The organism is Blautia sp. MSK18_10, assembly GCF_020553185.1.
GTDB lineage: Bacteria > Bacillota > Clostridia > Lachnospirales > Lachnospiraceae > Blautia_A > Blautia_A wexlerae.
The window spans coordinates 1-115343 of the sequence record NZ_JAJCGT010000001.1; the positions used below are offsets into that span (position 1 = coordinate 1).

The 115343-nt window shown below is 41.8% G+C and carries 100 protein-coding genes (1 of these 100 running past the window's edge); 16 read left to right on the top strand and 84 right to left on the bottom strand.

What is annotated here, in order from left to right:
• Positions 1 to 43: 43 nt before the first annotated feature.
• The 5 genes from LI074_RS00005 to LI074_RS00025 all read right to left on the bottom strand — a co-directional run bounded on the left by LI074_RS00005 (position 44) and on the right by LI074_RS00025 (position 4010).
• A complete protein-coding gene (locus tag LI074_RS00005; RefSeq protein WP_173697559.1) occupies positions 44 to 580 on the bottom strand; it encodes a hypothetical protein in 537 nt (178 codons plus the stop codon).
• A 63-nt stretch (positions 581 to 643) separates the two neighbouring features.
• Positions 644 to 1408, bottom strand: coding sequence for a hypothetical protein (locus tag LI074_RS17520; RefSeq protein ID WP_243868745.1), 765 nt, complete (start codon positions 1406 to 1408; stop codon positions 644 to 646).
• On the bottom strand, positions 1353 to 1943 hold the full coding sequence (locus LI074_RS17525; RefSeq protein ID WP_265107625.1) for a hypothetical protein: 591 nt from the start codon (positions 1941 to 1943) through the stop codon (positions 1353 to 1355). The genes LI074_RS17520 and LI074_RS17525 overlap by 56 nt, the downstream gene beginning before the upstream one ends.
• A 100-nt stretch (positions 1944 to 2043) precedes the next feature.
• Positions 2044 to 3720, bottom strand: coding sequence for a 23S rRNA (uracil(1939)-C(5))-methyltransferase RlmD (rlmD, locus tag LI074_RS00020; RefSeq protein WP_173697560.1), 1677 nt, complete (start codon positions 3718 to 3720; stop codon positions 2044 to 2046).
• Positions 3721 to 3788: 68 nt separating this feature from the next.
• The gene (locus LI074_RS00025) at positions 3789 to 4010 is read right to left on the bottom strand and encodes a hypothetical protein (protein WP_008706577.1); all 222 of its coding nucleotides are present in this window, start codon (positions 4008 to 4010) and stop codon (positions 3789 to 3791) included.
• A 288-nt stretch (positions 4011 to 4298) separates the two neighbouring features.
• Here LI074_RS00025 and LI074_RS00030 point away from each other — a divergent pair, with 288 nt between their 5' ends.
• The gene (locus tag LI074_RS00030; protein ID WP_055059366.1) at positions 4299 to 4982 is read left to right on the top strand and encodes a YjjG family noncanonical pyrimidine nucleotidase; all 684 of its coding nucleotides are present in this window, start codon (positions 4299 to 4301) and stop codon (positions 4980 to 4982) included.
• Between the two features lie 133 nt (positions 4983 to 5115).
• Here the strand turns inward: LI074_RS00030 and pcrA are convergent, their stop codons facing one another.
• Complete coding sequence (gene pcrA / locus LI074_RS00035; protein WP_055059365.1) at positions 5116 to 7350, bottom strand: DNA helicase PcrA; 2235 nt, start codon at positions 7348 to 7350, stop codon at positions 5116 to 5118.
• Positions 7351 to 7644: 294 nt separating this feature from the next.
• Here pcrA and LI074_RS00040 point away from each other — a divergent pair, with 294 nt between their 5' ends.
• Positions 7645 to 8262, top strand: a complete 618-nt coding sequence (locus LI074_RS00040) for a DUF1836 domain-containing protein (protein ID WP_025578120.1) — start codon at positions 7645 to 7647, stop codon at positions 8260 to 8262.
• 142 nt (positions 8263 to 8404) lie between these two features.
• Here the strand turns inward: LI074_RS00040 and LI074_RS00045 are convergent, their stop codons facing one another.
• A complete protein-coding gene (locus LI074_RS00045) occupies positions 8405 to 10606 on the bottom strand; it encodes an alpha-galactosidase (protein ID WP_055059364.1) in 2202 nt (733 codons plus the stop codon).
• 87 nt (positions 10607 to 10693) lie between these two features.
• Positions 10694 to 11359 carry a YesL family protein gene (locus LI074_RS00050; protein ID WP_118565985.1) on the bottom strand — a complete coding sequence of 222 codons (666 nt, stop codon included), beginning with the start codon at positions 11357 to 11359 and terminating at the stop codon, positions 10694 to 10696.
• On the opposite strand from LI074_RS00050, the gene LI074_RS18050 reads away from it, so the two are divergent.
• Positions 11302 to 11553: a DUF6783 domain-containing protein gene (locus tag LI074_RS18050; protein WP_368222179.1), complete on the top strand. Its 252-nt coding sequence runs from the start codon at positions 11302 to 11304 to the stop codon at positions 11551 to 11553. The two genes, LI074_RS00050 and LI074_RS18050, sit on opposite strands and share 58 nt — an antisense overlap.
• A 73-nt stretch (positions 11554 to 11626) precedes the next feature.
• Here LI074_RS18050 and LI074_RS00055 read toward each other — a convergent pair whose 3' ends face one another.
• The 3 genes from LI074_RS00055 to LI074_RS00065 all read right to left on the bottom strand — a co-directional run bounded on the left by LI074_RS00055 (position 11627) and on the right by LI074_RS00065 (position 14788).
• Entirely contained in the window at positions 11627 to 12451 is an 825-nt protein-coding gene (locus LI074_RS00055) for a carbohydrate ABC transporter permease (RefSeq protein ID WP_008706570.1), read from the bottom strand.
• 12 nt (positions 12452 to 12463) lie between these two features.
• A complete protein-coding gene (locus LI074_RS00060; protein ID WP_020993601.1) occupies positions 12464 to 13357 on the bottom strand; it encodes a carbohydrate ABC transporter permease in 894 nt (297 codons plus the stop codon).
• Between the two features lie 165 nt (positions 13358 to 13522).
• Entirely contained in the window at positions 13523 to 14788 is a 1266-nt protein-coding gene (locus LI074_RS00065) for an ABC transporter substrate-binding protein (RefSeq protein WP_055059362.1), read from the bottom strand.
• Between the two features lie 243 nt (positions 14789 to 15031).
• Between LI074_RS00065 and LI074_RS00070 the strand changes: the two genes are divergently transcribed.
• On the top strand, positions 15032 to 15937 hold the full coding sequence (locus LI074_RS00070) for an AraC family transcriptional regulator (RefSeq protein WP_055059361.1): 906 nt from the start codon (positions 15032 to 15034) through the stop codon (positions 15935 to 15937).
• An 83-nt stretch (positions 15938 to 16020) separates the two neighbouring features.
• On the opposite strand, the gene LI074_RS00075 is transcribed toward LI074_RS00070, so the two are convergent.
• The 12 genes from LI074_RS00075 to LI074_RS00130 form a co-directional block, all read right to left on the bottom strand.
• Positions 16021 to 18243 (bottom strand): alpha-galactosidase, encoded by a 2223-nt coding sequence (locus LI074_RS00075; protein WP_173697561.1) that lies wholly within the window; start codon positions 18241 to 18243, stop codon positions 16021 to 16023.
• A gap of 115 nt (positions 18244 to 18358) precedes the next feature.
• The gene (gene mgrA, locus LI074_RS00080) at positions 18359 to 19354 is read right to left on the bottom strand and encodes an L-glyceraldehyde 3-phosphate reductase (RefSeq protein WP_173697562.1); all 996 of its coding nucleotides are present in this window, start codon (positions 19352 to 19354) and stop codon (positions 18359 to 18361) included.
• Positions 19355 to 19585: 231 nt separating this feature from the next.
• Positions 19586 to 22768 (bottom strand): glycoside hydrolase family 2 TIM barrel-domain containing protein, encoded by a 3183-nt coding sequence (locus LI074_RS00085; RefSeq protein ID WP_173697563.1) that lies wholly within the window; start codon positions 22766 to 22768, stop codon positions 19586 to 19588.
• Positions 22769 to 23165: 397 nt separating this feature from the next.
• On the bottom strand, positions 23166 to 23471 hold the full coding sequence (locus LI074_RS00090) for a YerC/YecD family TrpR-related protein (protein ID WP_173697564.1): 306 nt from the start codon (positions 23469 to 23471) through the stop codon (positions 23166 to 23168).
• Positions 23472 to 23708: 237 nt separating this feature from the next.
• Positions 23709 to 24431 carry a phosphatase gene (locus LI074_RS00095; protein ID WP_173697565.1) on the bottom strand — a complete coding sequence of 241 codons (723 nt, stop codon included), beginning with the start codon at positions 24429 to 24431 and terminating at the stop codon, positions 23709 to 23711.
• 479 nt (positions 24432 to 24910) lie between these two features.
• Positions 24911 to 26083, bottom strand: a complete 1173-nt coding sequence (mmsB, locus tag LI074_RS00100; protein ID WP_025578094.1) for a multiple monosaccharide ABC transporter permease — start codon at positions 26081 to 26083, stop codon at positions 24911 to 24913.
• A gap of 5 nt (positions 26084 to 26088) precedes the next feature.
• Positions 26089 to 27627 carry a multiple monosaccharide ABC transporter ATP-binding protein gene (gene mmsA, locus LI074_RS00105; protein ID WP_025578092.1) on the bottom strand — a complete coding sequence of 513 codons (1539 nt, stop codon included), beginning with the start codon at positions 27625 to 27627 and terminating at the stop codon, positions 26089 to 26091.
• A gap of 143 nt (positions 27628 to 27770) precedes the next feature.
• The gene (gene chvE, locus LI074_RS00110; RefSeq protein ID WP_420314063.1) at positions 27771 to 28787 is read right to left on the bottom strand and encodes a multiple monosaccharide ABC transporter substrate-binding protein; all 1017 of its coding nucleotides are present in this window, start codon (positions 28785 to 28787) and stop codon (positions 27771 to 27773) included.
• Positions 28788 to 29055: 268 nt separating this feature from the next.
• On the bottom strand, positions 29056 to 30153 hold the full coding sequence (locus LI074_RS00115) for a sugar ABC transporter substrate-binding protein (RefSeq protein ID WP_020993603.1): 1098 nt from the start codon (positions 30151 to 30153) through the stop codon (positions 29056 to 29058).
• Positions 30153 to 31748, bottom strand: coding sequence for a helix-turn-helix domain-containing protein (locus LI074_RS00120; RefSeq protein ID WP_173697566.1), 1596 nt, complete (start codon positions 31746 to 31748; stop codon positions 30153 to 30155). The genes LI074_RS00115 and LI074_RS00120 overlap by 1 nt, the downstream gene beginning before the upstream one ends.
• Positions 31749 to 31774: 26 nt before the next feature.
• Entirely contained in the window at positions 31775 to 33256 is a 1482-nt protein-coding gene (locus LI074_RS00125) for a sensor histidine kinase (protein ID WP_173697567.1), read from the bottom strand.
• Entirely contained in the window at positions 33253 to 34272 is a 1020-nt protein-coding gene (locus LI074_RS00130) for a sugar ABC transporter substrate-binding protein (protein ID WP_173697568.1), read from the bottom strand. Before LI074_RS00130 ends, LI074_RS00125 begins: the two co-directional genes overlap by 4 nt.
• A gap of 191 nt (positions 34273 to 34463) precedes the next feature.
• Here LI074_RS00130 and LI074_RS00135 point away from each other — a divergent pair, with 191 nt between their 5' ends.
• The 5 genes from LI074_RS00135 (at position 34464) to LI074_RS00155 (ending at position 39041) form a co-directional block, all read left to right on the top strand.
• On the top strand, positions 34464 to 35216 hold the full coding sequence (locus LI074_RS00135; RefSeq protein ID WP_243868746.1) for a polysaccharide deacetylase family protein: 753 nt from the start codon (positions 34464 to 34466) through the stop codon (positions 35214 to 35216).
• A gap of 124 nt (positions 35217 to 35340) precedes the next feature.
• On the top strand, positions 35341 to 36048 hold the full coding sequence (locus LI074_RS00140) for a YesL family protein (RefSeq protein ID WP_020993606.1): 708 nt from the start codon (positions 35341 to 35343) through the stop codon (positions 36046 to 36048).
• Positions 36045 to 36971 (top strand): TIGR01212 family radical SAM protein, encoded by a 927-nt coding sequence (locus tag LI074_RS00145; protein WP_173697569.1) that lies wholly within the window; start codon positions 36045 to 36047, stop codon positions 36969 to 36971. Before LI074_RS00140 ends, LI074_RS00145 begins: the two co-directional genes overlap by 4 nt.
• 36 nt (positions 36972 to 37007) lie before the next feature.
• Positions 37008 to 37520, top strand: coding sequence for a DUF4364 family protein (locus LI074_RS00150; protein WP_008706534.1), 513 nt, complete (start codon positions 37008 to 37010; stop codon positions 37518 to 37520).
• A gap of 201 nt (positions 37521 to 37721) precedes the next feature.
• Positions 37722 to 39041, top strand: a complete 1320-nt coding sequence (locus LI074_RS00155) for a replication-associated recombination protein A (RefSeq protein ID WP_026648237.1) — start codon at positions 37722 to 37724, stop codon at positions 39039 to 39041.
• A 41-nt stretch (positions 39042 to 39082) separates the two neighbouring features.
• On the opposite strand, the gene LI074_RS00160 is transcribed toward LI074_RS00155, so the two are convergent.
• From LI074_RS00160 to infC, 9 genes are all read right to left on the bottom strand, one after another.
• Positions 39083 to 39706 carry a cytidylate kinase-like family protein gene (locus LI074_RS00160; protein WP_008706532.1) on the bottom strand — a complete coding sequence of 208 codons (624 nt, stop codon included), beginning with the start codon at positions 39704 to 39706 and terminating at the stop codon, positions 39083 to 39085.
• Between the two features lie 14 nt (positions 39707 to 39720).
• Complete coding sequence (locus tag LI074_RS00165) at positions 39721 to 40431, bottom strand: ABC transporter ATP-binding protein (RefSeq protein WP_020993607.1); 711 nt, start codon at positions 40429 to 40431, stop codon at positions 39721 to 39723.
• 12 nt (positions 40432 to 40443) lie between these two features.
• Positions 40444 to 41202, bottom strand: a complete 759-nt coding sequence (locus LI074_RS00170) for an ABC transporter ATP-binding protein (RefSeq protein ID WP_025578122.1) — start codon at positions 41200 to 41202, stop codon at positions 40444 to 40446.
• Positions 41203 to 41205: 3 nt separating this feature from the next.
• The gene (locus LI074_RS00175; protein ID WP_020993609.1) at positions 41206 to 42261 is read right to left on the bottom strand and encodes a branched-chain amino acid ABC transporter permease; all 1056 of its coding nucleotides are present in this window, start codon (positions 42259 to 42261) and stop codon (positions 41206 to 41208) included.
• Between the two features lie 10 nt (positions 42262 to 42271).
• The gene (locus LI074_RS00180) at positions 42272 to 43159 is read right to left on the bottom strand and encodes a branched-chain amino acid ABC transporter permease (protein WP_008706530.1); all 888 of its coding nucleotides are present in this window, start codon (positions 43157 to 43159) and stop codon (positions 42272 to 42274) included.
• A 248-nt stretch (positions 43160 to 43407) separates the two neighbouring features.
• Positions 43408 to 44562, bottom strand: a complete 1155-nt coding sequence (locus LI074_RS00185) for an ABC transporter substrate-binding protein (protein ID WP_025578071.1) — start codon at positions 44560 to 44562, stop codon at positions 43408 to 43410.
• A 435-nt stretch (positions 44563 to 44997) separates the two neighbouring features.
• Positions 44998 to 45354 (bottom strand): 50S ribosomal protein L20, encoded by a 357-nt coding sequence (rplT, locus tag LI074_RS00190; RefSeq protein WP_022380175.1) that lies wholly within the window; start codon positions 45352 to 45354, stop codon positions 44998 to 45000.
• Between the two features lie 47 nt (positions 45355 to 45401).
• Positions 45402 to 45599, bottom strand: coding sequence for a 50S ribosomal protein L35 (gene rpmI, locus LI074_RS00195; RefSeq protein ID WP_008706525.1), 198 nt, complete (start codon positions 45597 to 45599; stop codon positions 45402 to 45404).
• A 35-nt stretch (positions 45600 to 45634) separates the two neighbouring features.
• A complete protein-coding gene (gene infC / locus LI074_RS00200) occupies positions 45635 to 46129 on the bottom strand; it encodes a translation initiation factor IF-3 (RefSeq protein ID WP_008706524.1) in 495 nt (164 codons plus the stop codon).
• A 604-nt stretch (positions 46130 to 46733) separates the two neighbouring features.
• Here infC and LI074_RS00205 point away from each other — a divergent pair.
• Positions 46734 to 47063, top strand: coding sequence for a DUF1540 domain-containing protein (locus tag LI074_RS00205; protein ID WP_008706523.1), 330 nt, complete (start codon positions 46734 to 46736; stop codon positions 47061 to 47063).
• 146 nt (positions 47064 to 47209) lie between these two features.
• Here LI074_RS00205 and ftsZ read toward each other — a convergent pair whose 3' ends face one another.
• From ftsZ to LI074_RS00305, 20 genes are all read right to left on the bottom strand, one after another.
• Positions 47210 to 48388 carry a cell division protein FtsZ gene (ftsZ, locus tag LI074_RS00210; RefSeq protein ID WP_008706522.1) on the bottom strand — a complete coding sequence of 393 codons (1179 nt, stop codon included), beginning with the start codon at positions 48386 to 48388 and terminating at the stop codon, positions 47210 to 47212.
• A 217-nt stretch (positions 48389 to 48605) separates the two neighbouring features.
• Positions 48606 to 49745 carry a cell division protein FtsQ/DivIB gene (locus LI074_RS00215; protein ID WP_243280889.1) on the bottom strand — a complete coding sequence of 380 codons (1140 nt, stop codon included), beginning with the start codon at positions 49743 to 49745 and terminating at the stop codon, positions 48606 to 48608.
• 19 nt (positions 49746 to 49764) lie between these two features.
• Entirely contained in the window at positions 49765 to 51048 is a 1284-nt protein-coding gene (murA, locus tag LI074_RS00220; RefSeq protein WP_173697570.1) for a UDP-N-acetylglucosamine 1-carboxyvinyltransferase, read from the bottom strand.
• Between the two features lie 80 nt (positions 51049 to 51128).
• Positions 51129 to 52226: an FtsW/RodA/SpoVE family cell cycle protein gene (locus tag LI074_RS00225; protein ID WP_173697571.1), complete on the bottom strand. Its 1098-nt coding sequence runs from the start codon at positions 52224 to 52226 to the stop codon at positions 51129 to 51131.
• An 86-nt stretch (positions 52227 to 52312) separates the two neighbouring features.
• The gene (gene murD / locus LI074_RS00230; protein WP_118616765.1) at positions 52313 to 53668 is read right to left on the bottom strand and encodes a UDP-N-acetylmuramoyl-L-alanine--D-glutamate ligase; all 1356 of its coding nucleotides are present in this window, start codon (positions 53666 to 53668) and stop codon (positions 52313 to 52315) included.
• A 54-nt stretch (positions 53669 to 53722) separates the two neighbouring features.
• Positions 53723 to 54679 carry a phospho-N-acetylmuramoyl-pentapeptide-transferase gene (gene mraY / locus LI074_RS00235; RefSeq protein WP_025578129.1) on the bottom strand — a complete coding sequence of 319 codons (957 nt, stop codon included), beginning with the start codon at positions 54677 to 54679 and terminating at the stop codon, positions 53723 to 53725.
• A 108-nt stretch (positions 54680 to 54787) separates the two neighbouring features.
• Complete coding sequence (locus LI074_RS00240) at positions 54788 to 56623, bottom strand: peptidoglycan D,D-transpeptidase FtsI family protein (RefSeq protein WP_173697572.1); 1836 nt, start codon at positions 56621 to 56623, stop codon at positions 54788 to 54790.
• Positions 56624 to 56692: 69 nt separating this feature from the next.
• Positions 56693 to 58876 (bottom strand): peptidoglycan D,D-transpeptidase FtsI family protein, encoded by a 2184-nt coding sequence (locus tag LI074_RS00245; RefSeq protein WP_008706513.1) that lies wholly within the window; start codon positions 58874 to 58876, stop codon positions 56693 to 56695.
• A 65-nt stretch (positions 58877 to 58941) separates the two neighbouring features.
• Positions 58942 to 59520: a hypothetical protein gene (locus LI074_RS00250; protein WP_020993617.1), complete on the bottom strand. Its 579-nt coding sequence runs from the start codon at positions 59518 to 59520 to the stop codon at positions 58942 to 58944.
• Between the two features lie 15 nt (positions 59521 to 59535).
• Entirely contained in the window at positions 59536 to 60471 is a 936-nt protein-coding gene (gene rsmH, locus LI074_RS00255; RefSeq protein ID WP_055058148.1) for a 16S rRNA (cytosine(1402)-N(4))-methyltransferase RsmH, read from the bottom strand.
• A gap of 50 nt (positions 60472 to 60521) precedes the next feature.
• Positions 60522 to 60953: a division/cell wall cluster transcriptional repressor MraZ gene (mraZ, locus tag LI074_RS00260; protein WP_020993618.1), complete on the bottom strand. Its 432-nt coding sequence runs from the start codon at positions 60951 to 60953 to the stop codon at positions 60522 to 60524.
• Positions 60954 to 61246: 293 nt separating this feature from the next.
• Positions 61247 to 62269 carry a prolipoprotein diacylglyceryl transferase gene (lgt, locus tag LI074_RS00265; protein ID WP_243246119.1) on the bottom strand — a complete coding sequence of 341 codons (1023 nt, stop codon included), beginning with the start codon at positions 62267 to 62269 and terminating at the stop codon, positions 61247 to 61249.
• Positions 62270 to 62289: 20 nt separating this feature from the next.
• A complete protein-coding gene (gene ychF, locus LI074_RS00270; RefSeq protein ID WP_008706507.1) occupies positions 62290 to 63387 on the bottom strand; it encodes a redox-regulated ATPase YchF in 1098 nt (365 codons plus the stop codon).
• A 496-nt stretch (positions 63388 to 63883) separates the two neighbouring features.
• Complete coding sequence (locus LI074_RS00275) at positions 63884 to 64480, bottom strand: hypothetical protein (RefSeq protein ID WP_055059339.1); 597 nt, start codon at positions 64478 to 64480, stop codon at positions 63884 to 63886.
• Positions 64477 to 66915, bottom strand: coding sequence for a glycoside hydrolase family 3 C-terminal domain-containing protein (locus LI074_RS00280; RefSeq protein WP_173697574.1), 2439 nt, complete (start codon positions 66913 to 66915; stop codon positions 64477 to 64479). The genes LI074_RS00275 and LI074_RS00280 overlap by 4 nt, the downstream gene beginning before the upstream one ends.
• A 26-nt stretch (positions 66916 to 66941) precedes the next feature.
• Positions 66942 to 69803: a glycoside hydrolase family 3 C-terminal domain-containing protein gene (locus tag LI074_RS00285; RefSeq protein ID WP_025578139.1), complete on the bottom strand. Its 2862-nt coding sequence runs from the start codon at positions 69801 to 69803 to the stop codon at positions 66942 to 66944.
• Positions 69804 to 69982: 179 nt separating this feature from the next.
• Entirely contained in the window at positions 69983 to 71290 is a 1308-nt protein-coding gene (locus LI074_RS00290) for an ATP-binding protein (RefSeq protein WP_118616772.1), read from the bottom strand.
• Between the two features lie 23 nt (positions 71291 to 71313).
• The gene (locus LI074_RS00295; protein ID WP_019162588.1) at positions 71314 to 72018 is read right to left on the bottom strand and encodes a LytR/AlgR family response regulator transcription factor; all 705 of its coding nucleotides are present in this window, start codon (positions 72016 to 72018) and stop codon (positions 71314 to 71316) included.
• A 146-nt stretch (positions 72019 to 72164) separates the two neighbouring features.
• Entirely contained in the window at positions 72165 to 72341 is a 177-nt protein-coding gene (locus LI074_RS00300) for a hypothetical protein (RefSeq protein WP_155512369.1), read from the bottom strand.
• 113 nt (positions 72342 to 72454) lie between these two features.
• Positions 72455 to 73225 carry an ATP-binding protein gene (locus LI074_RS00305; RefSeq protein WP_173697575.1) on the bottom strand — a complete coding sequence of 257 codons (771 nt, stop codon included), beginning with the start codon at positions 73223 to 73225 and terminating at the stop codon, positions 72455 to 72457.
• Positions 73226 to 73393: 168 nt separating this feature from the next.
• On the opposite strand from LI074_RS00305, the gene LI074_RS00310 reads away from it, so the two are divergent.
• Positions 73394 to 74041: a TetR/AcrR family transcriptional regulator gene (locus LI074_RS00310; RefSeq protein ID WP_173697576.1), complete on the top strand. Its 648-nt coding sequence runs from the start codon at positions 73394 to 73396 to the stop codon at positions 74039 to 74041.
• On the opposite strand, the gene LI074_RS00315 is transcribed toward LI074_RS00310, so the two are convergent.
• A complete protein-coding gene (locus tag LI074_RS00315; protein ID WP_118610332.1) occupies positions 73963 to 74589 on the bottom strand; it encodes a DUF3786 domain-containing protein in 627 nt (208 codons plus the stop codon). The genes LI074_RS00310 and LI074_RS00315 overlap by 79 nt on opposite strands.
• Positions 74590 to 74911: 322 nt before the next feature.
• Between LI074_RS00315 and LI074_RS00320 the strand changes: the two genes are divergently transcribed.
• Positions 74912 to 75361: an Rrf2 family transcriptional regulator gene (locus LI074_RS00320; protein ID WP_055058138.1), complete on the top strand. Its 450-nt coding sequence runs from the start codon at positions 74912 to 74914 to the stop codon at positions 75359 to 75361.
• A 262-nt stretch (positions 75362 to 75623) separates the two neighbouring features.
• Here the strand turns inward: LI074_RS00320 and LI074_RS00325 are convergent, their stop codons facing one another.
• The 13 genes from LI074_RS00325 to LI074_RS00385 form a co-directional block, all read right to left on the bottom strand.
• Positions 75624 to 76355 carry a thiamine diphosphokinase gene (locus LI074_RS00325; protein WP_265107626.1) on the bottom strand — a complete coding sequence of 244 codons (732 nt, stop codon included), beginning with the start codon at positions 76353 to 76355 and terminating at the stop codon, positions 75624 to 75626.
• A gap of 8 nt (positions 76356 to 76363) precedes the next feature.
• Entirely contained in the window at positions 76364 to 77038 is a 675-nt protein-coding gene (gene rpe / locus LI074_RS00330) for a ribulose-phosphate 3-epimerase (protein ID WP_026648253.1), read from the bottom strand.
• The gene (gene rsgA / locus LI074_RS00335; RefSeq protein WP_055199782.1) at positions 77038 to 77916 is read right to left on the bottom strand and encodes a ribosome small subunit-dependent GTPase A; all 879 of its coding nucleotides are present in this window, start codon (positions 77914 to 77916) and stop codon (positions 77038 to 77040) included. The genes rpe and rsgA overlap by 1 nt, the downstream gene beginning before the upstream one ends.
• A 3-nt stretch (positions 77917 to 77919) precedes the next feature.
• On the bottom strand, positions 77920 to 80103 hold the full coding sequence (pknB, locus tag LI074_RS00340; protein ID WP_265107627.1) for a Stk1 family PASTA domain-containing Ser/Thr kinase: 2184 nt from the start codon (positions 80101 to 80103) through the stop codon (positions 77920 to 77922).
• Complete coding sequence (locus LI074_RS00345; RefSeq protein WP_022380479.1) at positions 80097 to 80843, bottom strand: Stp1/IreP family PP2C-type Ser/Thr phosphatase; 747 nt, start codon at positions 80841 to 80843, stop codon at positions 80097 to 80099. The genes pknB and LI074_RS00345 overlap by 7 nt, the downstream gene beginning before the upstream one ends.
• A 1-nt stretch (position 80844) precedes the next feature.
• On the bottom strand, positions 80845 to 81885 hold the full coding sequence (gene rlmN, locus LI074_RS00350) for a 23S rRNA (adenine(2503)-C(2))-methyltransferase RlmN (protein ID WP_022380480.1): 1041 nt from the start codon (positions 81883 to 81885) through the stop codon (positions 80845 to 80847).
• Positions 81886 to 81888: 3 nt separating this feature from the next.
• Positions 81889 to 83241 (bottom strand): 16S rRNA (cytosine(967)-C(5))-methyltransferase RsmB, encoded by a 1353-nt coding sequence (gene rsmB, locus LI074_RS00355; protein ID WP_022380481.1) that lies wholly within the window; start codon positions 83239 to 83241, stop codon positions 81889 to 81891.
• The gene (locus LI074_RS00360; protein WP_008706498.1) at positions 83234 to 83929 is read right to left on the bottom strand and encodes a zinc metallopeptidase; all 696 of its coding nucleotides are present in this window, start codon (positions 83927 to 83929) and stop codon (positions 83234 to 83236) included. Before LI074_RS00360 ends, rsmB begins: the two co-directional genes overlap by 8 nt.
• 4 nt (positions 83930 to 83933) lie before the next feature.
• Positions 83934 to 84881 (bottom strand): methionyl-tRNA formyltransferase, encoded by a 948-nt coding sequence (gene fmt / locus LI074_RS00365; protein ID WP_055052689.1) that lies wholly within the window; start codon positions 84879 to 84881, stop codon positions 83934 to 83936.
• 7 nt (positions 84882 to 84888) lie between these two features.
• A complete protein-coding gene (gene def / locus LI074_RS00370; RefSeq protein ID WP_008706495.1) occupies positions 84889 to 85365 on the bottom strand; it encodes a peptide deformylase in 477 nt (158 codons plus the stop codon).
• Positions 85366 to 85534: 169 nt separating this feature from the next.
• On the bottom strand, positions 85535 to 87754 hold the full coding sequence (priA, locus tag LI074_RS00375) for a replication restart helicase PriA (RefSeq protein ID WP_173697578.1): 2220 nt from the start codon (positions 87752 to 87754) through the stop codon (positions 85535 to 85537).
• A 26-nt stretch (positions 87755 to 87780) separates the two neighbouring features.
• A complete protein-coding gene (locus LI074_RS00380; RefSeq protein WP_025578170.1) occupies positions 87781 to 89238 on the bottom strand; it encodes a UDP-N-acetylmuramoyl-L-alanyl-D-glutamate--2,6-diaminopimelate ligase in 1458 nt (485 codons plus the stop codon).
• 296 nt (positions 89239 to 89534) lie between these two features.
• The gene (locus LI074_RS00385) at positions 89535 to 91346 is read right to left on the bottom strand and encodes a DUF7507 domain-containing protein (protein WP_025578171.1); all 1812 of its coding nucleotides are present in this window, start codon (positions 91344 to 91346) and stop codon (positions 89535 to 89537) included.
• Positions 91347 to 92037: 691 nt separating this feature from the next.
• On the opposite strand from LI074_RS00385, the gene arcC reads away from it, so the two are divergent.
• Positions 92038 to 92970 carry a carbamate kinase gene (gene arcC, locus LI074_RS00390; RefSeq protein WP_008706491.1) on the top strand — a complete coding sequence of 311 codons (933 nt, stop codon included), beginning with the start codon at positions 92038 to 92040 and terminating at the stop codon, positions 92968 to 92970.
• A gap of 163 nt (positions 92971 to 93133) precedes the next feature.
• On the opposite strand, the gene nrdD is transcribed toward arcC, so the two are convergent.
• Both nrdD and LI074_RS00400 read right to left on the bottom strand, forming a co-directional pair.
• Positions 93134 to 95269, bottom strand: a complete 2136-nt coding sequence (gene nrdD / locus LI074_RS00395) for an anaerobic ribonucleoside-triphosphate reductase (RefSeq protein ID WP_020993622.1) — start codon at positions 95267 to 95269, stop codon at positions 93134 to 93136.
• A gap of 121 nt (positions 95270 to 95390) precedes the next feature.
• Positions 95391 to 96380: a hypothetical protein gene (locus LI074_RS00400; protein ID WP_055059325.1), complete on the bottom strand. Its 990-nt coding sequence runs from the start codon at positions 96378 to 96380 to the stop codon at positions 95391 to 95393.
• 288 nt (positions 96381 to 96668) lie between these two features.
• Between LI074_RS00400 and asnA the strand changes: the two genes are divergently transcribed.
• The gene (gene asnA / locus LI074_RS00405; protein WP_055058132.1) at positions 96669 to 97676 is read left to right on the top strand and encodes an aspartate--ammonia ligase; all 1008 of its coding nucleotides are present in this window, start codon (positions 96669 to 96671) and stop codon (positions 97674 to 97676) included.
• A 108-nt stretch (positions 97677 to 97784) separates the two neighbouring features.
• Positions 97785 to 98210: a CBS domain-containing protein gene (locus LI074_RS00410; protein ID WP_022380489.1), complete on the top strand. Its 426-nt coding sequence runs from the start codon at positions 97785 to 97787 to the stop codon at positions 98208 to 98210.
• Between the two features lie 78 nt (positions 98211 to 98288).
• On the opposite strand, the gene LI074_RS00415 is transcribed toward LI074_RS00410, so the two are convergent.
• From LI074_RS00415 to LI074_RS00430, 4 genes are all read right to left on the bottom strand, one after another.
• On the bottom strand, positions 98289 to 99239 hold the full coding sequence (locus LI074_RS00415) for a bile acid:sodium symporter family protein (RefSeq protein WP_055052694.1): 951 nt from the start codon (positions 99237 to 99239) through the stop codon (positions 98289 to 98291).
• A gap of 1 nt (position 99240) precedes the next feature.
• The gene (locus tag LI074_RS00420) at positions 99241 to 99981 is read right to left on the bottom strand and encodes an amino acid ABC transporter ATP-binding protein (RefSeq protein ID WP_025578180.1); all 741 of its coding nucleotides are present in this window, start codon (positions 99979 to 99981) and stop codon (positions 99241 to 99243) included.
• Positions 99971 to 100678, bottom strand: a complete 708-nt coding sequence (locus LI074_RS00425) for an amino acid ABC transporter permease (RefSeq protein ID WP_022380491.1) — start codon at positions 100676 to 100678, stop codon at positions 99971 to 99973. Before LI074_RS00425 ends, LI074_RS00420 begins: the two co-directional genes overlap by 11 nt.
• A gap of 70 nt (positions 100679 to 100748) precedes the next feature.
• Positions 100749 to 101537, bottom strand: a complete 789-nt coding sequence (locus LI074_RS00430) for a transporter substrate-binding domain-containing protein (RefSeq protein WP_022380492.1) — start codon at positions 101535 to 101537, stop codon at positions 100749 to 100751.
• Between the two features lie 334 nt (positions 101538 to 101871).
• Here LI074_RS00430 and dapF point away from each other — a divergent pair, with 334 nt between their 5' ends.
• The gene (gene dapF / locus LI074_RS00435; RefSeq protein ID WP_022380493.1) at positions 101872 to 102723 is read left to right on the top strand and encodes a diaminopimelate epimerase; all 852 of its coding nucleotides are present in this window, start codon (positions 101872 to 101874) and stop codon (positions 102721 to 102723) included.
• Positions 102724 to 102850: 127 nt separating this feature from the next.
• Here the strand turns inward: dapF and LI074_RS00440 are convergent, their stop codons facing one another.
• From LI074_RS00440 to hflX, 12 genes are all read right to left on the bottom strand, one after another.
• Positions 102851 to 103168, bottom strand: coding sequence for an AzlD domain-containing protein (locus LI074_RS00440; protein ID WP_008706474.1), 318 nt, complete (start codon positions 103166 to 103168; stop codon positions 102851 to 102853).
• The gene (locus LI074_RS00445; protein WP_025578184.1) at positions 103158 to 103883 is read right to left on the bottom strand and encodes an AzlC family ABC transporter permease; all 726 of its coding nucleotides are present in this window, start codon (positions 103881 to 103883) and stop codon (positions 103158 to 103160) included. The genes LI074_RS00440 and LI074_RS00445 overlap by 11 nt, the downstream gene beginning before the upstream one ends.
• 132 nt (positions 103884 to 104015) lie before the next feature.
• Positions 104016 to 105020: an InlB B-repeat-containing protein gene (locus tag LI074_RS00450; RefSeq protein ID WP_173697579.1), complete on the bottom strand. Its 1005-nt coding sequence runs from the start codon at positions 105018 to 105020 to the stop codon at positions 104016 to 104018.
• Positions 105021 to 105167: 147 nt separating this feature from the next.
• Positions 105168 to 105590 (bottom strand): Fur family transcriptional regulator, encoded by a 423-nt coding sequence (locus LI074_RS00455; RefSeq protein ID WP_173697580.1) that lies wholly within the window; start codon positions 105588 to 105590, stop codon positions 105168 to 105170.
• 54 nt (positions 105591 to 105644) lie between these two features.
• Positions 105645 to 106499 (bottom strand): putative manganese transporter, encoded by an 855-nt coding sequence (locus LI074_RS00460; RefSeq protein ID WP_008706466.1) that lies wholly within the window; start codon positions 106497 to 106499, stop codon positions 105645 to 105647.
• Positions 106500 to 106726: 227 nt separating this feature from the next.
• Complete coding sequence (locus LI074_RS00465; RefSeq protein WP_173697581.1) at positions 106727 to 108040, bottom strand: O-acetylhomoserine aminocarboxypropyltransferase/cysteine synthase family protein; 1314 nt, start codon at positions 108038 to 108040, stop codon at positions 106727 to 106729.
• 269 nt (positions 108041 to 108309) lie between these two features.
• The gene (mnmA, locus tag LI074_RS00470) at positions 108310 to 109392 is read right to left on the bottom strand and encodes a tRNA 2-thiouridine(34) synthase MnmA (protein WP_022380498.1); all 1083 of its coding nucleotides are present in this window, start codon (positions 109390 to 109392) and stop codon (positions 108310 to 108312) included.
• Positions 109393 to 109574: 182 nt separating this feature from the next.
• Positions 109575 to 110504 carry a cysteine synthase A gene (gene cysK / locus LI074_RS00475; protein ID WP_026648272.1) on the bottom strand — a complete coding sequence of 310 codons (930 nt, stop codon included), beginning with the start codon at positions 110502 to 110504 and terminating at the stop codon, positions 109575 to 109577.
• Between the two features lie 91 nt (positions 110505 to 110595).
• A complete protein-coding gene (locus LI074_RS00480) occupies positions 110596 to 111030 on the bottom strand; it encodes an RrF2 family transcriptional regulator (protein ID WP_008706458.1) in 435 nt (144 codons plus the stop codon).
• 165 nt (positions 111031 to 111195) lie between these two features.
• Positions 111196 to 111624 carry an ACT domain-containing protein gene (locus tag LI074_RS00485; protein WP_055149592.1) on the bottom strand — a complete coding sequence of 143 codons (429 nt, stop codon included), beginning with the start codon at positions 111622 to 111624 and terminating at the stop codon, positions 111196 to 111198.
• A 34-nt stretch (positions 111625 to 111658) separates the two neighbouring features.
• Positions 111659 to 114037 (bottom strand): ribonucleoside triphosphate reductase, encoded by a 2379-nt coding sequence (locus LI074_RS00490; RefSeq protein WP_008706456.1) that lies wholly within the window; start codon positions 114035 to 114037, stop codon positions 111659 to 111661.
• A gap of 215 nt (positions 114038 to 114252) precedes the next feature.
• A protein-coding gene (gene hflX, locus LI074_RS00495) for a GTPase HflX (RefSeq protein ID WP_008706455.1) crosses the window boundary here: on the bottom strand, positions 114253 to 115343 show its 3' portion. The gene runs 145 nt beyond the window's last position; 1091 of the gene's 1236 nt are visible here — the last part of the coding sequence; its start codon lies off the right edge, out of view; the stop codon is at positions 114253 to 114255.

The window sequence follows — 115343 nt, forward strand, 5'->3', positions numbered from 1 at the left end:
AGATATCTAATCCTTTTAGGAATAAATATCTTCTGCTTTTAAGTTAATGACATTGTATATATTCAGGGTTTTTTGCAACTATTTTATATTTTACTGATGATATATTTTCTAAAACTGCTTCAGCAATATAATCATCTATAACAATACGAGGATGAATTGCTATTTCTGACTCCATCTTATACGCCTTATTCACCGCATCTCCAAAAAACATACTTTTCGAAGGGTCAACATAAGCATCACCATAAGATATTCCACCTCTAAAAAGAATTCTTTCTTTAATGAATCGTAAAAATATTGGCTCACAATTACACAATGCCACTTTAAATAGTTCGCCCTCATCTTTACGTTCATCAGATATTCCGTCTTTAAAGCCATAGAAAATATAAGCACAATCAGAAAATGTATATATTTTTCTAAAATACACCGTGTGCATCATATCATTTTGCTTGTTTCTTTCAAGCTCTTCATGAAAAATTTTGTTAATTTTATATGTCTCTTGAAAATCAACTCTATTTTGGCTTCCAAGAATATCTACAAATATGACTAAATATTTAGCGAAACCATTTGGCTCATTACTCATCAAAATCCACCTCTACTATTGTCCTTTTTCATTTAACTTCTTTATTACGCAAAGCTGTATCTGTTATAAACCTCGCCCATCCAAATACTGAATAGCTGTTGAAATCAAGGATAAGCATCGCTTATAAAAATACTCATAATGCCTTTTATCCTGAATATCCGTTTTTGTTGTTTCATGGTGTCGAATTCTAAAATTATTGCCAAGTATGGTAAGCTCATGAAATTCCTTTTCAAATAATTCTAAAAACGGCTGTTGATTATTACCCATATCCATTATAATCTTATTAACCGATTTCTTCTTATCTACAGTCGATGAGCAGTAATATGTCTTTAGTCTCTCAAATGCATCCCAAAGTTTCTCCACTGCAATTTGCAAATTGTTTTCATCATAATATTTTGAAGCCTCTTGTAATAACTCTTTCAGTCCTACTTCTTGAACAGACACTAATGAATTTTTATTTATCTGGGTATCAAATGTATTCATTAGCTTCCCCTTGGAAAGCTGAAACGGTATCTCATTCAGTTTTAATATAGCATTAATCTGTGGTTCAAAGTCATCTGAGATACTATGTTTCGCAAAAGACTCTATTGCGTCCAACACACAAAATGGAGAATTAGAAAGTATGAATGCTTGCAAATCAGCAGTTTCAACATATTCTTTTTTATCATTATAACACTTTGGCACATAAAATTGCCTTATTTCATTGAAAACATCCTCAGCTACTGTTGTATTATAATTCCATCCCGTTTCGTCAGTCGCTTGATATACGATATTATATCGCTCCAGAAACTGATAAATTTGATTTCTCGCTTTCCGCTTTATGGACAATACTATCCTTTTTTGCTTTTATGTCCTTTGCATTTCGTTGAGAATATGGAATAAACAACGTATTATCTTCTTGCTGATATATTCTCCATCCATAAACATCACGATTGGATATTTTCTCAGCAGGGTAAATCTCATAACCGTCATTTTGTAATAGCTTGTTAATTGCCACTAAAAATTCTTTCCAGTATCCCTTATCATATCGAACAGCAGGGTGAAATACTTCACAAAGAAATTTTAAATATACTTCATCGCTACCATCTTGTAAATTGAATCTTTTGTCTTCAAAAACCCAGCAGTATGGATAATCATCATTATTCACTGTATGTTGCCAAATATCCTGTTCTGCATTTACAAATCTTGAATCAAAACTTGGCATTCTCTCTAAATCATATAATCTTTTAAGAAAATCTATTTCTTCAAGGCGACCATAATAATTGTAAGTAACGGTTCGGGTTTGAAAAAATTCGTCTATCTCCAATCCATTCTGAAATAAATCTAAAATATCTCGCTTTGTTATTTCTGTAATACGGTTCACTCCATTTTCCTCCCTTCAAGCGTATTCAGCACTTATATATTACTTCACAAATATTTTAAAGAAAAGCGTACCACTATTTTTAATGATACGCTCATCATTATTAAATCACTTCAAAATGCTTCAATGCATCCTTTATCGCTTCCACTTTCTCCACCGTCGGATGCTTCCTCGGTTGCTTCAATTCCTCCACTGCATTAGGAGCATCATACATCGGCAAGCCTAAATCTCTCTTTACCTCTGCGATATATGCGGTATGTACTTTGAAACCGTATTTAGCTTCTATGTACTCCTTTATCATTTTGTAGGTCACTCGCTCCTTGGGCTTGTATGTTTCAGCTCTTTTAGCAATATTATCAAGTGGAACTTTTCCCTCGCCCTCGCCAAACTCAACTTTTACGTTGATATGTCCGTCTGGCTTTTTGTGGGAAAGCAGTACAACCGTCTCCACGTGAACAGTCTGACAAAATTGATCAACGCAGCAGGCTTTTTCCAGCTTATATCCTGCCGCCAGAAATGCCGGAAGATCTCTTGCCAGGCTGGTCGCTTTGCAGGAAATATATACAATATGGTCTACCCCATAAGAAAGAATCTTCGGCAATGCTTTGGGATGGATTCCATCCCTTGGCGGATCCAGAATGATCACATCCGGTTTCTCCGTCAGATCATCCAGGACTTTAAGGACATCTCCTGCAATAAATTTGCAATTACTCAGGTTATTCAGTGCTGCATTCTGCTTTGCAGCTTCTACTGCCTCTTCCACAATTTCCACACCTATCACTTCGTCCGCTACGGAGGCTGCAAGCTGGGCGATCGTTCCGGTTCCGCTGTAAAGGTCGAACACTACTTTATCCTTCGTATCTCCGATATACTCACGTACGATAGAATAAAGCACTTCCGCAGCCAGGGAATTAGGCTGGAAAAATGAAAATGTACTGATCTTAAATCGCAGTCCCAGAAGCGTTTCATAAAAGAAATCCTGACCGTAAAGGATACGTGTCTCATCACTCTGCACCACATCAGAAAGAGAATCATTGATAATATGCATGATTCCCACAATTTTACCCTCCAGCGGAAGTGCAAGAAGTTCTTCTTTCAGAGATTCCAGATCATGTTCTTCCTGACTGGTGGTAATCACATGGACCAGAATCTCTCCTGTAGTCACACCGCGGCGGAGAAGCAGATGGCGCAGATATCCTGTATGCTGCATCTTTTTATAATAGGAAACGTTTCGTTTCAGGAAGTATTCATGCACACAAGTCAGGATTTTCGTCATATCTTCATGAACCAGTTGACAGTCATCTGCTGTAAGAATATCATAGGTACTGCCTTTTTTGTGCAGACCCAGCGTCAACGGACCATCCTTATATGCATCACCAAAGGAGAATTCCATTTTATTTCGATATCTGAATTCAATGGGGCTTCCATGAATTCCCTCCCACTGGTAATCAGTGCCGTTCAATGCACCATCCAACAGTTCGCGAACCTGACATTCTTTCATTTTGAGCTGGTTTTCATAGGACATGGTCTGATACATGCATCCTCCACATTCCGGAAAAATGCTACAGACCGGTTCTCTTGTTTCAAGCGGAGACTTCTCCAACACTTCCAGAAGTCTTCCCTCTGCACGTCCGGAACGCTTCTTATTGATCATAAAACGGACTTTCTGTCCAGGCATTCCGTTCTTTACAGTAACTTTTTGTCCGTCTGTTATCACAATTCCCTTATTAGGAAAATCTACTTTCTCAATCACGCCTTCATAAATTTCGCCTTTTTTCATAAATAACCTCCATAAAAATAGCCCCGGTATAAGCCGGAGCTATTCTTTCATTTTCATATTACAGGTAATTATTCTTCTTCATCTTCGAAATAATCATCGAAGTCATCGTCAAAATCCTCTTCAAAATCTTCCAGATAATCCGGAGCAAAGAAATGATATACAGCAAATGCGATACCTGCTACTGCTGCAACTGCGCCAATGATTGCCAGTACCCAGAGGACTGTATTTTTTTCTTTCTCTTCTTCTTTTCTGTTTAATGCTGATAATAATTCTTCAATTTTGATATTCATAATCGCACCATCCTCTCAATAATTCATCAGCTGACACTTAACACTTCTGCCGTCTGCTGTTTAATGAAATTATTATAACACTTTTTCTGTAATTTTACCATAAGATATCTGCATTTATTCTATACTTTTGTTAGTTTCTTTATTATAATGATATCAGGGGGTTACTGTTCACACAATCCCGAGACATACAAGCCAAAATTCCATTGCCACAGGCAATCTGGAATGAATTTTGCCCCTGACTTAAAAATATGCCGACAGCAACGATCTGATAAGAGAGGATAAATACTTATGGTAGAAACACTTTTTTTTGATCTTGATAATACATTACTTGATTTTAACCGGGCAGAAAGAGCAGCTATCGCAAAAACTCTGAAAAGTTTTCACATTGCTCCCGAGCCTTCAGTTCTGAAGCGTTACAGTGAGCTCAACCTCGCCCAGTGGAAGCTTCTTGAACAGGGCAAGATCACCAGAGACCAGGTAAAGCTTCGGAGATTCCGGCTTCTTTTTGCAGAGCTGAATGTGGATGTACCTGCAAAAGAAGCTGCACATACCTATGAAACTCTTCTGGCCCAGGGACACTATTTCATAGATGGTGCAGAAGAATTGCTCGAAACTCTTTACGGTCAATACCGGATGTATCTGGTTACAAACGGTACCTTAAGTGTCCAGAAGGGACGGCTTAAAAGTTCCGGAATTTCCCGTTACTTTGAGGGTATTTTTATCTCCGAAGAACTGGGATACAATAAACCGGGCAGGGAATACTTTGACTGCTGTTTCTCCAGAATCCCTGATTTCCATAAGGAAACAGCAGTAATCATCGGGGACAGCCTGACCTCTGATATCCAGGGCGGCATCAATGCCGGAATCCGCACGATCTGGTTTAATCCCAGCCATGAGAAGACTTCAGAAATCATCCCTGATCATGAATTTGACAGTCTTATGAAACTTCCTGAACTCCTGTCTCATATATAAAGCGGATAAAATCGTTCGCCTTACTGCTTATTGCTTTTCGCAGCCTCCGCAGGTGACTTAAGTCACCTGCCCCAATCGCCCGGCTAACAGACGGCAGGCGTGACTTGCCTGCATCATCCTGATTCTGAAATTACTATATTTTTTTCAGCTTTGCAAATCCTGCGAACATTTTCTTTATTCCCACTTTGTCAAAATCAACAGTGACTTCATAATCTCTTCCGCCGTCTACAATATCTTTGACAATTCCTACACCAAATTTAATGTGGCGGACAGTGTCTCCCACTTCGTAATCCAGTGCAGCAGCCTTCGTCACTTTAAATTCTCTGGGCTTGAATGTTTTCGTCTCAAAAGCCATTTTCATTTTTGCAAGGTTTCTGTCTGCCTGAATCATCTCTTCAATCTTTTTCTTCTTTTCCTGAGCTTCCTGTCCCAGATCCACAAGCTCCCGCGGAATTTCACGTACAAATCTGGATACTTTATTATACTGTACTTCTCCCCGGAGCATCCGCTGTCTGGCACTTGTCAGCGTCAGATTCTCCATAGCTCTTGTGATACCCACATAACAGAGCCTTCTCTCTTCTTCCAGATCAGATCTGTCATCTGATATAATGGACATATAAGACGGAAACATCCCATCTTCCATTCCTGCGAGAAATACTCTCGGAAACTCCAGACCTTTGGCACTATGTAGTGTCATAAGAAGCACATAATCCTGATCCGGATCCACGCTGTCAATGTCTGCAATCAGTGCAATCTCCTCGAGAAAACCTGAAAGTGTGGCAGTCTGTCCCTGTTCTTCCATTGCTTCCTGATAGGATTCTGTCTTGGAAATAAGTTCATCAATATTCTCGATTCTTGCCTTCGATTCATCTGTATCTTCAGCCTGCAGCTCTGCCACATATCCGGTAAGTTCAATCACTTCTTCCAGAAGTTCACGTACTGTATAAGACTCTGCCTTACTCTTTAAACTCTGAATAAAGGTTACAAATCCATCAATCTTTGAAAGGCTTCTTCCAATAGACGGGACCTCCTCTGCCACACGCAAGGCATCATAGAAACTCACACTCATTTTATCCGCATAATCCTGTATTCTGCCAAGAGTTGTGGCTCCGATTCCACGCTTCGGTACATTGATGATACGGCGGACTGCCAGATCATCTCTGGAATTGTCAATTGTCTTCAGATAACATAACAGGTCTTTGATTTCTTTACGCGCATAGAAATTCACACCGCCTACAATCTTGTAAGGGATATTCGCAAGAAGACACTTCTCTTCAAAGAGTCGTGACTGTGCATTGGTCCTGTACAGAACTGCACAGTCTTTATACTTCGCACCATTCTCTCTGTGAGCTCTGGAAATCTCGCCTACCACATACTCTGCTTCCTCATATCCGTTCATGAACTGGCGGAAATGGATTCGTTCCCCTTCTGAATTCTCAGTCCAGAGTGTTTTTGATTTACGTGAGGTATTATTTGCGATCACCGCATTGGCTGCATTCAGAATATTTTTTGTGGAACGGTAATTCTGTTCCAGACGGATAACTTTTGCATCTGGAAAAACATGCTCAAATCCAAGAATATTTCCTATATTTGCACCGCGGAATTTATAGATAGACTGGTCATCATCACCGACTACACAGAGGTTTTCATATTTAGAGGCCAACAGGCTTATAAACTTAAACTGTGCAGTATTGGTATCCTGATACTCATCCACCATGATATATCTGAAACGTTCCTGATAGTTTTCCAGAACATCTCCGCAGTTCTGAAAAAGCTCTACGGTCTTTACGATCAGATCATCAAAATCCAGCGCATTATTTCTGCGCAAAGCAGCCTGATATTCCCGATATACCTCAGCAACCTTCTTTTTAACAAAGTCCCCACCTGCATTCAGTTCCATCTCATCCGGTGTGATCAGTTCATCTTTTGCATGGGAAATCTGTGCCAGAAGAGAACGTTCCTTTGTTTTCTTGGTGTCAATATTCAGTTTTCTGCACACTTCTTTCATCAGAGTTTTCTGATCTTCTGCGTCATAAATAGCAAATCTGGTATCATATCCAAGACGGTCAATATAACGACGCAGAATACGCACACAGGTAGAATGGAATGTGGAAACCCATACGCTCTCGGAACCAAATCCCACTATTTTATCTACACGTTCTCTCATCTCACTGGCTGCTTTATTTGTAAATGTGATAGCCAGAATGTTCCAGGGATTGATTCCCTTTTTATCTATCAGGTAAGCAATGCGGTGGGTAAGTACTCTTGTCTTTCCCGAACCCGCTCCCGCAAGGATCAGCAGTGGACCTTCTGTATGGTAAACCGCTTCCTGCTGCTGAGGATTTAATGTACTATAAATATCGCTCATATTTTCTCCTGTCTTCTTCCTGTACGGTACATTATTTTACAAACAACCATGCTGATCAACAAGTTGATTCCTGCAACAATCTTTCAGATTCAAAATATGTACCGGTTACCGTTTACATCTCTCGAAATATTTTTTGTGCCTGAACAGGCATATATCTTTATGATTATACACAAAAATCTGTTCGCCTACAACTGATTCCTGTAAATTCAAGCGGATATAAATTTTGTAATTAGTGAAAAAAACATTTACAAGTAGTATTTAAAACTATATAATAAGGAACAGAGGTGATGAAAGATGACAATCGATGATAAAGATATGATAAACAGCATTCTGGAAAGTGTATCCAGGATTGACTATATTAAACCGGAAGACATCCCAAATATTGATTTATATATGGACCAGGTGACAACCTTTATGGAAGAGCAGCTCGTTTCTTCCAAACGTTACGCAGATGATAAGATTCTCACCAAGACTATGATCAACAATTATGCAAAGAATAAACTTCTTCCCCCGCCTGAGAAGAAACGTTATTCCAAAGAACATGTGCTGATGCTGATTTTTATTTACTATTTCAAGAATATTCTTTCCATCAATGATATCCAGACTCTGCTCACACCGATCACGCAGAAATATTTTAAATCCATGACTGAGAAAGATATGACTTATATTTATAATGAAGTTTTCAGCATGGAAAAGGAACAGATTGAATCCCTGAAAAAAGACCTGCTGCGCAAATACAAAACAGCACAGGATACTTTCGGGGACGCAGATGAAGAAGATCAGGCAAATTTGAAGAGATTTTCATTTATCTGCCTGTTAAGCTTTGATGTCTATGTAAAGAAAATGATGATTGAGCATATAATCGACGGGATGAATCCGGAACCAGAGCATAATTCCAAAAAGAAAAAATAATATTTCAAAAAGCAGCAGATTTTTCCTGATTTGGGAAAATCTGCTGCTTTTTTATGTTATATAAAATAATGATTATGCTATTTTTTCCTCTGCTGTCAGAGCCGATTCCTTATCGACTGTGTTGACACCGATAATAGCTGTATTATTTTTCCACTGCCTTAAATGTAAATCTGATTGGCTGGTAGTCACCTGTTGTCAGTGGCAGAGGCAGACCTGCCTTCATAAGAGCTGCACCTGTATATACTTTTCCTGTTGCTGTGTCTTCGTATTTCATATCAGCATCCAATCCCTGTGGGTAGAAAAGATAAATATAAGGATTTGCTTCGCTGTGGAGTCTTACTCCGCACACAACTGTTTCTTTTTTGTCTTTGGATACAAACTGCCAAAGTACATGGTTGTTGTTTTCGAATGGGTTCACCAGACGATAGTAGTCTCCGGACTGTACCAGATGCTCCATTTCTTTATACTTCAGAATCTGCTCTCTGGCTGTCTTTTTCTCTTCTTCGGACATCTTCATCAGATCCAGCTCATAGCCAAAGGTACCTGCGGATGCAACAATTCCTCTTGTCTCAAAAGGAGTCGTTCTTCCGGACTGATGGTTCGGGCATACGCTGACATGTGCGCCCATTGCACTTATGGGATATCCGAAGGAGGTACCATACTGGATTTTCAGTCTGTCAATAGCATCTGTATTGTCACTGCACCAGATCTGCGGAGAATAGTAAAGCATTCCCGCCTCAAATCTTCCGCCTCCGCCTGAGCAGGACTCAAACAGAAGATCCGGATATCTCTGTACCAGGCTTTCCATCATTTCATAAACAGCCAGCACATATCTGTGGTAAACCTCTCCCTGACGTTCCTTTGGAAGAGCTGCTGAGAATACGTTATCTACGCTTCGGTTCATATCCCATTTTACATAATCAGCCTTGCATGCATCCAGAACCTTAAAGATCTGGTTCATAATGTGTTCGCGTACTTCTTTTCTGGTGATATCCAGATTTAACTGATGTCTGCTTCGGTTCATGGCACGTCCCGGGATCTTCAGTGCCCAGTCCGGATGCTCTCTGTAGAGATCACTGTCCTCAGAGATCATCTCCGGCTCTACCCACAGACCAAATTTCAGTCCAAGTCCATGGATCTTCTCTGCAAGTGCAGGAAGTCCGCCTTTAATCTTCTCTTCATTTACTTCCCAGTCGCCAAGTGCACACCAGTCATTGTCTCTCTTTCCAAACCATCCGTCATCCAGGACAAACATATCCAGTCCGATATTTTTTGCCTCTTCTGCAATGTGGTAAATCTTATCTGCGTCAAAATCAAAATAAGTTGCTTCCCAGTTATTTACCAGGATTGGTCTTGGATGCTCTGTATATTTGCTGCGGATCAGATTACTTCTGTATGCATCATGATAGATTCTGGAAAGTTTTCCAAAACCTTCTGCTGAGTATGCCATGATCACTTCCGGTGTCTCAAAGCTCTCTCCCTGTTCCAGTGTCCAAGAGAAATGATAGGGATGGATTCCCATTGCTACACGGGTATGTCCTACCTGGTCCACCTCTGTTTCAAATAAGAAGTTTCCACTGTATGCAAGTGCATATCCATAGCAGTTTCCATAAGTTTCCTCTGTATTTCTGTCACAGAGGATTACAAATGGATTGTGATGGTGGCTAGAGGTGCCACGGATACTTCCCACAGACCAGTTGCCATGACCAAGGTGAGTTCTCTCCATCTGGCGTTCCATATTGTGTCTGCCATAGAAGTGGACTGCATCCAATTCTCTATACTCATAGTCCATTTCCATAGACATTGCTTTTTTCACTGTAACCGGTGCTGTACCTGTATTTTCCAGGCGTACCGCTCTGGTGATCACATCAAGATGAGGAAATACACCATAGAGAAGATGTGCTTTCAGTCCGCTGACACGGTCTGTCAAAACAATTTCCAGTGTCTCTGCCTCATCTTCCTTTGCAAACATTGCAGGAAGCCCTTTCAGGCTGTACTTTCCTTTTGTGATCTCATAGGACTCAAATTTCAGATTTGCAGTATCACTGCCGTCTGCCTGCTCTGTCTCCAGGCCATTGATACGATAATCACCATTTCCATATGCAGTATATTCCTGTGGCAGGGTATCTAATGAAAATGTTTTGTCCTTTTCTGCCTCATAAGGATTTCCGGAAAATCCTCTGTCCACACATACGATCCTGTCTGTGATCAGTGCATCGCCTACCGGACTTCCATAATACAGATGAACCAGAGTATCATACTCTCTTACCTGCATCTGATAAGTGCTGTGCTCTGTTCTCAGGTCGAATACTTTCTCTGCCTCGTGATATTTGATCCATTCCATACTCTGTACCTCTCATTTCTTTGTTCTTTCTATTTTATAGATGTTCTATCTATTTTTTATGTAACCAGGTATCGCTGTTTGTTTCGGTTAAAACGCGTACTGATCAGGTTCTGTGTCCACGTAGTGATGTCCCTCTTCCTCCTCTTTGAAGTAGGGCTTGAACAGTTTCCACATAAACCAGGAATCTGCATAGGCAGTCAGGGAGAATCCAAACATCAGCCAGATCAGCAGATATACCGGGAAAAGTTTTGCATCTACAAGTGTCATTGTCATTGGCAGGATTGTAATCACTGCCACAGCTAAGGCATAACCTATATGTTTAACCGCAAAATAAAATGCGTTTGTGATCAAAGTCATTGTTTTATTTTCAAATGCTGCAACTGTTGGAAATACATACAGTGCAACTGCCACCAGAGGAATATATACCGCAAAGATCACATAATTAAAAATCTGTGACATGGATCCCGGCATTGTTGCCAGAGCTTCTTTTTCCATATAAATAAATATTCCTGCTGCAGCCATCAGAATCCAGATCAGTGTGGACTGCCTGAAATTCTGCTTAAAACTCTTAAAAAAATCATGAAGTACTCTGATATCTCCATCTTTATGGAGCTTCAATGTACAGTAAAATAATGCAGTGGTGGATGCCCCTGCTGTGATAATCGGAAGAGAGCACACGATCCACAGCAAATTTAATGCGATCAACTGACCTAAAAATCCAAATATTCTGTCAAAGAGACTTCCTGGTTTCATTTCTATCTACCTCTTCCTTTCATTTATCTTTTTTTATTTTATATTTCAGTTTTCTTTCTCTAGATCATGTTAAAAAAAACATTCCCGCAAATTGTGACGCGCATCTTGAGGAAAGCATTTTTCAAACACACTCTAAATATTATCAAATCCAGTTTCAGGCAAGCCCTGCTACAATCTCTGGTCTGATTTTATAACAAAGCCTGCCTGTGCTGCTCAGATCAAGAGAAAACTCTGTCTGAACACCTGAACTTTTACTTAATATTTATTTTACAGCTTACCACCGGATGTTGCAATACCTTCGATGAACTGCTTCTGGAAGATCAGATACAGTACGATCATCGGGATACATGCAAGCAGAGATGCTGCCATCAGCTGCGGATAATTGTTGGTGTACTGTCCCTGCATTTTTGCAAGTGCTGCTGACAGAGGCATTACATCCTTGTTACAGATCAAAGGCCACATCAGGTCTTTGTATGCAAATACTGCTGTGAAGATTCCCAGTGCCACCATGGAAGAACGTGTCAGAGGAGCCATGATGAACAGGAAGGTCTGACCGATGTTACATCCGTCAAGACGTGCAGCCTCTTCCAGATCTTTTGGAAGTCCCATATAAGCCTGTTTGAGGAGGAATGTACCAAATGCAGTAACAATACCGGGAAATACCAGGGCAAAAATGGTATTGAGCATTCCCATTTTGCTTACCATTAAGTACTGTGGGATAATGAAAATCTGTCCAGGCACCATCATCTGGAAAAGGACCAGAGAGAACATCAGGTTTTTCCCCCTGAAGTTCAGACGTCCAAATGCATAGCCTGCCAGTGTTGCTGTCAGAACCGCACATACAACACGGCCTAGGATCAGAAGTAAGGTATTGATATACAGATGTAAGAAATCCATATTTGCGCTTACTTCTCTAAAACTGTCCCATCTCCATGTAGACGGGAGGATTACGAACGGGTTGACAGAGGTTGCCTCTGTCATAGTTTTGAAAGCTGTCAGGATCATCCATAAGAAAGGAACCAGCATGGTAATAGATACCAGTATCAGGATAACATGGATCAGAACTCTGTTTGCTTTATCTCTTGCTGACATAATTATCCCTCCTTAGTTATAATGAACCCACTTCTTCTGCGCAATATTCTGGAATACTGTCATGATCATAATTACAACCAGAAGAAGTACGACGATTGTTGAACCATAACCTTTGTTATTCTGTACAAAGGAATTCTGGTAGAACAGGTAAACAAGTGACTGTGTTTTGTAAAGTGCAGGACTGTTTCTGTCCATAACCATGAAGATCAGGTCGAATACCTGCATGGCACCGATGACACGGGTAACCATTACAAAGAAGATGGTCGGTGAAAGCAGCGGGATTGTAATGTGGAAGAACTGTTTGATTCCGGTTGCTCCGTCAATGCTTGCTGCTTCATAATAATCTCTTGGGATTTCCTGCAGACCTGACAGGAAAAGTACCATATTGTAGCCAATGATGGACCATACACCGATCACTGCGATCGCATAGACTGCGATCTTCGGATCAGAGATCCAGTTGATCTTTGTATGGAAAATGTGATTAAGAAGACCAAACTCTGAGTTAAACAGCCATCTCCATACCATGGCGATCGCAGCCGGAGCAGCAACCATAGGCAGGAAGAAAATAGTTCTGTAAACAGCACGGCCTTTCATTTTACGGTTTAATAAAACTGCCAGTACAAGTGCGATAGCAATGGAAAACGGAACTTCCACAATGGCATATTTAAATGTATTTAATAATGCCTGCCATACTTCCGCATCGTGGAACAGCTTTACATAGTTGTCAAAACCAATGAAGATATTTCCCTTACCGAAATCTCCGGTCTTGAAAAAGCTCTCATAAATGGTCTTAAAAATCGGATAGATATTTAAGATGATCAGACCAAGCATTGTAGGAAGAATGAACGCCCATCCCCAGATGAATTCATTCCGCGCCTGACTGGTACCTTTTTTTGGATTTGCCACGGCTCTCACTCCTTCTTATCGTAAAATTTTGTTGCTGATTTGAACGGAAAACTGCCGCACATCTGCATACCTGTTGTGACTTCTGCGGTTATCACATGATCAGAATCTTTTCTGCGGCAGCTTTCCTGTTTCTTATTTTTTATGAATGGTTTTGCTGAATATTAATTAATAGGACTCTTCTGCGATGGCATCGTTCATAATAGTAACGATATTCTTGCATGCATCATCCATGCTTTCTTCATCATTCCATGGTTTCTTCAGTTCTTCGCACATTGGGTTCCACCATGCAAGTGTTGCATTTGTATGTGGCCTGAATACGATGTTATCCATTGCATCCATGTATGGCTGTAAGTTGAAGCAGTCAACACTGTTAACCCATCCATCGGATATTCCTTCGTAAGCTGCCATTGTTACACCAAGGTCAGCCTGTTTCTGCTGCATATCTTTGGAACCGAACCACTCAATAAGCTGGAAAGCTTCGTCCGGCATATCTGTGTTTGCAGATGCTGCCCATCCAAGACCATTGTAAAGAGATACGCTCTCTCCTGTTTCAGCATCTTTCGGAAGTCTTGCCACATCACAGTGTTCTTTGATATAATCGTTGTCTTTGAAAGCAGATACCATCCAGGATCCCTGAGAGATCATAGCTACTTTACCAGATCCGAAGAGTACGTCTGTACCTGTTTCGGACATTGTAGATGCAGGAGGCATTACATTTTTAACGCATTTGTCAACAAATTCCATTGCCTTGATGGTATTAGGATCATCAAAACCGGATTTGTTGTCATCTGTCAGTACACATCCGCCCATGGAGTAAACAATATTCATCCATGTATCCTGCTCGTTAGATGGGTTTGCTGCGAAACCATACTGGCTTCCGTCTTCTTTTGTAAGTTTCTCTGCAATATCATAGAATTCATCCCATGTCCAGCTTCCGTCCGGATAGTCGATTCCTGCTTCATCAAACATATCTTTGTTGTACCACATAGCAATTGTATCGATGTCCTTCGGTACTGCGTATGTTTTTCCGTCCCACTGATACATTTCTTTGATATCTTCCGGGAATTTGTCCATTTCCAGTTTGTCGCTGTCTGCAATCTTGTCTGTCAGATCAAGTAAGATATCATTGGACATATATCTTACAGCTTCATTGGAATGCATCCAGAATACGTCCGGCATGTCTCCGCCTGATGCACCTGCTTCAAGAAGTGTCCAGTAGCTGCTCCACTCTACTACCTGAAGTTCAGTTTTGATTCCGGTCTCTTTTGTAAACTCATCCATGATTTCCTGAAGTCCGGCTTTCTGTCCGTTATCCCAGATTGCAACTGTCAGAGTTTTGTCTTTCGCCTGTGCGCTTACTGGCGCAAGTGCAGTAACTGTCATAGCACCGATCACTGTTGCGACTGTGAGTTTTTTCATGTTTTTTCTCATATACATCCTCCTTTATTCGTCGTTTCGACGTGTTCCTTGTGATTCTTATTATACGTTTTTGTCTATTTTTTTAAATGGACTAATGAAATGAATTTATGTCATAATCGTTATGGAAAAAACGCTGAATTTATGGTAAAATGTCAACTAAGGCTTGAATTTATGCGTATTTGCATGATATCAGCCCTTATGTCTTTATATCAACAATATCTGCAGTCAAAGAAAATAGAAAAAGGAATTGCGCAAATGCCAAATGTAAAATATACGGACAGCGCTACTTTCCGCTGTCTTGAAAACCTGAAAGAAGGCTCCCTTGATATCAGTCTGATCCATACGGGCAAAGAACACTGCCCGCCCGGACATATCTGTTCCATGCCAAGAGATGAGTTCATCATCCATTTTGTGCTGGACGGTACTGGATTCTATTCTGCCGGAGGTCAGACCTGGAGCCTTACTCCCGGACAGATGTTTGTAATTTATCCAAATGAACCAGTCACATACGGTGCTGATGAAACCAATCCCTGGACTTATGCCTGGATTGGTTTTCGCGGAATCCGAGCTCACTCAATGGTAAAAGAATGTGGATTTTCCAAAAATCAATTAGTACTTCCTGCACCGGATCAGAAAATAATCCTGAAACACATCGATTATATGCTGAATCATAAGCAGCTTTCCAAAGCCAATGATCTAAGGCGCCAGGCTTATCTGATCCTGTTGTTAGCCGAGCTTGCCGGCTTTCATGAAAAGCAGTCTGCACAGAACAAAAAAAATGCCAAATATGCCTACAGCACCAGTGTCTACGTGGAGCTTGCCATTGAATATATTAAAGACATGTATCAAAAGGGAATCGGGATTTCTGATATTGCAGATAATATCGGAATCAGCCGTGCCTATCTGAACAGTTCCTTTCAGAAAGAGCTTGGAATGTCCGCACAGACCTTCCTCATTGATTATAAGATGCATAAAGCAGCCAGTCTTCTGGTCAGTACTAACCTGTCTGTTAAAGAGATTGCTAATAATGTGGGCTATGAAGACCAGCTTGTTTTTTCCAAGGCTTTTAAGAAGAAGTTTGGAATGAGTCCGAAGAATTATAAGACTCATAAAGAAATGATGGATAAATTTAACGAAAAGCAGGTAGACGATCCCGTGTGATCGTTCTGCCTGCTTTTTGTTGATTTTTTATTTCTGTCTATTGCTTTTCGCAACCTCCATAAGGAGCTTACCTGATTCGGTTATTATTTTGCAGTTAAAACATAAATTCTGGATTCATAGTCTGTGCATGGTTCGTCTTCACTTGTAGGTTCACCTGCTGTACAGTCTGTGGTGAGCAGTCCCAGATTCATCAGCTCATCCCCGTAGTTTTCTGTTTCATTATACTCATTTCTGTAGATAAGATCCGGATCCAGTCCCTGAAGCCGCACTCTGGTAAAATCTGCGTTTACTACATTTCTCTCCCTGTACCAGAATACCAGCGCTGTCTTTTTGTCCTCACTGACTGTCATCCACGCTGTTTCATTGCCCTCAAAAGGACTTTTCAGTCTGTAAAAAGTTCCAAACTGGATCAGTTCTCTGTATTCTTTCATAAAAGTGATCTGCTGTTTTACTTCACTGATTTCCTCATCAGACAGTTTATTCAGATCCAGCTCATATCCGAAAGTTCCAAAATAAGCTACATTTGCTCTTGTATGTAATGGAGTTTTGCGGTTTAACTGATGGTTTGGCACTACAGAAACATGACTTCCCATGGAACTTACGGGATAACACATACTTGTGCCGTACTGGATTTTCACACGCTCTGCCGCATCTGTATCATCACTGGTCCATCCCTGTGGCGCATAATAAAGGATTCCCGGATCAAAACGTCCGCCACCGCTTGCGCAGGACTCAAAGAGAATCTGCGGAAATGCAGTATTTAACCGCTCATACAGATCATAAACTCCGAGAATATATCTGTGAAACACTTCTCCCTGACGGTCTGCAGGAAGTGCAGCTGAATAACATTCCGTAATACTCCTGTTCATATCCCATTTGATGTAGGAAACCTTTGCTTCTGAGAGGATTTTGTACATCATCTCATAAATACAGTCCACCACTTCTTTTCTGGAGAAGTCCAGCACATACTGATTTCTGCCATGACAGGAATGCCTCTGGGGTGTCTGCAGGATCCAGTCCGGATGTGCACGGTAAAGGTCGGAATCCTTATTCACCATCTCCGGCTCAAACCACAGACCAAATTTCATACCCATCTCTTCGATCCTGTCTGCGATTCCCTTGATTCCCTGCGGAAGACGCTCTCTGTTTGCCACCCAGTCACCAAGTCCTGCATAATCGTTGCTTCGTGCACCGAACCATCCGTCATCCAGCACAAATAATTCAACACCGCATTCCTTTGCCTTTGCAGCAATTTCCACCAGACGGTCCTCTGTAAAATCAAAATAAGTAGCTTCCCAGTTATTGTTAAGGATTGGCCTGGGACGGTCTCTCCAGTAACCTCTTGCCAGTCTCTTCTGATATAATTTATGGAAAGTCTGGCTCATTCCATTCAGACCCTTATCAGAAAATACTACTACTGCTTCCGGAGTCTGAAAGCTCTCACCACAGTCCAGCTTCCAGTCAAAATTCTGGGGATTGATTCCCACAGTGATACGGGTTGTATCATGAGTATCCACCTCTGCCTGCATTCTGTGATTTCCGCTGTAGATCAGGCTGAATCCCATCACTTCTCCTGCATTTTCTGTTGCCGACGGACGTCGGAGCACAATAAAGGGATTATGTTCATGGGAAGAATTTCCTCTGATGCTTCCCACAGACTGGATTCCCTGCTCTAATCTGCGTTCTTTCACATGACGTTCTCTGGACCATGCACCTGAAAACTGCATCCACACATAATCCTTGTCCGGCAGATCAAGACTGAGGCTCATTGCATTTAACAGATGTACTGATGATGTACCCTCGTTTGTAAATCTGGCACTTCTGGTGATGATTCCCCTCTGTGTAAAAATAGTATAAAGCAATTCCAATACAATTCCTGTTACTTCATCTTTCAATTTTACACATAAGGTCTGGGCTTCTTCGTCTTTCTCAGTATATGTAGCCGGAAGTCCCTGAAGTTTTGGTTTTCCAACTGCAATTGTATAACTTACATAAGTAAAATCAGAAATCCTGCTGCCGTTTTCTTGAAGGATCTCCATTGCCGGATAACGGTAATCAGAACTGCCATACACCGGATATTCCAGTTTCAGATGCTCCAGCGAAAATTTGCGGTTTCCCTCATAAACACAGGCTGTCATTGGTCGCTGCTTCATCTCAAGAAGATATGAAAAATCTTCTCTGTCATGGATTCTTTTCCCAAAATAGAGATTTCCAAGATGTCCATTTGGAAGCACACACATAATATAACTGATGTCTTTGTTGTATAAATGGAATGTCTTTGAACTTTCATGAAAAATAATACTCATAACTCTTCCTTTCCGCATCTTTGATTATTCACTGATAATTCCAGAAAATAATGCAATTCAGATTATATTACTATTTCATATCATTTAAGTAAATACTCTGTCAAGCGGATATTTATTATAATGCCAGTGAACACTCATCAATCTTCTTTAATTCCTCTTCACTGAAGGATGCACTGTCCAGCACTTTCAGATTCTCAAGGATCTGCTGTGGACGGGATGCCCCGATAAGCACGCTGGTTACGATTCCGTCACGGAGAATCCATTTCAGTGCCATCTGAGCAAGACTTTCGCCTCTCTCTGCTGCAATTGCATTCAGACTGCGGATACTGTTAAGACGTTCCTCACTGAACTGGTCTGCATGGAGAAAACGTCCGTCTGTGTTGACACGGCTGTCTTTTGGGATTCCATTCAGGTATCGGTCTGTGAGCATTCCCTGCGCCAGAGGACTAAAAGAAATAATCCCCTTTCTCTTCTCTGTAGCAGCCTGCTTCAGACCATTTTTCTCAATCGTTCTGTTAAAAATATTATATGAATTCTGATTAATGATAAACGGACAGTGCAGTTCCTCCAGAATATCTGCGGCGCGTTTCATTGTCTCACCATCATAGTTGGAAATTCCAACATACAATGCCTTTCCGCTTCTGACAATCTGTGCCAGAGCCTCCATGGTCTCCTCAAGAGGAGTCTCCGGATCCATTCTGTGATGATAGAAAATATCTACATAATCCAGGCCAAGACGTTTCAGGCTCTGGTCAAGACTGGCGATCAGATACTTGCGGCTTCCCCAGTTTCCATAAGGTCCCGGCCACATATCATAGCCCGCCTTTGTGCTGACGATCAGCTCATCTCTGTATGCAGAAAATTCCTCTCTCAGGATTTTTCCAAAATTTTCCTCCGCACTTCCAGGCTGTGGGCCATAGTTGTTTGCAAGGTCAAAATGAGTGATTCCATTGTCAAATGCTGTGAAGCACATCTGCTTCATATTCTCATAAACACCGGTATCTCCGAAATTATGCCATAACCCCAGAGATAACTCCGGCAGCATCAGCCCACTGGCACCACAACGGTGGTATTTCATGGTTTCATAACGTTTTTCATCTGCCTGATACATAAAATAATTTCCCCTTCTCGTACAGTATGTCAAATCCGAATATTATTGTTACTATTCTCTATCTAAATAGCTCGTCTACGCAATTAACACAGTTATTTACGCAACAATGCATTTGATTTACTCTTTCTCTGTAATCATACATCCTGTTCCACTTATTTTCAACAAATATTATTAGCATTATTAAAAAGCCACTTTCTGACTGAAAATGGCTTTTTTAACAAATAAACTATATTAAATTCCTTTAAAGCTAAAGGAGAATTCCATCTTTCCATCTGTGTTTAACAGATATCCCTGATGGGTATATGCTCCCCAGCTGTCGTCACCGCCGATTCCCATCTGGCCTTTGGCTACGCGTACTACTGTGTAATGAATCTGTGGGAGTTCATATGGATGCATGGCATTTTCCATCTCATGTGGAGTGTATGGGAGTGCAGAGAACATCATTGATTCTCCATCCATTTCAAAGTACATTCCTCTGCCCTTGCGGTCTGTGACCTTCGCCCAACGTACTTCCTCTTTTGCTCCACATTCCTGCGGTACCATGTATCTTGCTATGTTGTCCACAACTTTATTCTGGTAAATGCCCAGTTTTGCACCTTTTTTGCGGTCTGCATAGGTTTCAGCTTCGCCCAGTCCATACCACTGAACATTGTCGTAATCTGCATTGAATTTGAAAATCACCCCAAATTCCGGCATATCACCAAGTTCTTTTACAGGATCATAAGTTAAAGTTGTCTTCACTTTTCCATCGCCGAATACTTCGTAGGTGAGCTGACACTCACTGGCTGGTGTGGTTGGCATCAGATAGGTAAATGTTACTTTTACAGAGTGGTCTGTTTCTTCTGCCTGTGGTAAATTGGATGGGCCATATGCACCTTTTCTGTATTCTTTGTGGCTTAAATACATGCTGGCAATTTTCCACTGTGCGTAGCGCATCTGCATAAGATTCCCACAGTCATTATCTGTTGGTGCACGCCAGAAGTTTGGTTTCGGGATTGCCTCGATCATCTCTTTGCCCGCATATTTGTAAGAAACCAGACCACCATTGAGGACGGAGAACATTACTTCAAAGTGCTCGCCGCGGACACCAATGTTGTGTGTGCTTCGGATGATCTGTGGCTTCTTTACAAACGCATCTGATACACATACATCTTTTTCCGCTGTAATCGCTGTTTCTGCTGAATCTGATTTTCCATCCGGAACATCCTCTTTCACCTGATATACATACTGTCCAAACGCGATCTCATGGCCTGCAGATGCCCACACTTTTTCCTCTTTCAGATGGAAGGAAACAGTGACTGTATATTCTCCGACTGCTTCAGCCTTTCCAAAAGGCAGTTTATATTCTTTCGTACTCAATGGCTCAACTGCTGTTTCCAGTGCTTCTGTACAAATCACTTTTCCATTCTTTGCAAGTGTTACCTTACAGTCAAAAGTATCTGTATTTACAAACAGATTCTTGTTAATCACTTTTACTGTATCTGCAGTTACTTCTGCAGTAATATTCTGGTAATTAAATTTCACTTCCTGCATCTTTGGAGATGGTTCTCTGTCACCGCCATATGCGATTCCGTTACCACTGAAATTATAGTCTGTAGGGCGTTCTCCGAAATCGCCGCCATATGCCTGGAACTCTTTGCCATAGCGGTCTTTCTTATAAATAGACTGGTCAATGTAATCCCAGATAAATCCACCCTGATATTTGGGCTCTGTATCTGTCAGATCAGTATATTTGTGCATGGCACCGCAGGAATTTCCCATGGCATGTGTATACTCACAGCAGATAAAAGGTTTGCTGTCATCCTTTGCCAGAAACTCTTTGATTGCTTCTACAGATGGATACATCTGGCTTTCCATATCACTGGTATCATTATAACTGCGATCATGGAAAAGTCCCTCATAATGTACCAGACGGGTAGAGTCATTCTTACGGAAAAGCTGAGACATTTCATAGATATCTTTTCCGCCAAAAGATTCATTTCCACAGGACCAGATCAGGATTGCCGGATGATTCTTGTCTCTCTGATACATGGAGTTGGCACGGTCAAGCATCATATCCAGCCATTCCGGTTTGTTGTGAGGAACAACATGAGTATAATCCTTTGTAAATTCCGCCACATCCCAGGAACCATGGGATTCCAGGTTTGTCTCATCGATCATATAAATACCATATTCATCACAAAGCTGATAGATCAGTGATGTATCCGGATAATGACAGGTACGGATGGCATTGATATTATTCTGCTTCATAATGCGAAGATCCTTGCGAAGTTCTTCCTCTGATACATGTCTGCCGCTGACAGAACTGAATTCATGACGATTTACGCCCTTAAACACGATACGCTTTCCGTTCAGAGTCATAATACCGTTCTTCATCTCAAAACGGCGGAATCCAACCTTCTGAGGAATTACTTCCTGAATATTTCCTGCTTCGTCATAAAGTTCAATTGTAAGATCATAAAGCTGCGGATCTTCTGCGCTCCATAATTTTGGATTATTGATTTTCCATGCAAAACTGTTCTGTACAGTCTTGCTGCTATTTGTTTTCTGAATATAAAATGGCTCTGCATTTGCTTCTTCATTTCCAGCTTCTGTAAGAGATTTTTTCTCTTCCAGCACACATTCTCCATCTTTCTCAAGTCTGAAAACAATGCTTCCCTTTCCCCATGTCTTTACCTTAATTTCAAGATCTGCTACATCCAGATTCTCTTCCGGGATTGCACGGATCTGGAGATCATATGCGTGGGTATCCGGAACTGTATAAAGATACACATCTCTGTAAATTCCGGAGAAACGGAAGAAGTCCTGATCTTCGCACCAACTGCTGGAGGTCCATTTGAATACCTGTGCTGCCAGCTTATTCTGTCCATCTTTAAGATAATCTGTCAGTTCAAATTCAGATGGGGTGAAAGAATCCTCACTGTAGCCAACAAAGGCTCCGTTCAGCCACAGTGCAAGTCCACTCTCTGCTCCCTGGAAAGAAATAAACAACCTCTTTCCCTTCATATGTTCCGGCACTGTAAAATATTTCACATAGCTTGCAACCGGATTAAATCTCTCAGGAATCTGACCCGGATAAATTTCCTCATGTCCTTCCCATGGATACTGGACATTGGCATACTGCGGTGCATCATACCCTTCCATCTGGATATGTGCAGGTACATGAATGTCATCCCAGTCATAACAGCAGTAGTCCTCTTTCTCAAATCCCTGAACTGTACTTTTGTAATTACGCGCATAATGAAACTTCCATAAACCGTTCAGACTGTAACGGAAAGAAGTTTCTGTCCCATCCTGCACAGCAGCCTGCATTTCATTCCCATCTCTATAATATACATGATCTGAATGAGCTTCCATTCGGTTATCGCAGAAATACTGTGGATCTTTTACCAGTGAATAATCAAATGCCTTCATACTCTTATGTTCTCCTCATGATTTGTTTTTTTATAACTTTTCTCTCTGCCTGCAATATTACATTTCGCCATGCATTTGTAAAATACTTCCAGCAAAATACTTTATATATGACTTTTTTCATAAAAATATCTTATACGATATTGCCAACAGCCAGTTATCTTTCATAAGCAAAATTATAACATTATACCAATCCGCATAGTTTGCATATTTGACTATATAATATTCATTTTCGACTTTTATAGATTGATCCTTCGCAGCATTTTCTCAGCCTGCACAACACTCTCCCAGAAGAGGAATAATCGGACTTCTCTTTTATCCGAAAACTCCCTATACAAAAAAGGCAGGTGATCTTCACCTGCCCCACAATAGCACTGCATTTATTCAGCCTTCCGCTATCTTATTCCCCTTTAGTTCCCTTCTCTGCCATTCTTGAAAAAACCATCTCATATCCGTCATTTCCATAATTCAATGAACGATTCACACGACTGATCGTTGCTGTGGAAGCTCCGGTTTTCTCCGAAATATCAAGATAGGTTCTCTTGTCCATCAGCATCTTGGCAACCTCAAAACGCTGTGATAAGGAAAGAAGTTCATTGATCGTGCATACATCCTCAAAAAACGTATAGCACTCTTCTTTATCCTTCAGGCATAAAATCGCTTCAAAAAGCTGATCTACAGCCTCTGTTCTGATTTTTTTACTCATTTTCATGCTCCTTTTAGAACTCTGTACTTCACTGGACGGACATTTGTCTTTAAAATGTCCGTGTTATATTTCTAACAGTGATATTTTACCACGTTAAATTATAGGAAGCAAGCCTTTAACCTAAAAGAAATTACAGATTTTTTTATTTTCTCACAAAAACATCTTTCGAAAAGTAAGGCAGATAAAATCATTCTCTTTGCGACACGGCTCTACACCAAATAACTGCTTCTCCGTTTATCAGAATTTACGATTCACATACTTCCTTATTGCATCCACAGACCGATTAAGAACCAGCTCTTCCGGAAAATCTAGTTTTTCCAGCAGATCTCTCGCCCGATCAAACTCCCCGATCAGAAGATCAAAATGAGCATCACTGTCCATCACCACCGGAACCTGATATTTCTTACACAGATTCAGCATCACAGTATCATTCTCCACAGCATTCTGCCGGTTACAGTCCGGATCCATAGAATGATTATTCAGTTCCAAAACCTTCCCATATTCCTTCGCACCCTGAACCAGTGCCTCATAATCGATTTCATATCTCCCATCATCCGGATGCCCGATAATATTTACATACGGATTCTTCATCACATTCAGATAGCTTTCTGTATTCTCCAGCTTAGATCCCGGCTTCATGCATGGCATATGCAGACTGGCGATCACCACATCCATCCTCTCCAACGTCCGCTGCACCAGATCCACAGTCCCCTGGGCATCCAGAATATTCACCTCAGACCCCAGAAGAAGCTGAATCCCATACATCTCCCTGGGCACAATTTTCAGATTCTCAAAATAATACTTATGACAGGTCCCCGGCATAGCAGGCGCATGCTCCGTAATCCCCAGAACCTCCAGTCCCTTATCTGCAGCCGCTTTCGCCATCTCCCTCAGAGAACAATATGCATGACCACTCACCAAAGTATGTGTATGCAGATCCAACACTGAATTATATCTCATAACAACCCACTCCTCACTTCGTACAATATTCCCCCTCATTATACGACCATCCTTCTACCTCCACAAGCAAATTTTCCGTCCACCCATTTTTATCGTCCATTTTTACTCAATCCAATACCCCAAAAATCGCCAGCAGCCAGCGCAGAAAAATAGTGTGTTTGATGTGCATTTGCAGGTATCTAAGATATTCTTAGGTCAAAAAAATCTGCGTTATGAGCCGGCTGCATCACTGTCTGAGCGGAGTCTGCGACGGAGCGAGTTTGAGAAGCCGGCTCATGCCTTTAGCAGATTTTCTTGGCCTTAGAATATCTTAGATGCCGAAACCGCACATCAAACACACTATTTTTCTGCGCGTCCCCTGTCAAGTCAAACAGATATTCGCAATTAAAGCAGGAGACTTACTTGATTCGGTAAAAAAACAGGGCCTGCACCCTGCAAGCCCTGCAAAAAATTTCCATTTAAGAATGAATATACAATTTTTATTTTACGATAAAAGATTTTCTCTTACTAACAACATCAAAGATAACCGCTGCCAGCAGAACCAGACCTTTAACAACCTTCTGCAGGTTCTGGTCAATACCCATGATACTCATACCTAAGTTCAGAACACCCATCAGCAATGCACCAATGATAACCCCCGGAACTGTACCGGTTCCGCCATAAGCAGAAGCACCACCAATAAAACAAGCACCGATAGCATCCATCTCAAAGTTTGTACCTGCCTGAGGATTGGCAGAATTCAGACGGGCCATAGTAACCATACCTGCAATAGCAGCCAGAAGACCCATATTCAGATAAGCAAGGAAATAAACCTTATTTGTATTAATACCGGAAAGCTTTGTAGCCTTCTCATTACCGCCAACTGCATAGAAATAACGTCCTGTAGTTGTCTTGGAAGCAATATATGTATAGATTGCAATAATCACAGCTACCCAGATCAAAGAATTCGGAATACCTTTATACTGAGCCAGACGGAACATAAAAGCAATAACAACTGCACAGATCAGAATCATCTTAACTGCAACGCCACCAAAAGCATCTACACTGTACCCTTTCTTCACACGATCTGCACGATTCTTCAGAACAAGCAACACATATACAATACAGACAATAATACCAACTACAAAACAGATAAGATTAAATCCCTCTTTCCCAAATGGATCCGGAATATAATTGTTAAACAGTGCCAGGTAAGAATCAGGCATTGGTGCCAGTGTCTGTCCCTGTAAAACTACGTTTGAAAGACCACGGAACGCAAGCATACCAGCCAGAGTTACAATAAACGGTGGGATTCTTACATATGCAATCCAGAATCCCTGCCATGCACCGATGGCAATACCTGTAAGCAACATAACCAGCATTGTAAGATATGGGTTCATACTGTTGAGAACCATCATCTTACCGCCAACTGCTGCTACAAAACATACAACAGAACCAACAGAAAGGTCAATATTACCACCAGTCAGAATACAGAACAACATACCTGTTGCAAGGATAAATACATACGCATTCTGGGCTACAAGGTTATTCACATTCTGAGGAAGAAGCATAACCCCCTTTGTATTTACAGCAAACATGATGACTACCAGAACAAGAACAAGCACCATGGTATATTTCTTTAATATCTCTGAAAAACTAATCTTTTTTTCCATCTTTTTTACGCTCCTTTTCCTGATTTTACGATCTTGGACATAATCAGTTCTGATGTGGCCTCTTCTTTGCCGACCTCACCTACGAACTTGCCCTCATTCATGATATAGATTCTGTCTGACATTCCAAGTACTTCCGGAAGTTCAGAAGAAATCATGATAACAGATTTTCCTGCTGCTACCAGATCGTTAATAATACAGTAAATTTCGTATTTCGCACCTACGTCAATACCACGGGTAGGCTCATCCAGGATCAGAATATCCGGTTCTGTAAACATCCATTTTGCAAGAAGGACTTTCTGCTGGTTACCACCACTTAAGTTGCCTACATTCTGCTCGACAGACGGACATTTTGTTTTCAACTTCTTTCTGTAATCCTCTGCCACCGCATATTCTTTATCTGCGTCAATAACCTTTCCATTACTGACTCCCTTCATATTTGCAAGAGAAGTATTCATCTTAATGGATTTGGAAAGTATCAGACCATTTCCTTTTCTGTCCTCTGTAACATAAGCAAGCTTGTTATCGATTGCTTCCTGTACAGTATTCAGCTTCACTTCTTTTCCGTTCATGAATACCTGACCGGAAATCTTAGTTCCATAACTTTTTCCAAAAATACTCATTGCAAGCTCTGTACGTCCTGCACCCATAAGTCCGGAGATACCTACTACTTCTCCCTTATGCACCTTAAATGATACATTATCTACTACTTTTCGCTCTGAGTACAGCGGATGATAGACATTCCAGTTCTTAACCTCCATGGAAACATCCCCGATCTTTACATCCGGACGTTTCGGGAATCGATCTGTCATCTCACGACCTACCATACCCTGAATAATACGCTGCTCGGAAAAGTCATCTTTCTTCTTATCCAAAGTCTCGATAGTAGATCCATCACGGATAACTGTAATCTTATCCGCAACATAGGAAATTTCATTTAGTTTATGGGAAATGATAATAGATGTCATTCCCTGTTTTTTGAACTTCAGAAGCAATTCCAGCAGAGCCTGAGAATCATCCTCATTTAAAGATGCTGTCGGCTCGTCCAGGATCAGAAGCTTGGCATTTTTTGCCAGTGCCTTGGCGATTTCTACCAGCTGCTGTTTACCTACACCAATATCCTTAATCAAAGTTCTGGAGGATTCTTCAAGTCCTACTATTTTCAGATATTTATCTGCTTCTCCGTAAGTTTCATTCCAGTTAATAGATAATGAACTTCCTCTTTCATTGCCCAGATACATATTTTCACCGATCGTCATATATGGGATCAGCGCCAGTTCCTGGTGAATGATTACAATTCCTTTTTCTTCACTGTCTTTAATTGTATTGAATTTACAGATTTCACCGTTATAAATAATATTACCATCGTATGTTCCATACGGATAAATACCACTTAATACATTCATCAGGGTAGATTTACCGGCTCCATTTTCACCGACCAGAGCGTGGATCTCGCCCTCTTCCACCTGAAGATTAACGTTATCCAGTGCTTTTACACCTGGGAAAGTTTTGGTAATATTTTTCATTTCCAGAAGTATCTTAGCCAATTTTGTTTCCCTCCCTTTTATAAATCATGCCTGCGACGGGCAGCCCTATAGCAATCCCAGGAAATACTGAATTACATTATTTTCTGGGATTGCTATAGATTAACACAGGCGGGTGGTATTCCCGCCTGTATGATCAATTTTTATTACTGAATCTGATCTTCTGTATAGTATCCGGAATCGATCAGCATTTCTTTGTAATTGTCAACAGTGACAACAACCGGATCGCAAAGGTATGTCGGGATAACACCTGTGCCGTTATCATAGGATTCTGTATCATTAACTTCCGGTTCTTCACCTTTCATGATGGAATCAACCATTCCAACAACTGCTGTTGCAAGAGCACGTGTATCCTTGAATACGGACATAGCCTGTTTTCCTGCTACAAGGTTCTTAACATTTGGTGTATCACAGTCCTGACCTGTGATGATCGGATATTCTCCTGTATAGGAAGCTGCAAGAGCATTTTCTACGCCAAGTGCTGTAGAGTCATTGGAGCAGAGAACTGCATCAAGATTTGAACCGTCTGAGTAGTTACCTGCGATAATTGTATCCATTCTGTCCTGAGCCTTTGCACTGTCCCAGTTAGCAGTTGCAACCTGCTCAAATTCTGTCTGTCCGGATTTAACTACCAGCTTACCTTCATCAATATATTTCTGAAGTACATCCATTGCTCCACCGAAGAAGAAGTTACAGTTATTGTCACCAGGATCACCTGTGAACAGCTCAATATTAAACGGTCCGTCCTGATTGTCGAGATCAAGTGCATCTACTAAATATTCGCCCTGTTTCTGACCTACCTTGTAATTATCAAATGTTGCATAATAAGTAACTGCATCTGAGTTCATAAGCAGACGGTCATAAGAAATAACCGGGATTCCTGCTTCTTTAGCCTGTTTCAGTGGCTCACCAAGACTGCTTCCGTCGATAGATGCCACAACCAGAAGATCACATCCGTTTGCAACCTGATTCTCAAGCTGTGAAACCTGTGTGCTTACATCGTTAGATGCATACTGAAGGTCTACTTCATAGCCGGCTGCTTCCAGCTCTTTCTTCATGTTCTCGCCATCCTGATTCCATCTCTGAAGATCTTTTGTAGGCATTGTAACACCGATCAGTTTCTTGTCATCCGCTTTAACAGCTACTCCCGGGATAACTACCATTCCAGCTACCATTGATGCACAAAGAATTGCAGATACGACTTTCTTTCTCATTGTAAAAATCCTCCATTTCTTTTTACGTTTCTCACGTTTTCTTGATAACGTTACTATAGCACAGGGCAATCTGGACATGGTTGGCAAGAAACAAGACATTTTAAGAAAAACAAAAAATGCCCTGCACAGGACAGGACATTTTTGTTGCAAGATAATGCTATATACTGATTTACTCTTACCTCTGTAAAAGCAGCCGGATAATCTCTGAATATTTTATTTAACTGTAATCCGCATTCAGATAAACTTCATCTCTGCGGTGGAAACCTCCTTCAATGATCACCTTATCTATATTCTCTTTTGTCACTGCAGTTGGTTCAAGGATGCAGGAAGGAATCTCATAAGTTCCGTCATTTACTGTTTCTGTCACATCTTCCAGTTCTGCAACTCCCTTTCCACTACCCATTTCCACTGCATATTTCGCTGCTTTTCTTGCCAGATCTTCAATTGGTTTAAAAGCAGTCATATACTGTGTTCCTTCTACTATTCTCTGACAGGCTGCAAGATCTCCATCCTGACCTACGACAACCACATTTCCGGCAAGCTGATTCTCTGCCAGTACCTGTACGACCTGACTGGCAATGTCATCATTTCCGCACATAATTCCCTTAACATGAGGATATTTTTCCAGGGCTTCCTCCACATATCCGGCAGCCAGTTCTGCTGTCCAGCCATCACAGTTAGCTTCATAAACCACATGCAGATCTGTGTCTGCAAGCATATCATCAAACCCCTGTTTCACCATCTGGACATTATTATCTGAAGAGGATCCCTGTATCATAAAGACATCTCCTCCCTGAGGAAGTGCATTGACAAGTGCCTGTGCCATGATCTCACCCACCTTACGGTTATCAAAGGAAATGTACAAATCTGTATTGGCATTATTGACCATTCTGTCATAGGAAATAACCGGAATTCCCGCACTCTGTGCCTTCTGTATGGCATCTGAAAGTGCTCCACAGTCTCTTGCGATCACAACGATCACATCCACCTGCTTATTTATAAAGTATTCAATCTGACTGATCTGCTCTTTGACATCTGCACCTGCATCCTGCACATTTACCTCTGCTCCCAGTTCTCTGGCAGTCGCCACAAATACATCTCTGTCGCGGATCCATCTTTCTATAACAAAAGAATCCACTGTAAGTCCGATCTGAACCTTATCCTCTTCCTTATTCTCTTCTGCTGTTTCTTCATTCTTATTCTGTTTTTGTTCTGAAGAGGAACCACATCCTGTCAGCAGTATCATCCCTGTACAAAATGCCAGTATTCCAAGCAGCAGCTTTCCGCAATTCTTTTTTGTCTTATATAATTTCATCAGCTTAACCTCTCTCTGAACTCACTAGGCGTAACTCCTTCATACTTCTTGAAAATCCTGCTGAAGTAATTGGGATCACTGTATCCTGACTGTGCACATATTTCCTTAATGGAAAGTCTGGAATCCTGCAGAAGTTCTCTGGCATTTTTCAGACGTATTTCTGTAAGATATTCAATAAAGTTCTTACCTGTTTCCTGTTTAAAAAGTTTACTGAAATAATACGGACTAATATCTACCTCTCTTGAAACATCATCCAGAGAAATATCCCTGCGGAAATTTTCATTGATATATTCCTTTGCTCTGTCAATAATACTGCCAGCTTCTTTTTCCTTGGAATTCTCCAGTTTCGTACAGATTTCTCTCGTCTTATCCAGAAACCACTTCTTCAGATTTTCTATATCCGTACAGGACTGAAGCTCCCGGATATAGCTTCTCCTGCTGTTAACATTATATTTCAAAGTTCCTGCAAAGAATGCCCTGCGTTCCGCATTCATCACCATCTCCAGGATTTTAATCTCAATGTCTTCTCTTGTGACGGCCTGCTGACTGTGCATCCATTCAAAAAATCCCTCTGCGCAGTTCATCGCTCCCGCAGCATCCTTCTCAAGGATCCTCTTCTGATATCTGATTTCCAAGTCTCTTGGATATTCCCCGTCATATTTCTGTGCCGCCGGTACATCCTCGATATGCACTACATGACTGATGCTCTCTCTCAGTGCGACCACCGCTTCCTTAAAAGATTCCTTCACGCTTCCAAGTTCTTTGACTCTTCCGATTCCACAGCGGAACATACTGTCGATCCGGTTTTCAAATTTATGTACCATATTTCTGGCTCTTGTGACAATTGCAACTCTGTCTTCGTAATCTTCTTTCGCATTTTCATAAGGAACAAGCAGTACGATCCTGTTTCCCATAATAGGACCTACAAGGCATTCAAAGAATCCCTGTGCGATTTCACGAAAAGTAGAATAAAATTTGTTTGCCTTTACACTTGCACCTACTGCATTACTGAGCACCCCATTTTCCATAGAATCTCCAAATTCTATGACCATCATATAACCGTATTTCTGACGGATATCAAGAAGCTGTGTATAATTATCCTGATAAGTAACAAAATCATCCTGCAGAAGAATATTATTGATATATCCACTCTCAATCATAGGTACCACTGTCTCCAGTTTCTCTCTGATCAGGAGATCATCGCTTCTCTTCTGCCGTATCTGATCTACCTTTGTCATCATCTTCGCGCAGGTTTCCAGAATTACTTTCTTATTTACAGGCTTTGTGAGAAACTCCTGAACTCCCAGGTTCACTGCTTCTTTTGCATAATTAAACTTATCATATGCAGTTATGATCACAAAAACTGCTGAGCTGTTAAATTTCTGAATTTCCCTGATTGCCTGGATTCCGCTTATTCCCGGCATCTGGATATCCATAAAACAGATATCCGGCGGATATGCCTGTGCCATCTCCACCACAACTCTGCCTGACTTTGCACAGTGGATTTCACATTCATTTCCATATTCAGTTTCAATAATTTTCTTTAATGATTCCAGCATGATACCTTCATCATCTGCCAACAAAATTCTATACATCTTCTCTCACTCCCATAACACTTCTCTTAGTTTTCCCGCACAGGTATATAGATCACCGTTTCCGTACCTTTTCCTTCACCTTCACTGTTAATTTCCATAAGCCCTGATTCCTCATAATAAAGTTCCAGACGACTGATCACATTATTCATACCGATTCCTGTAGAATCACCTTCTTCATTTCTGTGCTCTCTGTTTCCTGACAGAACACCCTCTATCTGTTCCTGCGTCATTCCCTTTCCATTATCTTTCACGCTGATACGTATATAATCTGCATCTCCTGTAACTGTGAGATGTATTTTTCCTTCCCATTCAATGTCACGTATTCCATGATTGACTGCATTTTCCACAACCGGCTGCAAAATCATACTTGGCATACGCACATTCTCCAGTGATTCATCCACCTCCTTGCTGAAATGGATATCTCCGGCGAACCGGACATTCAGAATATAAATATAGTTATCAACAGCCTCCAGTTCTTCTCCCAATGTGGCGTCTTCCTGTCCTTTTTTTACATTATAGCGAAAAAAATCCGCCATTTTCTCTACAAAAATCCCGGTCTGCTCTGCATCCTCCATCATTGCAAGCTGTGCTCCTGCATTCAGGGAATTAAACAGAAAGTGCGGATTGATCTGTGACTGAAGATATTTCAGCTGTGCTTCTTTCAGATGATTTTCCATAAGAAGCTCCCTCTCCATCATCTGCTGCTCTTTCTCCATACTTGCTTTTGTCCTTGCCATATACAGATCAAGATTCTCTACCATTGTATTAAACGCTCTGGTTACTGTTCCCAGTTCATCCTGTGCATCTGTATCGTGCATCTTTACATGGAAATTTCCCTGACCTACCAGTTGTGCTGTCTCTGCCATATTGGAAAGGGGAACAAACATATTTCTGGTGGCCTGGATGAGCAGAAGCATTCCACCGGCTACAATTATGATCATAATAACTGAATTGCTTATCTCCAGATATCTCATCACTGCACGAAGTACTGCATAAGTACTGGAGTTCTCCTGAAACATCAGGTTATTCAGTTCGTCAATAGATGACTGGATATATCTGTAAAGCTTTGTTGCATCATCATATTTACGCTTATACTGCTCAACGTTCCTTCCTCGTTTGGCAGCTACCGTTTCCGCAGTACAGTCCAGATATGTTTCCGACATTTTCCGGATATTCCGTTCCAGAATCTTTACGGGATCATTAATATTATCTTCATTAAGTTTCTCAAGTTCATTTCTGTATTTTGCCTCATTCTGATAATAATCAAGAAGTGTCTGAGAACTCTTAACCTTAAGATACTTATACATATTATCCTGTACTTTCTCAAATACCTGTGAAAGTTCGGTAAGCTCTGCATTACTGGCATAAACATTATCCATCTTTTGCATGGAATTATTGATCCGCACATAAAAAAGCATATTCATGGCAAAAAGAAGGACTGCGATCATACCCACCTCTATAACGATTTTACTGACCAGTGAAAAATCTTTCCAGCGCAGCTGCTTCATCCGGACACCCCCTTCCTTCTCATTTCCCGTACTGCATTTTTGTCCAGGAAATTAATATCTACATTATAATAGGAATTGGTCCTTCCATCCTTCTGATATGCTGTCAGAGCTTCTATACTGTATCTGCCAAGCTGCTCTGTATCCACATCACAGGTAACAGAGATTACTCCCTTTTCCACTGCTGTAAGAATATCTTCGGAACTGTAATATCCTATGATCGTAACCTTTCCTGCAAGATTAAAGTCCAGTACTGCCTGACGTGCGCATTCTGTAGTTTCCTCATCCATGCACACAAGAATATCCGGTACTTTATCTCTCTGCTGAAAAATATCTGTTACCGCTTCTTCTGTCTCAAAGGTCCCTGTTAAGCGAAGATTTTTTCCTGTTATCTGGATATTTTGCGAAGGACCCGCCTTTGCCTGGACTGCGTTGCTAATCTGTGTATATATCTGGCTCTGGTTCATATCATCAATATTTTTCTTCAACAGAATAAGAATACTTTCCGTATCCTCAGTCACATATTCCGCTACCTTTTCGCCATAGACACTTCCAAGCTGATAATCACTGACACCCACGAAACTCTGACGCTTGCTGTGAACTGCATCTCCCATTACAGTAACAACCGGAATTCCTTTCTGAACAGCCTCATTTATCTTCTCTTCCAGTCCCTGCTCCCCACTGTACTGCAGGATAATCCCATCTGAATTTGAAGCAATACTCATATTCATATAATCTAGCTTGCTGTAATCACTCTCTTTACCGCTACCTCTCAGTTCCAGGATTCCATCGCTCTTCTGTGCATATTCCTGCGCACAGTCATAAACAGCCTGCCAGAAAGAAGAATTCGGACTGTCTACGATCATATCGTATTTATATCTACACATAACTTCATTCTTCTCTTTCAGACTACTCCCCCCGGACAGTCCCTCACAATAAGACTCTCCTATCATATAAAAAAGCACTAAAATTCCTGCCAGTGCAAAGAAAACCAGCAGTTTTGTCCGTTTCTTTTTCATCTCAATCTCCGTAAATTCTTTCTTCTATATTTTGCAGAATCTATTATACAATAAATCGGTATGAATTGCTTTCTTTTTTTCATATACTGTAATGATTACATCTGCCACCTGCTGTCTCTTTCATTCTGACACAGATATTCACACCCTGTGTTCCGGAGTCAGAGGGATATTTTTATGAGGAGTATCTTTTCATGAAGCGGACTTTAATATTTTTTGAAATATTATGCATGATTTTTTTCCTGCTCTTTTCTTCTGCTGACAAACGCACACAGTTCCTTACTTCACTGGCAGGTCCCGGTATGCTTTCCCTTGTAAAACAGACATCTGCAAAAGCTACAGCTTCTGAGAATTTTTCAACTGACACCACCGCCGGGCTTCCCGTCGAAGAACCTCCCAGAATCGCACTGACCTTTGATGACGGTCCTAATGCCCGGTATACCCCCATACTTCTGGATGGATTAAAAAAAAGAAACATCCGGGCATCTTTCTTTCTGATAGGCGAGAACATTGAAGGAAACGAAGACATACTCCTGCAAATGCGAAAAGACGGACATCTTATCGGAAATCACACCTGGGATCATGTACAGCTTGACAAGATACCGGCGGAGAAAGCCAGACTGGAAATTGAAAAAACAAATAACAGAATCTATGAAGCTTCCGGAATTTACCCTTCTTATGTACGACCGCCTTTCGGCGCATGGATCAAGGATATGGAACTTTCTGTCACCATGCTTCCCGTATTCTGGGATGTAGATACCCTGGACTGGAAAAGCAAAAACATCGATTCTATCCTGTCTATCGCCCAGACACAGGTTCATGACGGTTCTATCATCCTAATGCATGACGGCTATCAGACATCTGTGGATGCAGCCCTGAAAATCGCTGATCTTTTTACTGAAAAAGGCTATGTTTTTGTCACTGCAGACCAGCTCCTGCTCACATAAAAGATTTGCTTTTTCCTGCCTGATTCGTTATACTGTTATACAAAGCTTGTACAGATTTCTCTGTAGCAGGATTATCCGCAGAGTATGCTGTACATCATTATATACAAAAGGAGTAATTAAACGAATGGACAGACTATTTAACATGGACAACAAATTCTTCACCGTCATGGGACGCGTGGCTGATCTTATTATGCTTAATGTGGTCTTTCTGATCTGTTGTCTGCCAATCGTGACTATTGGTGCGTCACTGACTGCACTCCACTATGTCACACTGAAAATGGCACGTAACGAAGAATCTTATATTATCAGAAGCTTCTTCAAATCCTTTAAGCAGAACTTCAAACAGGCAACTGTCATCAATCTTATCATGCTTGCAGTTGCAGCTATCCTTTACATGGATCTGCGTATTGTAGGCAATATCGACGGAACAATGTCTCAGGTACTGTATATCGTTTTCTTTGCATTTGGTATCCTTTATATGATGGTATTTCTGTATATTTATCCGGTGCTTGCCAAATTCTACAACTCCATCAAAAACACCTTCCGCAATGCATTCCTGATGGCTATCCGTCATCTTCCGTATACAGTCCTGATGGCAGTCATCACTCTGTTACCTGCAGGCGTGTTTTTTATCAAAAGTTTCCGCATACAGTCCATGGCCATCATGCTTCTGTGCATGTTTGGATTTGCACTGGAGGCATTTATCAACGGACATTTTCTGGTAAAGATTTTTGATAATTATATTCCGGCAGATGCAGATACCCAGGATACAGACCTTCAGAACGGAAACTCTGCTGAAACTTCATCAGCAGAAAATGATCACACAGTATGACCAAATGGGGAGAGAAACCATACCACTCTCTGGACTATATGCTGAGAGAGCGGTTTGGAGAAAAGGTTTATAAGGTCACGCTAAATGGCGGCATGTCCTGTCCCAACAGGGACGGTAAGATTGGAACCCGCGGCTGCATCTTCTGCAGCGCAGGAGGAAGCGGAGATTTCGCTGCAGATGCCGCACTTTCCATCACTGACCAGATAGAAAGCCAGATCAGTATCCTTTCACAGAAACGTCCGATTCATAAATATATTGCCTATTTCCAGGCGTACACAAATACCTACGCACCTGTGGAATATCTGGAGAAAATTTTTACAGAAGCAATCTCTCATCCAAAGATAGTTGCTCTTTCCATCGGCACCAGACCAGACTGCCTCAGTCCTGAAATCGTGACACTTTTGTCCCGGTTAAATAAACAGAAACCTGTCTGGATTGAACTTGGACTTCAGACGATCCATGAGTCCACTGCCAGGTATATCCGAAGGGGATATCCTCTCTGCGTTTTTGATGATGCCGTAAAACGCCTGCGAAAAGAAAATATCGAAGTAATCGTGCATACAATCCTCGGATTGCCCGGTGAAAACACAGCAGATATTCTGGAAACTATGAAATACCTCAACCATATGGATATTCAGGGAATCAAACTGCAGTTACTTCATGTGCTTCGCGGCACTGATCTGGCAGCAGATTACGAGAAAGGACTGTTTCAAACTTACGAACGGGATGAATACATCTCTCTCCTTATAAACTGTCTGGAACATCTCAGACCGGATATGGTTATACATCGCATCACAGGCGACGGCCCCAAAGATCTGCTGATCGCACCACTGTGGGCAAGCCGTAAACGTGAGGTATTAAATATGCTGCATCACAGGATGAAAGAAGAACAAAGCTACCAGGGAAGACTGTTTTCGCACTAAAAGATTCTCTGCTACTCTATGCAAAGGAGGGATAAAATGGCAACACCATTCACAGTTTACAAATTAATCGTATTATACATGCTTCAGAATACCGAAAATACCCTGACAAATTCGCAGATTTCGGAATTTATCCTGGACCGGGAATATACAAACTATTTCCATCTCCAGCAGGCAATCTCAGAACTGGTAGAAGCAGAACTGATCACCATGGACACCCGTTCCAATGTCTCCCATTACCGGATTACCGAAGATGGCATAAAGACTCTCTCCTTTTTCCAGAAAGATCTCTCTCCTGAGATCAAACAGGAAGTCAGGGAATACCTGAAATCCACCGGCTTCAAAGCCCAGGAGCGAATCGTCACTCCTGCCGATTATTACATCACCAAACAGGGAACCTATTCTGTAAGATGCCAGCTCATCGAAAAGGGCAACTCCCTCATCGACCTGAACATCGCAGCTCCTAACCTTGAGGCAGCACAGTCGATCTGCAAAAAATGGTCCACACATTACCAAGAAATATACGGAAAAATAATGGAAGAGCTCTTATAATGCTCTTCCTTTTTATTTCCTAATCTTTACAAAAAAACAGGGATACGTTATACTAAAACAAATATACGTTCTATAACACTCCTCGTAAATAATGTATATTGATTAAGAGACTTGCTATAATTTGTCAGAAATGCTTTATGTTACTATAAACACGAAATGAAATGTGACTGTTTTATCATCATATTCTATGGAGAAAAAACTATGGATTTATTTGAATACGCCAAATCAAAAACCCTGGACCAGGAATCCCCTCTGGCATCCAGACTACGCCCCACAACTCTGGATGAAGTTGTAGGGCAGCAACACATCATCGGAAAAAACACCTTATTATACAGGGCTATCAAAGCTGACAAACTGACCTCCGTCATCTTCTACGGCCCTCCCGGAACCGGCAAGACCACCCTGGCAAAAGTAATCGCCAACACTACCAGTGCAGAATTCACCCAGATCAACGCCACTGTAGCAGGCAAAAAAGATATGGAAGCAGTTGTAAAAGAAGCCCAGCAAAACCTGGGTATGTACGGCAAAAAAACAATCCTCTTCATAGACGAGATCCACCGCTTCAACAAAGGCCAGCAGGACTATCTCCTCCCATTCGTAGAAGACGGAACCATCATCCTCATCGGTGCCACAACAGAGAATCCATACTTCGAAGTCAACGCTGCTTTAATCTCCCGTTCCATCATCTTCGAACTGAAATCCCTGGAGATCTCCGAAGTCAAAGAACTCATCCTTCGCGCAGTCAACGACAAAACAAAAGGAATGGGAAACTATAAAGCCCGGATAGATGAAGACGCCCTCGACTTCCTTGCAGACATGGCAGGCGGCGACGCCAGAAATGCCCTCAATGCCATCGAACTGGGCATCCTCACTACCCCACGTAGCGAAGACGGTCTCATCCACATCACCCTGGATGTGGCATCTCAGTGCATCCAGAAACGCGTCGTCCGCTACGACAAAAACGGAGACAACCACTATGACATCATCTCCGCCTTCATCAAAAGCATGCGTGGCTCAGACCCTGACGCAGCAGTCTACTACCTTGCAAAAATGCTCTACGCCGGAGAAGACGTCAAATTCATAGCCCGAAGAATCATGATCCTCGCCTCCGAAGACATCGGAAACGCCGATCCACAGGCCCTCTGCGTAGCAGTCGCCGCAGCCCAGGCAGTAGAACGCGTAGGAATGCCCGAGTCCCAGATCATCCTCTCCCAGGCAGTCACCTACATGGCCTGCGCCCCCAAAAGCAACTCCGCAGTCAACGCCATCTTCGCTGCCATGGACTCCGTCAAACGCACAAAAACCACAGTCCCGCCCCATCTCCAGGACGCCCACTACGGCGGCCACGAAAAACTGGGCCACGGCATCGGCTACAAATACGCCCACGACTACCCAAACCACTACGTACACCAACAATACCTCCCCACCGAAATCCAGGGAGAACACTTCTACGAACTCTCAGAAATGGGCTACGAAAAAACCCTAAAAGAATACCAGAACAAAATCAAATCCCAGTCTTAATCCCAAAAAGGGCAGCCTCCAAAGAGAGACTGCCCTTTTCATCATTTAATTCCCATAACGTTCATCTGCGCCAAAATCGCATCCACACATTTCTCAAATCCAAGCTTTCCTGCATTCAGACACAGATCATAATTCGTCGCATCACTCCAGTCCCCACCGGCAAATTTACGATAATAATCCTGCTTTCTCTTATCATCCCTGCGAAGAAACTTCTCAATCTCCTCATCACTGCCGCTGATCTTCTCTCTGGACTTCTCCACACGAAACTCCCAGGGTGCATGAACAAACACTCTCAAAGTATTCGGTCTGTCCTTAAACACATAATTCACACAACGCCCAACAATCACACAGGATTCCTTCTCTGCCAGATCCGTTGCAATCTTCGCCTGATAATTAAAAATATTCTCATCAGAAACGAATCCCTTCTGATCCGGTGCGATCAGATCTCCTTTATATAACCCTGTCTTATTAAACAGAGATGCCTTCACACTGGAGCCTTCCTCCACCTGTCCAAAAAGCTTCACATCAATCCCGCTCTCATCAGAAGCCATCTGAATGATCTGCTTGTCATAGAAAGAAACTCCCAGTTTCTCTGCCAGCATCTTACCGACGGTACGTCCGCCGCTTCCATACTGTCTCGCAATGGTAATTACAAAATTCTCCATAAAATCCCTCCTGTTTACTCTCCAAGATAAGCTTTCTGAACAGATTCATCATGAAGAAGATCACTTGCCTTACCTTCCAGTGTAATCCTTCCGGTCTCAAGGACATAAGCTCTGTCAGCAATAGAAAGAGCCTTCTTCGCATTCTGCTCAACCAGAAGAACCGTTGTTCCACTCTCACTTACCTCTTTAATGATATCAAAGATCTCATTTACAAAGATCGGTGAAAGGCCCATGGACGGCTCGTCCATCAGAATAATCTTCGGCTGGCTCATCAGCGCACGTCCCATGGCGAGCATCTGCTGCTCACCACCACTTAAGGTACCTGCAGTCTGATTCTGACGTTCCTTCAGACGCGGAAAACGTTTATATACTTTCTCAATGGTCGCATCAATCTCATTTTTATCAGATCTTGTAAAAGCACCCATCTTCAGATTCTGAAGAACAGTCATATTTGCAAACACACGTCTTCCTTCCGGAACATGTGCCATACCCATTGTTACAATCTTGTGAGGCGGAACCTTTGTGATATCCTGTCCGTCATAAATAATATGTCCTGATTTTGCACGAAGAAGCCCTGTCACTGTATGCAGAGTAGTAGTCTTACCGGCACCATTGGCACCGATCAGAGCAATAACTTCACCTTCATTTACAGAGAAAGAAACACCCTTCAATGCCTGAATCATTCCATAATAAACCTGTATGTCCTGTACTTCCAGTAATGCCATCTGTCTCTCCTCCTATTCTCCAAGATATGCCTTGATAACTTCCGGATCATGGAGCACATCTGAAGTCTTGCCCTGTCTCAGAACATGACCGAAGTTCAGTACAGTCAGCTCCTCACAGATACCTGAAACCAGCTTCATATCATGCTCGATCAGAAGAATGGTCATATCAAAGTTATCACGAACAAAACGGATGGTATCCATCAGTTCCTCAGTTTCATTGGGGTTCATACCTGCAGCCGGCTCATCCAGAAGAAGAAGCTTCGGCTTTGTTGCCAGTGCTCTGGCAATCTCCAGCTTTCTCTGTTTACCATAAGGAAGGTTGGATGCAAGGATATCTGCCTCTTTGTCCAGATCAAACACTTTAAGAAGCTTCATTGCTTCCTCATTCATGGTTTTCTCAACCTTAAAGTATTTCGGAGTATGTACAATACTTGTAAAAAGGCTGTATTTATCATGATTGTGAAGTCCTGCCTTTACATTGTCCAGCACACTCATCTGATGGAACAGACGGATATTCTGGAATGTTCTGGCGATTCCCGCCTTGTTGATATCAATGGTACTCTTTCCGGTGATATCCTGTCCGTCCAGATTGATGATTCCCTCGTCCGGCTTATACACACCTGTAAGAAGGTTAAAGATTGTAGTCTTACCGGCACCATTCGGACCAATCAGACCATAAAGCTGTCCTTTCTCGATGGAGACATGGAAATCATCCACTGCATGAAGACCGCCGAATGAAATATTTAAATGATTTACTTCTAGCAATGCCATAGCTTATGCCTCCTTTTTCTTAAATTTACTGAAAAGACGCTCTCTCATCTCGATTGCCTTAGGTGCCCAGTTGATCAGCATCATTACGATCAGCACGATTGCATAGAACAGCATACGGTAATCACTGAGTCCACGCAGAAGCTCAGGAAGAAGGTTCAGAATCACTGCCGCAATAATAGAACCACGCATATTTCCAATTCCACCGAGAACTACGAATACCAGGAACATGATAGACATGTTATAACCAAAGTTCTTCGGAAGTGCTGTTAAAGTTGCAAGATTATGAGCATAAAGCACACCGCCGATACCGGCTAATGCTGCTGAGATTGCAAATGCTTTCAGTTTATACTTTGTGATATCAATACCAATTGATTCCGCTGCAATACGGTTATCACGGATTGCCATGATCGCACGTCCGTCTCTGGAATTGATCAGGTTCAGAACTACGAATAAAGTAACCAGGATCAGAATCACACCTATAGTAAAGGTTGACTGTCTCGGTGTACCTGTGATACCCATGGCACCACTGATGATCATTTTTCCACCAGGCTCCATTCCAAGAGACATCTGGTCTTTCATGGAAAAATGGATTCCGTTGCTGTCAATTCCTACATAAAGCACATTGATGATATTCTTAATGATCTCACCAAATGCCAGTGTTACGATAGCAAGGTAGTCACCTTTCAGACGAAGTACAGGAATACCGATCAGGAATCCAAAGATACCTGCACATACAGCTCCGATGATCAGAGCAACGAAGAAACGAAGTCCTGCATTTGTAAATGTATCCATAGTTGCCTTTGTAAATGCTGCACTGGTGAAAGCACCGATACACATAAATCCGGCATGTCCAAGACTTAACTCACCCAGAATACCAACCGTCAGGTTCAGGGAAAGAGCCAGGATAATATATACACAAAGAGGCACCAGAAGACCCTGCATCAGGTTGGAAAGCAGATTCCCTGCGATCATTCCCTGTACGATCAGATATGCTGCAAGAACCATTCCGTATGTAATGAGATTGCTTTTTGTTGTTTTGTTTAATTTCTTCTTTTCCATGTCTGCCACCTCACACTTTCTCCTGAATGTTCTTACCAAGAATACCGGTAGGTTTCACAACCAAAACTACGATCAGAACACCGAATACAATGGCATCAGCCATCTGTGAAGAGATATAAGCTTTACCAAAAATTTCCAGGATACCCAGAACAACACCTCCGATAAAGGCTCCCGGGATAGATCCGATACCGCCAAATACAGCTGCAACGAATGCTTTGATACCAGGCATAGCACCTGTATATGGTGTCAAAGACGGGTATGCAGAGCAGAGAAGCACACCTGCGATTGCTGCAAGTCCGGAACCGATTGCAAAAGTAATGGAGATTGTTTTGTTTACGTTAATACCCATTAACTGGGCAGCGCCTTTATCCTCAGATACGGCAAGCATTGCCTGTCCTGTTTTTGTCTTGCTGATAAAGAGCATCAGACCTGCCATGATTAGGATACCACCGATAATGGTTACGATGGTTACACCAGTGATCACGATAGAACCACCTGCAAGTTTCAGGGATGGAAGACTGATCACGTTACTGAATGATTTGGTATCTGCTCCCCAGATCAGAAGAGCCACGTTCTGAAGCAGGTAGCTGACACCAATTGCTGTAATCAGAACAGCCAGAGGTGAAGCTGCATTACGCAGTGGTCGATACGCAACGCCTTCGATTACAACGCCCATGAGTGTACAGATGATAATGGACAGCAGGATGGCTAAAATCGGATTTAATCCCATGCCGCTGACTGCGACATAAACTACATAAGAGCCGACCATGATAACATCTCCATGAGCGAAGTTCAGCATTTTAGCGATTCCGTATACCATGGTATAACCAAGGGCGATGATCGCATATACACTTCCGAGGCTGATACCACTGATAAGATATGATATAAAACTACTCATAGAAGTCTTTCCTTTCTTATATTTAAATAATTTTATTGTGTGTAAAACTGGCAGATTTGCCTTTAGCGAAATCTGTCTTGTTTATTTTGCCAAAAGTAAATCTGTCATTAACGCATTAATGTAATAACGTATTAGGCAACAGGGCTGTCTGCATAATTCAGACAGCCCCGTTGGCATGCAACCATTGTCCACTCCAGGAACAATCGCATTTTATTTCTTATGAAATCTTTTCAGTTATTTCAATTTCATTATTCCATTGCTGCGTAAGCACCATCTTTGATTTCTACAGCTTTCGGAGCTTTGTTCGGCTCACCGTCTTCTGTCCATGTGATCTCGTCACCTGTAACACCTTCAAGTGTGATCTCGGTCATGCCTTTTTCAAGTGCTGCACAGATATCTGCAACATCCATGTCTGCTTTTACATCTTCTTTTTCTGCTGCTGCTTTGACTGCGTATACTGCATCATAAGCATCTGCTGCGAACTGGTTTGGTGTGTCTTTGTAAGCATCTTTGTATGCTTTTACAAAGTTCTGGGTTTTCTCATCTGTAGAATCTGCTGCAAATGGTGTAAGAAGCATCAGCCCCTCTGCAAGAGATGTATCAAAGTTTTCTACACCAAGGATACCGTCCATACCGTCGCATCCGAAGAATTTAGTTTCAAATCCCATGCTGTCTGCCTGTGCAAGGATCAGGGAAGCTTCTGTATAATAAATCGGAAGGAATACTAATTCAGCACCACCGTCTTTTGCTTTCTGAAGCTGTACGGAGAAGTCTTTATTGTTATCAGCAGTAAATGCTTCGGAAGATACGATTTCAATACCCTGATTAGCTGCTTCTGCTGTGAAGTTCTGTGTGATACCTGATGAATATACATCAGAGCTATCGTAGATAATAGCTACTTTTGTAGCAAGTTTATGCTCTCCAATGTACTGAGCTGCTGCAGTACCCTGGTTCGGGTCAGAGAAGCATACACGGAATACGTTCGGATTAGCAACACACTCTGTTGCAGATCCGGATGGAGTAAGCTGGAACATATTGTCTGCTGCTGTTTCATTTGCTACAGCTACACAAGGTGTGGAAGTAACTGTACCAACCAGGACGTTCATTCCCCAGTCTTTTAATGCGTTGTAAGCGTTCAGGGTTTTCTCAGCATCGTTTTCATCATCTTCAAATTTGAACTCTACCTGATATCCGTTGATTCCGCCGTCTTCGTTTACTTCATTGATTGCAAGCTCTGTTGCGTTCTTTACAGCCTGTCCATAGATTGCTGCTGCTCCGGTTACAGGTCCGATTCCACCGATCTTAAATGTAGCATCGTCTGCAAATACAGATACAGGTGCAACTGTTGACATTACCATTGCTGCTGCCGCAGTAACACTGATGATTTTTTTCAGGTTTTTCATAATAAAATCCTCCTTATATTTTGTCAGTCCTTTCGTCCCTCTTACGGCTCATAAGATTAGCTTCCGTTACCATTCATTCCACCTGGTACATCATTTTTGATGTTATAAATTCCGCAAGTTCATTTATTATGTAGAGGAACTGAAAAGTAACAAAAAGCCAACTGGGTTCCCAGCCGGCTTTGGCTTCCACTGACACTTTAATATGTTGCTGTTTTGAATTATATCACCATATATTTGACCATGCAAGAAAAACTTTATGGAAATTTAAGATTTTTCCGTCTTTCATGGACACTTGACCGTACCGCGCACGCAATTTTATCCCATTCATCGAAAAATGCATTAAAAAAGGTACACACAGAAACCGTAACAATTTCTATGTGTACCTCAAAATTCTGATTTAATTTATCAAATCTTATGTCTCTCTAAAACCGACAATTATGCAATTGCTTTTTTAGCAATCTCAGCAAGTGCTGTAAATCCTTCTGCATCGTTTACTGCAAGTTCAGCAAGCATCTTTCTGTTGATGTCGATGTTTGCAACTTTCAGTCCGTGCATCAGTTTGCTGTAGGATAATCCGTTCATTCTTGCTGCTGCGTTGATACGAGCGATCCAGAGCTGTCTGAACTGACGTTTTTTCTGCTTTCTTCCTGCATAGGAGCTAGCAAGTGCTCTCATTACAGACTGTTTAGCAACTCTATACTGTTTGGAACGGGCTCCTCTGTAGCCTTTTGCCAGTTTTAATGTACGATTATGTTTTTTCTTTGCGTTTAATCCGCCTTTAATTCTTGCCATTTCTTAAATTTCCTCCTGTTTGTCTATCTTCAATGAATAAATGCTTCTTATAAATATGGTAATGCTTTCTTCATGCTCTTAACATTAGTAGCATCAACAACAGTAGATTTTCTCAGATTTCTTTTTCTTTTCTGAGATTTCTTTGTTAAGATATGGCTCTTATAAGCTTTATTTCTTACTAATTTTCCTGTACCTGTTTTTTTGAAACGCTTTGCTGCTGCTCTGCAAGTTTTAATTTTTGGCATTGTTAATTCCTCCTTAAACTGTATCTCTATTATATTTAACGTTTTTCCGTTAAAAACATGGTCATGCTTCTGCCTTCAACCTTCGGTGCCTTCTCCACTGTTGCCACATCTGCAAGCTGCTTTGCAAAATCATCAAGCACATGTCTGCTGCTTGCCATATGTGCCATTTCTCTTCCGCGGAAACGTAATGTTACCTTTACTCTGTCACCCTTGGAGAGGAACTTTCTGGCGGCGTTGACTTTCGTATTCAGGTCATTGGTATCAATGTTTGGAGAAAGTCGCACTTCTTTGACATCGATGGTCTTCTGCTTCTTCTTGGCTTCTTTTTCTTTTCTTGCAAGCTCATAACGGTATTTACCATAATCGATGATCTTACATACCGGCGGTTTCGCCTGCGGGGCAATTTTTACCAGGTCAAGCCCTGCCTCCTGAGCTTTGAACATTGCTTCTTTCGCGGACATGATTCCAAGCTGTTCTCCGTCCGAACCGATTAAGCGTACCTCTTTGTCTCTGATCTGTTCGTTAATCATTAAATTGCTAATTGTAGTGCACCTCCATACCTGTTAGATAGATTCTAATGACTTCTCGTCGCCCTCATTTACATAAAAAAAGCGTGGACAAAATCCACACTCCGCTATCACACTGCTGATATCTTTTCTTCTTAATCTGCGGAACAATCTCCTTATTCCTGCCAACCTTAAATATCAGCCTTCTCTGTGCAATATAAACCCAAGCCGCTAAACTAAATGCGCTGAGGTGAGAGTGGAACTCTGCTTTGTTTTCTTACGTACTTGTATAAGATACCATGTTCAGTCTGCTATGTCAAGTACTTTTTACATTTTCTTTATTTTTTTAGATCTCATGTTACTGTTCACACACCACTATTCCGCGAGGTGTTTTGGCATGAATATGCCAAAATCCCGAGACATACAGGCCAAAATTCCATTGCCGCAGGCAATCTGGAATGAATTTTGGCTACGTTACTGTGAACGGAGTGAACAGTAACAATCTCATGTATATTTTCTCTCAAACTGCACATCCTATCTCCGAAGCTTATTCAATGTAACTGTTCAGTACTCTTGCACTACAGCAGTATTGAATAGTTATCTCAGATTTTTTCAGGAGGGTAACTCTATGACAATTCTTAAATGTTCAGCAATGACCTGTGTTTACAACAAAGAACAGCTCTGTTCAAAGGGTGATATTGACGTGACAGGCGAAAATGCTACTTCTGCAAATGAGACAAGCTGCGGCAGTTTCCGAGAGAGAACCGGCAGTTCCATGAAAGACAGTTATACAGATGACTGTGGCTGCGACAAAATCCAGATCGACTGCAAAGCCCATAACTGTACCTATAATGATAACTGCAAATGTACAGCATCCTCCATTCAGGTAGACGGCTCTAATGCACATGCATCTTCCGATACAAGATGTGACACCTTCCAGTGCCATTGTGGCGCATAATATCAACATCATGGCAACAGGATTTTCACCCGTATATCAGGGATAATGAACTTCCCTGATCCGGTCAAAAAAAGAGACATGTCCATCTATATGGAATATGTCTCTTTTGTCTGTCTGTAAATTATTTCACTGCAAAACAGATAATCCTATCTGTTTCTTAAGAAATCCGGAATCTGGATATCCTTCTTCTGAACAGTGCTTGACGGAGTCTTAGATGCTCCAAATGGTGTGGCATTCATAGTTGGAAGGCTGAAGCTAGGCATGTTCATACCGCTTCCTGCTGCAGTTCCGGCTGTTGCTGTACCTGTCGTTGCTGTGGAAGAAGGTCTTCTTGCACCAAAGGAAGAAGCTGTGCTTCTTTTTCCGAAAGGGGTCTGCTGAAGGTTATCATCATTCAGACCTGTTGCAATCACTGTGATTCTGCAGTAGTCAGCAACTGTATCATCATACATGGCACCAAAGATGATGTTTGCTTCCTCACCTGTAAGCTCCTGTACATAGCTTGCAGCATCATTGGCATCCATAAGAGAAATATCTCCGGAAATATTAATGATAACATGTGTAGCACCTTTGATGGTTGTCTCAAGAAGTGGAGAAGATACGGCCTGCTGTACAGCTTCCATAGCTTTGTCGTCTCCTCTTGCTTCACCGATACCGATATGGGCAATTCCCTTGTCTGTCATTACAGTCTGAACGTCTGCAAAGTCAAGGTTAATCAGAGCCGGCAGATTGATCAGGTCTGTAATGCCCTGTACTGCCTGCTGCAGAACTTCATCAGCCTTCTTCAGAGCTTCCGGCATGGTTGTTCTGCGATCTACAACTTCCAGTAATTTATCATTCGGGATAACGATTAATGTATCCACTGCTTTCTTCAGATTCTCAATGCCTGCAAGTGCATTATTCATACGAGTTCTTGCTTCAAAACGGAAAGGTTTTGTAACAACGCCAACTGTAAGGATACCCATTTCTTTCGCTGCTGCTGCGATAACAGGTGCAGCTCCGGTTCCGGTTCCGCCTCCCATACCACAGGTAACGAATACCATATCCGCACCTTCCATTAACTGTTTTACTTCTTCAATGCTCTCCTCTGCTGCTTTCTGTCCAACCTCAGGCTGGGCTCCTGCACCAAGACCTTTGGTAATCTTCTCGCCAATCTGAAGTACAGTTGGAGCTTTGCACAGAGTTAAAGCCTGCTTATCAGTATTAACACCTACAAACTCTACTCCGCCGATGGCCTCTTCCACCATTCTGTTTACTGCATTATTTCCGGCTCCACCTACACCGATCACTATGATCTTGGCAGATGATTCAGCCTCGTTTGACATAATCTCTAACAACGTACTTCCTCCTTTATTTATACCTGATATCCTTTTCAGTGATTTATATCAAAGTTACATATAGATATATCATATATTTTTTTTGAGAATTAATCAACCATTAATTTTGTTTTTTTATACTTTTTTCACTCTTTTTCGGCAATTCCGGTAAATATGTTGTATCAGTGTACGGAGCCTTCTCTGATCTCAAAGTTTCCATATACTATCAATATCCCTCAGAATCATCCCCCTGATAATCACTGTTATCTTCTGTATAATCACCATATCCATCTGAATCATCTGAGTTTCCGTCGTCATATGATGAATCACTTTCTCCATCTTCTGAGATATCAGAACTCTGGTCATCTGCGGAACTTTCATCTCCTGAACCATCTCCCGACTCATCAGATGCCGCATCCAGAGATTCCTGTGTAGGCTTCGGTCCCACATAATTACCGGATTCGTCATACTCACCTGCTCCGGTATAATCCCCTTCCTCATCATAACCGCCATTCCAGTTCTCAATTGCTTCCTCAAGAGCAGTCTTCGGTTTTGCACCTACATAATTACCATCCTCGTCATACTCACCGTCTCCGGTATAATTGCCATCTTCATCATAACCGCCATTCCAGTTCTCAGCAGTAACTTCTTCCTGTTCCAGTTCTTCTTCAAAGGTATTGGACTCCGTAGCCACACTCTCCATATGAAGAATACCTTTTTTTCCCTGAATTTTGGGCAAAATCGCTATCACTCGGTTCATCTTCTCTTCCAGATCAGCATCTTTTCCAAGCTGAACAGTTATATCCCCATAGATGAGGCTGATAGAATAGCTGCTGTCAAACTGGATATGATCGGGGATCATATCATTTTTCTGAAAGATTGTAGACAATGCTACAGCTGTATTCAGTACAGTATCTCCTTTAATATCCAGTTTCTCATCCATCACGATGCTGTTCACCTGAATTCCGTCAAAATACGGAACCGTCTCATCTCTGTTCTGAGAACCCTCCACAAAAATGCCATTTCTGTCAAAATAAATGTAACTGTCAAGATATCGGATGCATCCGACTGTTTTTTTCTCTTTTACGCTGATACAAATGGTATTTCGGTTCAGCTGGGTAACTTTAAATGCATCTACATATGCAATGTCCTCTGTATTTGTAGTGCTGTAGAGCAGTGGTGCAAGGACCGAATTGGAAGCCATCGGTCCCCGAAGCACCATATTCTTTACTTCTTCGTCTGTATAATGGGAAGTTCCCCTCACCTCAACAGTATCTACTTTATAATAGGAAAAAAATACTATCACAGCGACCATAACTCCGGCGCCTATCATACCTGCCAGCATCTTCTTCGTCCTTTTACTCATAGGAGGTCTTTTCCCATAATTACTTTCTCTCATAAATCCTCAAATCCTCTGTCCCCGGCTGCCATATTCTGCAGCCCAAAGTCCGTAAATCTTCACAGATATGCTCATAGCCCCTGCTGATAAACCCGGCTCCTGTAACACAGGTTTCTCCCTCTGCCATAAGTGCGGCAATGAGCAGGGCTGCACCACCTCTGAGATCTCCTGCCTGTACCTGTGTTCCCTTAAGAGTTTTTCCCCCTCTTATGATTGCCTGGTTTCCGCTTACGGAAATATCTGCGCCCATTTTTTTCATCTGAAAAGCACTGCCAAATCTCCGGTCAAAAATATTTTCCCGTATGGTACTCTGTCCCTGCGCACCTGTCAGCACCGCCATCAACGGAGCCTGCAGATCTGTGGGAAAACCCGGATAAATTTCTGTTTCTACTAAAACAGCCGGTCTGACAGCATTCTTTCCATTGACCTCTAGTGTACCACCATTTACTTGATATTGTCCACCTATTTTCCGATATACTTCCATAAACGACTGCAGCTCCTCCACAGGTACATCATGAAGAATAATCTTACTTCTTGCTGCCGCAGCCGCACACAGATAGGTACCTGCAACAATACGATCCGGAGGAATACGGTAGTCTCCGCTTTTCAGTTCATCCACTCCTCTAATCGTAATTTCACCGGTTTCTTCTCCTTCTATCAGTGCTCCCATTGTTTTCAGATATCTGCAGAGCCAGAAAACCTCCGGTTCTTTCGCACAATTATAAAGATGTGTTACACCTTTTGCAAGAACTGCTGCCAGTATTGCCTGTTGAGCAGCTCCCACACTCGATTTCGGAAACACAATATCCTGCCCTTCAAATCTGACACATTCTCCATCCAGGCCTGATGCATTTTCCCGGACATCCGCGCCAAGTGCTCTCAGTGCCATAAGATGGAGATCTATTGGTCTTTTCCCGATCGTACATCCGCCCGGATACCCTATCCTGCATTTCCTGTTTCTTGCAAGCACCGCACCTGCCAGAATGATTGAAGAACGCATTCTGCCTGTATAGACTGCAGGAATTTCTGTTCCGTCTGCGCAGGAACAATCCAGATAAAGATCATGATCGTCCCACCAGATCACTGCACCAAGACTTTTCAAAATCTCTTCCATACAGAAAACATCTGAAATTCTGGGGCATCCCCTCAGAATGCTTAGTCCTCTGTGCATCAGAGATGCGGCTATCATTGGAAGTGCTGCATTTTTAGATCCCTGTATAAAAATCTCTCCGCTGAGAGAAGCTTTACCTGTCACATGGATTTCATCCAACCTTTTGCTCCCAAAGAGTCTCTTACTTTACAGTTTATGGCTTTTTCTATTATATGTTACGTCATTCTGAAACCTGTAATTCAATTTATCCTGTCACATTTCCCAACATTCATCGCAAGTCCCATTTCCCCAAGAAGAAACACTGCCGAAGTTCCTCCATAGCTGATAAAAGGCAGCGTAATGCCTGTATTGGGGATTGTATTGGTCACCACTGCAATATTCAAAATAACCTGAAGAGCCAGATGCCCCATAATCCCGCAACAGATAAGAGCTCCGGCCAGATCTTTTGCATGCATGGCAGCCACACCCAGCCGCCACAGAAGCATTGCAAACAGAAAAATCAGAAAGATAGCTCCGGCTGCTCCCATTTCCTCACATATAATCGAAAAAATCATATCATTCTGCGCTTCCGGAACAAATCCAAGTTTCTGCAGACTGTTTCCAAATCCTCTGCCGAATATTCCGCCGCTGCCGATGGCATACAGTCCCTGGATCGTCTGAAATCCTTTTTCATATTTCTCCGGATTTCTCCAGATTGCAAGACGTTCCAGACGATAGCTCTCTGCAGCAAGAAAAACAGCTATGAAACCTGCACCTGCGCTGCCAAGCCCGATAAATTCCAGATATCCCGGATTGGATACAAAAATCAGGATTCCACCGATACCCAGAATAATGATCGCTGTACTCAGATTATTTGAACCTACAAGACCAATGATCGGCAGCAGGGTCAATATTGTCCTGCACATAAATCCAAGGCCCATGGTTGCTTTTTTTGTACGCTCGATCTGCCATGCAAGAAAAAGGATTACAGCAACTTTCGCAAACTCTGAAGGCTGAAAAGATAAAGGTCCAAGATTCAGCCATCTTTTTGAGCCGTTGATCTCCTGACCTACAAAAAGTACTGCGCCGGACAAAAACATTGAAATCAGATATGCCACTGGTCCCAGCCTCAGAAAAAAATGATAATCAATGGAAGAAACCATATACATTACTCCCATACCCAATGCTGTGGCAAATAACTGTTTCTTAAAATAACAGGCAGAGTCGCCGAAACGTACTCTGCCATTATATTCACTGGAGCTGAATAATACTGCCAGGCCAAAAATCACAAGCAGTACTATCAGTACCAGCATCGTCATATCTGTTTTTGATAAATCTGTCGCTCTTTTTCGCGCCATCTGTTTCTCCGCAAAATTATCTATAGCCGGTCACTGCAGCTTCGTCTTTCTCTGCCGGACAGCTATAATTCTTACTTATAGATATTCTACAGATTTCTTACATATTCCTTGAACATATCTCCACGCTGTTCATAGTTATCAAACTGTCCCCAGCTTGCACATGCGGGAGAAAGCAAAACAGCATCTCCAGGCTGTGCTTTCTCCTCACATACCTTTACTGCCTCTTTCAGATCTTCGCAGAGGATGATGTCATGGAAACCATGTTTCTCAGCAGCTTCTTTGATTTTCTCCTTTGTCTGACCGATCAGCACCAGATAACGTACCTTTCCGTCAAATGCCTCAATCCATTCATCATAACCGGACTGTTTATCATAACCGCCGCCAATCAGAAGTGTCGGACGGTTCATTGCCTGGATTCCTTTAATTGCCGCATCCGGGTTAGTTCCTTTGGAATCATTATAATATACAACGCCTTTTTTCTCTGTCACATATTCGATTCTGTGTGCAACAGCTGTAAATTCACAGATGCTCTTACGGATGCTGTCCAAGGATACTCCATCGTAGTAAGCCATTGCAACTGCGGCCATAACATTCTCAAAATTGTGTTTTCCAAGAAGCTTCAGATCTTCTGTCTTAACTACTTCGATTTCTTTTTCTCCGTCCTTCAGGATGATTTTGTTTCCATCCAGATAAATTCCCTCATCCAGTTTACGTCCGCTGGAGAAATATACCACTCGTGGAGTCAGATGTTTTCCAAACTCACGCAGAACCTCATCTTCATAATTCAGCACGCATACATCTTCTGTGCCCTGATTCTCAGTGATCAGTTCTTTCACACGTATATACTCTTCCATTGTATGATGACGGTTCAGATGGTCCTCTGTAATATTCAGGATTGCAGATACCTTTGGTGCAAACTCATCAATCGTTTCCAGCTGAAAACTGCTGATTTCTGCAACAGTTACAGAGTTTTGCTTCATCTCCAGTGCTTTGGAAGTATATGGGGTTCCGATATTGCCGACTACAAAAACAGACTCACGTGCATCCTGCATAATTTTTCCAAGAAGTGCTGTTGTAGTAGTTTTTCCGTTTGTTCCTGTGATGGCAAGTACTTCGCCGTCACCTACTCTGTATGCCAGTTCTACCTCTCCCCATACCGGAAGCCCCTGCTCATAAAAACTCTTTACAAGTGGAAGATCTGTCGGCACTCCGGGGCTTAAAACTACCAGATCAAGACTGTCCTGTACTTCTTTCGGAAGTTCTCCTGCATATACAGTGACCGGATATGTCCCATCTGTTTTATGTACAACTGCGTCTTTATCTGTTTCGGCATTTCCGTCATAGATAACCGGAAATGCTCCTACCTTTGCCAGAAGGTCAGATGCTCCGATTCCGCTTTTTCCGGAACCGAATACAAGTACCTTTTTTCCCTGTAATTCCATAATAATTTTCCTCCCTTTTATCAGCATAACGCTGAAATCTGCTTAGACAAAATCTTACAGTGCCAGCAGTGCGACCATACACATAACCGCTGTAATAACTGAGAATACCGCAACTACACGTGTTTCAGACCATCCGCATAACTCAAAATGATGATGGATCGGTGCCATCTTAAAAATACGCTTTCCATGTGTTGCCTTGAAATAAGTTACCTGAATGATAACGGAAAGTACTTCGATCAGATAGATCAGACCCACGATCAGGATAAATAACGGCATCTGCATCACATAAGCCGTACCTGCAACAAAACCACCCAGTGCCAGAGAACCTGTGTCTCCCATAAACACTTTTGCCGGATATACATTAAACAACAGAAATCCCATCAGACCTCCCACAACTGCACCTGTGATCGGCTCGATCCCCGATTTCATTCCAATAGAAACTACTGTAAAAAATACTGCAACGATCAGAGTCACACTGGAAGCAAGACCATCCAGACCATCCGTAAAATTAACTCCATTCACAGTACCGATCACAGCAAAGAAAAGAACCGGAACTGCCAGCCATCCAAGATTCAGGAAATGTCCGCTCCAGAATGGGATTCTCATAGTCAGTGAGATATCTGTATACTTAACAATATAAAATACAAAAATCGCAGTCAGAACTACCTGAAGTAAAAATTTCTGCCATGGCAGCAGTCCGTCTGAGCGTTTCAGCACAACCTTCAGATAATCATCCAGAAATCCGATAATTCCAAATCCAAGAGTCAGGAACAGTACCGGAATGATCTTCGGATAATCCCCTACATAAAATAATGCAGTTATCGCTGTGGCGATCAGAAAGATCACTCCACCCATTGTAGGTGTTCCTGCTTTCTTTAAATGGGACTGTACGCCCTCTGTTCTTTCTGTCTGGCCCATCTTCAGTCTCCGGAGAAAAGGAATGATGACCGGTCCTAATACAACGCTGATTGCAAAAGAAATCAGCACAGGGATTACAACTTGAAATTCCATCTTACACCTCGTTCATTCTTTCGTTTTTTCCTGAAAGTTTTTTACTTTCAGATTTCTTTTAGTATAAGGCTTTTTTGCTTATTTATCAACCCTGCCTGCGGAATTTCCCTAATTGCCTTCTGTAGAAAAATCAGAAACATCACTTTTTTCAATTCCAAGATATGGCAGGATATTCTCAAAAATACCACGTATCACAGGTGCAGCTACTGTCCCTCCATAATAGATTCCTTTCGGATCATGAATAATACACAGTCCCAGTATCTTCGGATCTTCTGCAGGTGCAAATCCCAAAAAAGAGGAAATATAACGATTTGCACTTCTTGGCAGTGTCTGAGAAGTGGCAGTTTTCCCACCGATGGCATATCCTTCAATTTTTGCATTTTTTCCGGAGCCCTGAGATACTACTGTTTCCAGGATTTCTCTTATTTCCTTCGAAGTCTCTTCAGAGACAATTCCTTCCTTTACCGGAAAAATCAGTTTCTCACCCTCTGTTCTGTCAGGATTTAACACTGCGACTCCAAAATGCGGTGTCACCCGTCTGCCTCCGTTTATAAGTGAACTTACTGTTGCAGCCAGCTGAACAGGCGTAATCTGAAAAGACTGTCCAAAAGAAACCGTTGCCAGTTCCACTTCTCCCATATTTTTCTTCTGATGCATAATAGTTCCTGCCTCTCCCGGAAGATCTGTCCCGGTTTTATCCAGAAGTCCAAACTGTCTGAAATACTTATAATAACGTTCTACCCCAAGGCGAAGCCCCACCTCTATAAACACAGGGTTACAGGAATTCTGTGCACCTTCCACAAAATTCTGGGATCCATGTCCTGTTCTTTTTGCACAGTGGATTCTGCGATCCTCCACCACTTTATATCCGGGACAATAAAAACGGTCCCCCGGTGAAACAACACCAGCCTCCAGTCCGGCTGCCATGGTGATGATTTTAAATGTGGAGCCCGGTTCATAAGTATCATTCAGGCAGGGATTTCTCCACATCTGATTCAGTAATTCCTGCTTTCTTTCTGTATTTGTTTTTCCTGATGCAGTCTGCACTGCCAGTTCACTTTGTTCATTGTGATCTTCCGACGGTATTGTTATCCCGGATTCATTTAACTGCATATTCAGATCATCTGTCAGGGTAAAAGGATCATTCAGGTCAAATTCCGGCACATTGACACATGCATATATTTCGCCGTTCTGTGGATTCATCAGCAGGATAGATACACGTTCTGCCTGCTTTTCCTCCATTACTTTCAAAGCTGACTGCTGCGCAAATTCCTGAATATTTACATCAAGGCTGATTATCAGGCTTTTCCCCTCTATCGGTTTTTCCCTTGTCTCACCCAATTTATCAATTTCCACACCCCTGGCATCTGTTGTTGTCAGGATTTTACCCGGCTGTCCCCTCAGGATTTCTTCATATTTCACTTCCAGACCGATAATTCCCTGATTATCACCTCCCGTAAATCCAATGACTTTTGAAGCCAGACTTCCACATGGATAGTAACGCTTATAATCCTCATCAACTTTCACCCCTGCCAGACTGCACTCTCTTATCTCATCACCTGTACTTTTTTCCACATTTGTCTTTACTATTTCTATGGAAGAGATTTTCTCCACTCTTTTTCTCACTTCTGCCTCATCTATTTTCAGTTTTTCAGACAGCAGGGCGATTACTTTTTCAGGTTCTTTAATCTGACTGTGGATCACAGAGATTGTACATACCGTCCTGTTTGATGCCAGAACTTTTCCCCTTGCATCCAGAATCTCCCCTCTGGCCGCTTTGATCTCTCTCTCTCTTTCGTGAAGTTCTTTTGCTTTCTTATAATAATAGTCTGATCTGAAACACATAAGATATACCAGTCTTCCGATAAGGCCTGTCATCATTAAAATACAGCAGAGTAATACCACCCATATTTTTCTCTTGTGAAACGTCATATTTTTTTTCATAAAAAAAGCTCCGCAGAGATTGTCATAACAATATATGACCATTCTCTGCGGAGCTATAACTATACGTTTTTATTCCAGACCTGCTTCTTCATTGGTAATACCGTCCGTCTCTTCGTCATTATCCTCAGTCGTCTCAGCTTCATCATCCTCCAGAGGTGCAGGTGCATCAGGATTGGATACTGCATCTCCTGAAGAATCTGCATCCGTACTTCCCGAAGCACTGACAAGATTTGTAGACATCTTATAATTGCCTTCCTCATCCAATATGTGATCTCCATTGGCATCCAGCAGATATCCGTTTTCATCAATCCGGTTTCCATCCCAGTCTATCAGATTGCCATCTGCATCCACCAGATTACCGTCACTGTCAAGTTCGCTGTCCGATATGGAAGTACTCTTTAAATGTCCCTTAAACCCTTCCCACAATTCTGTCTCCGGCACTGTTCCATCTTCAGATTCATCCGGCACTACATTCAGATACGGAAGAAGCTCCGAAAGGATTCCCTGTGCAATATACTGCGGATAAGTACTGTTTGCCTGATCCTCTACATTCGGTTCATCTACAACTACATAAATTACCACAGCCGGGTCATCTACAGGAGCAAATCCAATAAAAGAAACCAGATATTTTCCGTTTCCTCGCGGGTATTTCTCCGCTGTACCTGTTTTACCGCCTGAACTGTAACCCTGCACTTTGGAATGACGGCTGGTACCCTGCTGTACACTCAATGCCATATAGCTTCTGATATCACTGGAAATCCTGGAGGAAATCGTCTGCTTCAGAAGTATCGGCGAGATTGTTTTTATAGTTCCGCCATTACTGTCAAGAACCTTTGTCACAAGATGCGGCTGATAATAATATCCGCCATTGATAACGGAACTCATCGCATTGATTTCCTGGATCATGGTACAGGTAAAACCCTGTCCAAAAGCAGAACATGCAAGTTCTGTTTCCCCCATACTGTCCTTAGTATGGATAATACCTGCGCCTTCATTCGGCAGATCAATCCCTGTCCTTGTTCCGAAATTAAACAGACTCTGTGCTTTGATAAACTGAGTAGCTCCCATCTTGGCACCAATCTGCATCATTGCATCATTACAGGAGTTTGCAATTACCTCTCCCAGTGTCTCTGTGCCATGTGCGCTCGGATAAACCGCACACTTGATCATAGTATCTCCAAAAGTCTGCGATCCATCGCATACAAATGTATCTGTTTCCTGTATCGCACCCTTTTCCAATGCAGAAGCCATGACGATCGGCTTTACAACAGATCCCGGCTCATAGGCATCTGTGACGCAGAAATTACTCCACATACCATTCAGAGCCTCCACTGTTTCCACATCATTCATCGCTTTGATTTCATCTTCTGTATATACAGCGGAAAGATCTCTCGGATTATTCAGATCATAACGGTCACCACCATCCATGGCAATAATCTCACCGGTGGACGGATTTTCAACAATGACACCTATATTCTTGGCCCCCATTGCCTCTTTAAATCCATTAACATATTTCTCAACAATCTGCTGTGCACCGATGTCAATGCTGGTCTGAATGCTTTTTCCATTCACCGCAGCAATAATGGTCTGCTCCACATCTGAATCATCATTGATATACCCATACTGTCTTCCGTCTACGCCTGTCAGTGTGCTGTTATAGTACCCTTCCAGTCCGATATCTGCCACATCTCTGTCCAGTGCAAAACCAATTGTATCGCATGCTGTTTCATTAAACGGGTAACTTCTCAGATAATCCTCTTCAAACCAGACGCCTTTGATATTTGCCCGTTCCTTTGCCTGCGCTTTAGTAAGACCGGAATCTTCATCCTCTGCCTTATATTTTTCAAATTCTTTCTTTTTGTCCATAGACAGCTGTTTTGTCAGTACCTGATACTGACTCTGGCTGGTTCTTGAATCGGCCAAAAGAGAACGCACTGTTTCTTCATCAATCCCCAGCACCTCATTTAAGGCACGTATTGTTGGCTCTACATAGTCCTCATCTGAATTTACAGTTTTACAGTCCAGGATCACATTATAAACTTTATTGCTGGTAGCCAGTATATTTCCGTTCTTGTCATAAATATCGCCTCTCTTTGCCGGCAGTACCTGGCTCTCATATTTCTGCTGTGCCTGACTTAACACCTGTTTTTTGTATTTGCTTCCACTGGTAGCATTAATATAAGTAATTCTCAGCACTAATATTACCAGAAGCAGTAACACAATTCCAAACAATATCAGCAGCTTTTCTTTCATGTTTTGATTTATTTTTCTCTGTGGTCTTCTTCGACTCTTTCTTCCCGTATTGCTCAATTAATCACCTACTTTGAATCTGGTATATCCTGATACTGTCTTACATAGCTGTTACCCGATGTAGAATAGGTTACTGTCTGATCATCTGACGGATATTTCATCCCCAGTCTTCCCAATGCAGTCTGCTTAATCTTATTCAGATCCACATTTGATGTCACCTGGCTGTAATATGCATCATTGTCTTCTTTTAAATCTGCCAGTTCCTCCTCAAGAGATGCAACTGTACTCATCTTTGCGGTAATCTCTGATTTATAACGAAGATATTTCACAGAGCAGAATAATATCGCCACACATACAACTGCCAGAAACGCTACAAATCCCCAGTTCATTGCAGTCGCCTTCTGCCTGTTCTTCTGTGCTTCTTTACTCAACTGATGTTTCTGCCTTGGTACCTGCGCAGGACTCGCCTGCACTCTTCGGTTTCGATTGGTCTGCTGCCTTCCCGGATTCTGTCTTCCCGGCTGCCTCTTTCTCTCCGGAACTTCTGCAAGACGTCTGACCGTATTTCCGTCAACATACATTCCTCTGTTTGTTCTGGCACTGGTTCTGCTTCTTCTTGCTGTTTCACTCCTGGTCGTTCTCGCCATTTCATGCCTCTCTAATTATAATACTCTCTCAAAAATCCGAAGCTTTGCACTTTTGGAACGCGGATTCTCTTCCATCTCTGTCTCCCCCGGAAGAATCGGCTTTCTTGTAATCACTTTTCCTTTGGATTTCTTCCCGCATACGCATACAGGAAAATCTGAAGGGCAGGTACACGGATTTTCATTTTTTCTGAAAATCGTCTTTACAATTCTGTCCTCCAGAGAATGAAAAGTGATAATGCAAAGTCTTCCGCCATCATCAAGAATATCGATCATTCCATCCAGAGAATCCCGCAGCACATCGAGCTCTCTGTTAAGCTCAATACGGATTGCCTGAAAAGTTCTCTTGGCCGGATGTCCTGACTTCACCTGCATCTTCATGGGAATGGATTCTCTGATGATTTCTGTCAGTTCTCCGGTGGTTGTGATCGGTTTCACCTGTCTGGCGGCAACAATATGTTTTGCAATATTTTTTGCAAATTTATCTTCACCGTAATCACGAATAATACGGTATAATTCTTTTTCTTCATAGCCGTTGACAATATCGCCGGCTGTCTGCGTCTGGCGCTGGTCCATGCGCATATCGAGCGGTGCATCTACCCTGTAGGTAAAACCGCGTTCTTCATTGTCAAGCTGATAGGAAGATACTCCAAGATCAAGGAGAATCCCGTCGACTTTATAGATGCCTCTTGCTGCCAGTTCCTGTACCATGTAACAATAATTGCTGCGAATGATCGTCGCCTGTTTATAGGGGGCTAACCTCTCACTCGCAGCAATTATCGCATCCTGGTCTTGATCTATGCCAATAAATCTCCCCTTGGCAGAAAGTTTCCTGCATACCTCACCGGCATGCCCTGCACCTCCTAAAGTACCATCCACGTAGATTCCGTCCGGTTTGATATTCAAACCTTCAATGGTCTCTTCCAGTAATACAGATTTGTGTTTAAATTCCATCTCCGTCTCCTGTCTGGATTTACTTTGCAAGATACTTCAAACGAGACCTGTCAGATTGTGATTCCCATGTCCTGCATGCTCTCTGCAATGCTGTCCATGTCATCATAATCACAGATCTCATTCCATTTTTCTTTGCTCCAAACTTCAATTCTGTTCAGATTACCTGTCAGAACCACATCTTTCTCCAGACCGGCAAATTCGCGCAGTGTCTGCGGTACAAGGATTCGTCCCTGCCTGTCCAGTTCACATGTAGTTGCTCCAGCTACAAAGAATCGTGAAAAAGTTCTGGCATTTTTATTTGTAAGTGGTAAAGATCTGAGCTTCATTTCAAAGGATTCCCATTCATCCATCGGATAAATGTAAAGACAGCCATCAAGCCCTCTTGTCAGAACAAACTCTTCCCCTAAGAGCTCCCTGAATTTAGAAGGAATGATCAGACGCCCCTTCGCGTCGATCGTGTGGTTATACTCTCCCATGAACATGTTACTCACCTACTCTCGCAAAATCTGAATCTCCCCTTCAGATTTCTCAGGTGGTAATGGACTCTGCCGTTATTCCCCACTCACCACCACTATTCACCACTTTCTACCACTTATGTGCTTATTCTAAACTATTTAGGCTGAAAAAACAAGGGGGAGAAAAAGATTTTTAAAATTTAGAACTCTGTTAACATTTATGAAACAACCTTATTTTTACGAGAAAAATGGGCTTTTATACACAAAAAGTGGGTTGAATTTCCACTTTCAACCCACTTATCTTTCAGATATATGTTTTTTTACTGTTCTTCTTTTGAATTTGTGGGAGAAGTTCCCACATCTGGCTTTACCTGTTCATCCATCTCCGGCCGGATTTCCGGTTCCGGTTTCATTTCAGAAGTCTCAGGAAACATCTGTTTTTCTTTCACTGACTCGTCCAGAAATCTTTTTTTCCTCTGCCGGCGCATAGTATCTCTTTTCTGTGCCATCACTCTGCGTACGATCACTACAGGCATAAAAACAGCAAATAATATAGCGGAAATTACCAGCGAAATCCCCACTTTTGTCCCCGGAATATAAAGCTTATCTGTTCTGAACCATTCAAAGAAAAACCTTCCCAGACCATAACCTGCCAGATAGATCATAAACAATTCGCCTTCATATTTCTTTTTTCGGCGCATGGCCATCAACAGCAGAAATAACAGCAGACACCACAGACTTTCATAAAGAAAAATCGGCTGAACCTGAATATATGAAATCCCATTTATGGTCAGCAGATTATCTCTCATTGCTCCCGAAACTTCTCCTGACCGCACAGCTGAAACCGGTATCTGCATTGCCCATGGCAGATCTGTATATTCTCCGAAAGACTCTCTGTTAAAAAAGTTACCCCAGCGCCCTATAGCCTGTCCCAGAAGTATTCCGGGACACGCAATATCGGCACTCTGCCAGAATGACGTTTTGGTAATCCTGCAAAATACCGCTGCCGCAAGAAATCCAAAGAGCAGACCACCATATAAAGCGTAACCACCATTTCGAAAGTCCAGTATGGCATTCAGATTTTCTTTATAAAATCCCCATGAAAAAGCCACATAAAATAATCTAGAACCTGCCACTGAAACCAGCAGGGAGATAAGCATCATATCGAGATACCTGTTCTGATCTTCCCCATTTCGTTTCGCTTCAAGTGTCACAAGTCCCATTCCAAGAAGAGCACCCACAGCAATCAGTACTCCATATATGGTGAATTCCATTCCAAATATCTGAAATGAGCGTGGCACATAATCAAAGACCAGGCCAAGTCCCGGAAAACGTATCGACATTTCCATAAATCACCTGTTCATCATACATTGAATCGGAATAAGATCACATCTCCATCCTGTACAACGTATTCTTTACCTTCCATTCTTACAAGACCTTTCTCTCTGGCACCTGCGTAGGAACCACAATCCAGAAGATCCTGATAATTTACAACCTCAGCTTTAATAAATCCTCTTTCAAAATCTGTATGGATCTTACCTGCTGCCTGAGGAGCTTTTGTTCCGATTTTAATTGTCCAGGCTCTTGTCTCATCCTCACCTGAAGTAAGGAAACTCATCAGTCCAAGAAGATGATAGCTTGCTTTTACAAGTTTCTCAAGTCCTGATTCTGTCAGTCCCAGATCCTCCAGGAACATTTTCTTCTCATCATCATCCAGTTCAGAGATCTCTTCTTCGATTTCTGCACAGATAACGAAAATCTCACTGTTCTGCTCTGCCGCATATTTGCGCACTGCCTGTACATGGCTGTTGCTTTCACCGTCATCAGCCAGATCTCCTTCTGCTACGTTTGCTGCATAGATCACAGGCTTCCAGGTAAGCAGATTATAAGTAGACATCCAGGCTTCTTCATCTTCATTTTCCATTTCCATAGTGATTGCCATCTTGCCATCTTCCAGATGTGTTTTTACCTTCTGAAGGAAATCAAGCTCCTTGGCAGCCTCTTTGTCCATGCGTGCTGTTTTTGTAACTTTTGCAATTCTTCTCTCAAGGATCTCAAGGTCTGAGAAGATCAGCTCCAGATTAATAGTTTCAATATCACGGATAGGATCAATACTTCCATCTACATGGATAACATTGGAATCTTCAAAGCAGCGGACTACATGAACGATTGCATCTACCTCACGGATATTTGCAAGGAACTGGTTTCCAAGGCCTTCTCCTTTGGATGCTCCCTTTACAAGTCCTGCAATATCTACGAATTCAATTACAGCAGGTGTCACTTTCTTAGAATGATAAAAGTCTCCGAGAAGCTTCAGTCTCTCATCCGGCACTGTAACAACACCTACATTAGGGTCAATGGTACAGAACGGATAATTTGCAGATTCTGCGCCTGCCTTTGTCAATGAATTAAATAATGTACTTTTTCCAACATTGGGTAATCCGACGATTCCTAATTTCATTTTTTATATTTCCTCCTATAAATCCTTTGATTTTATCCCAGTCCAATAGCTAAATCTTTGATTGACCAACATATCAAATGACAATCAAGTGGATATTCACAATCCAAGCTCTTTGCCTTTTAAATCTTTTCCCATATTTCAGCTTCTCTCATCAGAAGTCCTAATACAGTACTTTGTATTATACCATAGCATCTTATCTTTGTGAATATTCATTTTCATCTCATCTCCTGCTAATATTTCCACACTTTTCGAAATGAATTTTTCAAATTCTTCTCTCGCCTCATTTCTATTTCTAATTATTGTAAAAATCATTTTTATACCGGCTCAAAAAATGTCCTTACACATATTCAAAAGATGAAGGGCATAAATACAGCCTCTTATAGAATACTTGAAAACAAAAAAGCACTCACCTATTTCAGGTAAATGCCTTAGTCAAGCGGATATTCACAATCCGCTTTGCTACTTGCTCATAACCGAATAACTGCTCCGCAGTTTATCAGAAAGATTCAGCCTTCCCCTCCGGGAAAATAATTTTAAACACAAAGAAAAAAATCACCATGGAAACTCCACCTGTAATAATTGTCACAAGCATGTTATAGACTGCCGGTGCCACATATGCAGATGCAACTGGCATCCACAGATTATTAAATCCATTACAGATCAGTGAAATTACCACCCATGCTATAAAATACCAGATTGCCTGATATACAGGATTTCCATGGCTTTTAAAAGTAATATTTCTCTGAAGTGGAAAATTGATACACTGTGCAAGAAATGACCCCAATTCATAACTGATAAAATAGCCAAGTCCACCACCGATCAGTATATTCCCCGTTGCATCACGCAATACATTATACCCCAGTAAACTCCATGTAAATTTTACTCCAAACAGATTCATGGAAACCTTTGGCCACATAAATTCTGTACCAGCCAGACCAATTCCCAAAATCCCTGGTAAAAATGTAAATACAAGATACTGGAATACTGTCACGCCCATACTGAATATAACAAAATAGAATATCTGATAAAGCCATTTTGCAAAAGTAGCATGTTTCTCTTCAAAACATTTCCATATATTTTTTATATGATTCATCTGCACTTCCCTCCGGCTCCTTTTAATAATTTTTCATATTTCTTATTATTTCTTCTGTTTCTGAAATATCCGCCAACTACTTTTTTTACTCCAAGCATAAAGTGGCCATTCACAGCATCGACAATTCCATATACCATTTCCATACTGACTGCCCCACCGGTCATCTTGGCAATCCCCCGAAACGGCATATTGTAAATAAAAAGAATATTCAAATCTGGCTTTCCCTGTGCCTCACTCTTCTTTTTCATTTTTGTGAGATATCTATATATCAGCCTTGCAAGTCGGCTTTTTGCATAATACATCTGACAGATTGCATCATTGATTCCCAGATTTCCACTCCATCTTCCGTTCGGTATCTCATGGCCAAGAAGTTCATGAAATTCCTCATCTGATATTTTCTGCACGATTCCTGTATAATAGTAAGGCATTTTTGCCGGATTATACGGATACCCTTTACTATTTCCTGTTCTCTCAGTCGTACCTGTTAAACGAATATCTGCAACACTGGCTCCTACCATAATCTGATAAGTTCCTGTTTCTATTTCCCACTGTCCCGTTTTTATATTCCAATAACGAAATGTCTTATCATCAAAGGGAATCCTGAGCTGTCTGCTTTCTCCTGCCTTTAGATAAACTTTTGCAAAACCTTTCAGTTCTTTTTCCGGTCGGAATACGATTGCATTAGGAAGTCCTACATACATCTGAACAACCTCAGCTCCGTCTCTGTCACCTGTATTGGTAACCGAAACTTTGATTCCATCCTCTTCTATGATAAGATCAGAATATGTAAATTCCGTATAAGAAAGCCCAAAGCCAAATGGATATTGCACCCGAACTTTTGAAGTATCATAATAGCGATATCCCACATAAACACTCTCGCGGTATTCCGATGTTTTCTCATTACTTGGATAATATCGGAATGCCGGTGTCTGTTCATAAGAGATGGGATATGTTTCTGCCAGTCTTCCTGATGGATTCACTTTTCCGGTCAGAATATCCAATGTTGCAGAAGCGCCTGCCTGTCCATTCAGATAGCCATGCAAAATCGCTTTGCAGCAGGTGTGCCATGGCATTTCTATCGCAGATCCTGCACTCAGTATTCCAATAATATTTTCATTCACTTTACTGATATCCTGCAGAAGATCTATCTGATTCTGCGGAATACGCATATGGGTTCTATCCAGTCCTTCTGATTCACTGATCTCATCAAGACCAAAGCAGAAAATCACAATATCCGCGTTCATAGACAAATTTAATGCAAACTTTCTATCATTCTCATCTACATCTCCATTTCTCTGATAGCCTCTTGTCATCCCCAGAATATTCAGATCATATTGTTGCAAAATCGCTGACATATCTTCTACTTTTGTTGGATTGACCATAGAAGATCCTGCCCCCTGATATCTGGGTGAAAAAGCAAAATCTCCAATAATAGCGATGGATTTTTGGGTATCCAGAGGAAGAATCTGTTTTTCATTTTTCAGAAGAATCATGCTTTCTGCTGCTGCTTTCCTTGCCAGTTGATGATGTGCGTTTCTGTCAAAGTTTTTATCTGAAAGCTTCTTCCCTGATGTCAGTTCCATCACTGCATCCACCAGTTCTCCAACTCTTTCATCCAAATCCGCTTCCTTCAGCTTTCCATTTCGGACAGCAGCAATCACTTCTCTTGCAGAATCGTACCCACAGGACGGCATCTCCAGATTTGAGCCGGCAGCAACACCTTTCACATGGTCATTGCTTCCGCCCCAGTCTGTTACTACAATTCCATCAAATCCCCATTCTTTGCGCAAGATATCTGTCAAAAGATGTTTGTCCTCATTAGCATAAATCCCATTAATCTGGTTGTAACTGCTCATGATTGCTTTTGCGTGTCCTTCTTTAACAGCTATCTCAAAACCGGTCAGATAAATTTCTCTTAATGTCCGTTCGTCAACAACTGCATCCATTGCCATTCTCCGAAGTTCCTGACTGTTAACCGCCAGATGCTTCGGGCAGGCATAAACGCCTTTACTCTGTATTCCACGAATATATGACGCTGCCATCTTCCCGGAAAGATATGGATCTTCTGAAAAATATTCAAAATTTCTTCCACATAACGGGCTTCTTTTAATATTTAATCCCGGACCAAGCAGGATATTTACATCCATACTTGCTGCTTCCTCTCCAAGGGCCTGTCCAATCTCTTCCCCCAGATCCTGATTCCAGCTGTTTGCAATCGTCGCCGCTGTGGGAAAACACGTTGCGTTCATGGATGCATTCAGTCCCAAATGGTCTCCTGCTCCTGCCTGTTTTCTGATTCCATGCGGTCCATCCGAAAGAAAGATGGACGGGATGGAAAGCCTGTCAATTTCTCTGGTCTGCCAGACAGTTTTTCCACTGAGGATCGCTGCCTTTTCTTCTATTGTCATCTTTTCAATCAATTTTTGCTGTTTCATAACTGTTTTCCATCCCACTTTCTTCCTTATTCAGCATTCTTTCTTTTCTTATATCCTCTGATTACCAGTACTTCCATTCCTGCCATGAAAAGTGCCATTACAATGTCGATACCAATTCCTGCTTTTTTCCAGTTTTCCATACCTGTTTCTTCGTGTTCTCCATCATAAGCCCAGCTGCTTACAACTGTATACATGACATTTTTGCAGGCATTTCTCATCTGAAGTACAGCTGTTGGATGCTCCGGATTGGCTACATTGTTCTCTTCTCCGTTGAATGTGGACAACATTGCATCTACTCCATTCGCCAAAGCTGCATCTGCATTCATAAATCCATGACCATTGTTTCGGAAGAAGTCTGTAAGTGCCATTCCCCTGAATCCCCATTCATCTCTGAGAACTGTATTCATAAGGTTACTGCTTTCTCCAGTCCATTTATCTCCAAGGAAACTCCAGGAAACCATAACCGCATTTGCGCCACCCTGTTTTACAGAAATTTCAAATGGTTTCAGATAGATTTCCCGGATTGCCTGCTCATTTGACCAGACACTTACCATCTTTGCATTTCCCTCATACAGAGCAAAATGTTTGATATAAGAATAAACTCCATATTTTCTTGCTCCTTCTACTGCTTTTGCTCCCATATTTCCTGCAAGAACTCCATCTTCTGAAAAATATTCATAGTTTCTTGCTCCAAATGTGGTTCTATGAGTATTCATACCTGGTGCATACCAGCCCTCTGCACCCATTTCCTGACTGATCTTGCCCATGCATTCACCCCAGGCCTGTGCAAGTCCCTTATTCCATGTGGAAGCAACCACAACTTCAATTGGAAATCCAATAGAACCAACTCCTGTAAAGTTGTTATTAATTGCTGCTGGTCCATCGAAATCAAGTGTAGCCACTTTTCCCACAGAGTCCATGGCTGCTGTCTGATAGCCAGCCATTGCAATCATATTTGCCATTTCATCAACAGTAAGCTGATCCAGAAGTTTTTCCCAACGAGGATCGTCATAATCAGCATCACACATATCAGCTAATGTAAGTCCATTATCTGCTCCCGTTGTCGGCATTACATCCTTATCATTGAGATATGTAGTCTTATCAAAGTTGCTGTTCAAATGATATTCAGAAACATATGGCTCACCCAGCTCTGCAGATGCCGGTGCTGCTGTAGCCTCTTCATAATTTGCAAAATGATCAGCACGTGACAGATATGTCACATCGCCTTTTGCATCTTCAAATACATTTGTTGCTGCAGTATCATCTGATGCTCTTTTATTTTCTCCCTCATATACTACATCAGCATCTGCAGTATAAGTTTTCTGATCCAGCACAGTGTGTGAATCACTGTTAATAGAGATCACGTAATCGCCTTTTTCAAGAACATACGCTTTTGCATTATTCTCATCATAAGAGGCCATATCTTCTATACTGAATGTAACTGTAACAGTCTGAGATTCTCCCGGCTGAAGCAGATCTGTTTTTGCAAACTCGATCAGATTTGCAGAAGATTTCTCAATTCCCCCATTTGTATATGGCGGTTTATAATACACTTCTACTACATCTTTTCCGGCAACATCTCCTGTGTTGGTTACTTCTACATCTACAGAAATCTGTCCGTCTTTTTCCTCCAATTCACCCATTTTCTGTTCAAATTCCGTATAACTCAGACCATATCCAAATGGATACTGTACAGTCTTATCGTAATCAATCGCACCTTCCTGTGCAGCTGTTTCATAGTACTTGTATCCTACATAAATACCTTCCACATAATTGGTAAATGCCGGAGCATACACCTGGGCAGTTCCTGCGTTCATTCCTTCAACGGCCATATCTGCCAGATTTGTATACTCCGTTTTTTCTGCATTATTCCACCACGGAGCAGTCGTCATATCATAAATAAATGTATCCGGTGTTTTTCCGGAAGGATTGACTTCACCTGAAAATACTTTACCAAGTGCATTAAATCCCACATTTCCCGTTCCGGGGCACCATACAACAGATTTAATCTGAGGATATTCATCTGCGAAACCAAGTTCAAACTGATTTGCTCCATTATAAACCACAATCACATTATCAAAGTTTGAACAAACCATATCTACCATATCTCTCTCAGTTTGTGAAAGCTGTAAATAATGCTCTCCCTCAGGAAAATCATCATATTCATCTGAATTATTATCATATGCTGCTTTTCTTACATCCATAGGAATATCATTATGACCTTCACCTGCTTTTCTGGAAAGAACCACAACTGCCACATCAGAATACTCTTTCGCACTTTTAATAAGCTCATCACTGTAAGTATCTACAGGTGGCTCCGGTAATGTCCAGCTCTGTTTCTGGATAGACATTTCCGGATTATCTGCACCATAATTGTTATAAAAATCAACCAGCTCCTGGTTAATAGAAAATCCGGCATTTTCAAGTCCCTGATTCAGACTGACAATATCATACAGATCATTAATTCCACCGGAACCAGCTCCGCCGTAAGCCGGATTAATAGATTCCCAACCAAAAATATTCAGTTTTTTTGTTTCATTTAAAGGAAGCAGGCTTTCATTCTTCAGAAGAACAATTCCGTCTTCCATAATTTCTTCTGCTACTTCCGCAGCTTCTTCATTTGTTTCATCGCTTAAAGTTCCATTTCCCGTTGCCAGTCCAATCAACGTAGACATTGGTCCAAAACAGATCATATTCACGCAGACAACAACTGCAAGAACCATTGCGATCGCAGCTTCTCCTCTTATCAGAAATCTTTTGCCCCTGGACATCCTGCGGCATGCGATCATAATTACGATTCCAATTACAAGTGCAGCAATAATACCGATAATATACGGTTTGCATAATTGTAATACCGCCAGAACATCTTCCATTTCAACACTGATCATTCTCTTTTTTCCTCCTTTGACTCTCTCGCCTTTTTCAGGTATCATTTCTTGTTGACATTACTATAACATGGTTATTATTTCGTGCCGTTTTTGGCACAAGATGCAGCAAATATGGCACAAAATACTAAAAAAGGTCCACCGGACCTGTCGTATGCTTGGCAACAAAAATACCCAGAGCATTACAATACTCTGGGTAAAAGAATCTTTAATTCAAACCAGTTCTGCTGTACTCCAAATACTACAGAACCATCATATTTTTCTACAGCTTTACGAATGCTCTTCAATCCAAAACCATGGTTTTTACTATCCTTTTTTGTTGTTGTAATCAGATCCTCTTCATTTTTGGAAATTTCTGCTTCACAATAATTCTCTATCTTGATGAACACAAATCCTTTTTGAGCGGATACTGTCAGATGGATCAGTCTTTTTTCCGGATCTGGAATTAAAATTACATGTTCAATCGCATTATCCAAAGCATTTCCAAATATAGAACATATATCTGTTACATGCATATGATCCAATAATTTTCCATCTGCCACACAGGTAATCTGTATATGATTTTTTCGACAATGGAAAATCTTAGCTGCCAAAATCGTATCAAGTACCTGATTCCCCGTTCTGCTTATATTCTCAAAAGCAGCGATTTCCTTTTCCATGGAATCAATCCATTTTTTTCGTTTCTCTTCATCTGATTCCGCACGAAGTCCCGTTATCTGGTGTTTCAGATCATGGTATTTCATTTGTATGAGATCCAGGCTGTCCTGATAATTTCGGTATTGATCATACTGGCTTTTCAGCATCACGTTCATTACTGAAAGTTCTTTCTCGGCAACATACTCACTGATCCTGCTCTGATAAGCATGCAGGATTGCAATTCCTCCAAAATCGATCAGTGTTCTGATAGAAAAAATATCTGCACGTTCTCTGCTCGCAAATGGTGCATTTTCATTTAAAAAGCTCAGATTACTAAAAGCAAAGATTGCAACAGCCATGATTGCCGCCGCTACTACTTCCTTTACTGTCATCTGTTCAAGATAATTCTGCTTCAGAAGATCTTTTTCTAAATAAATATCAATAGTAAAGCAGCCTCCAAAAACAACCATCGTAATCAGAATTTCAACCCCGAGGCTCTGATTCCCCCATGCCTGTACAATAGATACCATCTGCCACTGCAGCGAAGCTGCAAACTCTGCAAGAACAAATGCACGGGCACAGCAATAAGCCGCTCCCAGAGGCTTCATATTTCCTCCGACCATAAGAAATCCATACATCATACCTGCAGCGATCATCATACAGGGAATCCACAAAATTTCAGTTACGCTGCCTGTCAAAGTCAGAAAAATACTCTGCATTGCCAACATGAAAAGACTGCCTGTAAAAAAATGTACAGATTTCATGTTTTCTTTTTTTAGGATATAAAGATAAACCAGACATGATCCCCACTCTGCTATTGCCGTATAAATTCTTGGAATATCCTGATATAACATAGTATCCTCCATTTCGCATGAAATCATTCCATATTGAGGTTTTGCAGAAGCAGATTCATGAATTCTTTTTTTCTGGTTCTGCTGACAGGTATATGTACATTATGGATCACACAATCAGAACCAACAAATCCCTCTACATGATTCATATTTACCAGATATCCCTTTGCACATCGAAAAAAATTATGTACCGCAAGTTTTTCTTCGAGTTCTTTCATCGTAATTCTTGAACAGTAATCTCCTCTCGAAGTATGATAAATTACATTATGTCTCTGCCCCTCAATAAAATAGATATCTGCTATATCTATCTTTACAACTCCTTCCCCAATCGGAATCGTAAGAAATTCTTTAACCTCAGAGCGCATACGTCCAACTGCTTTATCCAGTTTCTGCGAAAAAGAAAAGTACTCAACTGGTTTTACTACATAATCCATTGCATCAACTTCATATCCACGTACTGCATATTGAATCATATTTGTAATAAACATAATAATTACTTTCTGATCCATCTGACGGATTTTTTCTGCTGCTGTCATACCGTCCATGAACCGCATCTGAATATCCATCAGAATAATGTCAAAACCGCCACTGTAATTCTCAGTGATATCTTCTCCATCACCAAATACCGTAACCTTTATTGATCTTCCCCTTTCCGTTTGATATTTCCGGATATACTCTGTTAATTGTTTTACGTAAATTTCTTCATCTTCCACAATTGCAATCTGTATCATCCTATACCCTCCACAAGAATTGCATTTTTTGTAACTGTTCAAGCCCGCACAATATAGTTCCAGGTTTTTACTGTTATTTTATAAATAACTTTTGTTTTAGTATATCACTGCTTCATTCCTGAGTCAAGTGGATGTAATATTACAAATTACACCTGTATAATCTGGTTTTCTTTTATCGTATATCCACAGTTATCGCATACACTGTCGCCAACTGTTTTTCCATCTCTCACAAATACTTCTATATCTGCACTACATTTCGGACATTTAACTTCTTCAATTGAAGTCATGTTTCTGGCGTCCATACATCCTGAAAAAAATCCCATCTTTTCACCTTTTTCCTGTATATATTCTATTATTTTCTTAACCTAATTTTTCTTTTATTTTTTTATCTCATCTACTGCTGTCTGGCTGAAATCATAAAGAGAACCTCCCTCTCTCACAGTCCTAGCTTCTTTACAATTTCTCCCAGTGCACTTCTGACCGGAGAATCTTTCGGAAGCTGTATGATCGGCTTTCCATTACAGTCATACTGATATACCTGGTCATCATGTGGTACAACCCCTAACAGTTCCAATCCCTGATTTCGGATTTCTTCCAGAGTTCCGGCATCCAGTTTTCCATCCGGAACACGATTCACGATTAATCCAGTTTTCTGTGGTTTAAAGTTTAACTCCTTCATCAGCTTTGCAATACGTCCGGCTGCCTGAACACCTCTTCTGGAACAGTCACTTACAAGAATGGCAACTTCCATCATTGGCAGGATTCCTCTGCTGATATGTTCCATACCTGCTTCGTTATCAACCACAATATATGGATAATGGCTTTGCAGTTTCTGAACCTGGGTCTGCACAAGACCATTTACAAAACAATAGCAGCCCTGTCCCTGGGTTCGTCCCATTACCATCAAATCATAATCGTCTTCTTCTGCAATCGCATCAGAAAGACGCATTTCCAGATATGCCTGTTTTGTCATACCGGAGGGAATCTGATATCGTGGGTCTATGCCTGCCCGCTCAATTTCTTCTCTCAGCTCCCCAAGTGTGACCTCCGGCTCAACACCGAGCACTTCGTTCAAATTTGCATTTGCATCTGCATCCACCGACAGGACCGGACGTTTTCCGCTTTCACATAAATACTGGATCAACAGTCCACAAAGAGTTGTTTTTCCTACGCCACCTTTTCCTGATACTGCAATTACATGTCCCATGTTTTTCCTCCTAAAATTCTGAACAATCTGTTGACTTTTTCTTTAAACCTCATTATAGTTGTTACTATATAAATTACAATAATCAGTCTGTGAGATTTGTATGGTTACTCAACACATCAGAAAAATTGTTGAGAAATCATATGATACTAACTAATACAGGAGTATATAATGTCAGAAAAAACGAGAAAACAAGATCGCCGTACCCGCTATACCAGACAAACCATAAAAGATACGTTCTTAGAATTGTTAAAACAGAAAAGTTTTACGAAAATTACAGTTACTGAGGTCTGCAAAAATGCTGAAATCAACCGTGGCACTTTTTATCTTCATTACTACGATATCTATGATGTATTATCAGATATTTTTAATGATATGACTCAGGATATGTTAACAACTGTAGATCATTTATTCTGTCTAAATCAAAAAAGCTGTTCCTATCCGTTCTGTCAGAAAATACAGATGGAATCACAATACAGGGCACTGTTTCTGGATGATGCAATTGCCCCTATTCTTCTGGAAAAAATAGCAGAAAATACAAAAGAAGGCTATGTGACCTGGCTTATGTCACACAGCCTCCTGACCTTTGAACAGGCAGAATCGGTTTTTTATTTTCAAATGAATGGCTGCCTTTCCATCAACAGACTGATGCTCCGCAATCACTGTAATGACTGGAAACAGATTCAGACAGTAATCGACAAATTTATCAAATCCGGGCTGGAAAGTTTTCTGATTCATGATCAGAGGGAAGAAAATGCTTCCGATAATTTTTGCAGCAAAATTTCTCCAACTGTTACCGCATCTTCTACACTCAGATAATGATCAGCATGATCCTGAAGAAATATTTTGCCAGATGCAGGAAATTCTTCATCTGCAAACCATATCTTTAAAGTTACCGGATATCTTGGCAGAACTGGAAAAACAGCACACAGATCCGCCTTTGTCTCTGTGAATTCTGCACCTAGGTTTTTACATGCTTTCTGAATTTTCTCAGGATCTTTATCCTGCAAAAGCTTTTCCAGTTTCTGCTCTGCAGTCCGGTCAAACTTGGTTCCTCGAATCAATCCATCTTTCAGGTTACCAAAAGTAATGAGCTTCTGTGAACCTTCTGTTCCATCGGCCATATCCAGATAATGCAGCAATGTCAGATAATGCCATTCGTCCATGTCTGAGTTAATACGAAACTCAGGGAGTTGAATTTCAATCGTTTCATAAAAACTCAGTACTTCAAGCACATTTCGGCTGCTATGAAAAACAGCCCCGCTTTTTGCAGCAATATCCTCTCCGGAACGATTTTGCAGCCGTTTTACTGCTGCCTGCAACATTTCCTGAAATGCACGATTTTCTGTTTGATTTTTGTATTCCATAAGTTCTCCTCTGTGAATATTTTATCACATCATATAATAATCAATGTTTATTCAAGGATTTTGGTAGTTTCATAAATTTGTCTACGATCAGCATATTATACAATCCTCCGTAAGTTTCATTCCTGTGTTGACTTTTCCTTTAAATTTCATTATAGTTGTAATTATATTATTTACAATCATCAAAATAATAAATATGCACAGTTTCTCAACATATTGGAAAGAACTGTTGAGAACTTGAAATGTTTTAGACAAACCAGAAATATTTTTGTCTCAAAAATGTGAAAGCAAAATCATTATATCATACTACAAGGAGTTTCTTATCATGAAATATTCAACGAAATTAAGCGATACTGTCCATGTAATGGTTCTGATTGCTATCAACCAGGAAAAATCCCTCTCCAGTGCCTCAATTGCAGAAAGTGTCCATACAAATCCCGGCTTTGTACGCCAGCTTATGTTAAAACTAAAAAAGGCCGGACTTATGACCAGTGTAGCCGGACATGCCCGTCCTTCTCTTTCAAAACCGGCAGACCAGATTACATTGCTGGATATTTATAAGGCAGTTGAAGGTGAGAAACCGCTGCTTCATTTAGATACTCATACCAATCCTGATTGTGGTGTTGGTATTAATATTCAGTTATCTTTGCAGGGATTTTATAATGAAATTCAAAAAAACGCTGAAGAAAAGATGAATACGATTACTTTACAGGATATCATAAATACTTATTACCAGCGAACATCCATGCAAAATGATTTACAGAATATTATATAGCAGGAGAAACGAGAAAGGACTTCCAGATATGGATTATCTTCTAAATGATGACGAATCTGATAACAATTTGGCGAGGAAAATTTTTATATTTTCTAATCCAGGAATTTTCTTGTTATCATGCCCGCCTCCGTGCGGGCATTTTTTAATTCAGCAGAGCACCGCAGGCGGTCTTTCCTATAAAGTAAAAAAAGCGGTAAATTCAGCTCATCTGCAAGCTCCAGTGCCTCCCTGGGAAACTCATCAAAAAAACGTGTCTTGTGTTTTAGTCTCTTGACATTATCATAAGCAATTCTCCTGAGCTAAATGTAACTCTGGCATGTTCGCTGATTATCTCATTGCTTACAGTAAGTCCACTGTCTGCTGCTGTCAGACAATAGTTACTCAGGGGATATTTAAATCCTTCCAGAGTCAGATCTGTCACATTTCCTCCAAATGGAAAAAATGACACATATTTTCCAAACTGTTCTGACTTTTTCAGAACTGTTCCGTCTGAAATAAGCTTCATATAATTATACTGATCCACAAGTGTTACTTCTGCCCCCTGGTTTTGTGCCAGGACAAAGAGTCCGAAATTCGCCATAAGATGATCTACTCTGTTTCCTGTCACACCAAAGATCACTATCTTTTTCGCACCGGTCCTGATCGCATAATTCATGGCAGACTGTGTATCTGAGTCATCTTTTTCCGGTCTCAGGCGGATAACTTTTATTTCTTTTTTTTCATTTCCAAAGCCTTTTTGCAATTTCCACTCAGTCATTCCACCATAGGGAATTTCACTGTCCATACTTCTTTCTTCCTGAATTTCCAGGAATTTTTTTCCATCTTCAGACAGACTGTCAAAATCTCCAATAACTGCATCCGGCAAAAGCTGATGCTCCAGAAAGAATTCCAGCCCTTTATCAGCTGCGATCAGACAGGCTTCATTCTTTTTTAAAAAATCGAGGGCAAAATCACTGTGGATATTGCCCCCGCTTACAATTATCGTATCTATCATGCTCTTCCTCAGTCAATCCTTCTTATGATCTCATCCATTCGTTCTCTGGCATGTTTTACATTTTTTGCCAGATCATCGTTGAAAACATAAGAACCTGCTACCAGCAGATTTGCACCTGCTGTGAGCACTGTCTCCATTGTCTCATCATTGATACCACCATCAACCTGAACATCTACATCCAGATCCTCGGCCTCGATCAGTTCACGTACTTCCCTGATCTTTTCCGTACATTCTTCCATATACTTCTGACCGCCAAATCCCGGCTGTACAGTCATGATCAGAACCATATCCACATCGCTGAGCATATGACTTATATCATTTACAGGTGTAGCCGGTTTGATGGAAACTCCCACCTTCACACCTGCTTCCCTGATCTGTTCAATAGTTCTCTCAAGATCTTCACATGCCTCCGCATGTACTGTAATGGAATCTGCCCCACATTCCACAAAATCTCTGATATATCTCTCAGGCTCTGTAACCATGAGATGTACATCAAAAAACAACTTTGATTCCTTTCGGATAGACTTTATCACCGGCATTCCAAAAGAAATACTCGGTACAAAATCACCATCCATAACATCAATATGAAGCCATTCAATCCCCTCTTTTTCCAGGGTTTTGATCTGTTCGCCCAAACGGTTAAAATCTGCCGATAAAATAGAAGGGCACAACTGATACATAATTAGAATCTCCTTTTCTCTTTTAATTCATTATAAAGTCCCAGATAATCTTCATAGCGAAGCTGGCTGATCTTATGCTCTGCCAATGCTGCTTTCACGCCACAGTCCGGTTCATGGATATGTCTGCATCCCTGAAACCTGCACTGTTCTTCATATCTGCGAAACTCCGGAAAATACGCCTTAAGTTCCTGTTCTTCTATATCTGTCAGATATAAAGAAGAAAATCCCGGTGTATCCATCAGATAAGTATCATGTCCCACCGGTATCACCTGAGAATGACGCGTGGTATGCTTTCCACGTTTCAGCTTCTTACTTATCTCCCCGGTTTCCATCTGTACATTTTCCTGCAGTGCATTGGTAATTGAAGATTTTCCCACACCGGAAGGTCCTGCAACTACAGTTGTTTTTCCTTTCAGGATCTCACGTATCTCATCCAGTCCCTCTCCATTAAAAGTACTGGAAAAAATCACATCATATCCACAGCTCTTATAGGTTTCATATAAAAGCTCCAGTTCTTCCTGTTTTGCAAGATCTTTCTTGTTAAAACATATGACTGCCGGAACATTCTCTTTCTCCATCATGATCAGAAAACGGTCAAGCAGCATAAAATTAGGTTTAGGATTCTCCATTGCAAAAATCACAAAAGCCTGATCCACATTGGCAACGGCCGGACGGATCAATGAATTTTTTCTGGGAAGGATGGCAGTCACACTGCCTTCCTTCTCCTGTTCATCCAAAACCTCTATCTCCACATTATCCCCTACAAGAGGTTTCTGTTTATCTTTTCTGAATATTCCCTTTGCTTTGCATTCATAAATCTCATCATTTTCTGCATAGATGTAATAAAATCCTGCAATTCCTTTTATTATCTTTCCCTGCATGGATCATTCAGCCTTAGCAAATGTAATAGAATAATTTCCGAGTTCCTGATAAGTTCCACTGATCTGTTCAGACAGATACAAAGTACCCTCGCTGATACCAGGTGCACCTGTGATATCCAGATCATACGGGAACTGGATTACCTGATCTTCCAGAACAACTGAAGCTGTCGGTGTTCCGTTTACATTCTGGATCAGTTCCAGACGAACCGGACCTCCGGAATATCCTGACGGAGTATTCAGAGTCTGTGTACATTTCCATACTTCCCCGGCTGCTGCCGCCGCACTGTTATCTGCTGTCTGTGCCGGAGCATCAGATGATGCAGCAGTATCTGCGCTGTCACTCTGAGCCGAAGGTTCCTGATCTCCGGTACTTACTGTGATCACAACATTTACATTATCCGGATCTTCCCAGTTTCCGGCTTCCGGTTCCTGTGAAATTACTTCTCCTTCTGCCACCTCTGTACTCTTTTCCTCTTTTACTTCCACATTGAGGAACTTACCAAAGGTAGTAACTGCATCATTCTTTGTCATTCCGACAACACTTGGAACCTCCACACTGTCTCCATAGTCCACACCTCGGCTGACAAGCAGTGTTACGCTGTCTCCTGCTGAAACAGAGTTTCCGGCTGCCGGAGTTGTGGAGACTGCATATCCCGGATCTGTAACCGGAGTACCATCATCATTTAATTCACTGTATTCTTTCTGTATCTCAACAGTTAATCCCATATCTTCCAGAGTCTGCTGTGCGTCTACTCCGGTCTGTCCATCCACATCCGGAATTGTGATCTTCTGCGCACCCTTGCTGATATAATACTTAATGGTCGTATACTGCTCTACTTTACTTCCCTTTGGAATATCCTGTGAAGAAATGGTTCCTTTTGCCTGATTTGAAGCCTCCTCGCCCATAGGCTGAATACCCAGTTTCATATCCTTTGTGATATTCTTTGCTTCATCCTCTGTTTTTCCTACCAGATTCGGCACAGTTACCATTCCGTCATCATCTGATTCCGATGTATCTGAGGCCTCAGTTTTTTTGTCTGTATCATTGTTACTTCCAATAAGTCCGGACGCCTTTCCTGCGACCAGAATGATTGCTATCAGGATTACAACCCCCATCAGAAGCATTACAATAGTCAGCCCATGTCCGCCTCTTTTTTTCTTTTTCTCAGGCTTATCTGATTTCTTCCTGTGCTTTTTCACTTCCGGCTCATCATCATAATCTGTTTCATTGATTTCTTCTTCCAGAGCCTCAGGTTCTGACTTTGCGATCTGCTTCGGCATATGTTTGATCTCGCCAAGCTCCTTATCTGAGATCACAACTGTTTTTGCTTCGTTATCCACAGACGTCAGCGTTACGAAATCTCCCTGTGGATCGATCAGAGAATGCTTCAGATCTGCGATCACATCCTCCATATTCTGATAACGGCGATCCACGCTTTTCTGTGTACATTTCAGAATGATCTGCTCCAGACTGTGGGGAAGCTCCGGTGTATAAATACTTGGAGGAACAATCTCTTCCTGAAGATGTTTGATAGCAATAGCTACTGTGGTATCTCCGTCAAAAGGAACCTTCCCTGTAACCATTTCATACATTGTGATACCCAGTGAATAAATATCACTCTTCTCATCACTGTATCCGCCTCTGACCTGTTCCGGTGAACTGTAATGAACAGATCCCATTACATTTGAGCTTATGGTATTGGAAGAAGCGGCTCTTGCAATACCAAAATCTGTTACTTTTACCTTTCCATCCATGGAAATGATAATATTCTGCGGTTTTACATCACGATGTACAATCCCATGGCTGTGTGCAGCTTCCAGTCCCATGGAGACCTGGATTGCAATACTGGTTGCTTCTTTTACAGAAAGCTTTCCCTTTTTGGAAATGTACTCCTTGAGAGTAATTCCCTCAATAAGCTCCATAACAATGTAATAAACTCCGTTATCGTCACCAACATCAAATACATTCACTATATTCGGATGTGTCAGGACTGCTGCAGCCTGAGCCTCACTTTTAAACTTGCGGATAAACGTCGTATCCTCTCTGAATTCCGGCTTAAGAACTTTTACAGCAACAAACCGATTCAGCTTATGGTCTTTTGCCTTGTATACGTCCGCCATTCCGCCGGTACCAATTTTTCCTAATATCTCATAGCGTTCTGCTATGATCATTCCCGTTTTTAACATGCTTTCACCTCGTCTGTGAATGGTTCTACCAATACAATTGCAATATTATCCTTGCCGCCATTGCGGTTTGCTTCTCTTATAAGTATCCTGCCTTTTTCATCCAGATCTGTAGATGTGTCAGAAATGATTTCCCTCAGCTGGCTGTCCTCAACCATGTTGCTGAGCCCGTCCGAACACATCAAAACTACATCTCCGGGTTCCAGTTTCAGATCAAAGAAATCAATATCCACTGTTTTCTCTGCTCCAAGTGCTCTTGTAATGATATTTTTCTTCGGATGCTTCCTTGCCTGTTCAGGGTCAAGTTCTCCCATTCTTACCATCTCCTGCACCAGTGAGTGATCCCTTGTTATCTGCTGAATCTTCTCTCCGATCACATAAAGTCTGCTGTCACCTACATTTGCCACATAAGCGTAATGTCCTACGATAGTAGCTGCCACTATCGTTGTTCCCATTCCTCTGAGTTTCTCATCCTGCTGTGCCTGGGCAAGAATCTCGGTATTTACACATTCAATGGCATGACGGATTACCTTTACCGGATTAAAATCCGCATCCTGCCGGATTTCCTCCACCATAGATGTAACCGCATGAGAGGATGCATAATCACCTGCATTATGACCACCCATACCATCTGCAACAACAAACAGATTCGGAAGATTTCCAACCGGGTCAGCAGTTGCGAACACATAATCCTGGTTCATCTTCCGCTTTTGCCCGACATCAGTAGCTGAATATATCCTCATGTCACTTCTCGCTTTCTGTTTTTTCCATATAACTTTTTCTTAACTGTCCACAGGCACCATCAATATCACTGCCCATTTCTCTTCTAATAGTAACATTTATTCCACATTTTTCAAGTTTTATTTTGAAATTCTCCACAGCCTGTCTTGTTGAACGCACAAAGGAACGTTCCTTAATAGGGTTTACCGGGATCAGATTTACATGGCAGTTCATATCTCTGATTCTGCCGGAAAGTTCCCTTGCATCCTCATCGCTGTCATTAACTCCGGCTACCAGACTGTATTCAAATGTGATCCTGCGCCCGGTTTCTTTAAAATAATAACGGCAGGCTTCCAGAACCTCATCCATGCTGTATTTGTTTGCGATCGGCATCAGTTCCCGTCGCTTCACATCATTAGGTGCATGAAGGGAAAGTGCAAGTGTCATCTGAAGCTTTTCTTTTGCAAGGTCATAAATCTTCGGAACCAACCCACAGGTAGATACAGTCAGGTTTCTCTGACTGATATGAAGTCCTCCTTCTTCTGTCAGGATATGTATAAACCTGAGAAGATTTTCATAATTATCAAGAGGTTCCCCCGTTCCCATGACCACAACATTGGAAACTCTTTCTCCTGTCAGAGCCTGTATCCTGTATATCTGATCCAGCATTTCTGACGGGAGAAGACATCTGGTCAGTCCTCCTATGGTAGATGCACAGAATCTGCATCCCATGCGGCATCCCACCTGAGAAGAAATACAGACAGAATTTCCATGTTTATACCGCATGAGAACACTCTCTATCACATTTCCATCACTGAGACGGAACAGATACTTCTGTGTACCGTCAATCCGGGATGTCTGTACATCTACCATCTTCAGTGCTGTGACAGGATATTCTTTCAGTTTTTCCCTCAGGCTTTTGGAAAGATTGGTCATCTCATCATAAGAAGTAACAAGGTGTTCATGCAGCCAGCTGTAAATCTGCTTCGCACGAAAAGGCTTATCTCCCAGAGTGGTCATCAGTTTCTTTAATTCGTCGATCGTCATTGACTTAATGTCTGTCATTACTTATTTTCTCCTGAATTTTGCAATAAAGAAGCCATCTGTTTTGTGTACTCCCGGCAGAAGCTGAAGATAACCCAGAGCTGTTGTCTCAGAATGCAGTTCTTCCGGAAGATACGGATCAATACTCTCCAGTTTGAACGGATGATTATTCATAAACCACAACATGTTCTCTTCATTCTCTTCCTTTGCGATAGTACAGGTACTAAATACCAGCACTCCGCCCGGTTTCACATATTCTGCCGCATTGTCAAGGATTGTTCTCTGAAGGATTACAATCTCTTCCTGCTTCTGTGCTGTCACCCTGTATTTGATCTCCGGCTTCTTTCCAATTACTCCATATCCGGAACATGGGACATCTGCCAGAACGACATCTGCCTTGAGTTCTGAATCTACATCAAATACCGTAGCATCCATCACATGAGCCTGCACATTAATGCAGTCTGTTCTGTGAATATTCTCTTCGATCATATCCACTTTGTACTGGCTGATATCGCGTGCATCTACTGTTCCGTAATCTCCCATTTTATCTGCAACATGGAGACTCTTTCCACCAGGTGCTGCGCACATATCTATCACATAATCCCCTTTTTGCGGATCTGCAATTTCTGCCACCAGCATGGAGCTTACATCCTGCACCTGGATTTTCCCCTGTATAAATGCATCCAGTGCAAGAATATGGTTATAATTTGAAATTTCATATGCATAGGGAAGATAAGGTGCAGGTTTCACTTCCACTCCCTGATCGACCAGGCTCTCATAAATCTCTTTCTGTGGATATTTATGAGTTCTGCATCGTACTGTGATCGGTTTCTCAGTGAGAAACTCTGTAAGGATCTTTTCTGTTTTTTCTTCCCCGTAATCCTCAAGCCAACGGTTTACCAGTGTTTCCGGCATAGAATATCTGACAGACAGATATCTGACCCGATTTTCTTCCCTTGAAGGAAGTTTCAGATTTTTCCACTCTCTGGCAATCGTACGAAGAACACCGTTTACAAAAGGTTTCAGGCTGTAAAAGCCTTTTCTCTGTGCCAGCTTCACCGCTTCATTACACACTGCGCTGTCCGGCACACTGTCCATAAACCTGATCTGATAAACTGCACTTCTCAGGATTTCCCTGATCACAGGCTTCATTTTATCTACAGATACTTTTGAATATGAATCAATAATATAATCTATTAAAATACGATATTCCAGTGTTCCTTCGCAGACTCTGGTAATAAAAGCTCTCTCCTGTCTTGGAAGGAACTGATATTTGGAAAGAGCATTGCGGATAGCGATATGGCTGTGTTTTCCCTCTTCCTCGATTTCCAGTAATATCTGCAATATCAGTTCTCTTGTATTTATTCCATTAGTCACGGTCTCTTCCTCCGGCAAGTATGATCAGTCTTAAAAGCTGCAGAATTGATGAAGCAAGTGCTGCAACATAGGTGAGTGCCGCTGCTGTAAGGACTTTTCTTGCACCTTTTACCTCATCAGCTCCAAGCATTCCTGAACTTCCAAGCATTTTCAATGCTCTTGAAGATGCATTAAATTCTACCGGAAGAGTTACAAGCTGAAAAAGAACCGCAAATGTAAACAAAATGATTCCAACAGTCAGCAGTGGACGGATTGAGAAAATCAGTCCTGCCAGAAACAATGGCCAGGAAAGTGTGGAACCGATGTTTGCAACAGGCACAATCGCAGAGCGAAGATTCAATGGCACATAGTTAGTCGCATGCTGAATAGCATGTCCACATTCATGCGCAGCCACCCCGATCGCAGCCACAGATGTTTTATCATATACATCCTGGGAAAGTGCCAGTTTCTTACTTCCCGGATCATAGTGGTCTGTCAGGCTGCCGGATATGGGTACTACCGTAACATCCGTAATTCCCGACATACGAAGAATCCGTCTGGCAGCATCGGCGCCTGTAAGCCCCGATGCACTGCGCACTCTGCTGTAAACAGAAAATGTACTCTTTACCTTTGCAGATGCCAGTAAAGACAGCACCATTCCGATAACGAGCAGTAAATACGTAGGATCAAAATAATAATATCCGTACATCTAATCACTCCTTATGATCTGTAAAAACAATTCCATTTTCAATGTGATATCCCCGGAGAAAGGCTTCTGTTTCCATACGCTTCTTACCTTCCAGCTGTATCTCTGTAAGAATCAGCACTCCTTCTCCACATGCTGTATGGATCCCCTCTTTATCTGCCAGGAAGATTGTTCCCGGAACAGCATCTGTTTTCTCAGTGCTGACTTTACATTTCCACACTTTCAGAGTTTTTCCATTAAGAAATGTATAAGCACTTGGCCATGGATTCAGGCCGCGTACAAGGCGTTCCAGTTCTTCTGCAGATTTTCTGAAATCCATCAGTCCCATCTGTTTGGTGATCATAGCCGCATAAGGTGTAGGACTCTCCTCCGGCTGTTTTTCAAACTCCGCAGTTCCCTGCTCAATAGATGGAAGCGTCTTGATCAGCAGATCCGCACCGGCCTGCGCAAGTTTTCCAAACAGGCTTCCACCTGTTTCTGTCGGAGAGATCGGAATCACTATCTTTGAAATCATATCACCGGTATCAAGACCTTCTCCCATCTGCTGGATCGTTACACCTGATACTTTTTCCCCGTCGATCACAGCCTGCTGGATAGGCGCTGCTCCTCTGTATTTCGGAAGAAGAGACGCATGAATATTGATACATCCAAATTTCGGAAGTTCCAGGATTTCTTTTGGAATAATCTGTCCATATGCAGCAACAACTATGATCTCAGGATTGATTTCTTTCAGAATCTCCAGAAATTCAGGGTTATTTCTCACTTTCTCCGGCTGATATACCGGAATATCGTGCATAACGGCTTCTTCTTTTACAGGTGTTGGCAATAATGTCTTACCTCTGCCTTTTGGTTTGTCAGGCTGGGTCACTACTGCTGCCACCGCATATCCGGCTTCTGTCAGTGCATGTAATGACGGCACTGCGAAATCCGGTGTTCCCATAAATACTATCTTCATTTGATTATCACTCCTCATCCTCATCATAGGAAACCTGATGAAGTTCTCCTTCTACCAGTTCTGTATACATATGTCCGTCCAGATGATCGATCTCATGGCAGAAAGCACGCGCAAGAAGACCTTCCCCTTCATATTCTACTTCATTCATATCCTCATCCAGAGCTTTTACCTTTACATAGTTCGGACGTGTTACCTGACCAGCCATTCCAGGTACACTTAAGCATCCTTCATCACCAGTCTGTTCACCTGATGTTTCAAGGATTTCAGGATTGATCAGCACGATAGGACCTTCTCCTATATCAATCACAACGATACGCTTCAGCATACCTACCTGTGGTGCCGCGAGGCCAACTCCCATTGCATCATACATGGTTTCAAGCATATCCCCGATCAGATCATGAATACGTGGTGTCATCTTTTCTACCGGCCTGCTGACCTTTGCAAGTACTTCGTCGCCCTGTAATCTGATTTTTCTAAGTGCCATTTCTTTATTCTCCTCTTCTTTGATTATGATGTTAGGATCAAAAGATATTTTGCCCCTAACCTGATATCTTGATTATTGTTATATCACGATTTCAGAAATTACTGCCTGTCGGATTTCCCTTCTGCAGCAGATTACTTCAGTAATAAGATTTTGAAAAACTCTGCCATAATTAACTGAAATCAAATTGTATGTATATTTTCCGGAAACCGGAATTTATCTCTATGTATTTCTCCAGCTGATCTTTGATATGTACCAGCGTTTTATGATCTTTATGTTTTAAATAGATAACCTGTCTGTAAATATCCTTAACTTTTCCAACTGACGCATATGCCGGGCCAATGATATGCAGGTCATTTTCTCTGTATATCCTTTCTATATAAAGTTTCAGATAATACATGGCCTGAACCAGTTTCTCATCTTCCGGACCTGAACCCAGAACTGCCAGCATATGTGCCGCAGGCGGATAATCCAGAAGCATACGGTAACTCATCTCTTCCTCATAGAATGCCTGATAATCCTGCACTGCCGCCGCCTGAATACTGTAATGATCCGGATGATAGGTCTGGATCACTGCCTCTCCCGGTTTTTCCCCCCGTCCTCCCCGGCCGACTGCCTGACAGAGAAGCTGAAAGGTACGTTCCGCACATCGATAATCCTCTGCATTCAGCGAAAGATCCGCTGCTACTATTCCCATGAGTGTGACATCCGGAAAATCATGCCCCTTAACGATCATCTGTGTTCCGATCAGTATATCTGCCTCATGAGCTGCAAAAGCTGCAAGGATCTTTTCATAGCTGCCCTTAGTTCTTGTTGTATCAAAATCCATTCTGAGAGTCCTGACTTCTGGAAAATCTTCCCGCACTACCTTCTCGATCTGCTGTGTTCCTGCCTTAAATCCGCCAATATAAGGCGATCCGCACACCGGGCATATCCGGGGTTTTCCTGTCTCATATCCACAGTAATGACATAAAAGCCTTTCATTATTATGCTCCGAAAGAGAAACATCACAATGCGGACACTTCATCACATGTCCACAGGACCGGCAGGATACAAAACCTGCGTATCCTCTTCTGTTCAGAAAAAGCATTACCTGTTCTTTTTTCTCAAACCGGCCTTTCATCTTTTGCCGGAGTTCTCTGCTCAGTACAGACCTGTTCCCTGCTTTTAATTCCTCACGCAGGTCTACGATAGAAACCCGGGGCAGAGGTCTGCTTCCATATCTTGTTGTCAGCCTGACCAGACTATATTCCCCATTCATTGCCTTACTGTAGGCTTCCACTGATGGAGTAGCTGAACCCATTACCACATTTGCATGTTCTAAAACAGCTCTCCGGATTGCAGTTTCCCTTGCATGATAACGGGGTGTGCTTTCACTTTTATAGCTTGGTTCATGTTCTTCATCAATAATGATCAGTCCCAGACTGGCAAATGGCGTAAACAGCGCAGATCTGGGACCGATCATCACCTGGACTTCTCCCTTTTTCGCACGTTTAAACTGATCATAGCGTTCTCCCTGAGACTGTCTGGAATTGATAACTGATACTTTATCCCCAAATCTGGCATAAAATCTGCGTACCGTCTGATATGTCAGAGCAATCTCCGGGATCAGCACGATTGCTTCTTTTCCCTGAGAAAGCGTCTGCTCGATCAGCTTTATATACACCTGGGTTTTCCCGCTCCCTGTCACTCCCTCGATCAGTACAGGCTTCGGCGATGGTTTTTCCCACACTCTCTGTATCTGCTTTACTGCCGCTTCCTGTTCATCTGTAAGCGGCATTCGCCTTTCTCCGGAAATATCACCTGTATTCAGTGAAGTTCTCATTATCTCATCATATTCTATGCGGATAATCCCCTGCTCCTGAAATTTCTTTACAACAGCAGAAGTTGTCCCCAGTTCTTTCGCCGCATGTGTATAATCCAGTCTTTTTTTCTCCAGAAGTTCCCTCAGAAGTCTTGTTCTGGCTTTAAACCTTGTTTGTTCAAGTTCTTTCAGCAACTGCGTTCCCGCCTCTTCGGAAATATCCAGGCATATATATTTTTTCTCTTTTGCCTTGATTTTCTCCTGGATAGGAAGTACTGTCCTGAGAGCCTGGATCATGGTGGAACCATAATTTTCTCTCATCCAGGCTGCCAGGGCGATCAGTCTGGATTCCGTAGTCTCTTCTCCACTGCAGATTTCACTGATTTCTTTAATCTTTTCGGGAGCAATTTTCGGTTTATCTGACAATCCGATCACATATCCTTTACGCACCCGGCCGGCATTTCCAAAAGGGATGGCTGCCACCATCCCTGCCTTTATTTTCTTCTCCAGCCTTTCCGGTACACGATATTGAAAACTCCGGTCCAGTTTATCACTGGAAATATCAATTATTATATCAGCATATATCATGAACTTATTCCTGTTTGACCCGCTACCTATTTACCAGCAAGAATATCTGCGATCAGGACACGTTCATCCATAGGATATTTCTTTCCTTTAATTTCCTGATAATCCTCATGTCCCTTACCTGCCAGAACTATAATATCCCCCGGCTCTCCATGATGGATTGCATAGGCGATGGCTTCTTTTCTGTCCGGAATCTCTACATATTTTCCATCGGTTTTTGCCATACCAATCTTGATATCATCGATGATCGCCTGTGGTTCTTCATCACGTGGATTATCAGAGGTAATGATGGTAAGGTCTGCAAGCTTTCCGGAAACCTCTCCCATCTCATAGCGGCGAAGCTTCGATCTGTTGCCTCCGCATCCAAACAGACATACCAGTCTGTGGGGATGATATTCTTTCAAAGTGGTCAGAAGACTCTCCAGAGCCATGGCATTATGCGCGTAATCGATCATCAGAGTAAAATCATCGGATACTTTTACCATTTCGATACGGCCTTTTACCTTAGCTACTTTTAAGGCTTTGAGAATGTTCTCTTCCGAAACCTTAAAATGACGGCAGATTGCGATTGCTGTCAATGAATTGTAGATGCTGAATTTACCGGGAATATCTATCTCCACATGAAAATCCAGAAGTCCTTTCAGATGGTAGGAAATACCCAGATATCCTTTACCTCCGACCAGCTTTGCATCTTCCGCACGAAGGTCTGCTTCCGGTGAAAATCCATAAGTTTCCAGGCTGCATGTATGACCTTCAATAATCTTCTCGAAATGTTCATCATCTCTGTTTACAATTCCTACCTTACACTGTTTCAGAAGTAAGGACTTGCATCTGAGATAATCATCAAAATCCTTATGTTCATTTGGTCCGATATGATCCGGCTCAATATTTGTAAAAATACCAAAATCGAAAACAAATCCCTGAGTTCTGTGAAGCATCAGTCCCTGGGAGGAAACTTCCATAACCACACAGTCACAGCCGGCTTCTGCCATCTCATGGAAATATTCCTGAATCACATAAGACTCCGGTGTTGTGTTCTTTGCAGGAATCACTTTGTCACCGATGATCGCTTCAATGGTTCCGATCAGTCCCACTTTATATCCGGCATTTTCCAGAATAGATTTTACCATATACGTAGTGGTTGTTTTTCCTTTTGTTCCTGTGATACCGATTGTTTTCAGTTTCTCTGCGGGATATCCGAAATATGCGGCAGAAATAAACGCCATTGCATATCGTGTATCTTTCACAAGAATGACTGTCACATCTTCCGGTGCTTCCACAGCTTCTTCCACGATCAGAACCTTTGCTCCTTTTGCAACTACATCCGGCACAAATTTATGGCCATCCACCACTGCACCGCGGATACAGATAAAAAGAGAGCCCTCTTCTACTTTCCGGGAATCATAAATCACATTTTTTACTTCCTGGTCTGTACTGCCCTGAAGACATGTATATTCCAGCTTTTCCAGTAAGGATATTAATTTCATTTTAATCCTCCATATCATTTCCTGCCTGCCTGAATTTCATACAGCCTCTGCGGCAATTTCGTTACTGTTCACTCCGTTCACAGTAACTTAGCCAAAATTCATTCCAGATTGCCTGCGGCAATGGAATTTTGGCTTGTATGTCTCGGGATTTTGGCATATTCATGCCAAAACACCTCGCGGGATAGTGATGTGTGAACAGTAACGCAATTTCTTTAAAGTCAGGCAGAGGTGTTTTACTAAAGCGTATATTCTATATAAGAATAGCACACCTCCCCTGTCGTTTCAACGTTGTTTCTCTACTTCTGCTGTTTTTTTGTCTTCCTGTAACAGAATGCGCTGACTCCGGACATGATTGCAAAAATCCCCAGTACAATATACAAAGCCGTTTCTGTCTCATCTCCTGTACGTGGTTTGGAAGCAGTAGTATAAGCACTTCCGGACTTTGAGTCATATCCATAACTCTGGGAAGCCAGAGATGCCGGTTGCGGCGTAACTGTAACAATATTATCAGTTTCCTTTAATTCTACGTTTGCCTTAGATGTCATTGCCTGTGTACCAGTCTCATCAGATGTAACGATTACCTCATTGATCAATTCCTGACTTGCCATATATTGTGGAACAGTCACTGTGGCGTAAAGTGCAAAAGCCTCTCCCGGTGCGATCTGCGGAATCAGAGCCTGTGTGCCTGTGCTGTTTAATGTTACGCCCTCTTTCCTGACAAAGTTTGCCTGAATACCGGCATTTTGGAATCTTTCTGTACTGAGAACCGAATGAAGTGTTCGCTCACCCGTATTCCTGATGCAGATCTGATATGTGATCGTATCTCCCGGATATGCCTGTGTTCTGTCCGCAGTTTTCTCCACCTCAAAAGCCGCCTTTAATGCAATGACTTCTGTTTCGACTGATTTCTGACATCCAATACTTTCTTCCTTTCCCGGATATTTCGCTTTTACAGTTACTGTATGAATAAGCTCTCCTGCCTGCTCTTCTGTAAGCTGTACTGTCATCTGAAGATTTCTGATTTCTCCTGCCTTAAGACCTGAAATAATTCCCTGCATACCATTTGCAGTAAATCCCTCTTCCTGTTTCCATTCGGCTTTTATATTATCCTGAGAAAAAACACTGGATATCTCTATATTTTCCAGAGGTAATTCTCCTGTATTCTCTACAGACAATATATAAGTAAAGTTCTGCCCTGCACGTACCTCTTTCGTCTCCTGCTGTAACCGGGCTGTGATCCCTGTTTTTGCTTCCTGTACGGAAAGCAGAGCTGAAGGAGTTTCTGCAACAGTCCGGGTTTCATCCCCTGATTTCATCCAGAAATACGCACCTGTCCCCTCCCAATCTTTGCAAAGCGGTGCATCCTGGCACAGAGGATAATCTGTTTTTACAGAAGAAATACGATATTCTTCACGCAGAGACACCGGCACTTTCATGGTAAAGATATCTGTTTCCGCATCTGAAAGTGCAGTCTCACAGGTCAGCTTTGTAATCTGGGTTGTCTCACCTTTCTTATTTTGTATCTGTACGGATTCAGCCTGCAGATCATTCTTTAACGCTTCTGCATTTACCTGAAAATATTCTGAAATATATACAGTCAGAAAATATCTGGTTTTATCTTCCCTGATCTCATTTTGGTTCTCCTGCTCACTCTGTTGTGTCTGTCCGGTTTCTGTGTCAGATCCTTCTGCGTTTTCTTCTGCCTTCCGGTATTCTTCGCTTTCTATATCTTCTATATCTATTACTGCACTCTCTGATTCACACTCTGTATTTTCGGAATCCACTTCATCTGTCGTATTTTCTGCTGCTTCTGCTTCTCTCACTTCGCCATCCCATGTACTATTTTCCATCTGCAACTGTCCGTTCTCCGAAGCAGTATTTTCCTGTTGACTTTTGTACAGTTCTTTCAGACCGCTCACTTCCAGTGTCAGTTCTGCCTGAAATTTCTCTTCATCGATCCACTGTGCACTCTGCTTTAAACCCACAGCAGGAACATATAACTCTGCAGCTTCAAATTCTGCTGCTGATACTGCTCCTGCTCCCAAAATCCCGACAGCAGCCGTTATCATGACTGCTTTTTTTAACTGATTCCATATTCTTTTTTCCATTCTCTCATTCTCCTGAATTTTTATTCTATGTCATCTGAGGTACTTCCACTGTCAGAATGATATCGGTACAGTATCTTTCGAGATTATAAGTTCATATCCACAGACATACGCATCTCTCCTCTCTGTTTTGCACAATAAATAAGATTTTCAGAGTTTCTGCTCAGGATTCAAAACCATCTCCCGGACTATCAATAAATAATTGGAAATTTTTGCACCGGACCGGTGCGTGAAAATAAGAATACTGATAACGGCTGTTGCCGATGAATCTACTTTAGCATGTCTATGCTATAAAAACAAGATACCACTTTTTATTTTTCGTATTTGTTTATAATTCTTTTATAAATTTACCGATTGTTTCAGAAATTCGACATACTTTGAACATAATTTTCCCATATAATAGGTCTTGGATAGATGAAAAACCACTCTCTATCTCCCCCCTCAAAAAAACAAAACAGCTCTCACAGAAATGTGAGAGCTGTTTGTTTTTTGTTACTGTTCACTGATAATATCCCGCGAGGTGTTTTTTGAGTTATTTTCTATTGCAATTCTACTGGCAGTCTTTTATAATGTAGGATATCAATATGATTGAATATTTATGATATCAGTGATAAAAAATTTCAAAAATCTTTATATATAAGATCACCCCGCAGATATCATATTTACAGAACATGAAAGAATCGAGGTAATTCCCATGAGCGAAAAAATTACAGTAGTTGCACTGGGCCACAGAGCATTAGGAACCACCTTACCGGAGCAGAAAATCGCTACAAAAAAAGCAGCCAAAGCTGTCGCAGATCTTGTAGAAGCCGGAAATCGTGTAGTCATTTCCCACAGTAACGGTCCACAGGTCGGAATGATCCACACAGCCATGAATGAATTTGGCAAAACACATCCTGACTATACATTTGCACCTATGTCCGTATGTTCGGCAATGAGTCAGGGCTATATCGGATATGATCTCCAGACCGCAATCCGCGCAGAACTTATTTCCCGCGGTATTTATAAACCGGTAGCTACTATCCTTACACAGGTTGTCATTGATCCATATGATGATGCTTTCGCTGAACCTGAGAAGATCATCGGACGTGTCCTTACAGAAGAAGAGGCTGAAACTGAAGAAAGCAAGGGAAACTTTGTCACTAAACTGGCTGACGGCACTTATAAAAGAATCCTGGCAGCTCCGAAACCGCAGAAAATCGTAGAGCTTGAAACAATCCGCACACTTGTAGATGCGGGCCAGGTAGTAATCGCAGCAGGCGGCGGCGGAATCCCGGTTATGGAACAGGGAATCGATCTTCATGGTGCAAGTGCGATCATTGAGAAAGACCTTTCCAGCGGACTTCTTGCACAGGAATTAAATGCAGATACTCTTCTGATCCTTACCAGTGTTGAGAAAGTAAGTCTGAACCTCGGTCAGGACAACGAAGAATATCTTAATACAATTTCTGTAGATGATGCTAAGAAATATATGGCTGACAATCAGTTTGCCCCAGGCTCCATGCTTCCTAAATTCGAAGCCGGAATCTCTTTTATCGAAAAGGGAGATAACAGAAGAACGATCATCACAGATATTGCGCATGCAAAGGATGGATATTTCGAAAAAACCGGAACTATCATTAAATGATTCTATAGCAATCCTCGTAAATAATACATTTAAGAGGATTGCTATATTTTATCTGACAATACAAAAAGACATATACCAGAGCAATACATATCATCTTGCCGGTATATGTCTTTTAATTATCATATTATGATGTCAGATTCAAAAGTTTACCCCTGACCTGATATTACATAGATTTACGTTCCGCAATCTCTGCCATCTTCGCTTCGTTCAGACGAGTATCACCATGCACACGGCTGTAGGAAAGATATCCGTTCATACGGTCAATCTTTGTCAGATTCTTGGAACCGCAGACCGGACACACGTCCATTTCAAGTTCCTCATGTCCGCAGTCATCACAGTAAGCAAGGGAAAGATTTACTCCCTCATAATATCCCAAAGACATGGCTCTGCGGATCAGAGTGCGTATTGCTTCACGATTATAATCGATCGGATAACGTACATACTGAATCTTACCGCCGTTGCACAACTCCCAGAAACGTCCCTCCAGATCCTGTTTTTCAATCGGAGTTACATCTTCAGTCACATGACAGTGGAAACTGTTGCTTACATAAGGACGATCAGAAACCCCTTTCACAATGCCATACATCTTACGGAACTGTTCCACCTGCAGTCCGCATAAACTCTCTGCCGGTGTTCCATAAATTGCATAAAGATAACCATCTTTCTCTTTAAATTCATTTACTTTCCTGTTGATATATTTCAGCACATCCAGTGCAAACTGCCCGTCTTCAGCAATGGATTTGCCATTGTAAAGTTCCTGGAGTTCATTTAATGCAGTGATTCCGAAGGATGCTGTCATTGGTTTCAGAATCTTGCCAATCTTTTCATTCGGTTTCAGATGTCCACCGTAAAATCCTCCCTCACAATATGCCAGCGGGTTGGTTGACGCACGCATCTGTCCCAGATAATCATAGGTACGGATATGCAGATTACGGATCATCTCAAGATAGAAATCCAGCACTTCGTAGAAATCCCTGCTCTCTGCTCTGGCTTTGGCAAGGATCATTGGAAGATGAAGGCTTACCGCACCGATGTTAAATCTTCCCACAAACACAGGAACATCCTTATCATCTGCCGGATACATACCGCCTCTCTCGTACCAGGGGCTTAAGAACGCACGACATCCCATAGGACTTATAACCTTTCCATACTGCTTGTACATACTGGAAATATATCCTTTTCCTGACATGGACAGCCAGTCCGGATACATAGTCTTGGCAGAACAGTCAACCCCTGCCTCAAATACATCCTCACTGATCTTGCCTTTTCCATGGATATTTTCATCATAAAGGAATACGATTTTCGGGAAGAGTACCGGTTTCTTGCGTCCTGCCTTACCCTGTCCGCCTTTATGCACTTCAAGAAGAGAAATACTTGCCATCTTCTCGAACTGCTTTATTCCAAGTCCAAGAGTTACAGTTACAAATGGATAATCCCCTCTGGAAGATCCGACTGTATTCAGCTTATACTCAATCCCCTGCCATCCCTGGTCAAAATCTCTGCGGACTTTGTCAAGCGCATACTCGATCGCACGTTCTTCACGTCCTGTCCAGCTCTCGTCAGAGTATTTCATAAATTCCTGGATATATTTATCGTAACTCTTCTGTGCATAAGGTGCAAGGATCTTGTCTACTTCCGGTACTGTGAATCCGCCATACTGCTGTGCAGCAGTGCTCAGGATAATATCACCCATAACATCAAACGCAGTATCCAGTGTCTTAGGCTCATTGTACCATACATTTCCCATCTCAAATCCGCCGCTGAGTACAGATGCCACATCAAAGAGACAGCAGTTCATGGTATCCAGACGTGCAGACTGGTCATGAATATAAATATAACCATCTTTACATGCCTGAAGTTCATTACGATTCATAAAAAATTTACGATAAAGCTCTTTGTTCAGTTCATTAAAGATCAGGCTTCGCTTTGTAGCTACAAGCGCACTGTCTGTATTGGCATTACTCTTATCACCAATATAACGGATTGCCTGACTCTTGGTATATACATCATCCATCATATGGATAAAGTCAAGTTTGTAATTTCTGTAATCGCGGTAGCTCTTAGCCACTGCCGGGTTCACTCTCTCAAGTGCTCCCTCTACGATGTTGTGCATCTCCTGGATCTCTATCTCATTCTTTCCCAGTGCCTCCGCATGTTCTTCCGCAAACTGGCAGATAAATTCCTTCTCTTTATCCGAAAATGTGTATAAAATTCTGGCTGCCGACTTATTTACTGCTGCTACGATCTTCTGTGAATTAAACTCTTCTCTCGTACCATCTTTCTTTATAACATATATCATACCTTTTGCTCCCATATACAATATATAGTATTTTTTTTCTTTCATTCACCACAATTCTCTCTATATGTGGTACGTTTAACAAGTATAGCACAGTCTCTGACAAAAAGAAAGGGGCAAAAAATTATTCGTCATATTGCTGAATTTGATACATGGCAAGATAATTATCTTGACCATCCAGAGATACCACAGATACCTCATCCCCGGCATGTAATTCTATTTTCTCCTCGTGGTCTGCTTCGTCAAATTTTACAGTTTCATCTTTTCCTGAAGAACTTCTGATTTCCAGAGCAACCTTCTCCCAGCCGGACACTATCCTGTATTCTCCCGGATCTATTGTAAAATCATACCCCTGGTCACTGGCATCTATATCGCCAATCTCTGATGCAGTATCATCCGTTCTGACAATATAATTCTCTCCGGTGAACATATACCAGTCCGGATTGCCCCTCTGTTCATCCTGTCCGTTCTTTACTGCACTGATAGTCTCAGACCAGTCATCTGTCCAGTTATTCTCATTACTTTCATTATTTTCATTACTTTCATTATTCTTATTACTCTCATTTACTTCATCAGAACTGCTGTCATCAAAAATACTGTTGAGATCTATGTCAAACTCATCATAGATAAATTCTTCTATCCTGTATCCAATCGTATCCCAATTCTCTGCCATCTGACCTATTATTACCATCAGAATCAGCACAATGATCCAGAAAATTTTGCCTGCCTTGCCGCTCTTTTTCTTCTCACTTTTTGCTGTCTTTTTTCCGGTGCTGTATGTACGGGCAGTCTGTGCGCTGTACGACTGACCTGATGTTTTCTTTGTCCCTGATGTTTGTATTCTTGAAGTTTGTACTTTTGTATTTTGCGTTCTAATAGTCTGTGTTCTGGCAGACGAAGTTTTTGCAGCTTTGGGAACTGTTTTATTTCTGTCAGACAAAGGGATCTCGTTCTCTGCCATTGCTTTTTTCACCTTTGCCGAAGCATGACGATAGTGCTCTGAACGGTCTTCGTTCAGATGATACAGTTCCATATCATTTCTATATGGCATTCCACAATATTTACACCTGCCGTTTACAATTGGTCCATCACAGACCTGACACCTTTTTCCCATATATCTTCCCCCTAAGTTTTATATAAATTTAACGCTTCATTCATTTACACATTTATTTTAACATTTCGCCCCAATCTTGCAAAGCTGAAATTGTGTTACTGTTCGTTCTGTTCTCCGTAACCATAATATCCCGCGAGATACTTCCAAATGAACAGTAATAATTGTCAAACTACCATTTTCCTGTTATAATAGCGTGGGAAAAGATAATGGATATTCAGTAAACAACAATATTTTTTATCAGTTTGCCATAAAATATGCAAATACAGAAATTACAGGAGGAATCCACTCATGGAACAGATTAAAATTCCTGACGGGTATCAGTCATCTTTAAATCTTCACGATACCCAGATTGCCATTAAAACTGTGAAAGATTTCTTTCAGCAGACACTGGCTCAAAAACTGAATCTGCTGCGTGTTTCCGCTCCGGTATTCGTTAATCCGTCATCCGGTCTGAACGATAACTTAAACGGCGTGGAACGTCCGGTAAGCTTTGATATCAAAGGCCAGCCGGAGAATGCTGAGATCGTACACTCTCTCGCCAAATGGAAGAGATATGCATTACAGAAATATGGCTTTGCTCATGGTGAAGGACTTTACACAGACATGATCGCGATCAGAAGAGACGAGGATCTGGACAATATCCATTCCGTATACGTAGATCAGTGGGACTGGGAAAAGATCATCAGCAAGGAAGAACGCAACATGGACACACTTGTTTCCACAGTACGTGCTATCTACAGCGTTCTCCGCAAAACCGAAAAATACATGGCTGTTCAGTACGATTACATCGAAGAAATCCTTCCGAGAGAGATTGCATTTGTCAGCACCCAGGAACTGGTCGACATGTATCCTGATCTCACTCCAAAGGAACGTGAATACAAGATTGTCAAGGAAAAAGGTGCCGTATTCCTCATGCAGGTCGGCAAAACCTTAACCAACGGAGAACGTCATGACGGACGTGCACCGGACTACGATGACTGGGAATTAAACGGCGATATCCTTGTTTATTATCCTGTTCTCGACATTGCTCTGGAGCTTTCTTCCATGGGTATTCGCGTTGACGAGGATGCGCTTGACAGACAGCTTACCATCGCAGGCTGTGACGACAGACGTGAGCTTCCTTTCCAGAAGGCAATCCTGAACAAGGAACTTCCATATACTATCGGCGGCGGCATCGGCCAGTCCCGTATCTGTATGTTCTTCCTCAGAAAAGCACACATCGGTGAAGTGCATGCTTCCCTGTGGCCGGAAGAAGTAATGAAAGAAGCAGCAGCAAAAGGAGTACAGCTTCTGTAAAAAAGCCGTAAACCTGGAATACTCAGAGATCACAGACACACAGATGTGTAAATACACAATGTATATCTGAGTGCCTTATCAGACAAATGTAACGGGGCGAATACAACAGTGAATATTTTATTTTTTTTAACACCTAAAAGTGATGTAGCATATATATTTGAAAATGAGACTCTTCGTCAGACTCTTGAGAAAATGGAACACAGAAAATTTTCCTGCATTCCGCTTCTGAGTCTAGACGGGAAATATAAAGGAAGTATTTCCGAGGGTGATCTTCTCTGGGGAATGAAAACCTTAAATGTTCCCGGACTGAAAGAAGCAGAGAGCATTTCCATTATGGCAATTCCGCGCAGAGCAACCTATAAGGCAGTTCACGCAGATTCTGACATGGAAGATCTGCTGGACAAGGCAATTAACCAGAATTATGTCCCGGTTGTAGATGATCAGGGATACTTTATCGGCATCATCACCCGTAAAGAGATCATCAAATACTGCTACAAAGAACTGAAGAAATATATAAAAGCTTCAGATTCATAAAAAGAGCTGCCGCATTGCAATTTTTCAATTGCTAATGCGGCAGTTCTTTTTATATTCTTTATAACGCCTCAGCAGACCTCAACAAAATTCCTGTTTTTCCTTTTTCTGTGCCAGAAGCTTTCCGAACAATGCTGCCAACACCTGCTGAAACAGAGTTCCGATCATTACCGGAAACATAACTTCACCCGGAAAATATGCAGCTGCGATCACCGCTCCTGCGCTGATATTGCGCATCCCGGTTCCATACATCATGGAAACCGCCGTACTGCGATCCTTTCGGAAGATATACGCCACAAACCAGCCGAGTGCATATCCGGAAGCAGCCAGGACAAGGATTGCCAGTGCAACCTTCACCCTCTGCATATTCATATCCCGGATATATGGTGCTACTTTGGAAGAATTGGACGTTACCACAAATATCAGTGCCAGCTTTGAAAAAGGCGCCAGCTTTCCCGGCCATGTTTCCATTACTTTTCCATCTGTGATCTGATTTAATACCATCGCAACAACAGCAGGAAGCGCAACCATAAATATCAGTTCCCGCATCATCCTGGCAGGATCTATGATCACCGCAGAGCCCAGCAGGATCTTCAGCGTAGCCGGGATCAGAAAAGGTGCCAGTACCGTATCCAGAACTACCAGAGACAACGACAGAGGACTGTTTCCATCATAAATCGTCACCCACATCAGACTTACCACTGCAGTGGGAACTGCAAACTCCAGTACCATTCCGGTGATCAGCTCCATGTTATTTCCAAAGAAAAGATGGCCTGCCCCGCAGGCTGCTGTCGGGATTACCACATGGACCAGAAGCATGATAATAAGCAGTGAGCCCGGATGTCGGAATACATTTGCCACATCTTTAAATCTTGACTTCAACGCCCCGGCAAATGTCATAAATGCAAATACGGCCGGCACATAAGGCAGACCGCATTTGGCAATATCAGGAAAGCACACCCCCAGCAACAGACAGGTCGGTGTCACCAGGGCCATCCATTTTTCTATAAAACTGTTAAATTTTCTCAGCATCTTATAAAACCTTTGAAAGGAAGTCTTTCAGTCTAGGATTCTTCGGATTCGCGAAAAATTCTTTCGGAGTATTCTCTTCCTGTATCTTACCGTCATCAATAAAAAGAACTCTTGTTGCCACTTCTCTTGCAAATCCCATCTCATGAGTAACTACAACCATGGTCATACCTGACTGCGCAAGTTCTTTCATCAATTCCAGAACCTCACCTACCATCTCAGGGTCAAGTGCGGAAGTTGGCTCATCAAAAAGCATCACATCCGGATTCATGGCAAGAGAACGTGCAATGGCAATACGCTGTTTCTGCCCGCCCGAAAGCATATCCGGATATGCATTGGCTTTGTCAGGAAGCCCTACACGTGCCAGAAGCTCGTCTGCTTTCTTTGAAGCTTCCTCCTTTGTCATCAGCTTCAGTTCTACAGGTGCCAGCATAATATTCTGTTTTACCGTTTTATGCGGAAAAAGATTAAACTGCTGGAATACCATTCCAATCTTCTGACGGTGTCTGTTAATGTCAACCTTCGGATCTGTAATATCAGTTCCTTCAAAGAGGATCTGTCCGCCTGTCGGAACCTCCAGAAGATTCAGTGATCTCAGGAAAGTAGATTTACCGGAACCGGAAGGACCAATGACGGCTACTACTTCTCCCTGACAGATATCTGTTGTTATTCCATCGAGAACCTGATTTGTACCAAAAGCTTTCTTCAGATCCTTTACCTGGATCAGTACATTCTTATCGCTCACTGGTTCTTAATCTCCTTTCCAGTTTATTCATCCCCCATGTAAGGATTCCAACGATCACAAGGTAAATCGCTGCTGCTGCCATCAGAGGCCAGAACGCATTGTATGTACGGCTCTGGATCAGCATAGCTCCTTTTGTCAGGTCCATCATACCGATATAACCGATGATGGATGTCTCTTTGATCAGCACGATAAATTCATTTACCAGCGCAGGAAGTACATTCTTAAATGCCTGCGGGATAATGATCAGTCGCATGGTCTGGCTGAAATTCAGACCAAGGCTTCGTCCTGCCTCTGTCTGTCCCTGGTCAATGGACATGATACCGGAACGGACAATCTCAGCTACATAGGCACCTGAGTTGATACCAAAGGCAAGTCCGCCTACAATGATCTTGTTAATGCTTACAGCACCAAAAATTACAAAATTCATGATCAACAGCTGGATCATGGTTGGTGTTCCACGAATTACAGTCAAATAAACTCTGCAGATCGCATTGAGGATCTTAAAGGAGCCTGACTTATCGTGCGCAGAACGGATGATTGCTACAAGGAAACCGATGATCAGACCTACAATTACCGCAAATACTGTGATAATAAGAGTTGTTTTCAGACCATCCAGAAGCCAGAGATAGCGGTCATCTTTAATAAAGTTCAGATAAAAATCTTCTTTTACATTCGCTAATATCATAGGATTATTCATAAAAACCTCTGTTCCGAAAAGAGAGCTGTTGGCAAATCGTCAACAGCTCTGTTATTTGTTATTTTAATACTTATTTCTTTACAATAATTACCTGGCTTGCATCTGCATAGGTATCTGTAAAGTCAACGCTTGATTTACGGTCTTCTGTTACAGTCATACCAGCTGCACCGAAGTCTGCTTTGCCGGACTGTACGGCCGGAAGGATGGAATCGAATTCCATATCTTCAATTTTCAGTTCATATCCAAGCTTATCACAGATTGCCTGAGCGATATCAGCATCGATACCAACGATATCATCACCTTCATGATATTCATATGGTTCGAACTCAGCGTTAGTAGCCATTACCAGAGTTCCATTGGAACGGTCAACATCTTCCGGTGATTCATATGGAGTCTTACCGGCATCCTCACCAATGTAATTGTCCATGATGCTGTCGATAGTTCCATCCTCTTTCAGATCCTTGAGAGCTCCGTTAATCTTGTCAAGAAGTTCATCATTGCCTTTCTTTAAACAGATTGCATATTCTTCTTCCTCGAATGGCTCATCCAGAATCTTGAGATCATCATTATTCTCAACAAATTTCTGAGCCGGCTGTGAATCGATGATCACACAGTCGATCTGTCCTGCCTTTAATGCCTGAACAGCTTCACTTCCCTTGCTGTAACGTTCTACTGTAGAACCATCTTTCTCATAATCAGATGCATCAAGGTCACCTGTTGTACCAAGCTGAACACCGATTGTTGCTCCTGCAAGATCATCTTTGGATTCAACTTTCTGAGCTGCGGATACGCTTCCTGCCATGGAAAATACCATTACTGCACTGAGTGCAAGAGCTGCAAATCTCTTTTGATCTTTCATCTTTTTTCCTCCTCGCATCCGAAAGTATATCTACGGCTGCCATCTTTTTACCTTCTTCAGACAACAGCGTATAATTATGCGTTTCGGTTGTATATTTTTGTTTTTAATTTTAACATACTTTCTATAAAATGCAAGGTAAAACTTGAATAACAGATATATTTTCCATATAATGTATAATACATAACTGTTCCGGGAAGGGCAAAATGTTTTTTTACATGAAGATCACAGAAAAACTTTCCCGGTAAAGGATTCGTAATTTTCACTTTTTCATAACATTTTTTCTATATGATACAAGAGGTGTATAAATATTTAACCAAATAAGGAGGCTTTTCTGATGAAATTTACAAAAATGCATGGTATTGGAAATGATTACGTATATGTAAACTGTTTTGAGGAAACTGTGGAAAATCCTTCCGCAGTAGCCAGATATGTCAGTGACCGTCACTTTGGTATCGGTTCCGACGGACTGATCCTGATCAAGCCATCCAAAATCGCAGACTGCGAGATGGATATGTATAATCTCGACGGTTCCCAGGGTGCCATGTGCGGAAACGGTATCCGCTGTGTTGCCAAATATGCCTATGACTACGGCATCGTAGACAAAGAACATATTTCTGTTGCTACAAAAAGCGGCATCAAATATCTGGATCTTACTGTAGAAAACGGAAAGGTATCCCAGGTTAAGGTAAATATGGGTTCTCCGATCCTGACCGCCAGACAGATTCCGGTAGTGTCAGAGAAGGAGGAAGTTATCAATGAACCTCTGGATGTAAACGGAAAAATCTATTACATAACCGCTGTTTCCATGGGAAATCCCCACGCTATTGTTTATATGGATGATATTGACCATCTGGATATTGAAAAGATCGGCCCGGCTTTCGAGAATCATGTTGCATTTCCGGATCGTGTAAACACTGAATTTGTAGAAGTGATCGATGAACATACTGTAAAAATGCGTGTATGGGAACGCGGTTCAGGCGAAACTCTTGCCTGCGGCACAGGTGCATGTGCGGTAGCAGTCGCTTCTGTTCTGAACGGACATGTAGACGGTGACAGTCCTGTCACTGTAAAACTTCTCGGCGGTGACCTGCAGATTTTCTGGAACAGACAGGAGAATCTTGTTTACATGACAGGCCCGGCTGCCACAGTATTTGACGGTGAAATTGATGTAAGCTTTCTGAAATAAAAAACTGTCTGAAACTGCAGCAAATAACAGACAGCTTATCTGCTTCAGCTGCCGGTCACAATATTACGCAACAAAAAACGGATACACACCATTCAGCTGTGGTTATGTATCCGTTTTTTATCAACTTTTACACTGCAAATTCCAGTATTCTTTCCACAATAAATACCGCAGCACATGCGAATAACGCAACTGTAAGAAGACTTTTCTCCTTATATGCCGCGATCAGTGCCACAATAAATCCCACAGCAGCCGAGATCACACTGTCTGTGGCAAAAAGGATCGCCGGAAATGTCATGGCTGCCAGACATGCATAGGGAACATAGTACAGAAATGATCTGATAAACGGACTTGTGATCTCTTTTCTGGAAAGAGCAAGCGGGAGCATACGGATCAGATATGTAACTGCTGCCATTACCAGAATGTAAATATAAATATTATGACTCATGAACACCCTCCTCCTCTTTCTCATCCTCTATCGGACAGAAGTATGCGGCAGCCCCTGCCACGATCAGTGTAGTAATAATGATCACAAAACCTGACGAAACCTCCGACAGAAACGGAATCACTTTAAACAAAGTGCTGATCAGCATTGCTGCCACGACAACTGCCAGTACTGCCTTATTCTGCTTTGCCGGAGGAATAATAATTGCAAGGAACATACCGTAAATAGCCACGCTGAGTGCACTCATCATAAAATCCGGAAGAAGATTTCCGGAAATTGCTCCTGCCAGGGTTCCAAGTACCCATCCCGGGATTGCCACACACATGGCACCATAATTATAAAATGCGCTTACCTTTCCGGGCTGACTGGCACTAATCCCGAAAATCTCATCCGTCACACCAAATGCTGCAATATAGCGGTGAACCAAAGATTCATCTCTTCTGAATTTCTGAGCAAGGGAAAATGACATCAGACAATATCTCAGATTAATGATCAGCTGTGTCAGTGCCATCTCCCAGTAAGAGCCGCTCATTACCATGATCTCAAGTCCTGCAAACTGCCCTGCTGAAGTCACGTTTGTCAATGAGATCAGCACAGCCTGCCAGATACTCAGTCCATCAGCAACTGCCATCATGCCAAATGTAAACGATACAGCAAAATATCCCAGTCCTATGGGAATACCATCCTTAACTCCTTTTCTGAAGCTTTCACTTCTCATGTTTCTCTCCTCCTGTTACCTTTTGTGATCCTTTGATAACTGTTTAACTCTTTCACAGCTACAACTTTCGTATTTACTGATACACACAGATAACCCGGAGAACAGTATTCTGTCTCCGGGTTTCAGTCAGGATTATCTGATCTGTTTTATTGCATATGCATAAATTCTCTTATAAGTCCTCATAGAATAATGAACACCATCATCTGTATAACCGCGAAATTCACAGCGAGTCGTATAACCACATCTCATCAGATAAGAATAACTGTTGATCCATGTAAAATTCCCGTTCAGTCTCTGTCTGAGTCTGTTATTAAATCCGCGGATCTCAGACTCCTTCCGCGTGGATTTCATTGCCGTATTACATGGATTCACAGACATATAAAATAATTCACAGTTCCTGGCAGTCAGCTTTCTGGATAATCCATTCATATAAGAAGCATAGTCTGACGCAACAGAATCATAACTGATGGACTCCCTGTTTTTGTGGATCAGGTCATTTACTCCCAGATTGAAAATAACTGCCACCGGCTTCGCATTATCATCCATCCCGCTTATTTCATTCAGCAGTTCCTTTTCTCCGTATTTTTTCATCCAGTCAAGCCCTTCTCCTGTCTTGCATACAAATCCAACTTTCTTTAAACTGTCAGAACTGCATTGCTGCTTCAGAGTACTGCGAAGCATTGCTGTGCGGGAATCTCCCACAAAAATAATCTTATCATATTTCTCCACACTGTCCGCAAGACCGCCTGCATAAATATCCGGTTCCTGATTCCATTTATACTTCACCGGATAAAGATGAATATTTTTCGTAACCTGAATTTTCTGATATGCCTGATACATTGGATTACAGGTCTGTCCGGGAACTGTTGACCATCCCAGAAATGTATATCCCCTCTTATTCACTTCCACAGGAAGAATCACAGAACCACCGCTTTTCACTTTCTTTTTTGTGATTTCTCCTGAAGTCTCTATTGTAACTGTTTTCGTGGATGTTTTTTTCTTTTGCACTGTTGAATTCTTAGCAGTCTGCATTATTGCCGCCTGTGCTGCAGACGAGGGTGCTGCACATATTAATACACACGCCAGAAAAAATAATAACATTCTTCTTACACACATCTGTCTCTTCTGTTTTCTCATTATTGCCTTCTTTTATGATTTCATATATTATCTGTTATTTTTACCGGTGCTTACAGCAATTTCGCTGTCTTTTCTCTTCACCATACTGCTTCGCAGTCAATTTGACCAAACAGTTGTATTTCAGTTTACATCATCTGACAGAAACAGTCAACAGTCTTCGCCACTGCCTTTACATTCTTTACAGACTCCATACAAAATAGAATTCTTACACTGCAGGGTAAATCCATGACTTTCTTCAATATGATGAGAAATTTCTTCCATAAAATGACATTCCAGATGAATGATCTTTCCACATTTTATACACTTCAGGTGCAGATGCTGTTCACATCCCCGTCCCGGTTCTACATACTGATAAGCAGCCTGGCAACCTTTCTCTGCAACATATTTGATCACAGTTCCATCCTTTGCAAGCTTGTCCAGATAGCGGTAAATGGTTGTGATATTTACCTCACTGTCATGTTTCTTCAGATACTCATCCACATCAGCAGCTGTAACCGTATGGTCATTACTGTTTTTCAAATATTCAAGTATTTTTCTGCGGCTTGCTGTCGCATAACTGCTTCCTGCCATAATTTTATCATTCCTCCTAAAATCAGCTTCTTCTGACAGAGCAGACTCGGTTAATCAGAAAACAATTCCTGCAAATTCAATAATAATTCCCCAGAATACACCAAGTCCATAAAGTACTCCCACAATTTTCAGATTCTGAACCCTGTCTCTGTTCAAACGAAACAGAATCAGAAGCCCAACTCCTGCATTTACAAGAAGTCCCGCCATCATCGCCCCGGCTCCGATAATATGATCCAGATATAACTGGGTGATTACTACAGAAGAAGCGCAGTTGGGAATCAGTCCCACTAAAGCTGCGATCAGTTCACCTGCAATCGGTGTTCCTGTAAAAAGTCCTGCCAGTGTCTCTTCTCCGACTAATCCAATGATAATATTTAAAACAAGAGAAATCAAGAAAATGTACACAAAAACTTTTAATGTGTGAAATGCTGCTGAAGAAATAACTCCATGTTCACAATGGCAGCGTTCTTCTTCACAGATTTCATGAATATCCACATCAGGTTCCTGTTTCTTCAGAATATGTGTGTAAACATACTCCAGCACCAGGCCGGAAAGTATTCCGATCACCGCTTTGCAGGTCAGGATTTTCACAATTGTAACTACAGGAACTGCATTGGAGATCATGATCGGAAACATTTCATCTGAAGTAGACAGATACACCGCGATCAAAGTTCCCACTGTGATCACACGTCCGGCAAAAAGGCTGGATGCCGCTGCCGAAAATCCACACTGTGGGATCACTCCCAGAAGTCCACCCCATACCGGTCCGAATTTTCCGGCTGTACGAATTCTCTTTCGTGCTGCCGCACCTGTCTTATGCTCCAGCCATTCCATAAACAGATAAGTAAGAAAAAGAAAGGGTAGCAGCTTGATGCTGTCTATTACTGAATCTAATATAATCTCTGACATATAGTTCTCCTTATATTTGCACTTTATTTGTATTTGCAACTTATTTACATTTGCAACTTATTTGCATTTCTGTATTATATAGTATTTTTATAATTTGTCAAGTCTGTAAACCATACAATTGAAATATTCCAAAAAAAAGACCATCTTTCAGATATGGGGGAAAATCCGGAAGATGGTCTTTTTATTCATGTTTTATTTATACAATATATAAGGATGTTATATCTGTATTATTCAGCAACTGCCTTAAATGCTTCATCAAGATCCTGAATGATATCGTCAATATTCTCTGTACCAATGGAAAGACGAATTGTATTTGGTTTGATACCCTGATCGAGAAGTTCTTCTTCTGTGCACTGGCTGTGTGTTGTTGTAGCCGGATGGATAACAAGAGATTTAACATCAGCTACATTGGCAAGCAATGAGAACAGTTCCAGATTATTAATGAAGTCCTTTGCCTTCTGTGCATCACCTTTAATCTCAAATGTAAAGATGGAACCGCCGCCGTTCGGGAAATATTTCTTATAAAGCTCCTGCTGAGCCGGATCTGTGGATACAGACGGATGATGAACTTTCTCTACCTGCGGATGGTTGTTTAAGTACTGAACAACTTTCAGTGCATTCTCTACATGGCGTTCAACACGAAGTGACAGTGTTTCAAGTCCCTGAAGGAAAATGAATGAGCTTACCGGAGAGATGGTTGCACCTGTATCACGAAGAAGAATTGCACGAATCTTTGTAACAAATGCTGCCGGTCCGCATGCCTTTGTAAAGCTTACGCCATGATAGCTTGGGTTCGGTTCTGTCAGAGATGCGAATTTACCTGATGCTTCCCAGTCAAATTTACCACTCTCAACGATCACACCTCCGATTGTTGTACCATGTCCACCGATGAATTTAGTTGCAGAATGAACAACGATATCTGCACCATATTCGATTGGTCTTACAAGGTAAGGTGTTGCAAATGTGTTATCCACTACAAGCGGAATCTTATGTGCATGAGCAATCTTTGCGATAGCTTCAATATCAACTACATCAGAGTTCGGGTTTCCAAGAGTCTCGATGTAAACAGCTTTTGTGTTATCCTGAATTGCGTTCTCTACTTCTTCAAGATCAAATACATCAACGAATGTTGTTGTGATTCCATAAGCCGGAAGTGTATGCTCCAGAAGGTTTGTTGTTCCACCGTAAATATTCTTGGCTGCTACAATGTGGTCACCCTGCTGTGCAAGATTCTCAATTGTATATGTGATTGCTGCTGCACCGGATGCTACTGCAAGTGCCGCAGAACCGCCTTCAAGCGCTGCGATTCTTTTCTCGAATACATCTTCAGTCGGGTTTGTAAGACGTCCATAAATATTACCTGCATCTGCAAGTCCGAAACGTGCAGCTGCATGATCGCAGTTTCTGAATACATAAGAAGATGTCTGATAGATTGGTACTGCTCTTGCATCTGTAACCGGATCCGGACTCTCCTGTCCTACGTGAAGCTGTAATGTTTCAAATTTGAAATGTCTGTCTTTTCTTTCGATTTTTTTGCTCATGTGTATATCCTCATCTTTCTCTGATTTATAATAATCTTTTTCTCTGCAAAACTGATTCCGGCTCTTAAGCCCCTTATCTGCAAGTCATTTTTGTTTCTATGCTTTTCATATCTGTTTGATATGATTTAGCATAGTTGTATATTACCATTTAATTCCTAGTACGTCAATAGGAAATTTTCTATAGCGTTTAATAGCTAATAACTATAACGTTTCCAAAAAGCAGTGCAGATAAGACAGTCCGACAAAATGCGAAAGACAAGGAAAATCTGTCATTTAATACAATTTTCAATCACGCCGCCGCCTACAACGATATCTCCATCATATAACACAACTGCCTGCCCTCTGGTGATAGCTCTCTGTGGTTTATCAAAACGCACGTGCAGCACTCCATCTTCCGTCTGCCATGCTACGGCCTCCTGCTCCGGATGACGGTAACGGATCTTTGCTTTCAGTCTCATTGGCTCCTTCAGAGATTCACAGGAAATCAGATTGACCTTTGTTGCAGTCAGTTCCGAATGGAAAAGATCCTCATTATTTCCCAGAACCACCTGATTGGTCTTTGGAGAAATATCACACACATACAGTCTGGATGCTGCCGGAATACCAAGTCCTCTTCTCTGGCCAAGTGTATAGTGGATGATTCCTTTATGTTTACCAAGAATGTTTCCTTCTGTATCTACAAAATCGCCCGGGATTGATTTACGTCCTGTGTACTGTTCAATAAACTTTGCATAATCACCGTCCGGTACGAAACAGATATCCTGGCTATCATGCTTTCTGGCATTAACAAAGCCATGCTTCTCTGCGATCTCACGCACTTCCGTTTTGCGAAGCCCGCCAAGAGGCAGGGAAATATGCGCAAGTTGCTCCTGTGTCAGCATATAAAGCACATAACTCTGATCCTTCGTATCATCCACAGCTTTCTTTAATAAGTAACGGTTCTTCTCCTCATCATATTCCACACGTGCATAATGTCCGGTTACAATATAATCATACTCCAGTTCACGCATTCTCTGAAACATCTTGTCAAATTTCAGATAACGATTGCAGTCAATGCAGGGATTTGGCGTGGCTCCATGCTCATAGGCATCCACAAAGCGGTCCATAACATCCTCTTTAAACCTCTCGGAAAAGTTAAAAACATAGTACCTGATCCCCATTCTGTAGCAGACATTTCTGGCATCCTCCACATCATCCAGAGAACAGCAGGTTTTCTCTCTCTTTACTCCTATGTCCTCATTGTGAAATAATTTCATGGTAGCACCGATACATTCATCACCGGTTTCCTTTGTAAGCAGAGCTGCCACAGAGCTGTCCACTCCGCCGCTCATTGCGATAATTGCTTTTCTCATTTTTATTCCATCCTGTTCTGTGATCCGATTACACGGAATATTATTGTTTATGATAATTTTATTTATGTTATGATAGCTGTTCTGCAAAATACTGAACAGTTACATAAAAATCATTTGTACAGCATATCTATTCTAACACATTTATGTAAAATAAAAAAAGCCCTAAAAAGGGCTTTTTTATTTTACACAAATAATGGAGTAGAATAGTAACGGTCACCGGAGTCCGGAAGAAGAGCTACGATTGTTTTTCCTTTATTCTCCGGTCTCTTAGCCAGCTGGATTGCCGCATAGAGAGCCGCACCGGAAGAAATACCAACAAGAATTCCCTCATGTTTGGCGATCAGCTTGCCAACTGTAAAAGCATCCTCATTCTCAACCGGAAAAACCTCATCATAAACCTCTGTATTTAATGCCTTCGGAACAAATCCCGCACCGATTCCCTGAATCTTATGCGGACCGCTCTTTCCCTGAGAAAGTACAGGGGAAGTTGCAGGCTCTACTGCCACTACTTTCACGTCAGGATTCTGGGATTTCAGATATTCACCAACACCGGTGATCGTTCCGCCTGTACCAACACCTGCCACAAAAACATCTACCTGTCCGTCTGTGTCTCTCCAGATTTCCGGACCTGTGGTCTTTTTGTGGATCGCAGGATTTGCAGGGTTATCAAACTGTCCCGGGATAAAACTGTTCTCATATTCCTTCGCAAGTTCGTTTGCTTTGGCGATTGCGCCATTCATACCTTTTGTTCCATCTGTCAATACGATTTCTGCACCGTATGCTTTCAGAATATTCCTTCTCTCAACACTCATTGTCTCAGGCATCGTAAGTATCACTCTGTATCCTTTGATTGCAGCAAGAGAAGCAAGACCGATTCCGGTGTTACCTGATGTAGGCTCGATGATCACTGCGCCAGGCTTCAGAACGCCTCTCTCTTCAGCGTCTTCGATCATACTCAGGGCGATACGGTCTTTGGCACTTCCTGCCGGGTTAAAATACTCAAGCTTCACAAGTATTCTCGCTTCCAGCCCAAGCTCTTTTTCAAGATTTCCAACCTCAAGGAGAGGAGTATTTCCAACCAGTTCCGCTGCATTTTTATAGATTTTTGCCATGAGTTCGTCCTCCTTATTTCATACTAAGTATATATGAATTATATGTTATATACATAATATTCTATAAATCCACTGTTGTCAAGAGGGAAAATCAAATTACATAATCATTTCCCATCTCTTCATACCAGTCTTTAAGATCCTGCAATGTAACCTTATCCAGTACTCCCTCAATAGCTTCATCAAGCATCTTCCAGAGACGGAGTGTGACGCATTCCCCGGCTCTGCTGCACTGATTCGGTTCGTCCTCCAGACAGGCTACCGGCTTCATGCTGCCTTCTGTCAGTCTCAGAATAGTTCCCACCGTATATGTTTCCGGCTCTCTGGCAAGCATATAACCGCCCTGTGCCCCTCTCAGGCTCTTTACATATCCCGCCTTCTTTAATGATGAAATAATCTGTTCCAGATATTTTTCTGAAATATTTTCCCTTGCAGAAATATCTTTGATCTTGACCAGTTCTCCTGTATTATGAACTGCAAGATCAAGCATAAGTCTCAGAGCATATCTTCCTTTTGTAGAAATCTGCATTTTTCAAAACCTCCTGATTAAATTTCGTCGGATTATCATTGTTTTCTTTTATTATATAGTATTCCTAGTCATATAGTCAAGATGTATTCAACTTTCCTATATGAATATACAAAAAATCACAGAACCATCCCCAGTCCTGTGATTCTCTCACTGTCTTATACAGTATTATTTCTCCAGTTCTTCTGCTGAAGTAAATACATTAAATCCATTATTCTTAAGAATGCATTCTGTCACTGCACCATCCTCCGTCTGAAGAATTACTACAGGTCTGAGATCTTTTCTGTGGAAAGAAGTATAAATATAGTCAAGACTTACATTACTGTCTGATGCTACTTTCAGGAGTTCATCCAGACCGCCTACCTGATCTTTCATATCAACTACGATCGCCTGTGTAATACGATTCATATATCCACTCCTGTTTAAAACAATTTCCGCTTTATCCGGATCGTTGCAGATCATACGGAAGATTGCAAACTCCGGTGCATCGAAGCATGCAAATCCATAAATATTAATCCCGTTATCTGCAAGTATCCCTGTCACTCTTTTCAGACTTCCTGCTTTATTTTCCACAAATACAACATTCTGTTTGATCATCTCTTTTATCCTCCGGTCAACTCTCTCAGTATCTTTATAATCCCTCATCCACATATTTCTTAATATTGGATGTATTTACATATTTCGTCATATGCTCACCGTCTGTGATCACCAGAGTCGGAGCCTGCATAATTCCAAACTCCTTCACCATCTCCGGATTCTTCTCCGCATCAATAATCTCGAACTCCCTGCCTTCCAGTATCTTCTTCGCCACTCTGCAGTTCGGACAGGTACTGGTTGTAAACAGGTATTTATGTGATGCCACAGGTTCTATCTTCACATCATCCTTAGTCACAGTAACTACACTGGCATGAACCGGCTGTATTTTTCTGATATCTGAATGCATCACATCATAAAGCGTACGGTTCTTATACTCCTGTGCTTTACCGTCATTCCAGTTCTGTACAGGTCTGTAATATCCTGTGATACGACTGTAAACCTCCGCCTTCTTACCACATTTCGGACAAGTGAAATGCTCTCCGCTGATGTAGCCATGTTCCTTACATACAGAATAGGTCGGCGAAATCGTATAATACGGCAGTTTATAATTCTCTGCGATCTTACGTACCAGTGCTGCTGCTGCTTTCCAGTCAGGAAGCTTCTCACCGATAAATGCATGGAATACAGTACCTGATGTATAAAGCGTCTGCAGATCATCCTGAATATCCAGTGCATCAAAAATATCTGTGGTATATTCAACCGGAAGATGAGAACTGTTTGTATAATAAGGAGTATCCCCTTCCTTGCCTGCAGTCTTAATATCCGGCCAGCGTTTTCTGTCGTGTTTGGCCAGACGATAGGCAGTAGATTCAGCAGGAGTTGCCTCAAGATTAAACAGTTCTCCTTCGTACTTCTCCTGATAATCGGACAGACGTTCCCGCATATGAAGAAGAACTTCTTTTGTAAACCTCTGCGTACGCTCATCAGACATATCTTTTCCCAGCCAGCGGGCATTCAGACCAACCTCGTTCATTCCCACCAGTCCAATGGTAGAGAAATGATTGGAAAAGCTTCCAAGATATCTCTTTGTATAAGGATATAATCCCTCATCCAGCAGCTTACCAATTACTTCACGTTTAATATGCAGAGAACGTGCGGAAATATCCATTAAGCGATCCAGACGATTGTAAAACTCTTCCGGTGTCTTGGAAAGATATGCGATACGCGGCATATTTATAGTTACTACCCCCACAGAACCGGTACTCTCTCCTGATCCGAAGAAACCACCGCTCTTCTTGCGGAGTTCTCTCAGATCCAGACGCAGACGGCAGCACATACTGCGGATATCACTTGGTTTCATATCACTGTTAATATAGTTTGAGAAATACGGTGTTCCATATTTGGATGTCATCTCAAAAAGAAGGCGGTTATTCTCTGTATCAGACCAGTCAAACTCATTTGTTATGGAATAGGTCGGAATAGGATACTGGAACCCGCGTCCGTTGGCATCCCCCTCGATCATGGTCTCAATAAATGCCTTATTGATCATATCCATCTCTTTTTTGCAGTCTTTGTACTTGAAATCCATATTCTTTCCGCCTACGATAGCCGGAAGCTCTGCAAGATCATCCGGTACTGTCCAGTCCAGCGTAATGTTGGAGAAAGGTGCCTGTGTTCCCCATCTGCTTGGGGTATTGACTCCATAAATAAAAGACTCAATACATTTCTTCACTTCCGGATAGCTTAAATTATCTGCCTTGACAAAAGGTGCCAGATAAGTATCAAAGGATGAGAAAGCCTGCGCTCCGGCCCATTCATTCTGCATAATCCCAAGAAAGTTTACCATCTGATTGCAGAGAACACTCAGATGCTTTGCAGGTGAAGATGTGATCTTGCCTTCAATGCCGCCAAGTCCCTCCTGAATCAGCTGTTTCAGTGACCATCCTGCACAATATCCGGTCAGCATGGACAAGTCATGAATATGAATATCCGCATTTCTGTGTGCATCTGCGATTTCATTGTCATAAATCTCAGACAGCCAGTAATTTGCAGTAACTGCACCAGAGTTGCTTAAGATCAGACCTCCAACTGAATAAGTAACTGTGGAGTTCTCCTTTACACGCCAGTCCTCAACCTTCACATAACTGTTTACGATTTCTTTGTAATCCAGAATCGTTGACTTCATGTTGCGAACCTTTTCCCTCTGCTTGCGGTAAAGAATGTAGGCTTTTGCCACATCTGCATATCCGGCCTGGATCAGCACATTCTCCACACTGTCCTGAATTTCTTCTACTGTAATCTTATTATCTGTAATCTTTTTCTGAAAATCAGAAGTAACACGCAGCCCTAAGAGATCAATCATCTCTTCGCTATAATTTTTCTCTTTTGCATCAAAGGCTTTATGGATAGCCGCTGTGATCTTGCCTATTTTAAACTCATCCACTTCGCCATCACGTTTTACTACCTGAAACATATCTAATGCCCCCATTTTCTCTTGTTAATCTGTTTCTCCTGCATATTCTTACCGGAGATATTTCTGTCGTTACTGTCTACTTTGCTCTGAGTAACACTGTAGATTCATTGTATCAGAGTATCACCGGTTCGTCAACACGCAAAATACCACATAATGTTCCTCATTTTCGCAAAAGGCACAATATATGGTATTTTCTTATTTTTCAAAATATTTTTTTATACAACTCTGGCGTAGATTTCTTTCGGCACCCTTGCCTTCACAGCAATCCCTTCCTCCGTGTATTCCTCTGAGATAAGCTGCCCATATTCGCGGATCAGCTGGATTTTTCCTGCTTCCTGATAAGGGAAAAGGCGCTCCACATAAATCTGTTCTTCAGCAAGAAGCTTCTCCAGAAGATCATTCAGATCTGCAAGACCCTCGCCTGTCTTTGCAGAGACCTTCAGCGTATAGTCCGATTTAAAATCTCGCAGTACGCATGCCCCCGGCGCATCCTGCTTATTAAAGAGTGTGATGATCTTCTTTCCCATCACTCCCAGTTCTTTTAATGTCTCATATACCACATGCATCTGCATCTCTGCCTGCTGATTGGAAGAATCTACCACATGGATAATATAATCTGCATATTTGGCCTCTTCCAATGTGCTCTTGAATGCTTCGACCAGATGATGCGGAAGCTTATGGATAAATCCAACCGTATCTGTGAGAAGAATCTGCTGTCCGTCCTTCAAATTTAAAAGTCTGGTAGTTGGATCCAGTGTAGCAAACAGTTTATCCTCTGATAAAACCTCTGAGCCTGTCAGTGTGTTCAGCAGCGTAGATTTTCCCGCATTTGTATATCCTACGATCGCAGCAGTCTTCATATTGCCTCTGGCCCGGCTGGAACGGATCAATTCCCTGTGTTTCTCCACCTGGGATAATTCCTGCTTCAAAGCAGAGATCCTTGTACGGATAAGACGACGGTCTGTCTCCAGCTTTTTCTCTCCCGGACCTCTGGTTCCGATTCCACCTCCCAGACGGGAAAGAGATTCCCTGAGACCGACCAGACGGGCAGATCTGTAGCGAAGCTGTGCAAGCTCTACCTGTATTTTACCCTCACTGGTTATAGCTCTCGCTGCAAAAATGTCCAGAATCAATAATGTCCTGTCCATCACCTTACAGTCCAGTTCCCGCTCCAGATTATTCAGCTGTGCAGGAGAAAGTTCGTCATCACAGATAATTCCGGTTGCATCCATAGCATATACCAGTGCACGTACTTCCTCTATCTTTCCTTTTCCAATATAAGTTCCGGGATGCACAGACTCACGAT

Coding starts and splice junctions, on each gene's coding strand:
- pcrA (WP_055059365.1), bottom strand. CDS start 7,350: ATGAGCGATATTTATAGTACATTAAATCCTCAGCAGCAGGAAGCGGTT.
- rsgA (WP_055199782.1), bottom strand. CDS start 77,916: ATGCAGGGAAAGATAATAAAAGGAATTGCAGGATTTTATTACATCTAT.
- mnmA (WP_022380498.1), bottom strand. CDS start 109,392: ATGAGAAAAGCAATTATCGCAATGAGCGGCGGAGTGGACAGCTCTGTG.
- LI074_RS00485 (WP_055149592.1), bottom strand. CDS start 111,624: ATGATCAAACAGAATGTTGTATTTGTGGAAAATAAAGCAGGAAGTCTG.
- LI074_RS00005 (WP_173697559.1), bottom strand. CDS start 580: ATGAGTAATGAGCCAAATGGTTTCGCTAAATATTTAGTCATATTTGTA.
- pknB (WP_265107627.1), bottom strand. CDS start 80,103: ATGTTAAAAACGGGAATGATCATAGCAGAACGCTATGAGATATTAGGA.
- LI074_RS00135 (WP_243868746.1), top strand. CDS start 34,464: ATGAAGCGGACTTTAATATTTTTTGAAATATTATGCATGATTTTTTTC.
- fmt (WP_055052689.1), bottom strand. CDS start 84,881: ATGAAGATAGTATTTATGGGAACACCGGATTTCGCAGTGCCGTCATTA.
- dapF (WP_022380493.1), top strand. CDS start 101,872: ATGAAATTTACAAAAATGCATGGTATTGGAAATGATTACGTATATGTA.
- rplT (WP_022380175.1), bottom strand. CDS start 45,354: ATGGCAAGAATTAAAGGCGGATTAAACGCAAAGAAAAAACATAATCGT.
- LI074_RS00115 (WP_020993603.1), bottom strand. CDS start 30,153: ATGAAATTATATAAGACAAAAAAGAATTGCGGAAAGCTGCTGCTTGGA.
- LI074_RS00295 (WP_019162588.1), bottom strand. CDS start 72,018: ATGATACAGATTGCAATTGTGGAAGATGAAGAAATTTACGTAAAACAA.
- priA (WP_173697578.1), bottom strand. CDS start 87,754: ATGATATATGCTGATATAATAATTGATATTTCCAGTGATAAACTGGAC.
- LI074_RS00425 (WP_022380491.1), bottom strand. CDS start 100,678: ATGAATAATCCTATGATATTAGCGAATGTAAAAGAAGATTTTTATCTG.
- LI074_RS00285 (WP_025578139.1), bottom strand. CDS start 69,803: ATGATCAGTGTTGAAATGGAAGATGTTCTGGCGGTATTACAATTATGC.
- LI074_RS00225 (WP_173697571.1), bottom strand. CDS start 52,226: ATGGCGCGAAAAAGAGCGACAGATTTATCAAAAACAGATATGACGATG.
- LI074_RS00345 (WP_022380479.1), bottom strand. CDS start 80,843: ATGAGGATATATTCAGCTACTGATGTCGGGCAAAAGCGGAAGATGAAC.
- LI074_RS00075 (WP_173697561.1), bottom strand. CDS start 18,243: ATGAGTATTATTTTTCATGAAAGTTCAAAGACATTCCATTTATACAAC.
- LI074_RS00360 (WP_008706498.1), bottom strand. CDS start 83,929: ATGTACGGATATTATTATTTTGATCCTACGTATTTACTGCTCGTTATC.
- LI074_RS00165 (WP_020993607.1), bottom strand. CDS start 40,431: ATGGCATTACTGGAAGTACAGGACATACAGGTTTATTATGGAATGATT.
- LI074_RS00065 (WP_055059362.1), bottom strand. CDS start 14,788: ATGAGAAAAAACATGAAAAAACTCACAGTCGCAACAGTGATCGGTGCT.
- LI074_RS00450 (WP_173697579.1), bottom strand. CDS start 105,020: ATGAGAAAACAGAAGAGACAGATGTGTGTAAGAAGAATGTTATTATTT.
- LI074_RS00430 (WP_022380492.1), bottom strand. CDS start 101,537: ATGAAAGATCAAAAGAGATTTGCAGCTCTTGCACTCAGTGCAGTAATG.
- LI074_RS00240 (WP_173697572.1), bottom strand. CDS start 56,623: ATGAAAAAAAATATGACGTTTCACAAGAGAAAAATATGGGTGGTATTA.
- LI074_RS00215 (WP_243280889.1), bottom strand. CDS start 49,745: ATGAGTAAAAGGACGAAGAAGATGCTGGCAGGTATGATAGGCGCCGGA.
- LI074_RS00030 (WP_055059366.1), top strand. CDS start 4,299: ATGGTAGAAACACTTTTTTTTGATCTTGATAATACATTACTTGATTTT.
- LI074_RS00140 (WP_020993606.1), top strand. CDS start 35,341: ATGGACAGACTATTTAACATGGACAACAAATTCTTCACCGTCATGGGA.
- LI074_RS00310 (WP_173697576.1), top strand. CDS start 73,394: ATGTCAGAAAAAACGAGAAAACAAGATCGCCGTACCCGCTATACCAGA.
- LI074_RS00090 (WP_173697564.1), bottom strand. CDS start 23,471: ATGAGTAAAAAAATCAGAACAGAGGCTGTAGATCAGCTTTTTGAAGCG.
- LI074_RS00045 (WP_055059364.1), bottom strand. CDS start 10,606: ATGGAATGGATCAAATATCACGAGGCAGAGAAAGTATTCGACCTGAGA.
- LI074_RS00070 (WP_055059361.1), top strand. CDS start 15,032: ATGCCAAATGTAAAATATACGGACAGCGCTACTTTCCGCTGTCTTGAA.
- LI074_RS00245 (WP_008706513.1), bottom strand. CDS start 58,876: ATGAAAGAAAAGCTGCTGATATTGTTTGGAATTGTGTTACTGCTTCTG.
- murD (WP_118616765.1), bottom strand. CDS start 53,668: ATGGAATTACAGGGAAAAAAGGTACTTGTATTCGGTTCCGGAAAAAGC.
- LI074_RS00325 (WP_265107626.1), bottom strand. CDS start 76,355: ATGATAGATACGATAATTGTAAGCGGGGGCAATATCCACAGTGATTTT.
- LI074_RS00205 (WP_008706523.1), top strand. CDS start 46,734: ATGACAATTCTTAAATGTTCAGCAATGACCTGTGTTTACAACAAAGAA.
- LI074_RS18050 (WP_368222179.1), top strand. CDS start 11,302: ATGCGATCAACTGACCTAAAAATCCAAATATTCTGTCAAAGAGACTTC.
- LI074_RS00380 (WP_025578170.1), bottom strand. CDS start 89,238: ATGAAATTAATATCCTTACTGGAAAAGCTGGAATATACATGTCTTCAG.
- LI074_RS00400 (WP_055059325.1), bottom strand. CDS start 96,380: ATGGGAAAAAGGTGTCAGGTCTGTGATGGACCAATTGTAAACGGCAGG.
- LI074_RS00250 (WP_020993617.1), bottom strand. CDS start 59,520: ATGGCGAGAACGACCAGGAGTGAAACAGCAAGAAGAAGCAGAACCAGT.
- LI074_RS00280 (WP_173697574.1), bottom strand. CDS start 66,915: ATGAAACAGCAAAAATTGATTGAAAAGATGACAATAGAAGAAAAGGCA.
- LI074_RS00175 (WP_020993609.1), bottom strand. CDS start 42,261: ATGGAAAAGAAGAAATTAAACAAAACAACAAAAAGCAATCTCATTACA.
- LI074_RS00290 (WP_118616772.1), bottom strand. CDS start 71,290: ATGTTATATCAGGATATTCCAAGAATTTATACGGCAATAGCAGAGTGG.
- LI074_RS00130 (WP_173697568.1), bottom strand. CDS start 34,272: ATGAAAAAGAAACGGACAAAACTGCTGGTTTTCTTTGCACTGGCAGGA.
- ychF (WP_008706507.1), bottom strand. CDS start 63,387: ATGAAATTAGGAATCGTCGGATTACCCAATGTTGGAAAAAGTACATTA.
- LI074_RS00300 (WP_155512369.1), bottom strand. CDS start 72,341: ATGGGATTTTTTTCAGGATGTATGGACGCCAGAAACATGACTTCAATT.
- LI074_RS00125 (WP_173697567.1), bottom strand. CDS start 33,256: ATGAAGCAGCTGCGCTGGAAAGATTTTTCACTGGTCAGTAAAATCGTT.
- LI074_RS00145 (WP_173697569.1), top strand. CDS start 36,045: ATGACCAAATGGGGAGAGAAACCATACCACTCTCTGGACTATATGCTG.
- LI074_RS00415 (WP_055052694.1), bottom strand. CDS start 99,239: ATGCTGAGAAAATTTAACAGTTTTATAGAAAAATGGATGGCCCTGGTG.
- LI074_RS00320 (WP_055058138.1), top strand. CDS start 74,912: ATGAAATATTCAACGAAATTAAGCGATACTGTCCATGTAATGGTTCTG.
- chvE (WP_420314063.1), bottom strand. CDS start 28,787: ATGGTAGTTATCCCGGGAGTAGCTGTTAAAGCGGATGACAAGAAACTG.
- LI074_RS00085 (WP_173697563.1), bottom strand. CDS start 22,768: ATGAAGGCATTTGATTATTCACTGGTAAAAGATCCACAGTATTTCTGC.
- LI074_RS00155 (WP_026648237.1), top strand. CDS start 37,722: ATGGATTTATTTGAATACGCCAAATCAAAAACCCTGGACCAGGAATCC.
- rpmI (WP_008706525.1), bottom strand. CDS start 45,599: ATGCCAAAAATTAAAACTTGCAGAGCAGCAGCAAAGCGTTTCAAAAAA.
- LI074_RS00150 (WP_008706534.1), top strand. CDS start 37,008: ATGGCAACACCATTCACAGTTTACAAATTAATCGTATTATACATGCTT.
- mraY (WP_025578129.1), bottom strand. CDS start 54,679: ATGGAATTTCAAGTTGTAATCCCTGTGCTGATTTCTTTTGCAATCAGC.
- mraZ (WP_020993618.1), bottom strand. CDS start 60,953: ATGTTCATGGGAGAGTATAACCACACGATCGACGCGAAGGGGCGTCTG.
- lgt (WP_243246119.1), bottom strand. CDS start 62,269: ATGTCGATACGTTTTCCGGGACTTGGCCTGGTCTTTGATTATGTGCCA.
- LI074_RS00170 (WP_025578122.1), bottom strand. CDS start 41,202: ATGGCATTGCTAGAAGTAAATCATTTAAATATTTCATTCGGCGGTCTT.
- rlmN (WP_022380480.1), bottom strand. CDS start 81,885: ATGACAGACATTAAGTCAATGACGATCGACGAATTAAAGAAACTGATG.
- LI074_RS00315 (WP_118610332.1), bottom strand. CDS start 74,589: ATGGAATACAAAAATCAAACAGAAAATCGTGCATTTCAGGAAATGTTG.
- LI074_RS00385 (WP_025578171.1), bottom strand. CDS start 91,346: ATGGAAAAAAGAATATGGAATCAGTTAAAAAAAGCAGTCATGATAACG.
- LI074_RS00440 (WP_008706474.1), bottom strand. CDS start 103,168: ATGAGTCATAATATTTATATTTACATTCTGGTAATGGCAGCAGTTACA.
- LI074_RS00025 (WP_008706577.1), bottom strand. CDS start 4,010: ATGAATATCAAAATTGAAGAATTATTATCAGCATTAAACAGAAAAGAA.
- LI074_RS00180 (WP_008706530.1), bottom strand. CDS start 43,159: ATGAGTAGTTTTATATCATATCTTATCAGTGGTATCAGCCTCGGAAGT.
- LI074_RS00460 (WP_008706466.1), bottom strand. CDS start 106,499: ATGTCAGAGATTATATTAGATTCAGTAATAGACAGCATCAAGCTGCTA.
- rsmH (WP_055058148.1), bottom strand. CDS start 60,471: ATGGAATTTAAACACAAATCTGTATTACTGGAAGAGACCATTGAAGGT.
- LI074_RS00120 (WP_173697566.1), bottom strand. CDS start 31,748: ATGTATAGAATTTTGTTGGCAGATGATGAAGGTATCATGCTGGAATCA.
- rlmD (WP_173697560.1), bottom strand. CDS start 3,720: ATGAAAAAAGGCGAAATTTATGAAGGCGTGATTGAGAAAGTAGATTTT.
- LI074_RS00050 (WP_118565985.1), bottom strand. CDS start 11,359: ATGAAACCAGGAAGTCTCTTTGACAGAATATTTGGATTTTTAGGTCAG.
- LI074_RS00480 (WP_008706458.1), bottom strand. CDS start 111,030: ATGCAGATTTCTACAAAAGGAAGATATGCTCTGAGACTTATGCTTGAT.
- cysK (WP_026648272.1), bottom strand. CDS start 110,504: ATGGCAAAAATCTATAAAAATGCAGCGGAACTGGTTGGAAATACTCCT.
- LI074_RS00490 (WP_008706456.1), bottom strand. CDS start 114,037: ATGTTTCAGGTAGTAAAACGTGATGGCGAAGTGGATGAGTTTAAAATA.
- mgrA (WP_173697562.1), bottom strand. CDS start 19,354: ATGTATCAGGCAGATGAAAAACGTTATGAAACCATGAAATACCACCGT.
- arcC (WP_008706491.1), top strand. CDS start 92,038: ATGAGCGAAAAAATTACAGTAGTTGCACTGGGCCACAGAGCATTAGGA.
- ftsZ (WP_008706522.1), bottom strand. CDS start 48,388: ATGTCAAACGAGGCTGAATCATCTGCCAAGATCATAGTGATCGGTGTA.
- LI074_RS00445 (WP_025578184.1), bottom strand. CDS start 103,883: ATGAGAAGTGAAAGCTTCAGAAAAGGAGTTAAGGATGGTATTCCCATA.
- LI074_RS00040 (WP_025578120.1), top strand. CDS start 7,645: ATGACAATCGATGATAAAGATATGATAAACAGCATTCTGGAAAGTGTA.
- def (WP_008706495.1), bottom strand. CDS start 85,365: ATGGCACTTAGAAAAATCAGATTACAGGGCGACGAAGTACTTGCAAAG.
- asnA (WP_055058132.1), top strand. CDS start 96,669: ATGGAACAGATTAAAATTCCTGACGGGTATCAGTCATCTTTAAATCTT.
- LI074_RS00455 (WP_173697580.1), bottom strand. CDS start 105,590: ATGGCAGGAAGCAGTTATGCGACAGCAAGCCGCAGAAAAATACTTGAA.
- LI074_RS00305 (WP_173697575.1), bottom strand. CDS start 73,225: ATGGGACATGTAATTGCAGTATCAGGAAAAGGTGGCGTAGGAAAAACA.
- nrdD (WP_020993622.1), bottom strand. CDS start 95,269: ATGATATATGTTATAAAGAAAGATGGTACGAGAGAAGAGTTTAATTCA.
- LI074_RS00185 (WP_025578071.1), bottom strand. CDS start 44,562: ATGAAAAACCTGAAAAAAATCATCAGTGTTACTGCGGCAGCAGCAATG.
- LI074_RS00095 (WP_173697565.1), bottom strand. CDS start 24,431: ATGAGATATAATTCAGTGTTGGATCTGCATACACATACTTTGGTGAGT.
- LI074_RS00160 (WP_008706532.1), bottom strand. CDS start 39,706: ATGGAGAATTTTGTAATTACCATTGCGAGACAGTATGGAAGCGGCGGA.
- LI074_RS00275 (WP_055059339.1), bottom strand. CDS start 64,480: ATGAATCATATAAAAAATATATGGAAATGTTTTGAAGAGAAACATGCT.
- mmsB (WP_025578094.1), bottom strand. CDS start 26,083: ATGGAAAAAAAGATTAGTTTTTCAGAGATATTAAAGAAATATACCATG.
- LI074_RS00465 (WP_173697581.1), bottom strand. CDS start 108,040: ATGAGCAAAAAAATCGAAAGAAAAGACAGACATTTCAAATTTGAAACA.
- infC (WP_008706524.1), bottom strand. CDS start 46,129: ATGATTAACGAACAGATCAGAGACAAAGAGGTACGCTTAATCGGTTCG.
- LI074_RS00055 (WP_008706570.1), bottom strand. CDS start 12,451: ATGTCAGCAAGAGATAAAGCAAACAGAGTTCTGATCCATGTTATCCTG.